The organism is Bradyrhizobium sp. SZCCHNS3052 (genome assembly GCF_032484495.1).
In the GTDB taxonomy this organism is placed as follows: Bacteria; Pseudomonadota; Alphaproteobacteria; order Rhizobiales; family Xanthobacteraceae; genus Bradyrhizobium.
This window is the reverse complement of the sequence record NZ_JAUETB010000011.1, coordinates 1-115,343: the sequence shown is the minus strand read 5'-3', so window position 1 is coordinate 115,343 and position 115,343 is coordinate 1. Positions and strand designations below refer to the sequence as shown.

The window sequence follows — 115,343 nt, the reverse complement described above, 5'->3', positions numbered from 1 at the left end:
TGTCCCAGAGGTGACCGCCGATACGGCCCAAATCGAGTGGATTTATGCAGTCGGTGAGTATCGCAGGTAGGCGGTCCACCGGTAACCAGCATCCGCAGCCCGTCTTGGCGGCATTGGCGTGGCGAGCTGAATGCGGTGAACCGCTGCCTTGTACGCTTCGACAGCTTCCATGAATGCGCGCCAGAGCCAGGCTCTGATTCGAAGAATGCAGGCTGGTCGCGTTGTCTGGCGACCGCCGGGAAGCTGACGGTGGGATCATCGCCCAAAGGCGCGGTGGTTCTTAGCGTCGTGCACCGTCCGCGCTGGACCGCCCACTCGTCGTTCTGCTCGAGCAGGATGGCGCCGACCAGGCGGGTGATAGCGTCCGCGTTGGGGAAGATGCCGACCACTTCAGTTCGTCGCTTGGCCTCGTCGTTGAGGCGTTCGAGTTGATTGGTCGAGTGTAGTGTGGCCCGATGCGCGGCGGAGAATCTCATATTGGCCGGCACGTCGGTCTCGGCCTCCTCGAGGAAGATCGCTAGCGTTGGCTATTGCGGGCGCAGCTGATCGGCGATGCGCCGCCGTTGCGTCCGCGCGGCTTTAGCGTCGTCCTGGGCAAAGGCGGTGGCAATGAAGGCGGAGACGACGCGTCGCCCGCACTTGCCGGCATGCGCCAGGGTGTTGCGCATGAAGTGCACGCGGCAGCGCTGCCAGGAGGCGTTGACGACCTTTGCGACCGTCGCCTTGATCCCCTCATGCGCGTCGGAGACGATGAGCTTGACGCCACGCAGGCCGCGCCGGGCGAGCTTGCGCAGGAATGCCGTCCAGAACGTCTCGGCCTCGGACGGGCCAATGTCCATCCCGGAGACCTTGCGCCAGCCATCGCTGTTGACCCCGACCGCGATGATCACCGCGACCGAGACGATGAGCCCGTTCTGGCGCATCCTCACGTAGGTGGCGTCGATCTACAGATACGGCCAGTCGCCCTCGATCGGCCGCGTGAGGAAGGCCTTCACCTTGTCGTTGATCTCGGCACGCAGCCGCGACACCTGGCTCTTGGAGATGCCGCCCATCCCCCCCCATGGCCTGCACCAGGTCGTCGACCGAACGGGTAGAGACGCCCTGGACATGTGTCGACCGCCGAGCTGCTGTCGCATCTATCGAGCTTGCGCATCGTCTGACTGCGAAGCTTGTCCAGAAGTTCGTCTCGGTCGACCAAACTTTGAGCTCCGTGACCGCCGCCGCCTCTAAGAAGTCGGCCAATACGCGCAATATGAGGAGAATGGCGACCGGCTCCCGCTGCTCTCGACTCAACGCGCGAATTGCGCGGCCGCTGGTCCCGCCGCTCTCAATTGTGATGTTGATTCTCGATAACGGTTGCGTGCCTTAGACCATGCGAGATGTGGAAACGAAGTCACGGGTTGAGCTACCAAGGCACCGGCAGACGAGGGCGGCGGGGCGGATGCCTTCGACCTGCGACGAACGGACCACATCTCGGCCTGCCCAAGGGGGTGAATTCATAGCGAGCGTTTCAGTCTGCTTCACGCCAGCGCAACACTGTCGAGACAGACGTTCTTATGCACACCGAAGCCCAGCAGATTCGGAGCAATCTTGTGGCTCAGTTCGGAGGTGCCGTTCGGGAAATGCCGCCGGGCCTCTGGAAGGTCATCACGTCCTCTGTTGCCACGGGGCGCGATGCCGGTTGGCAACCCGTCATGATGCTCGCAATGGATCCCCTGCTGCACGGAGGACCACCAGGATCTTTGTCGGCCGCCAATTTGGCCAGCGCGAAGAAGGCCAAGCAAAGAAGAAACAGCCCCAACATTAAAGACAATCGACGTAGAATCGGCACTCCGTTACCCCTCCCGCGTACCATCTGCGATGGCACGGAAGCTGGATTGCAGCCAGTCCTCTGTGGTTAGTAATGTGAATATAGCCAGTTGGTGTGGCCGGTGTGCCGCAGTCTCGATATCAAAAAGTAGCGATGCGCTTTTGCTCTCGTTAAAGTGGCGGCGTGTCCGCCAAGCTAGGGAGTTTGTGCAGACGAGTACGTCGGTCTCGGCGGAAGGGATATTATCAGTGCCTTGCACCATGTGGGCGTTGGGGTCGTTCCGGGGGAATGCAGCGGCAATGAGCGCCGAGAATGCGTAGCCGTCCGCTCTTGCCGTAACCCTCCGCCGAAGCCCGCCTTGGCAATTTGGTGTTGGTGCTGAGAACTGTCCTTATGGACAGAGATAAGGACCGTGCCCGGATCGGGCGACTTGAGGTGGTCGAGACGGGTCGGCGGCGGCGCTGGTCTGAGGATGAGAAGCTCAAGATCGTGCTGGAGAGCCTGCAGGGGGCCCGGCAGGTGTCGGCAACAGCCCGGCGGTACGGCATCTCACGTTCGTTGCTCCTCAACTGGCGACGGCCTCGACAGAATGAAGCTGGGCTGCGATTGGACTTCGTTCCGGCAAAGGTGGTTGCAGATCCAGTGGCCGCGCCTCTGCCGATCGAGCCGACCGTCGGCGGCGCAATTGAGATCGAGTTTGCGGCCGGAGCCATGATGCGGATCACGTGCGTCGTCGATGAGAGGACGCCGAAGGCTGCTGTTGCCGCATTGACGGACGGGCGGACGTGATGATCCCGAGTCCGTCAGGAGTGCGCGTGTGGATCGCTGCCGGCCACACCGACATGCGCCGCGTTGGCCATGATCATGTTCGAGAAGTTCGGCCAGCATCAGCCAATGAACCGCCAGGCCGAGCGCTACGCTTTGGAAGGCGTGCCGATCGCGCTGTCGACGATGGCGGACGCAGTTGGATCGGTCTGTGCCGCGCTTGATCCCCTGCTGCGCCTGGTCGAAGCCCATGTCATGGCGCCCGCTCTTCGTCATGGCCGACATCGAGGAGAACGCGCGACGCAAGGCTTCCGGCAAGAAGGACATCCCGCTCTCGCCGATCGCGGTCGAGATGATGCGACGGATCGATGCGCTGTTCGAGATCGAACGCTCCATCAATGGCAGGAGTGCCGAGGAGCGCGTTCGGGTGCGGCAGACGCTGAGCCGGCCTCTGGTCGAGGATCTGCAGGTCTACATGCGCGAGCAGCTCGCCAAACTGTCCCGTGGCCACGACATCGCCAAGGCGTTCAACTACATCCTCAAGCGCTGGACGAGCTTCACCACGTTCCTCGATGACGGGCCGATTTGCCTCTCGAACAATGCTGCTGAGCGTGGCCTGCGAGGCATCGCTCTCGGTCGAAAATCCTGGCTGTTCTGCGGCTCCGATCGCGGAGGTCGGCGCGCCGCGGCCATGTACAGCCTGATCGTCACGGCCAAAATGAACGGCATCGATCCGCAAGCCTGGCTTGCGGATGTCCTCGCGCGCATCGCTGCTCATCCGGCGCATCGGCTGGATAGATTTCTGCCCTGGAAGTGGGGGCCTCAGGCCAAAGCGCTCTCGGCTCAAGCAGCATGACCACGCACGTCAACAAAGTGCATCACGTCACCACCGTGGCCAAGGTCGCGAAGGACCTCGGCGGAGATGAAGACTGGCTGCAGGACGTCGCCAGTGAAATGGACATCGAGGACGGCGTCATCTGGGTCTACGTCGTCGCCGACGACGACGTCATGGCCCTCACCGACTTCGGCATCGAGAACTTGATCGAGATCCTCAAGATGCGCAGGGAAATCTGAGAACCGCTGACCCGCTGACAGCCAGCGGCTGCTTCCTCCGCGGCCTACGACGGATGCTTACCGTGTTTTCCGAGAACGCGAAATTGATGCGCGTTCCGCGGGAGCTGGACATGCCCGATTGGTTTGAAGGGAAAGCGGAAACCGATTCCTCGGGCCGTGTCGATGCTGCAGCGCTCTGATCCAGCGCAACGTGTGCAGGTCGGCTTCTGACGTGAGCTGCAGACCTGCGGGCGGTGCAAGGCTCACAAAGGTCGGCATCGAGTTCACAGCGAGGCAGGGCGTGCAGCAAAAGCGTTGAGTCTGATTCGTCCAATTCGTGCACGCGCGAGGACGTCATGGAGTTATTCTGTACTCAGCGTTGTGTGTCGTGTCGTCGAGTGCGGCGATGGGTGCGTCATGCGAACAACCTTTGCTCGCAAATGTAGAGGAGGGTGCGGCACCTGGAGATGTAGGTTGTATTTATAGACCATGCTCATCCACATGTTGTGAAAAAATTCGAATGTCAGTTGATCGTGAAATACAAATAATGTCTGTTGTGTTTCGGGGTGTATAGAGACTGCGGGGGCAGGGGTGACGAGAGATCTGGAGTTCGGCGCTCGACGTCGTCGCGCGCGTAGAGCAATCAGTGCTGCGCTTGCGTACGCGAGTGCATTTTTTTGTTTTCAGAATACAACTATAAGTTATGCCGAGACAATGTCGCTACCGGGAAAGGTCTCGGTCGGCCAGAGCGGCTCTGCAAGCTATTCGCTTCCGATCGCGCTGCCGCCGGGATCTGCAGGTGTCGCGCCATCTTTGTCGCTCGACTACAACAGTCAGGGCGGAAACGGCATCGTCGGGGTCGGTTGGTCGCTGGGGGGCTTGCCCTCGATCGGGCGTTGTGCCCGGACTATCGTGCAGGATGGCGTGCTGGGCAGCGTCAATTTCGATGCAAACGATCGCTTCTGTCTCGACGGGCAGAGGCTTGTTGCAGTGAGCGGCGCCTACGGGGGCGAAGGTACCGAATATCGGACCGAAGTCGAATCGTTCTCGAGGGTGATCTCGCATGGAGTCGCGGGTACCGGCCCGTCGTGGTTTGAGGTTCGCACGAAATCGGGGCAGGTCATGGAATTTGGCCATACGACCGATTCGCAGATCCTTGCGGTTGGTAAGTCGACCGCGAGGGCCTGGGCCCTTAGCAAGTTGACCGACACGAAGGGGAATTATTTGAGTCTGACCTACAATGTCGATGCGGCAAACGGCCAGGCCTTACCAAGCAGGATCGACTACACGGGAAACGGTGTCGCCGGGGTCAGTCCATATAATTCTGTTCAGTTTACCTATGCGTCGCGACCGGACGTCATTCAGCATTACCAGGCTGGGTCTATCGTCCGAACTGTAGTTCGCCTGACCAATGTGAAGACCTATGCCGGTGCAAATATGGTCTCGGACTACCGACTTTCCTATCAGCAGAGCAGCACGAGCGGCAATTCCGAATTGACATCAGTGACGGCGTGCGCCGCTTCGGGAAATTGTCTTCCGGCAACGACGTTCCAGTGGAGTAACGGTGGCGGCGGGTCATTCTCGCCGTCTGTTGCGACGAATCCGAATAATCTCGTCGCATCGTCATACGTGCGAATGCAGTATTGGACGCCGGTTCTGATGGATCTTAACGGCGACGGAAAGACCGATTTTGTCCTGACGAAGAACAAGTCGATTTTTGCGTATCTGAGTAATGGCGATGGCAGCTACACCAATGTGAATTCGACGCAGAACGTCTGGGACTTCGGCGGCTATCCGGCCGCGGTGTATGTGACGTTCGTTGGAGACTTCGATGGAGACGGGAAAAGCGATTTCGCTTTCGTGAACTCATCGCAGATCTTTCCGTTTCTGGGTAACGGTGACGGCACGTTTCGCGTCGGAGTCGTTCAGACTCCGGCCAACTGGCCCATCTTGGATCAGGGTTCGTTCGCTCCGATTTCCGGCGATTTCAACGGGGATGGCCGTACCGATTTCATCCTGATCAATCAGGATTATCTCTACGAGTGCATCAGCAATGCAGCTGGTTCGTTTGGCTGCAGCTCGATCTGGATCAATAATGGATGGAATTTCGGGAATCCGAATACCCGTTATGTGCCGATCACGGGCGACTTCAATGGTGATGGCAAGACCGATTTCATCATGCTTGGAGGCACGACGCTTTACGAGGCGTTTGGCAACGGCGACGGCACCTTCAGTTATCGGCAGATTGATCTAACCAATGGCTGGCGGTTCGGCTGGCCCGAGGATGGAATCCCCCCGTCCGATTACATGCCTGTCGTGGGCGACTTCAATGGAGATGGTAAGACTGACTGGCTGATGCTCAAAGCGGGGACGCTCTATATGTTCCAGAGCAGGGGGGACGGCAATTTCGACTACGTGCAGATCGCAATTCCGGGATGGAATTTCGGTACTCCGCCGACGACCGGATTTGACGTGATTGCCGGTGACTTCAATTTGGACGGTAGATCCGATTTTGTTCTGATCGGGGGTAATGGGCCATATATCTACCAGTTTCTGAGCAAGGGAGATGGATCCTTTGCCTACAATACGATCTCCATGCCAAACAACTGGAACTTTGGAGCGCCGCCGAGTGCCAACTACTTCGTGTTTGGGGGGGACTTCAACGGTGACGGGCGGTCTGACTTCGCGCTGATGGACAACGGTTACATCTACACTCTTGCGGCGAACGGCGGCTCGGGCGATCTCGTCAGCCAGGTGACCAGTGGGCTCGGTGCAACGGCATCGATCACCTATACACCTATGACTAGCCGATCAGTCTATACCAAGGACACGAATGGTAGCTATCCCATCCTGGACATGCAGATGGCCCTCTACGTGGCGTCCAGGCTGGACCAATCCAACGGCGTCGGCGGTACCTACAGCTCGTCCTACAGCTATGCAGGCGCCAAGCTCGATTTGGGTGGTCGCGGCTACCTTGGCTTTCGCCAGATGACTGTGAAAGACCTGGCAACCGGCATTGCTGACACGACGACCTTTCGTCAGGATTTCCCCTTCATCGGCATGGTGTCCTCAGCTACCCGAACGCTTGGCGCGCAGACGCTCGGCCAGTCGGTCAACACCTATCTGTGCCTGAACGTAGGCGGTGGGACGGGAATCAGTCCGTCCAGTGCGCCATACCGTGTCTTTCTGACGCAAAACACGTCTAGCGGCACGGATCTGGATGGCTCTGGGCTGCCGACGGTCACGACGACAAATCAGTATGACGACTTCGGCAATGCGACACAGGTCGTGGTGGCGACGCCCGATGGTAACAGCAAGACCACGGTCAACACGTACGCCAATGATACGTCGAACTGGTATCTCGGCAGGTTGACGCGGGCGACAGTCACGAGTCGCAGACCGCAATAGCGGCCCATCTTCCCCATTCAGATCGAAATCGAGCTCACGCTGGCCGTTGCAGGCCGAGGAATTGACCATGTTCAAGGCCGTGTCATTTCGTGTGTCGCGTTCAAGTCGTTTCGCTGGTTTGAAGAGGCTGGCGCTCGCTCTGTTGATGAGCTCCGCCGTCCCGTCAGGCGCCGGCGCTGCGCAGATATTCCTCACCAGCGGCTCGACCTGGACGGTCCCGAGTGATTGGAACAGCGCGAACAACACCATCGAGGTCATCGGCGGCGGCGGCGGCGGCGCGGGGTCGAACGCGTCGACGGAAGGCGCCGGTGGCGGCGGCGGCGGTGGCTATTCGAAGATATCGAATCTCCCGTTGCAGCCGGGCGCCTCGATCACCTACCGGGTGGGTGCCGGCGGCGCGGGCGGCAGCGCCGCGAATGCCGGTGCCGGTGGAGGTGACACCTACTTCAACGGGTCCGGAACGATCTGTCAGGCGCAGTCGGTCTGTGCCAAAGGCGGCGGCGCGGGGCTGAACAGCAGCGGGTTGAATGCGGCGGCTGGCGGGCAGGGCGGCGCGTTGGCCAACGGCATCGGGACCGTAAGATATTCAGGCGGCGCCGGTGGCAATTCGGGGACCAGCAGCAACGGCGGCGGCGGCGGCGGCGGAGCCGCGGGCCCGTTGGGGCATGGCGGCAATGGCGGCGCCTCCGGCCAGAACGGCTCGGGCGCCGGCGGCGGCGGCAACGGCGGCGGCGCGAGCGGTGTCGGCGCCGGCGCCGGCGGCAACAACAACTCCGGCGTCGGTGGAGGAACTGCAGGCTCCGCCGGAGCTCCGGGCGGCAATGGCAGTGGTGGCGGTGGCGGCGGGGCGGGCTACTGGAATGCCAGCGCCTGGGTGAATAATGCCGGCGGCAGCGGCAGCACCGGAACGGAGTGGGACGCCTCCCATGGTTCTGGAGGCGGTGGTGGCAGTGGGGCAGGCGGCGGCGGTGGCGCCGGTGCCGCGAACGGCGCAGCCGCGCTTTATGGCGCGGGCGGCCCCGGCGGCTCCGGCAACAACACCGCCGGCATGCCCGGTGCGTCCGGCATCATCGTCATAAACTACACGCCCGCTCCGCCGCCGCCCTCATCGGCAACGCGGATTTATCTGACGAGCGGCTCGAGCTGGACGGTCCCGAGCGATTGGAACAGCGCGAACAATACCGTCGAGGTGATCGCCGGCGGTGGTGGCGGCGCCGGATCCAATGCCTCTTCCGAGGGAGCAGGCGGCGGTGGCGGCGGCGCCTATTCGAAGGCCGTCAACCTGTCGCTGCAACCTGGCGCGAGCGTCAGCTATCGGATCGGTCTTGGCGGCGCTGGCGGCGGCGCCGCCAATGCAGGCGCGGGCGGTGGTGACACGTATTTCAATGGCACCGGCACCACATGTCTGTGGCAGTCGGTCTGCGCCAAGGGCGGGAACCCTGGGCAGGCCAGCAGCGGCCTCAACGCGGCCGGTGGCGGTGCTGGCGGCACCGCAGGCAGCGGCGTCGGCACGGTCAAATACTCGGGCGGCGCTGGCGGCAACTCCGGTGCGAGCAGTAATGGTGGCGGTGGCGGCGGCGGCGCTGCGGGACCGAACGGCAATGGCGGCAATGGCGGCTCCAGCGGACAGAACGGCTCGGGCGCCGGCGGCGGCGGCAATGGCGGCGGCACGAACGGCGCCGGCGCGGGCACGGGCGGCAACAACTACGTGGGAACGGGAGGCGGTAGCGCAGGCACGATCCGCGTTCCCGGCGGTGTCGGCAGCAACGGCGGCGGCGGTGGTGCGGGCTATTGGGACGGCAGCGCCTGGATCAATAACGCTGGTGGCAGCGGCAGCACCGGGTCCGAGTGGGATGCGACACATGGCTCGGGCGGCGGCGGTGGCAGTGGTGGCGGCGGCGGTGGCGGACCAGGCGCAGCGAACGGGTCTGCGGGTCTCTACGGCGCCGGTGGTCCGGGCGGCTCCGGCGTCAACACGGCGGGAACGGCCGGCGCGCAGGGCATCATCGTCATCACCTACATGCCGTCGACCGGCTCAGGGTCAGGATCGACGCCGGTCGCCGACATCTACACCATCACCCGGACATCGTCGTTCTCCTACGACGCTGCCTCGGGATTGCTGACGCAGGAAGTCGTCGAGCCAGATACACCGGCGGCGCGGTTGCAGACCGATTATGTCTACGACGCTTTCGGCCACAAGCAGTCGGTGACCGTCAGCGGTGCCGATATCGTCAGTCGTTCGAGCTCGAGCACCTATGATGCGCGGGGGCAGTTCGGCACGTCGAACACCAACGCGCTCGGGCAGAGCGAGAGCTTCCAATATGACCTGCGTTTCGGCCAGCCGACCAGCCACACCGGACCGAACGGTCTGACCACGACCTTCAGCTATGACGAGTTCGGCCGCAAGACTCAGGTCGTGTCGCCGGACGGCACCCAGACCCGCTGGTCCTACCAGTTCTGCAGCGGCGTCAATGGCGGCACCGCGAGCTGTATTTCAGGCGCGAGCTATCTGATTCAGGAGACCTCCTACGCAGCCGACGGCTCGACCGTGATCGCACCGGTGGCGACCGTGTTCTTCGATGCACTGGAGCGCGAGATCGGTCGCCAGACCCAGGGCTTCGACGGCAGCATTGTCCAGGCCACCAAGGCCTATGATGCACTCGGACGGGTGACGCAGACCAGTCGGCCGTATTTCGCGAACGGCGGCACGCCGCGCTATACGACCTTCACCTACGATACGCTGGGCCGGGTGGTGACGACGACGCAGCCAGACGGCAGCGTGTCGCTGGCGGCCTTTCATGGTCTCACGACCACTGAGACCAACGCGCTCAACCAGACGCGCACGACGGTCAAGAACAGCCAGGGCCAGGTGGTCTCTGTCACCGATGCGCTCGGCCAGACATTGACCGCCGCCTATGACGCGGTCGGCAACATGGTGCAGACCACGGATCCGGTCGGCAATGTCGTCACTGCGAGCTACGACATCAGGGGGCGCAAGATATCGAGCTCCGATCCGGATCTCGGCGTCTGGAGCTACACCTACAATACGCTGGGGCAGCTGACCACGCAAACCGACGCCAAGGGGCAGGTCGTCAGCATGAGCTACGATAAGCTGGGGCGGACGGTGCAGCGGGTCGAGCCGGACATGACCTCGGTCTGGACCTACGACACCGCCGCCAATGGCATCGGCAAGCTGGCCTCGACCGGCATCACCTCAGGCTCCGGCAACGGCTTTGCCCGCAGCGTCAGTTATGACAGCCTCGGCCGTCCCTTGCAGGTCGTGACCACCATCGATGGCGCGACCTACACTATGGGTGCGACCTACGACGCCAACAGCCGGCTGACCAAGGTCAGCTATCCCTCCGGCTTCACCGCGCGCTATGGCTACAACAGCCTCGGCTTCTCCAACCTGCTGCAGGACGATGCCAGCGGCCAGTCCTACTGGACGGCCTATGCGATGGATGCCGAGGGGCACCTCACCCAGCAGACGGCAGGTAATGGCCTGGTCACGACCCGTGGCTTCGATCCGCTGACGGGATCGCTGCTCAGCATCGCCACCGGCGTCAACGGCGCCGTGCAGAACCAGAGCTTCGGCTACGACCGGCTCGGCAATCTCACCTCGCGGAGCGATGCCAATACAAATGTCAGCGAGAGCTTTGTCTATGACGCGCTAAGCCGGCTGACGACGTCGACCACCAGCGTCAACACGGCGCCGCTGGTCAAGACGTTCGCCTACAGCCCGATAGGCAACATTCTGACCAAGTCGGATGTCGGCACCTACACCTATCCGGCGGCGGGGCAGCCGCGCCCCCACGCGGTCACCAGCGTCTCGGGTGGCACGATCAGCGCCACCTTCACCTATGATGCCAACGGCAACCAGACCTCCGGTCTCGGCCGCAGTATCGTCTACACTTCCTACAACAAGCCCGCGAGCATCACGCAGGGGGCGCGGACGATCTCCTTCGTCGACGACACCGACCACCAGCGCGTCAAGCAGGTGACACCGGAGGGCACGACGCTCTACATTGCCGCCTTTGGCGTCGCGGCCGAGGTGCAGAACCCCGGTACGATCACACAGAAATGGACCGACTATCTCCTGGTCGGCAACGCTAGGGTCGGCATGCGCGTGGCGCAGACATCGGGCAGCGGCACGACGGTCACCACGCGCTACTTCCATACCGACCATCTTGGCTCGATCTCGGCGATCTCAGACGAGAATGGCCTGCTGGTCGAGCGCCTGAGCTACGACGCCTGGGGCAAGCGCCGCAACGTCGACGGCTCTGACGATACCACCGGCAGCATCACCAGCCAGACCACGCGCGGCTTCACCGACCACGAACAGCTGTCGGTCGCTGGCCTCGTTCACATGAACGGCCGTGTCTACGATCCACTGCTGGCACGCTTCACCAGCGCCGACACGGTCACTCAGTTTCCGTTCAGCACACAGGGCTGGAACCGCTATTCCTATGTCGGCAACGACCCCCTGACCTTCACCGATCCCAACGGCCACTGCATCCTCGGCTGCTTCTGGAATGCGATCGGCAAGGCGTTCAGCAGCGCTTGGCGTGCAGTCACCCACTTCTTCCAGACCAACGCGATTGCTCGGTCGATCCTGCAGATCGCGCTGACGATCGGCATGGGAGGGAGTCCGATCGCGGCTGGTTTGGCGGCGGCGATCGTGACCGGCCTGTCCGGTGGCAATCTGGGCGATATCATCAAAGCCGGCGCAATCGCGGCGATGTCGACATTCGCGTTCCAACAACTCGGTGGCGCCACCTTCGCTGGGACGCTTCCGTTCGCCAGCAAAGCGTTCGATCCGGGTCTCTATCTCGCGAATGTCGCAGGCAGTGCTGCTATCGGCTGCGCGTCTGCTGTCGTATCCGGCGGATCATGCGGGGCGGGAGCCGCTGCTGCGGCGGTGAGTGCTGCGTTCAATCCGCTGACGAATACGCTGTTCCCTGACGCGAGAACGAATATGGGAGAGCGTATAGGAGGCACTATTCTGCAAGCGGCTGTTGGCGGCCTCGCCGCGGTCGCGGGTGGCGATAAGTTCGCCAATGGAGCTGTGACAGGAGCATTTCAGTACTTAGCAACGCTAGGTCTTGAGAAGTTCGAAGAGCAATCCAAGCCGGAACCGAGACAGTTGATTATGGCAGGCGCAGAGGTACTTGCGTTTGATAAGAACGATCGCAGCACTTGGCAGTGCCTGAAGTCGTGTGCTTATGATCAGCTCGGGTTGGATACACTATTCGGGACAGCATTAGTCGGGGCAGGCCAGCCTATCCTTTCTAAGCCCGTGGTCCTCGGCGGCAGCTCAGAGGGTACGTCAATTGCGTCAAAGTATCTTTCCGAATGGTTTCCAGAGCGGCTACCGTTCCGGGTTTGGGCGCCGACTACCGTAAATCCGTGGGCTCGGTCGATGGTCGTCGGTCGGATAGCCGGACGATGGGTGCCTTTCGTGGGTTGGGGTATCGTGGGCTACGATGCGGCAAGGATTGGATACTGCACATATCAGTGTGCGTCGAAGTGACAGATAGCAGGGAGATGTGACTATGGCGCAGGAACTGGCGGAGGGTGATGTTTACAATCGTATCTTATCCTTTGTAGTTCGAGAGACGAATACGCGAAGGTCGCTAACGGAGCAAACAGACATAGCAAGAGATCTTGGTGTAGACGGGGATGACGCTGTTGAGTTTCTTCAACGGTTCCAGTCCGAGTTCGGAGTCGATATGTCTGGATTCCGGTTTGATCAGTACTTTGGCGGCGAAGGCTTCAGCCTGATAGGATTCTTGAGGGGGCTCTCATCAGCTGCGCGGAAGAAGCCGCTAACGATCAAGATGTTATGTGATGTCGTGGCAAGAGGTCGGTGGACAGCAGGGCTGCCATGAAATGAATTACTGTGACGCTGCACTTAATTAGTTGGGCTCCGGGTTTTGGAAGGCCCGCAGGCTCCTCGGACAGGCGGAGCTAAGAAGGCGGGCGCTCGAATCGCTGCAATCATGGGTTGTGTCGGGCCAAATTCTTTGGAGCGTTCGGCGAAAGGGTGTGCATGACTCGCCGGGACGTCGCGCATTCAATATCCCTCGCGATCAAAACCGCTTAAACTGCGGCGGTTATTAGTTGTTCGGCAGTCGGGCTGCGTGGGGGCGGGGTGGTTGTGTTGCGCGGCGGGGGTCGCAGAATTCGGTTGATGGCGCTTCCCGTCGTGCTGGCGCTGTCGGCGTGCCAGACGATGGAGGAGGGCGCGTCGTCGTTCGCCTGGAGCACGAGTGGTGCGGATGCCGGAGCGGCGGCGCAGGCGCGGGCGGCGATGCGCTCGCCGGCTGCAGGCGCGCGTGCGGGCAAGGTGTCGGGTTCGCCGCTGCTCGACGACAACAGAGGCGGGCCCACGACGATGGTCGAGGGCACCGGGCGCTTCGTCGGCGAGTCGCCGACGGGGGCGGTGTCGCGGGGCGCGGAGGATGTTGCTGACGGCGTCACTATCAATCTTGCTGGCGTCCCGGTGCCGCAGGCGGCGAAGACGGTGCTCGGGGATATTCTCGGGGTGAAATACACGGTCGATCCGGGGATCGAGGGGCGGATCACGATCCAGACGCCGAAGCCGGTGGCGCGGGCGGCGGTGATCGATCTGTTCCAGGCGGCGCTGCGGGCCAACAATGCGGTGGTGGTCAACAATCGCGGGATCTATCGCATCGTGGCGGCGGACCAGACGGCGGTGTCGGCGGCGTATCGCACCGATGATCCGGCCGATGGCGGCGAGATGGTCGGCAACGGGCTGCAGGTGGTGCAGCTGAAATATGTCTCGGCGTCCGAGATCAGGCGCGTGGTCGAGCCGATCGCGCCGCGCGGCGGCGTGGTGCGGGTCGATGATGCGCGCAATCTGATCACGCTCTCGGGCAATCGTCAGGAGATCGCGGCGATGATGGATGCGATCGCGCTGTTCGACGTCGACACCATGAAGGGGATGTCGTTCGCGCTGATCCCAGTCAAGACCTCGGCGCCAGATGCGATCGCAAGCGAGCTGAAAAGCGTGTTTGCCTCAGACCGCGACGGGCCGATGGCCGGCATGGTGCAGTTCGTGCCCAACAAGCGGCTGCGCTCGATTCTGGTGATCTCGCCGCAGGTCCAGTATCTGCGCCGCGCCGAGACCTGGATCCGCAAGCTCGACGCGCAGGCGCAAGGGTCCGAGAAGCAGCTGTTCACTTATGCGGTGCAGAACCGGCGCGCGCAGGAGCTGGTCGACGTGCTGCAGTCGATGTTCCCGACGGACACCCAGACCGCGACGGCCGGGCGGCGTACGGTGGCGCCGAACTATCAGGAGGCGAGCGTGCAGTCGCAGCCTGCATCGTCCGGCGGTGGGTTCTCCGGGGCATCGTCATCGGGATTCACCGGCGGTCTCGGATCGTCCAGCGGCGGGATGGGGGGACTGCGGACCCCGGCGCCGACCACGTCCACGCCCAGCGTCACGGCGGCGGCGCCCGCGCCCTCCGGCCGCGACGGCGATGCGGATGGGCCGCGGCTGCGGATCGTGGCCGACGAGGCCAAGAACGCGATCCTGATTGAGGCGGCGAATGCCGATTACAAGCGCGTGCTGCAGGTGATCGAGCGGCTGGATCAGATGCCGAACCAGGTACTGATCGAAGCCACCATCGCCGAGGTGACGCTCAACGACGAGCTGCGCTTCGGCGTGCAATGGTACATGCAGAAGCACAGCTCGAAATTCACCCTGACGGAGGCGGCCTCCGGCGCCGTCAGCTCGGTGTTTCCCGGCTTTTCCTACGCGCTGACAGCGGCCAACATCGCCGCCACGATCGACACACTGAACCAGATCACCAACGTCAACATCGTGTCCTCGCCGTCGCTGGCGGTCATGGACAACAAGCCGGCGGTGCTGCAGATCGGCGATCAGGTGCCGATCACGACGCAGTCGGCGACCGGCACCCTGACGCCCGGCGCGCCGATCGTCAATTCCGTGAGCTACAAGGATACGGGCGTGATCCTGTCGATCATCCCGCGCATAAATGAGAGCGGGCGGGTGCTGCTCGACATCGAGCAGGAGGTGTCGAGCGTGGCGCCGACCACGTCGTCGAACATCGATTCGCCGACCATCAGGCAGCGCAAGATCAGGACATCGGTGGTCGTGAACGACAATGACGCGCTGGTGCTGGGCGGGCTGATCCAGGAGGGCCGCACCACCGGCCGGAGCCAGCTGCCGATCATTGGCGACATCCCGTTCATCGGCAATTTCGCCGGCAGCCGCGACAACGTCATCGGCAAGACCGAGCTGATCATCCTGATCCGGCCGCACGTGATGCGCAGCCTCGACGAGGCGCGCAGCGTGACCGAGGAGTACCGCCACTTCATGGCGATCGAGGGCCCGCATCGCCGTCCGCCGGTGCGGCGGCGTGTCGAGGACACCGGACGCAGGATTCTCGACTGATGCCGCGCTTCCGCTATCGCGCCTACGGCACCGACGGCTCCTTCGCGGAGGGGACGATCGAGGCCGCGTCCGCGGATGCGGCGAGCGCGACGCTGTGGGCGCAGGGGTTGTCGCCGTTCCAGATGCAGGCCGCCGATAGCGCCGGCACGGCATGGTGGAACCGCGAGATCACGCTCGGCAACGGCGCGGCGCGCGCGGACCTCTTGGCCTTCACGCGCGAGTTCGCCACGCTCTGCGCGGCCGACATTCCAATGGACGACGCCTTGCGCATCGTGCAGACGCAGGCCTCGGCAGCGCGGCTGCGCACCCTGGTCGAGGCACTGCTCGCCGATGTCCTCAATGGCCGCCCGTTGTCGGAGGCGATGCAGGGCCAGCCGCGCATCTTCCCGGCCGACTATGTCGCTGTCGTGCGCGCCGGCGAGAGCGGCGGGCGGCTGGCACAGGTGCTGACCGAGCTCGCCGAGCTCCTGGAGCGGCGGGCGGAGATCCGTGCGCGCATCCAGTCGGCGCTGATCTATCCCGCGATGCTGATCGTGCTGAGCCTCGCAACGCTCGCGATCATCGTTGGCGGCGTGATCCCGTCGATGGCCCCGATCTTCACCCAGAGCGGCAAGCCGCTGCCATTGACCATCCAGCTGATGCTGGCCTTGAAGGCGCATTGGCTCGAGATCGTGGTCGGCGGCGTTGCCGCCATCGTGGCTGGGGGGGCGGTCGTCGCATTCGTGCTGGCCGATCCCGGCCGCCGCCGGCGTCTCGACCGGCTCGCGCTGCGGCTGCCGCTGTTCGGCGGCTTCCTGCTGCAGCAGGACACGGCACGCTTTGCGCGCACCCTCGGCACGATGATGATGGCCGGCGTGCCGCTGATCGCGGCTACGAAATCGGCGAGCGACGTCGTCGACAACCGTCATCTCCGCGCCGGCATGGAACAGGCGATCGAGAAGGTCCAGCAGGGCACAGCGCTGCACCGCGCGCTGCGCAACGAGGTCGCCTTGCCGGCCGTGGCGCTGCAGATGATCGCGGTCGGCGAGGAGGCGGGCAAGCTCGACCGCATGCTGTTGCGCGTGGCGCAGATGCTGGAGAAGCAGCTGCAGACCAGCGTCGATCGCTTCATGGCGGCGTTGACGCCGGCGATGACGGTCGGCATCGCATTGATCATCGGCGCGCTGATCATGCCGGTGATGAACGCCGTCCTCAGCATCAATGATCTGGCGGGGCGATGAGCGCGCGGGCGGCAGTGGGACGGGACGAGGCGAGCGCCGGCTTCACGCTGGTCGAGATGCTTGCCGTGCTCGTCATCCTGGCGCTGACGGTATCCGCCGCCGTCCCTTTGCTATCACGCGGCGCCGGCACCGTGAGCCTCGATGCGGCGACAGGCGAGATTGCGTCGGCGCTGCGCGCCACGCGCTCCGCTGCGATCGTGCAGAACCGCGTGATGACCCTGAGCATCGACGTCGACCGCCGGGCCTTCAGCTCGGATGTCGTCCGGCCGCGCACCTTCGCGCCGGACATCCAGGCGAAGCTGACCTATGCCGCCGCGACGCGCGTGGGCGCCGCCGTGGGCGGCTTCCGGTTCTTTCCGGACGGCTCGTCGACCGGCGGCGATCTGAGCCTGGAGTTGAACGGGCATCATATCAGGCTCTGTGTCGAATGGCTGACAGGGACGGTGCGGACCGCCGCGACGTGTTGAGGGGAGGGGACGATCATGCTGGGATGGATGGAATGTCGTGATGTCGTGAAGCTGCGCGTGGCCGCGTGGCGCGGGCAAATCCGGCTTCGTCTGCGCAGAGGCCGCGATGGCGAGGCCGGCTTCACCTTGGTCGAGATGCTTGTCGTCATCACCATCATCGGCCTGATCATGGGTCTCGTCGGCCCGCGCGTGCTGAGCTATCTCTCCGACTCCAAGCTCAAGACGGCGCGGATCCAGATCCGCAGCCTGTCCTCGGCGCTCGACCTCTATCACCTTGACAACGGCCGCTACCCGACCGCAGCCGAAGGGCTCGGTGCGCTGGTGCAGAAGCCGGCCACCGCTGCCACCTGGAACGGGCCCTATCTCAGCGGCACTCTGGTCCCGAACGATCCGTGGGGACGGCCCTATGTCTACAAATTCCCGGGACAGCACGGCACCTACGACATCGTCTCGCTCGGGCCCGAGGGACGTGAGGACGAAACCTCGGCCGCGGCCAATGTGACGAGCTGGCAGCCGTGACTCCCGCCACGGCAGAGATGAAGCACGCGGACGGCGGCGACGCCGGCTTCACGCTGGTGGAGGTCCTCGTCGCACTGGCCATGCTGTCGGTCGGCCTCACTTTGGTGATGAGCCTGTTCTCGACCGGACTGTCGCGAACGGGCATGGCCGAACGCGTGGCTGGTGCAGTTGCGCTGGCGCAGTCGCTCATGGCCCAAGTCGGCAATTCGATTCCGCTGCGCACCGAGACGCGCGATGGCGCCGAGGCGAACGGCTATCGGTGGCGCCTTGCGATGCAGCCCTATCGGCCGGCGCCAGGCGGCGTTGCACGCCCGGTCGAGCTGTATCAGGTCTCGGTCGAGATCGGCTGGCAGGAAGGGCAGGACCCGCGCTCCTATGCGCTCTCGACGCTTCGCCTCGGGCCCAGTGTCTCCAAGTCGCAGTGAGCCAGACCGATGACGTCGCCGAAAGCAAGCGGGATGGATGATCGCGACGCCGGCTTCACCCTGGTCGAGGTTCTCGTTGCGCTGGCGCTGTTCAGCCTGCTCGCCGTCCTGCTGTTCGACAATCTCAAATTCGGCGTGCAGGCCTGGCGCAGCGGCAGCGCCCGCGCGGAGTCGTTCCAGCGCGAGCTCGCAGCGCAGGACGTGCTGCGGCGGCTGATCGGCAATCTCTATCCGATGATGCTGGGCGAAGGCGCGGCGCAGCGGCGCATCGATATCGACGGCCAGGCCGAGAGCCTCGAGTTCCTCAGCGACGCGCCGGCCGTGTCCGGTGGGGCCGGCCGCTTCCGCTTCAAGCTGCTCGCCGACCGCAGGCGTGATGGGGTCGATCTCGTTCTGCAGTCCCGACCCGAACTGGCGGTGAAGCAGGACACCGAGCGGACGCTGCTGGTGTCCGACATCGATCGGATCGAGCTCAGTTATGCGGCAAGAGCAACGGGAGACGCCAATGCGGCCTGGAGCACAAGCTGGAAGGATCAGAGCGAGGCTCCCGGCCTGATCCGGCTGCGGGTCCTGATGCGTCCCGGCGATGCCCGTCACTGGCCGGAGCTCGTGATCGCGCCGCGGGTGCAGGCCGATGTGGCCTGCGTCTACGACGCGCTCACGATGCGCTGTCGCGGGCGATAGGGGGCGACATGCCGGTGCTGTCGGTTCTCTGGGGGCTCGCGCTACTGACGGCGATTGCGCTGTCGCTGTCATGGTCGAGCAGCGTGTCCTATGGCCTTGCCCGTAACGGGGTCGATCAGGCCTCTCTCGGTGCGCTCGTCGAGGCCGGCGTGAACGCCGCCATCGACGGTCTGCTCGATGCCCGGGCGGACCACCGCTGGCGCGCCGACGGCCGTCTCTACACGCTCGATTTCAACGGCACGCGGATCGGCATCAGGATTCAGGACGAGCTCGGACGGGTCGACCTCAACCAGACCGATGAGGCCATGCTGAACAGCCTGCTGCTATCAGCAGGGCTGGATGCGCGGGCCGCCGCCGGCCTGGCCGACAAGATCGTGGACTGGCGAACTGCAACGTCTCTGAAGCATCTGAACGGCGCCAAGGACCGGGACTACGCGTCGCGCAACGCCGCCTATCATCCGCGCAACGGTCCGTTCCAGAGCGTCGATGAGCTGCTCCTGGTCATGGACATGACACCTTCGATCTTCGCCCGGATCGCGCCGGCGCTCACGGTCCATTCGGGACGGCAGTTCGTCGATCCGCAATTGGCGCCGCGCGAGGTGCTGCGCGCGCTGCCTGGCATGACCGTGCAGAGCGCCGAAGCGACGCTGGCCGCGCGTGACGGTGCCAGATCTGGCCTCGCCGAAGGCAACCCCATGACGGTGCTGCGTGGCCGCGCCTTCACGATTCGGACCGAGTTTTCCTACGCGTCACGCGTGGTCGCAGGCGAGGTCGCGGTGCGCCTGACGGAGAATCCGCAGCAGCCCTATTGGGTGCTGAGCTGGGGGACGCGATGACCGGACGCGCAGGGCCAGCGATGCAGCAGGACGCCGCCTTCGCCGCAGACATTGAGGAGCCGCGAGCGCAGCTGCACCGGTCCATGCCCGACATGGGCCGGACCGCGCTGTTGCAGAGTTTTGGCGACTTCCTGCGGGCCGAAGGCATCGTCGATCGTATGAGCCTCGACCGTGCCGGACGCGCGGCGCAAACCACCGGAGACAGGCTCGACACCGTGCTGACCAAGCTCGGTCTGGTGTCGGAGGCCGGTCTGGTCGCGGCGTTGGCGAAATTCCTGGCACTCGATCTGGTGCGTCCGGATCAGATTCCGATCGACCCTGTGTTGCCCGAACTGGTCGAAGCGGAGTTCGTGCGTCACAATCATGTGCTGCCGCTCGGCTGCAGCGATGGCCGGCTTGCCGTCGGCGTGACCGATCCGTTCAACCACGATCCGATCCGGGCCCTTGCATTCCTCACGGGCCTTTCGGTCGACATGCGGCTGTTCACGGCGGCGGATTTCGACAAGGCCTGCGCGGGGCTCTATCCCGCCATGTCGCGTAGCGACGAGACCCGCGCCACCGGCGGCGCCGAGGCCAACGAAGCCGACGTGCAGCGGCTGCGCGATCTTGCGAGCGAGGCGCCGATCATCCGCCTCGTCAACCAGATCATCACCAGTGCCGTCGAGGCGAGGGCGTCGGACATCCATATCGAGCCCAATGTGGACCAGGTGCTCGTCCGCTATCGCATCGACGGCGCCTTGCGCTCGGTCCAGGTGCTCGCGGCGGACCTGCGTGCCGCGATCACGTCCCGCGTGAAGATCATGTCGAAGCTCGACATTGCGGAGCGGCGCCTGCCGCAGGACGGGCGCATCAAGATCGCGGTCCGTGGCATCGACATCGACTTCCGCGTCTCCACGATCCCCACGGCCTTCGGCGAAAGCGTCGTGCTGCGCGTGCTCGACCGCAATCGCATCAGCCTCGATTTTGTCGAGCTTGGCTTCTCCGCGGAGCATATCGCGACGCTCCAGGCGCTGCTGCAGCAGCCCAATGGCATCATCCTGGTCACCGGACCGACCGGCAGCGGCAAGACCACGACGCTGTATACGGCGCTGAAGACGCTCAACAGCACCGAGCGCAAGATCTTCTCGGTGGAGGACCCGATCGAATATCAGATGCCGGGGATCAATCAGGTGCAGGTCCAGTCGGAGATCGGGCTGACGTTTCCTCACGCGCTGCGCTCGATGCTCCGGCAGGATCCGGATATCATCATGATCGGTGAAATCCGCGATCTCGAGACGGCGCGCATCGCCATTCAGGCCTCGCTGACCGGTCACCTCGTGCTCTCGACGCTGCACACCAACGATGCGGCGTCTGCGATCACGCGGCTGATCGACATCGGCGTCGAGAACTATCTGCTGGCCTCGACGCTGAAGGGCGTGATTGCGCAGCGCCTAGTGCGCAGGCTCTGCCCTCGTTGTTCCCATGGACATCCGCAGGCGGCCTATTGGGCGGAGAGCTTCGAGCGCTCCGTGACCGGGCTCCGTGCGCATGGGCGGCCCGACATTCGCCAGCCTCTCGGCTGCTCCGATTGCGGCAATGCCGGCTTCTCCGGTCGTTCGACCATCGCGGAGATGCTGGTCATCGACGAGGCATGTCAGAGTCTGATCCTGGCCAAGGCGTCGGACACTGCGATCGAGCGCGCCGCCCGCGAGCAGGGCATGCAGAGCATGTACGAGACCGGAATCCGGAAGGTCTGGCGCGGCGAGACCACGATCGACGAAGTTCTGCGCGCGACGCGCATGGGATAGGGCGGCGGGACGGGCGATGCATGAGAGCAAGGATAGAGGCGCGTTGCTGGCCACGGTTCGTGCGGCGCGTCCGCGCGACTGGGCGCAATCGGCGGCCGCCTGGTGGTGCAGGGAAGCGGTCGATCTGCTGCCGCAACGGTTCGTGGCCGCGCTGGCGCCGGCCGGCCGGCCGAGATTTCTGGTCGATCGCGACGACACGGGGATCCGGCTTCAGTTGAACGATCCCCGATCAGGAGTGCAGGCTGGTGAAACGACCCATGCAGGTGAGGTGACGGCGGCGATCGCATCCATCCTGCAGCGTCATGGTCTGGATCGGCGCGACGTGGATCTGGGCTTGCGTCTGCCGGAAGAGAGCGTTTTCCGCCGCGAGCTCATGCTTCCACCCGAGGCGAAGGGCGCGATCGATACGATCGTGCCGCAGGACCTGTTGCGCCGGACGCCGTTCAAGGCGGAGGACATCTATTGCGACCACTTGACCGCCACATCGCCTGACGGTCGGATCGCGGTTCGGCAATGGGTGACGCGGCGCCATCACGTGCAGCAGGCCGCAGATCAGCTCGGGCTTGCCGTCGCGCACATCGACTTTGTCGTGTTCGGCGACGATCAAACCTCGCCGTCGATCCGACTGGCGCGTCCTGCGGCTGCCCGCAAGACCTCCACCGTTGCGATCGCTGTGCTCGGCGCGCTCGCCGTGCTTCTAGGGTCCGGCATCGCGGTCCTGACCTTTGCCCGGCAGCAGGCCACGCTCGATCGGCTCGAAGCCGAGATCGTTGTGGCCCGCAAGGGCGCCGAGCGCGTTCGCGTCCTGGTGGATCAATTGCGGGAGCGGCGGACGGCGCTGTCGCGTCTTCGGCTGCAGCGCAGCGAAGTGCCGGGATTGATCGACGTCTGGGATGAAGCCTCGCGCATTCTGCCGAAGCATTCCTGGCTGACCGAATTGCGGCTCGTGGAGGGAGCGAACCCGCGGAGCGCAACGGTCACGATGACCGGATTCTCGGCCGCGGCGCCGAGCCTGATCAACACGCTCGGTGGATCGAGACTGTTCGTGGACGCTGCCCTGACGTCGCCGGTCGCGATGGATCCGATCGAGAACCGGGAACGCTTTTCATTGCAGGCCAGGATTCGTGTGCCCGATGCCATCAAGGAGGTGGCGCCATGAGCGAATGGACGAAGCGCAGGGACGCGCTCGGACGCCGTGGCCTTTTCATCGTCGTCAACCTCGCGCTTCTTGCGCTGTTGTTCTGGGGCTTCGTGGCGCCGATCGCGGCGATGTTCGCCGAGCGGGAGGCGCGGATCCAGCAACAGCAGGCGCTGCTGGCACGGTTGAGCGCGATCGCAGCCCAGGCATCGGCCATCGAGGGCCTTGCCTCCGAAACCGAGTCGCAGCTCCAGAACGGGGAGTTTCTGACGGGTGCGAATGAGAACGTGATCGCCGCCGACCTGCAGACGAAGCTGAAGACGATCATGGGCAATGCCGGCGCCCAGTCCCGCGCGATTCAATCGCTGCCGGGCCGGACCGTCGATCAGATCAAGTACAGCGGCGCGCGGATCGATCTGTCCGGGCCGTTGCCCGCCGTCATGCGTGCGGTCCACGCGGTCGAGAGCGCAAGGCCATATTTGTTTATTGCCAATGCGGTGCTGAAGAGCGCGCCTGCGATGCGCCCGGGAACGGCCGAGGAGCCAGTGCTTCAGGCGCAGCTCGACATCTACGGTGCGGTGCAATGAGGAGCCTCGTGCGATGGCGGGTGACGCCGCTTGCCGGAGTTTTGGCGCTCCTGGCGGGTCTTGATCTAGTGCTCGGCGCCTGGCTCGCGACGTCGGTCGGAGGCGGAGAAGCGCCCGGCGCCCGCCGCGCGGCTTGGGAAGCGCCGGTGCCCCGGACCATGGCGGGCGTGGCTGGACGGCAGCCGCTGCAGACATATGCCGAGATCCTGGCCCATCCGGTGTTCCAGAAGTCGCGCGAGCCGTTCGTTCCGCCCCCACCCGCGCCGCCACCGCCGATGCCGGTGGCCGCTCCGCCCCCGGTGGCCACTGACCCGGGCCTCCTGGTCGGCGGCGTCATGATCAACGGCGGCACGAGCAAGGCCTATCTGCTCAGCAAGGTTGGCGGGGGCGCAGGCTCCTGGATCAACGAAAACGAGACGTTTCAGGGCTGGCGGGTGACATCGATCGACGCGTCAGGTGTTCGGATCGAGCAGGCGGGGCGCGCGATCGACTTGCAGCTCTACCCCAAGAATTGAAGAATACAGGCCGCGCTGCGGCCCCTTGAGTCGGAGTAGAATAGCCTTGTTCGCACAGACGAAAGATCAAGGGCCAATCCGCAGACAGCCGCTCGTAGAGGAGGAGCGCGAATTGTTCGTTCCTGCTTGGCTCGGCTTCTCGGTGCTCTCATATGAGCTAGGTCTCTTACATGTCTTCTCGAAACCGTCGTCCGCCAAGCGATCTTCGGACCATGGCAGTCCCAGAGATCAGAAATGCCAGTCATAGCGATCCTGTGGATCCTAGGATTATTGACAACGTTGTCACTGTCGCTGCTCTGGGGCAGCGAGGTGTCGTACCGCCTCGCCCGCAACGATTGTGAACTTGCGATTCTGAGCGCGACTGCAGACGGGGCGCTGGACTACGCCGTGTCGGGATTGTTTGATCAAAAATCTGATCGCCTCTTGCGTCCAGGTGTAGGCGAGGTTCACCTGCTCCACTTTGGCGAAGCCGAGATCCGGATCGTGATCCAGGACGAGCTCGGCAAGATCGACATCAACCAGGCCGACCCTGCCTTGCTTGCCAGTTTGCTGCGGTCGGTGGGGCTAAACGCCGATGCGGCAAGTGGGCTTGCAGACAAGATCGTGGACTGGCGAACCGCGAGCGAATTGAAGCATCTTAATGGCGCCAAGGAGTTCGACTATCGCGCGGCGAATAGTCCCCACCGGCCGCGCAACGGTCCGTTTCAGAGCGTCGACGAGCTTCTTCTCGTAATGGACATGACGCCTGCTCTCTTCCAGCGGATCGAACCTGCCGTGACCGTGTATTCCGGAAGCCAGTTCGTTGACCCACGACGTGCCACACCTGAAGCTCTGGCGGCGATGCCCGAGATGATCAGTACGCAAGGGACAGCCTCCGATCGCCCGCCTCCATTTCCGATCGGCGCAAACGAAGAACCAACGTCATCCTTGCGCGGTCGCGCCTTCATGATCTGTATCGAAGTTGCAAAGTCAGGCCAGGTTTCTCGATATCGAGCTGTTATTCGAATGACGGACAATCCGGTACATCCCTATTTCCTTCTCAGCTGGAAGATGACGTAAGCTCGCGACCAGCGCTCTGTCAGAGACGTAGTGTCTGTGGAACACCTTCCTGGCCGCGAGCTTGGCGAGGACGTCGACTATCGACCGGAAGACGCTCGACGCAGCTGTCAATGCCTTGTGCGAAAGCGGGACGCCGCGGCGTCGTACCCCGCGGACCAAATAGGCGTCAAGCGCCAGTCAGTAGGGCCGCAGAGCTACGCTTACGTTGAAGCGACGAAGACGAGGCCCGCAATGTCACGGAAACATGGGGCGGCTCAGTCCGCGCGGTGGCAAGGTGCTACGTATTGCTGCCGCAGCAAATGTTTGATCCGCACCGGCAATCGAGAGATGCGGCTGGCAACCGGGAGGCTAGCTAGTCGCGGTGGCGCAGGCACTTCACTGATAGGCCACGCTTTCTCGTGAGGTGCGCCGCGTCTTGTCGCAGAACGGGGGGCTCGCCGCTATCAACAACAACCGTCGGACGGAGGAGTGTGAGGCTCTCATGGCAGCCGAGCACTTCATCAGGGCCCAGAATCCGGATTATTCGCGGCACTATCGGGGTCTTGACATCGTTGCTGAGATCGAGGCTTACGGCAGCTTCAACGAGATCCAGCGCCGAATGGCCTTTGGTGGTCTCGCCCTTGCGAACAATGACTAACGACTGCGTCGCCGCTTCGCGCAGAATGCCTGATAGGCGAGCCCGACTCCCACTTCCAGGGAAGTCGTCGCGCGCCAGCCAAGCTCCGTCAGGCGGGAGACGTCGAGAAGCTTGCGTGGTGTGCCATCCGGCCGTGACCGGTCAAAGCTGATGCTGCCCTTGAAGCCTACCCCGGCGGCAACCACGCGGGCGAAGTCGGCAATGGTGATATCCTCGCCAGTGCCGATGTTGACCAACGCGGTGTCAGAATAGGTCTTCATCAGGTGCACGCAGGCATCCGCCATGTCGTCGACATAGAGGAACTCGCGCCGCGGCGTGCCGGTGCCCCAGACCACGACCTCCGGCGCATCCGCGAGCTTGGCCTCATGGAAGCGGCGGATCAGCGCCGCGTTTGCGCCGATGGATGGGGTCGGCTAAATCCCATGATCTGCGATCGCCGTAAATCTCGGCTGGAAGCTCCCGGGCGTTGTCAGTGACATTAGATCGATGGCGCTGCTCGACACGTACGAGGCGAAGCGCCTACGGACGTCGCTCAACACCGACCATCCTTGACGCTCTACGGATTTGCTCGGTCTTTTCGCTGCAATGCTCAAGACCAAAGACGCGCAACGGGGGAGCTGGCGACGAGTCTCGTCGTGTTGCCGACGGCCGTCTCGACCTTTACGCGGGCGTCTAGTTCAACTTTGCCGGTATCTGATAACCCACTGTTGGTTCGCCAGCCATCGTCTCGGATTGCACAACCTTGCCGCCCGATGCTTTGACGGCGTTCGCTCTGCCGCGTACTTTGTGTAAATCTCGAGGCGATCTCACACTGATCCGTCCTGATTAGATCCTGCGGCATTGCCAAAGGTGCTCGGCTCGCTGGACGGCGCGTTGATGGAGGCATTGGACCATGGTCGCGGCTAGCCTCCCACGCATCTTACGTGCGGACCACAAGTTCCACTGACGAACACCTCCTCGATTTCAGGCATCAAGGTAACGGCCTCATCGACGGTCGCTTCGATATCCGCCTCTGTTGGCGCCGAACCCAGCCACCCCCGCGCATCGAACCAGCGCCTGAAGAATGGGCGACGATACACCTGGAAGTATTGTTCGAGATACTGGACCCATACGTCCTCTGCAGGAATGCGCCCTGACGCATGGACAATCCCCTCTCGAGGGACGATGCCAAGGTTGAGGCGAAACGCGGGGCGGCCGCACTTGTCGAGCTGGATTTCGACGATCTGAAATCCTTGAATGCCTTCGCGCCGCAGTCTCCCAAATGGGAATGCGGAACGAATCTCCCGGCTCCGCGCATCACTGCCCGTAAGCGGGATCGTCCGGAATCCTCGCTGCTCAAGCGCTGGGACGATTCTCAATTGAACGACCCGTCTCAGCGCATGCCTAACCTTTTCCGTCATTAGCCATCGATTCGGTCGCCGACAAGTATCAACATCATTGGTATGAGCCGGTCCATCCGTTAACCGCCGTATCACTGCAATGTAGTGGTGAAGTCATGCTGGTTTTTTCGAGGAATCAGGACCCAGCAATGAGCGCGTCGAGGCAGTCTAACGGCGCCGGTGCTCCCAGGGCGTCAAAGAGCTCTGACGCCGTTGACGACCGGGCCGCTTGACTTACAGCCTGTTCAGGATCCGTCTTGTCAAAGTACTGCTCAACGAGTGCGGGACGTTTTGTTATATAGTTGACGGCGCGCTGCCGCATCTCACTAAAGCGAACTTCAGGCGCCTGGCGCAGAGTTACCGATATCTTCCTGGTCCCACCATTCAAAAAGCTGAATATTCTTCGCCAACGGCTTTCACCCCAAAGATGCTCGAAGCGAATCTCATCAATCCGCCAGATTGTCCCGTCACGATCCAAAACAGTTACCCCGAGATAGCGCTCAAGGACCCGTTCTCTCGGACCCGTCGAGACTTTGAACGCATCGCTGCTATATGGCAGGATCGTTTCTCTTCTCTCATCAAAGAACAGCAAGGTACGTGGCCCACTATCTGCAGTCACATCCGCCTCCCCGGGGTGAAGTGCCCGCTAAAATTGCGCCGATCGTTAGGCTCTTAGACCATCCGGGGCCAGCCACCCAAGCCAGCTCGGGATACTGCGCGAGCGTCGAATTGAGGGACGCGGAGATGGGATTGGTGTTCCAGGGCTGGTTCTTAATCCAATCCGGTACCATCCGTCCTATGCCTTGGTTCCGCTCCAATAGCCAATGATGTCTTACCTGCCCTTCCCCGAGCAGCTGAATGCCTTCCCTGTTCATCCATTTGCGTGTCGCGTTCCAAGTATGACTCCCAAAATCCTTAAATCGGAACGCTCCCTTCTCCAAGGCGCCAGCGAGGCCCCCCCCGACGAGGCTGAGTCCAACCTCTCCGAGGTTAATGCACCGCCAGTTTCCGCCGTTCTCGTAGAGCTGAAGTCCAATATCTGCTGCGGCAAAAGCGAGGCCCCACGCGAATTCTCCCGTCGGATCTGTAAAAGAGACAGGATTCCCGCCAGCGTAAACATAGAGGCTCGGCCCTGCGACGAGCCCAAGCGGATCTGCCTGCGTGTATCTCCCAATCGATGCATCGTAATGCCGATGCCAGTTGTAGTGAAGCCCTGACTCGACGAGAAAATACTGACCCGGATATCGCAGGTTGTTGCTTGCGGTTCCGGTGATCGAGCGGACCTCACCGTAAGGCCAGTACCATGCGTCCCAAACCACGGTCTGGTTTGCGTCGGTCATCTTGCTCGGGCGATCGAGATGATCAGGATGCACGTACCATTGTTTAGGCGTTGCCGTGTCCAGATCGGCAAAAAGCGCAAGGGGTGTATCATCCAGCCAGACGTATTCCCGCTGCGTCGTGCCGTTCGCGCCTGCCTCGGCCAATAGCCGCCCAGAGCTGTCATAGATATAGTGGGTCGTAGTCGATGGCGTCATATTTTGGGTGGTCCGAACGGCCATCCGCTCGAGCCCGTCATAGACGTAGCTCGCGGTCACCGTCGTGCCGATTGTGAGCTGATCGAGCCGATTACGATTATTATAGCGGTAGTTGTAGGTCGTAGTGCCCCTGACATCAGTGACGATATTGCCGACTCCGTCATTCGTGACGCTCCGCAGCGTATTCGTGCCCTCAGTGGTGCCGACGTAGAGATTGCTGTTGTACGGATAGCCTAAAACTCTTGTCGTGGTGGTTGTGCCATTTGTAAAGACGTCGCCGGTCCGATTGCCGACCGGGTCCTGCCAATAGGTCTGCGTCCCCCAGTCCCCGTAGACATTCTGCAGCCGATGACCCGGAGTGAAGACATAGTTGTCGGTCCGACCGGCGACATTGTTGTCCCAGACATTGGTGATGTCGAAATCATCGTACCAGTAGGTATAGGCACGGTTGATGACCGAATTCGATCCCTGCTCGACCACGAAGGTGCTCAAATTGTAGTCCTGCGTGAATGTCTTCCACAGGATTAGGTCATTGCCGTACGAGAGCGACTGCAATGGACCGAAGGGTTGGTAAGTCACCCACTTAGCGAGCAGCATTTCGGCAGTTGCGGCGCCCGGCTGCTGCGTCACGGTGTTCACGAGCCCCGTTGCACCGCGGTAATAGTTGACGATCCGGCCGGATGGATAGGTGATGCGGGTCAGATTGCCGTCGAGATCATAGGCATAGCCAACGAGGTAGACGATCCCGGCTGTTGTCTTCTTCTCCTGAATGGCCTGTCCCAGCGAATTGAAGGTCCACTCGATGCTCCCGGAGGCGTCGTCGATCCGTGTCAGGCGCCCAACGCCCTTGTTTCCGCCAGATGTCCCATCCCAGGAAAATGTGACGTTCTCCCCCGGTGCAGCCGGATATTGCTTGCTCAACACGCGCCCTGCCGCGTCATAGGTCAGATTGGTAACGACGCCACGCCCGTCAGTCATTTGCGTCGGTCGGCCGGCGGCATCGTAGACATAGGTGGTCGTGCCCGTATCGGGGCTCGTTCGCTGGATTACGTCGCCGAAGCCGTTCCGCACGAAAGTGGTGTTGAGAGAGCGGGGATCGCTATAGCTGGTTACTTCATCTCTGCCATCGAGGGTGACCGTCTCGCTGTTGCCCTCCTCGTCTTTCGAATTGATCAACCTGTTCAGCGAATCGAATGACCAGCCGAAGACATTCGAGCGCGGGTCGGTGATCGAGACGCGATTATTGGTCTTGTCGTAGCCGTGAACCCAAGTCTGCTTTGAAGCCCCGATGAACTTCAACAGTCGGCCGAGTTCGTCGAATACGGCCGTCTGCGCCAACTGGATGGTTCCGTCAGATCCCTTGATCTGCCGCGCTGTGACGTTGCCCATCGCATCGCGCGTCAGTGAGATGGATGCGCCAGTATTATCCTGGATCTGAACCACCCGCCGCGCATCATCATAGGTATAAGACAGATAGGCGCCGTTCGCGCGCGTCACTCTGGTGACATCGCCAACTGCATTGTATGTCAGCGACATCGTCGCGGCCAATCCCGATGGGTCGACGGTGACAGTCAGTAGTCGGCCGAGCGCGTCGTAGGTAAGGCTGGTGGTGACGCCGTTGGGATCGGTGACGAGCGTCGGCTGTCCGCGGTAATTGACCGAGTTGATGATCGTGACCTGTCCGATCTCGTTTGTGTAGGAGGCAGGATAGCCGTTGGCATCGTACGAGAAAGAGACCGTATCGCCTGGGCCGGGGAGGGGGCCGTCAACGCTCGACAGCAGCGTCCCGGTATAGTTGAACGTCCAGGTCCGCGTCTGTCCATTGGTCGAATACGGCGCCGTCTGCGACGTCGTGTCGGTCTGGGTCACTTGCGACAGCTGACCGGCCGCGCTCCAGGTGTATGTCGTGGTCAGGCCAGGTTCGACCTGTTGCGCGACCACATTAAAGGTGTTGTCGTACACGAAACCCGTGGTAGTCGCCGCTGCGGTGCCACTTCCGCGTACGATCGAGGTCGGGCGTCCGTAAGAATCCCTCGTATAGGCTGTGACGCGTCCCTCGTCATCGGCGACCTGACTGACCTGCCCAAGCGTATTGTAGCTGACGGATCGGGCCGAAGCGGGGCAATTGGTGGTCGCCTGGCCGACCACTCCTGCTGACTTCATCGTCCCCTCTCGCTTTGCAAACGAGTAGGTAGCCTGCTTTCCAAGAGCATTGGTGACCGTACGGGTCACGGCAGCATCGTCATAAACAACCGTGGTCAGGTCTGCGCCACCCGCGTGCGAGCTGGAGATCGGTCGCCCATCCGGATCGTATGTCCAAGTTGCGTAACGTACGCCTCGGGCGTCAGTCACTCCGGTGAGAAGGTCCGGAAAGGTCGTGTTCTCGTAGTGATACGTCGTCACATCGAGCTGCTGCCATACTCCGTTGTTCTTTTCCGACCTCGTGACAGTCGTCAGGTTGCCGTTCGTATATCCGTAGTCGATCTTGAAGTATTCAGTGGGGCCTGTGCTCTGCGCATAGGTGTAAAATGTTGCGCTCGAGACATGGAGAGGGGTTCCCGAGGCGCTCGTCTCGTAGCGAAAATCGATATGCCTCGAATCGGCGAATCCTATGGAGTCGATTCGCGTGGGATGTACGGCTGTGTTGGCGATGATACCCTTACTGACGCCGTTCCTTTCCGTGATCGATTTGGGCCAATAGGTATTCCCGCTCTGTATGAAAATGACCGTTCGATCATTCTCGTCCTTGAACGAGAAGAGCTTCGTGCCGCCATTGTCGAAGCTCGTCAGCGATACTTTCGAGTCGCTGTAGGCGCTCGCGTAGACCCCCGGCGTCGGCTGGTTGAAATCGTATTCGACGCCGTCTGGCGAGAACACGGCAACGGTGTTGCCAACGAGTATCTCGTACTCGAAGTCGAAGTGCCACCGTGCCGTGCCTAGCCGTTGTCCCGGCGTTCCGCGGCTTCGATAGTGGCGTACAAGCCCGAGCGGGCGCGCTCCTCCCGACACGAAGTCGACGGCATCCTCAGACTTCGAAGATCCCGAGAGTGAGATCGGATTGCCAACGCTCGGATCAGTTGTGCACGGATCGGGGTTGTTCTGCGGCGCGGGGGCGTGGCTGTTCGGGGGGCCGCGGCTCGGATCCTTTGTGCACACTCCTCTCTGCAGTGCGTAGCCGGAGACGCAGTCGGGCGATGTGATGTTGATCTCGTACGCCACTCGGGTGGCGTCGGCAACGTAGCATATAAGGCTGCCGTTCGGGCGAACTTCGACGCCGTTGAATTTCAACGGCAAATGAACGTCATAATCGTAAAAGCCGATGATGATATATTGCGGGTACAAAGCTGCGAGCTGACAAGCGGCGGCTGGCTCGGTGACGTACTGGGTAGTCAGAGGGATATTGTTGACGACGATCGGATATCCCAATTGCGGGTTTGCATCGGCTGCGGTTGCGGCGCACGCGAGAATGAAACAGGTTCGTCCCAGGCAACGAAACTGACGCGCCGCCTCGAGAAACATCTGGAAAATCGGAGCAAGAACCTTCAAGCCAAAAGTACAGCCAGAATCAGTATTTCTAATCCAAGAGGATACGAAATATTGGATTGTAGAGTGCTCGATCGCTCTTTGTCCCGCCGCTCCGATCGCTGACGACATCCCATGCCCCTCGCCTGCTTCCCCGTAGATTTACGGGGGACATAAGATAGAAGTCGCATTATACCTTCAACGGTTGTGTGGCTTTATCAACAACGTTAGGGTGAGCCGCTAGAATTGGTCTGAATGATTGCAGGAGCTATCGCCGAAAGTTGGTGACGGCGGGAGTCCGAAGTCGGCATCGAAAGGCTGCGGGGCCAAAGGCTTGAGCGGATCATTGAGACCAGGCCGAGGCAAGGTGTGATTCCGCTGGGGGAGGTGCGCAGCTGCGGGGGGCGCTCGGCTTCTGAGTTCATCGTCGGAGCTATCGGAGATCGAAGAGGTGGTACCTATTGGAATCGCCGGGCCACGAACTCTCGGCACTCCCATATTCTCTTATGTCCTGGTTCTGGTGCTGGGGTGGCTGACCCTATCGATTCTTTTGGTTGTGCGGCTACAGTTGTTCAATTCGCGGGTCCTAACCCTTGAGGAGGCAAGGCCCTCGTGATCAAGTCGATCAAAGAGTCGTCGATGGATCAGGAGGACGCAGATCGCTTGGGGGAGCAGGTTCGCGGGTCAAATCGGTTCACCGCATAGCCCAAGCCGTCGCCGAGGCACGCGGTTGAAAGCAGGCCGGCCTGCCGACGTACCTCGATCGCCGTGTGAGTGAGGTCCGGCCGACGTTCTGATACGATGCCCCGGACGCTCTGTATCAGCTTCGTGCCGTCCATCAGCGACGCAATGAGCTCCCCGGTTAGTTCGCGCAGGCGCGGCAGATCGTTGTCATATGCGTCGATATCGAATGCCGTCAGCCCGGGATTTCCCTGCACGGCCTGAGGCGCTCGCTAAATCGGAGACGTGGCATGTTTCAGTTTCAGGACAAGAATTATCGAGGGTTCCCGACGGATCATCGTCTCGTACGCTAATGCTTCGCTTGGACGCGAGGTGCGACGGGCCGCGGTGGCACCGAAACTTTGCAGGACGTCCGAATGAGGAAATGTCTCGATTTCTAGCAGATTGGAAGGCTCGGAACCCGATGCCGACCGTCTTCAAGCTGCAGTGGGATCGCATTCCAAGGTCTACAAGGGCATAGGCGTGGGGACCGCTGAGTTGGGAAGCGGCGGGGGCGATTGCTCATGCAGGTAATCAGAGCTCCTCTCGCCTGGCTATCTGGGGCCGATTCGCGCCTATCGTGGCTTGAGAAGCAGGTTCTCGATTGTGTGCGAGCGCGGCTGGATGATCGAATTCGATATTTGTGGGATCGTCAGGTTCAGACTATCAACAAGGTCCAACGGCTGCCAAACGGCGTTGAGGTGGACTTCTACAGGATGTCAAACGGACGACCGAGCTTCGACGGGAGTATCGCATTCCCCAACAAGAGAGAGGTGGCTTTGGCTACGGTAAGCATCGAGATGAACGGCCTGGGGACGTTGGATGCAACAGTCTGGTCCGTCAATGGGTTCATGTTCTCGATCGAGTATAAGGGAAGCGTTGGTGACTTTGAGGAAGCAGCCGCCGGTATGGACCCCCTGCCTGGGTTCAGGATCAGCTGTGGTTTGACTGCCGATCTGTAAGCTGCCTGAAGAGTGTCAGGTAGGATGTCATCATCGGAGTGCGATTGTTATACGAGCCGTTGAGTAGCCAACAGTGTTGACGGATACGCTGACCGAATGGTCGATGTTGTGACCGAGAACGGCAGCTGCGCATCGGCGCCACTGAGGAGGACCAAAGCGCCATGCAGCAAGCACTCCACTGCTCCGGTGGCGGGTGCACGATCGACCTTCAGCTCTATTCCCGAAACTGACGACGTTCTAAGCTTGATGGTTCAAAACGCCCAGGGCTGGGAGAATCCCCTGCGGGTGCCCGGATGTATACGAATCAAACGAGCCATCGACTTTCCTGCGCAGCAAGGGTGACGAGCAGCCCAAAAGCCAGAAATGGTCCAAACGGGACCGCGCTCTTCCGTGTGACGGAGTAGCCAGCCGCATGTAGGGTGGCGACTACCGCGAGCGCCGATAGTGAGGCGGACAACAACTGGAGAGGGATGCCGACCATACCAACCCAAAAAGTCGACGCAGTCAGTAGCTTCACGTCGCCTAGTCCCAGGCCCTGCTGCCTTCGGATGACGAAATAGAGCCAGCGTAGGAGCCAGACGGCAGCAGCGACGATCATTGCCTGGAGAACTGTTTCGACGACGGCAGGCAATCCGCCCAGGGCAGCTGCCCGAAACGCCCCAATTAGGGCGATCGTCGCATTCAGCGCGTTGGGTATTGGTCTGCGCTTGAAATCGATCCAAGCCAGCAAAACCAAAAGGCCTGGTAGGAAGATCAGACAAGCCGTAGCTACCCCAAGTCCGGTCATCGCGTACTAATGAGCTGCGCGCGGGGATAGTGCTGGATGTAGTCGAATCCGAATCCCCACAGTGCACATTTGATTGCGAAAATCACCTTCTCGCCCCGCGCGTGAAACAGGCGATTGATATTGCCAACAAAATCTCCGCGTCCGAGTGCTCGATAACCCCGAGTAATCACTCACGCTATTCCCTCATTTCAAGTGTCAATGCGGGAAGTCACGACTTCGCTTCTGCCCGATGTTTTGGTCGTGTTCTGCGTCAAAGTTAGGAGGCAGGCCAGCGGCTTGCCGAACATCGCCCCCTAGCTCGGCTCGCGTGATTCGCGGCGAGACCCCGCCTTACTCGCGGCGGTAATCGTCCTCGATACGGATGATGTCGTCCTCGCCGAGATAGGACCCGGTCTGGACTTCGATCAGTTCCAGCAGGATCTTGCCCGGGTTTTCCAGCCGGTGCACCGCGCCCATCGGAATGTAGATCGATTCGTTCTCGTGCACGGTCTTGACCGTCTCGTTGACGGTGACCCGCGCCGCGCCGCGCACCACGATCCAGTGCTCGGACCGGTGATAGTGCTTCTGAAGCGACAGCCGCTGGCCGGGCTTGACGATGATGCGCTTGACCTGATGACGCTCGCCATTGTCGACCGACTGGTAGCTGCCCCAGGGCCGGTGCACCTTGATGTGGGCCTCGGTGACTTCAGGCGCGACGGTCTTGAGCCTAGCGACCAGCCGCTTCAAGCCGTTGGCATCGCGCTGGCGCGACACCAGCACGGCATCCTGCGCCGCCACCACGACGAGATCGTCGACGCCCTCGAGCGCGACCAGCGCCTTGTCGGTGACGACGTTGCAGTTACGGGAATCCTCGAACACGGCGGTGCCGCGCGCGGCATTGCCCTGCCCGTCCTTGTCGGACAATTCCCAGACCGCATGCCAGGAGCCGACATCGGACCAGCCGCACGACACCGGGGCCACGGCCGCCCGTTCGGTCTTCTCCATCACGGCATAGTCGATCGAGATCGGCTTGGCCGCCGCGAAGGCGTCGGAATCCAGGATGATGAAGCCGAGGTCGCGGCCGGCCTTGGACACCGCATTAATCACCGTCTGCACGCTGCCCGCATCGAACTTGCGGTATTCGTCGAGCAGGACCGACGCGCGGAACATGAAGTTGCCGCTGTTCCAGAGATAGCCCTCGCGAATGTAGCGCTCAGCGGTCGGCTGATCCGGCTTCTCGACGAATTTTGCGACCGCCCGCACCTCCCCGCATACCGGTGCACCCGGGCTGATATAGCCATATTCGGTGGCCGCGCGCTCCGGATTGACGCCGAAGGTGACGATGCGGCCGGCCTCGGCGGCAGCGAGCCCCTGGCGGCACGCCGCGAGGAAAGCCGCGGTGTCGCGAACGACGTGATCGGCCGCCAGCGCCAGCACGACGGCGTCCTGATGGCGCGACTGGGCGAAAGCGGCTCCGGCGGCGATCGCCGGGCCTGAATCGCGCCGCATCGGCTCCAGCAGGACGTCGGCGTCGATGCCGATCTCGGCCAGTTGCTCCAGCACCATGAAGCGATAGGCCAGGTTGGTGATGATGATCGGCCGCTCGAAAAGATCGGCATCGGAGACGCGCAGCAGCGTGTCCTGGAACGTGGAACGGGCGCCGAACAGCGGCAGGAACTGCTTCGGCCTGACCTCGCGCGAGGCCGGCCAGAGCCGGGTCCCGGCGCCGCCGCACATGATGAGAGGAATGATGCGTCCGGTCATGAAATCAACCCGTCAAATCCGATGGTAGTCGCGGTACCATTTTGCAAAACGTCCGATGCTGTCGGCGATCGACGTCGCCGGCCGGAAGCCGATGTCGCGTTCGAGGTCGCTGACATCGGCATAGTTCGTCTCGACGTCTCCGGCTGCATCGGAAACATCTTCATGATGGGCGGACGGCCGAACTCCTTTTCAAGCACCTTCCCGAGGGCACGCGTGGCCGGGAGCACCGAGCCCGGATCGGCTTGGTGGGCACTGTCAATCGGAACGGTGACGAAGACGCAAGCAGCCGCGGCCGTCTCGCTCGGATCGGTGGTGAAGTGCAAGTCCGGCCGATTCAGAGTGGCCGACGGGATCTCATAGCTGCTGTCCCTACCGTCTTCTAGCTTGGCCATTTGGACGACGTCGATGTCAAATCCGATCGCCGGGTGGCCGGCTTGCACGAACGCTGCCGCGACCGGCGAGCCGGCATAAGCACCGCCTATCGCTGCGATCATTAGTCCATGGGACATAAACTGGTGTTCCGGTTGTTTGCGAGGCCATTGACGCCACCCCGCGGCTGTTTAGCCACTGGGGCGTCAGTACCGCAAGGGGGCGGTCTCCGCCGCGGCATCGCCTAAAGTCCGGCCCCGCTAGGAGGGGAGTTGCGCGTCGCGCACTCGACTTCGGAATCTTAAGAGCCAAAGTTGCCATGGCGTGGGTGCATTTTGACTCCCCTCTTTGGATCGCGGCTCGCTCGCGTCTTTTCGGGCCAATGAGCTCGAATTCGCCGGACGCATCATGGCCAGCGCGAGAACATTCTCTCGGCGCGTACTGGCGGGGGCCTTCATCGATCAGACAGCGGAGATTCTCCACGTAGCTCAGGCCAGAGCGGGGGTAAACTGTGGCGGAGGAGAGATGATCGTCGGGTACACTGGCAGGTACACGATGCCTTTGGAGCGCGAAAAACATCATATTAATCATGCTGATAGAGAAATTTTCGATTCCGCCCCTGGGCACCACGCTTCGCCCGTTGGGCTACGCGTGGCGCAGCCGCGCTGTAGTCCAACGGGCGAAGCGTGCCCGGCGAAGCCTCTTGGCGAAGCCGGGCGTTTGAGCCCCCTCTGCTCGCGCCTTGAGCCAAGCTCTCTGATCCCGATCAAACCTGTCAAACAGCCTGCCGCTCATCGCAGCCTTGCTCACAGCCATGCCGCCGCATTCTCGCGGCCGCGTCGGCCCGAGCTCTGCTGCCGTTGGCGTCCTCGTCAGATGAGAGGGCGCGGGGAAGGCCGGGTGCTGGTCGCACCCGCGGTCCGCGTGCAGCAAGAAAGCACGCGGCAGAACCACAGGTACGGCCGAACATCCGGCCTTCCCCGCGCGATGGCTTTACGGCTTATACGCGATCTCCCCGGGGACCGGCTGTGTTGCCCCCGTCGCCCGCTGCGCTCGTCATGAACGCCGCGACCTTGACGCCAGCATCGGGGCGCCAGGACCACGCGACTTCGCCGTCCGCACCTCATCAGTCGTCGCGCAAAAAGCGCCAGACGAAGTAGCGGCCACCGCATCCCCGCCTCACGTGCCGTGACGATCGCGATACGCCCCTCTCGGCGAAGCAGGATGGCGAGATAAGATCACTGATTTGGGGGTGGTGTCAATAAATATTCTGGTATTCAGAATTTTCGGCCTGAGCCGCTGCCGTGCCGCATCGGTTGATGACATGAGTTGGCCGCCATCAAACTCACCATTAAGACGACCTGCTTCCCGCGCACGACGAAATATCGCCGCTTGGCGCTCGCAAGAAACGCGCGGAAAAAGTGCAGCGTCAACGTAGTCCCCCTCTAATCTCAGACGGAGAGCCCGTTCCGATGGCACAGCCGGTCTATCACCAACTCCGGAAATCCAAGAGCGTTCGCGGAAATCGCTTCGTGCTGATCGCAGTTGAATGCAAGAAGGCGATATGCACTTCCGCTCGTCCGCTATCGGACTTTCAATAACACTGCCAGTCGAATGCCCGTTTCCGTGGGTCGCGTTGGCTGCGGGCGGAATACGCAGTGCCGCTGTCTCCCCACATCCAGCCAGCCTCGCTTTCGCTATCGATTTGGATGGCAAACGAGAAGTCTTGGATGGCAAACGAGAAGTCGTCATCGCTGTCCTGATGGTACCACCACGGCTCCGACTGAACGCAGCTGGGCCAACCTCCCAATTTGGTAGCATGTATGCGTGGGAGATTCATTTCATAATAAGTGTGGCGGAGATTGTCTGGAAGGTCGAGCGGCAGGAGATCGTGCGTCGGTGAGTCGGGTGTGACATTGCTCCAGTGAACATGGGTGTCACGGATCGTGGAGTCGTGTGACGGTGCAACGAGCGGGACAAGCGCGTCAACAGAAGGATACGTCCTTAAGCACCAACCCGCTCCCTTTCCTTCACCCGGATCTCGCAGCCACGGAAACTCGGCCTCCATGAAGTGGAGCGAAATGAACAAGGCAATGAGTTCAATATCGGCGAGGCTGTTCGGACGCCAGGGAGCCTCCGTCAGGTTCAGTTGGCACAGGGGCCAGAGCGGCTTTTCGCGCCACGTCGGCCAATGCTCCCCGGGTAAGCAAACATCGACTCGGCCAAAGACCGAGGCGTGCCGGTTCCTATCTGGTGAAAGGGGGCCACCAACCTTGATCGGCGCACACGGTCGTTCAAGCTGCCGCTGCCATTCGATCCACTCTGAGGCACTCGATTGTTGGCATTGAACCGGTCCTTCGCTACGGCGGTCCCGGACATGTGACACAGCTCCTTGGCCCAGTCATGGTCGTTTGGTCATCCATGGGCCTGTCCGGCAAGGGGTAACGGCGGCAGGAGCCCGTCGGAGAAAAAATGCCGCGTCACCGTAACCCCGGGAAGGCATCATCAACACTGGCAGGCGCACTTGCTGCTGGCCTGTCGAGTGACGTGACGGAGAGGAAGATGAAGTCCTCCTTCGATTTTGACATGTACTCGTCCGTTGCCAGCGCGCACGAATACTTCGTTTCTATCGCAACTGATTTAACCGGCCCATCCTCAGGAAAATGCGATCAATCACCCTGAGGTGAAATTGCGCGGGGATCCAGAGGACGAGGCCGAGAAGGCCAATTACGATTCGGCCCACATGTTCGCGAACCAATGGTGACGCGAGCGGAATCATAAGAATAACAAGTGCGAAAATCACCCACCCATTCACCATGATGCTTATTCGGGGCGGACCACCGTCATGGATTAGCCACGCGGCTGTCAGCACAATTCCAGCAGCGGAACTGAGCAAGATGATCAGGGGTAGAACACGGGACTGCGACCAGATTCTAAACATTCGGCTGCCTGCACTTCTCAGCAGCCGCAATAGGTGTCTGTAGCTCTTATCCGAGGTCATGGAATCCCGCAGCACCGACTCAATGGCCAGAAAGTCCCACTCGGCACCTTCTTGCGTGTGGGTAGGCAGAACTTGGACCTGCGGTAAGTAGTACTCGGTCATGCGATAGCCGCTTGCCATCAGGGCGTACGCCTCGACCTCGGAAAAGCTGTCAAGGTCGGTGCGAATCCCTGCGAGAAGTTCCTGAACCTGCTTCCGAATACCGTATTCGGTCACCGGCTCGTCTGTTTGGTTCGAATCGTCGCGCGGCTCTTCGCATCCCACCCAGTCGACCGGTACGACATCGAGGTCCTTCTTTAAATGGATGAACATCGCGCCCTTGAGGAGGCCGCCCTTCTGCATCGTGTCCAAGCGGGCATATTGCTCCTGCCGGACGCGTTCCATAAGGATTGAATTGCTCCGCGTCAGCGACGCTAGCGTGCCCCCGCCAGGATCTGGCGCGAGTGCCGTTTGCCCGGAGGCGTCGCTCACGAGAACAACGCTGCAGCCTTGTTCGAAGAGGCTGGCGATCCCCTGGTTGTCGTGCACACCGCCGTCGACGTGTCTCAATATAAGTGGCTCGGGCTTTCGACCTCTTTCTTCGAGACGATATAGGCCATCTATTCTAATTGGCTCGAACAAGCCGGGCACGCAGGCAGAAGCAACAACAGCCTGAGAAAGGCTGGTCGCTCGGTGCTCGGGTGGTGCCTCACCGTGGTACATTCTTCGCAGCCGGTTGGTGCCGTCTGCATTGGGATCGATTCCCCAAGGAGACTCACCCATGAAGCTTGTTGTATATTGCCAAGCATGTCCCGTATTCAGCGTCGTGGCATTAAGTATTAACACTGGGACTTTCGTTTGACGGCGCCAGTTGTAGATCTTCGGTTCGAAGTTCTCTTTTCCTCCTAGGGGTTGGATTCTCAGATCCCTGAGAAGCAACGGACCCTTCGGCCTCCGCTCGCTCGTTGCGTTCGTCCACACTCTCGCAAAGAGCTGGGTCTCGAGAAGTTCTCCCAGTCTAACTGTTCTCGTGTAAGCGCGGCTAACGATTGAACGCAGGAGCGGAAGCGGGTTGGCAAACACTCGCATCCGTATATTTGTCTGAACGCCGGCAAGAAAATCCGCGGCCACGCGCCGTACTAGCTCAATGTATGCCTCGCGTAGCTCGATCTCGCTCAGTTTCTCCAGCTCCTTGGTCTCCATTGCCTCTCGAAGCTGGAGGTAGTAGTGGGCGCCAATGATTGAACCACCCGAAACACACGAAAGGACCTCGACGCGGCGCAGGACATCGAGCTCGGCCAGTTTTGCAAGCACCCCGATATGAAAGAGCGAAGCACGAAAGCCCCCACCAGAAAGGGCCAGGCCGACCTTTCCAATGAAAGCGCTTTCGCGTGCGGCGGCGGAGCCAACGAAAGCGTCGAGCGCCTTGGCAGCCTTCGCTACCACGGGCTCATTCGGTGATGGTATGCCTCTGTTCTGGAGCTGACACAGCGTCGCAAGCTGTGTGGCGGTGCTCCGGAATTCCCAGTCGGGGATGCTAGGGAGGGCTTTGGCCGCCATGAGCCAGCTCTCGGCCTCGTCGTACCTGCCTAGTCCAAACAGCGCATCAGAAAGCGTGACGAGATACCACCAGTTCTTGTTGACCGCGGGATCCGTGGTGCGCAACGGCAACAGCTTCGCCACAACTGCTTCTCGTATCGCCCTGGCCTCCATTCGTCGTCCCTCGACCGACGGCATTCCTTCAGATAATTCTATGTCGGCGAGTTGGTCCAAAACAAATGCGGCGTTGATCGCGCTGTAGCCATAGTCCTTCTCCGGACCAACATCGAAGCCACGACGGTAGTAGTGATATGAGCGTTCGAGTTGGTCCTTTTGCCCCGTGGCCTGCCAGCAGCGCTTACAAATGGCGCCCATGATGCCGAGAGTCTCTTGGTCAGAGGTGTTCGCGATATCGAAGGTTCCTTTGAGGATCGCAAGCGCTTGATCAAGAGCCTTCAAAACGGGCAAATCAGGATCTTTGTAGGTGCACAGCGAGTGCTGCTGAGCAAACCAAGCCCGAAGAGCAACCTCTGGGGTCAACTCTTCACGAACTCTCGTAAGGACTTTCCGCGCCGTGCCGAACCTGTCCTCATTCTTGAGGCGGATCACCAAATCCTTCACTTGTTCGAGCGAGAGCTGATGGCCTCGCAGGTACTCCTGTGCTTCGTTGGCCGCAGAGCGCGTGAGGATGACTCGCTCCTCAAACCCTGCCTCCGCCGCCAATTTCCGGAATTGACCGGTTATGTCGCTTCCGGATCTGGCTGCCCCCTCCCAGACGACTGCGGCGATGAGCCGATGCAGAGCACCCTCTCGCGCAAGCGTCTTGGCCTCACGGATGACAGCTTCGTTCACGGCGGCATAGACGGCAGCGTCGCTGGTATGATTGCCGGAAAGCACAATCAGGTCTCCTGCTGCGTCGGCAGCCGAGACGAGACGGTCAAACAGCCGGCCCCAATCGCCCGGTCGATCGATCACTGATGTTTGTCGAAATCGCTTCAGCGGAGCCGGCACAACAATACGACGTCGTAGACTCAGGCGCTCCGCCTCCTCGAGTGCAAGGAGGTCAGCGCCGCAGGCAGCGGAGCTGACGATGGTGGCTACGCGTTCTCTGGTGAGCAGGTCGGCAAGCCGTTGGCGCACAACTGGGATGCTTTCGGGCGGAAAGCGAGAGGGGACGGTATCAGCGCCATCGATCCGTCGTCCGGCGAGCGCCAATACCGAAGATTTCTTGCGGAACATCGAGCTCAGCAACTTGGCACCTTTTGAGCCGCTTGGATTGAATGGTCGCCTCCTGCACGAGCGCTAGCGGGGCTGTTCTTTCCAGCCGCTGTCCGCCGAAGGATCGTCGATATAGGCATCTTGTACATTGTCGAAGATCTGACAGGTCCTCGCCTGGCCGCTCCCTCTCAAGAAGCTGAACGCCACACACCGTCGGTCGCCGGAGCAGACCACTTGGCACGCCGTCAGGTCGGAGACGTTGGCAGTGGCGATTGGTCGTGCGTCAAATCGATGATTGTGCACTATACCTATTTGTACTGGCAGTGTTGAACGGTTCGGCAACGCCAAAGGCTTTTTGATGCCGATTGCGGAGCGTGGCTCCAGCACCGAAGTCACGATTTTCCGTTTTAGAAAACACACCTTGTTCCAACGATCAAAGCTGAATGCCACGCATGCCGGGTTCACGTCGCACTGCAAGGCGCACGCGGTGATGTCCGAATTGCGAATGCCGACTTGGCCATCAGCTTGCACAATGTCTTGTCTATCGATGTCCTGGTTGATCTGCAGTGTGTAGTTGCTGAGGCTCCTCGGCGGCACCTCGTTGGTGGGCGTGACTTCCGGAGACTGTTTGGCTGTTGTCGCTCCGGGGAGCTCTTCGGCTGTTATCGCTCCGGGAGGCTTTTGGGCGGCTGCGTTCGTGCGAGGTGTCTCACGTAGATTGTCGCCACTCGAGGTGTCTTGCGGCCCCACGAATTGATAGGCAATTGCACCCGTTACCACGATAGCTGCGGCAGCAATTGCCAGCGTCCATCGGCTCCGCCGTGCAGCGAGTTTCGGGACCGGCTGCGGAATTGGCGGTGGTTTTCCGGCGTGTACCTGTTCAGGCGGTGTGGACGGGGACACGATATGCCGCGAGATATCATTAATCAGCCTCTGGAACGCTTGGGTCGGCTCCGTGGCATTCCAATCTGACAGGTCCGCCGCCTGTAGACTCCGAAATCCGATCGGAGGCTCGACACCTTCGATGAGCACCGGGACCAGCATCCCTCGTCGTTTTGCATCGTCCGCCTCTTCCTGCACCCAGCCGGATGCGATCGAGGCCTTGGACCAGATGACGACGACACAGCGCGCCTCGTTGAGTTCTCGTCCGATGGTTCCCCGCCATGTCTCGCCGATCGGGATAGTTCGGTCCCAAAAGATCGACCAACCGCGGCCTTCAAGTGCGCGCGCAAGCATTTCGGCCCGCGTCCGGTCTTCGTTCGCATAGCTGATGAAAACATCACTCATATCGGCTTCCGCTAGATTGGCATCAGCGTCGAGGCGCGAAGGCAATGATGCCGCTGATGACCCCGAAGGCCTCAGGTAGGGCAGCCCGAAGTCGCGATGGGTCGCGAAATCCCGCTTGAGTATTGGCCATATGGACACTCTCTCTGGAGTTCCAGGCCAATCCATTTATCGCAGCGCTCAGCACAACCATTGCGCTAAATCAACATCAGCCGGAATTGCACGCTTAAATTGTTTAAGGTGGGAAGGTTTCGGATGCCGGCCGCCTGAGGAGCAGCATCGGCATTTCGGCATTCGAGAGCCTCCGGAGACCTCAGCCGAGATCGATCAAAGGTCTTCGCATGACCGCGAGTGCGATGCGAAGTAGGGCGCTGGAGCTGGTCGTAACGATTAGTTCGCGGCAGCTCTCCTGGTGCGGACAGTCTCGCCGCAACTCAATGGTTGCTACGGACTGGCCATCATTGTGGGTTTGGGGATGACAGACTCTCGCCGCAACACCGACTCCGCCTTTGATTTCAGGTTGCGGATGTGGTCATCTTCGCCATCAGCGGTAGTGGCGGGGAGAAGGCATCACACGCACCCAGGGAGGCGATGATGAACGGCAACAACAACAAGCTCGTGGCGGAGGCGATCGGGACGTTCTGGCTGACGTTCGGCGGTTGCGGCAGTGCGGTGATCGCAGCCGGCGTGCCGGATGTCGGGATCGGCATGCTCGGCGTGGCGCTCGCGTTCGGGCTCACCGTGGTGACCATGGCCTATGCGATCGGGCACATCTCGGGCTGCCATCTCAATCCGGCTGTCACCGTTGGGCTGGCGTGTGGCGGGCGGTTCCCGACCGGGCTGATCGTGCCCTACATCATCGCGCAGGTGGTCGGCGCCATCGTTGGCGCGGCCGTGCTGTATGCGATCGCCAGCGGGGCGCCGGACTTCAGCACGGCGAGCGGCTTTGCCGCCAATGGCTATGCGGAGCATTCGCCCGGCAAATATGGGCTCGGGGCCTGCCTGCTCAGCGAGGTCGTGCTGACGATGATGTTCCTGTTCGTGATCATGGGCGCGACCCATGGCAAGGCGCCGGCCGGGTTTGCGCCGCTGGCGATTGGGCTGGCGCTGACGCTCATTCACCTCATCAGCATCCACGTCACCAACACCTCGGTGAACCCGGCGCGCAGCACCGGGCCGGCGCTGTTCGTCGGCGGCTGGGCGCTGGCGCAGCTCTGGCTGTTCTGGGTGGCGCCGCTGCTCGGCGGCGCGGCCGGCGGCTTCATCTATCGCTGGCTGAGCCCGGAGCCGGCCGGCGAGGTGACCGGCGAGCGGACGGGGCAGGGCGCGGTCGCGAAAAGCGCCTAGGAAGATCTCCTCACGCGGTTGGATCGGGCCGCGTCACGGCGTGGCCGATGCCGCGGTCGCGCCGCTCTTGATCGCGGCCGGCTCTGCTGGATAATGCGCGCCTTGTCAGCGTGCACGATTTTGGGTCTCGCCGGCGCTCTCCGAGAAGAAGCGCGCGCGTGTGGCAGCGAAGGCGAGCCGGGCGCCGGAGCTGGTGGCGATCGTGCCGACGCGGGACGGCTGGAGCTGTCATCGCTGCGGCGGGACCGGCGATGTCCTCATGATGGAGGATGGCGGTCCGGCGTGTCTCTCATGCGTCGGCCTCGGCGATCTCGTGTTTCTGCCCGCGGGCAACGCGCTGCTGTCGCGGCGGGCCAAGGCGAAGAGCAAACGCCATGCGGTGGTGATGCGCTTCAGCCGGACGCGCGGGCACTATGAGCGGCAGGGGCTGCTGGTGGAGCCGCAGGTGCTGGCCGAACCCGGTGAAGCCATCACCTGAGCGATCCTGTCCGGAGACGGGTCGCGCTCACACCTTCATGTCGATCACGGTGCGGCTCATCTCGTCGCTCGCCTTCAGCACTTTCGCGTTCGCGGCGAAGCTGTATTTGGCGACGAGCTGGCTGATCATCTCCTGCGCGAGATCGACATTGGGCGCGGCGACGAGGCCATCCTTGTTGGCGAACGGCGCGGTGGGATCGTAGCTCGCGGACGTACCCGAGCTCGAACGCGTGATGGTCGTCTGCGTGCCGCCGCCGGCGACGTCGCTCTGCACCAGCTCGAGCGGGTCGTAGGCCTTCGGCGCGCCGGCCGGTAGCGTGCCGTCGGCATTGGGCAGCGCGCCCGTGCTCCTGGCATTGGCGACGTTCGAGGCGGACACCTCGAGCCGGCGCGAGGCGGCTTGCATGCCGGAGACTGCGATGGTGGCGGTGGGACTCATGGCGGCGCTTGCTGATGACGTGATGCGCCAGCTAAGCCCGCGGCGCACCAAGCAAGTGTCAAGACCGCCGATGAGACTCGAGCGTCCGGCTCAAGGTTTTGTTCACCATCACGAACTCAACGCGGCCCGTTTGGATCGTCGCGCAGCAGCGCCAAGGCGGTGGGCACATCCATGGCTGCGGAGACGAGCACATATTCGCCGCGTGCCGCGTGGACGCCCCCGGTGACCACGACCGCCCGCTTCGGGCAGAGGCCGAAGCAGCTCGTCGCGATGACGCGGGCGGGCTTCTCGCCTGCGCGGCTGCCGGGGCTGTCGTGGGATTCCAGCGCCTGCTTGATGGCCTTCTTCAAGGCCTTGTTCAATGCTTTGGGGTCATCGCTGCGCTTCAGGCATTTACGGCAGACGAACACCGGAGCGGCGCGGTGGGGGCGCACGAGAGAAGGGAGGGCCATGCTTCCGAGCTAAGCGGCCGGCCGAGCCGCCGCATCCCTCGGGGATGCGCAGCCGTCGTGCGCCGAGCGAGGGTCCGCGACGCTGGGCGCAACCTGCCGAGATTGGGCTATTGCCCACGATCAGAGCATATGATCTGGTCTGGATGACCCTGCCGCGTTCCTCCTGGGGATGGTGGCGCGCCTCGGTTCCCGGCGCCGTGAGCGCCGTGGCATAGTGCAGGCCGATCAGCGTCGGGCCGCGCTCGGCCGGGAAGACGTGTTCTGAAAGGGAGGCCGGCTCGGCGTCATGGCGGGCGACAGCGACAAATCACGGCTCGACGATGCCGCTCGCGCCGGCTGGCTGTACTTCATCGCCGGCCATACCCAGGACGAGATCGCCCGGATGCTGCAGGTGTCGCGCGCCTCGGCGCAGCGGCTGGTGTCGCTGTGCCTCGCCGAGCGGCTGATCACGTTCCGGCTCGAGCATCCGATCGCCTCGTGCATGGCGCTGGCCGCGCAGCTCAAGGAGCGCTTCGCGCTGGTGCACTGCGAGGTGGTCCCGACCGATCCGGCCGCGCCGGCCGGCGCGGCGGGGATCGCCGAACGCTGCGCCAACCTGCTGGAGACGACGCTGCGCGCCGAGACGCCGGTCATCATCGCGCTCGGCACGGGCCGGGCGGTGCGCGCCGCGGTCGAGCGCGTCTCGCCGGTCGACCGGCCCGAGCACCAGATCGTCTCGCTGGTCGGCAACATCCTGGCCGACGGCTCCGCCAGCTTCTTCGACACCGTCGGCCGGCTCGCCGACCGCACCGGCGCGCGGCACTATCCGATGCCGCTGCCGTTCCTGATGGGCACCGAGGACGAGCGCGACCGCATGGTCCGGCTCGATGCCATCGCCAAGGTCAAGGCGGTCGCCGACAAGGCCGACCTCAAGCTGGTCGGCATCGGCCAGATGGACCAGAAGGCGCAGATGCATGTCGACGGCTTCGTCACCCGCGACGAGCTCACCGAGATGATGCGGCTCGGGGCCATCGGCGAGATCACCGGGTGGGCCTATGACGCCAACGGCAGGGTGATCGCCGGCGGCACCAACCGCAGGCTCACCAGCATTCCGCCCGAGGTGCCGGCCCGCGCGATGACGATCGCGGCGGCGCTGGGACCGGCGAAGATCCCGGCCATCCGCGCCGCGCTGACCGGGCGGCTCGTCAACGGCCTGATTACCGACGAGGCCACGGCGCGCGCCATCCTGGCGTGAATGCCCGCGGCGCTGCTGCGCATTGTTCTATCAAAGGTCGGATCCCTGTCGCGTCGCACAACCTGTGGGCGCCGGCGCATGCTTGACAAAGCCCGATCAGTGTTGTGAACATCAGCTCAGCCCGTGAGCATATATTCAATAACCGCGGGAATGGGAGGAGACCGTGAAGACCATCTTCACTCGGACGAGCACGCTTGCCGCCCTGCTGGGCGCCGCCACGCTGCTGACACATGCGCCCGCACTGGCGGAGACGAGTCTGACGATCGCCACCGTCAACAACGGTGACATGATCCGGATGCAGGGCCTTACCAGCGAGTTCACCAAGGCCAACCCCGACATCTCCGTGAAATGGGTGACGCTGGAAGAGAACGTGCTGCGCCAGCGCGTGACGACGGACATCGCCACCAAGGGCGGCCAGTTCGACATCCTCACCATCGGCACCTATGAGGTGCCGATCTGGGCCAAGAAGAACTGGCTGGTGCCGCTCGACAAGCTCGGCGCCGACTATGACGCGGGCGACATCCTGCCCAAGATCAAGGACGCGGTATCGGTCGACGGCAAGCTCTATGCAGCGCCGTTCTACGGCGAGAGCTCGTTCGTGATGTACCGCACCGACCTGTTCGACAAGGCCGGGCTGAAGATGCCGGAGAGCCCGACCTGGGACTTCGTCGTCGACGCCGCCAAGAAGCTCACCGACAAGCAGGGCGGCGTGTACGGCATCTGCCTGCGCGGAAAGGCCGGCTGGGGCGAGAACATGGCGTTCCTGACCGCGATGTCGAATTCGTTCGGCGCGCGCTGGTTCGACGAGAAATGGCAGCCGCAGTTCAACACGCCGGAATGGAAGAAGACGCTGACGACGTATGTCGAGCTGATGAAGGAGGCAGGCCCTCCCGGCGCCAGTTCGAACGGCTTCAACGAGAACCTCGCGCTGTTCAACTCCGGCAAATGCGCGATGTGGATCGATGCGACGGTGGCGGCCTCGTTCGTGACCAATCCGAAGGAGTCGAAAGTCGCCGACAAGGTCGGCTTCGCGCTGGCGCCGAACACCGGGCTCGGCAAGAACGCCAACTGGCTGTGGGCGTGGAGCCTCGCGGTCCCCGCCGGCTCGCAGAAGGTGGAGGCGGCGGAGAAGTTCATCGCCTGGGCGACCAGCAAGGACTATCTCAAGCTCGTCGCCTCGAAGGACGGCTGGGCCAACGTGCCGCCGGGCACCCGCACCTCGCTGTACAAGAACGAGGAGTATCTGAAGGTCGCGCCGTTCGCCAAGCTGACCCTGGCCTCGATCGATGCCGCCGATCCGAACAAGCCGACGGTCAAGCCGGTGCCTTACGTCGGCGTGCAATACGCTGCGATTCCTGAATTCCAGGGCATCGGCACCGCGGTGGGGCAGCAGTTCTCGGCGGCACTCGCCGGCTCGATGACCGTCGATGCGGCGCTCGCGGCGGCACAGTCCTCCACCGAACGCGAGATGAAGCGCGCCGGCTACATCAAATAGGCGCGCAAAGTTATCAGCTCGACACGAAACTCCTCCCGAGCTGATCACTGGCGGCCATCCCTCCCCACAGGGATGGCCGCTTTTTCTCTCCAACGTTGTTCGAGCTCTCGCCCGGACGACGGTGCGCTCCCTCTCCCCGCTTGCGGGGAGAGGGTTGGGGTGAGGGGGACTCTCCACGAATACCGCGCTCGCGGAGAGTCACCCTCACCCGGATTGCATCTGGCGATGCAATCCGACCTCTCCCCGCAGGCGGGGCGAGGTGCACCGAGCCCGAGGCTTCTATTCTCACGGCGGCGTGGTCATTGCGAGGAGCCGAAGGCGACGAAGCAATCCAGAGTCCCCCCGTGATTGTGGATTGCTTCCCGTCGCTCGCAATGACGGCAGTGTTCATCGAGCAAATGGACAGCGGCAATGGCCACCAGGCAGACGCAACTCCTCGCCCGCGCGCTGATGTCGCCGGCGGTCATCCTGCTGTTCATCTGGATGATCGTGCCGCTGGCGCTGACGATCTACTTCTCGACCCTGCATTACAGCCTGCTCGATCCCGGCTCGGAGAGCTTCGTCGGCTTCGAGAACTTCACCTACTTCCTCACCGATCCCGCCTTCCTCGCCTCGCTGCAGAATACGCTGGTGCTGGTCGGCTCGGTGCTGCTGCTGACCATCGGTCTCGGCATTCCCCTCGCGATCCTGCTCGACCAGCCCGTGATTGGCCGCAACATCATCCGCCTGATGGTGATCGCGCCGTTCTTCGTGATGCCGACGGTGAGCGCGCTGGTGTGGAAGAACCTGCTGATGCATCCGGTGTCCGGCCTGTTTGCCTGGATCGCGACCTCGCTGGGGCTGACGCCGATCGACTGGTTCACCGACGCGCCGCTGCTCGCGGTCATCTTCATCGTCGCCTGGCAGTGGCTGCCGTTCGCGACCCTGATCCTGCTGACCGCGCTGCAGTCGCTCGACGAGGAGCAGAAGGAAGCCGCCGAGATGGATGGCGCCGGCGCGCTGTCGCGCTTCATCTATCTGACCGTGCCGCATCTGGCGCGCCCGATCACGGTGGTGATCCTGATCGAGACCATCTTCCTGCTCACGGTGTTCGCCGAGATCTTCGTCACCACCGGCGGCGGGCCGGGGTTGCAGACCACCAACATCGCCTTCCTGGTCTATTCTCAGGCGCTGATCCAGTTCGACGTCGGCACCGCCTCGGCCGGCGGCCTCGTCGCGGTGGTCATCGCCAACATCGTCGCCTTCTTCCTGGTCCGCATCGTCGGCCGCAATCTGGAGGCCTGACCATGGCGCGCAAGGTCACCGGACGTCATGTCGCGATCTCGACCGTGGCCGCGTGGCTGGCCGGCTTCGTGATCTTCTTCCCGATCCTGTGGATGGTGCTGGCGAGCTTCAAGACCGAGCTGGAGGCGTTCGCGACGCCGCCGTCGTTCCTGTTCTTCCACTGGACCACCGAGAACTACGTCACCGTGCAGGAGCGCAGCGACTATCTGCACCACGCGCTGAACTCGCTGATCATCGCCGGCGGTTCGACCCTGATCGCGATGCTGATCGCGATCCCTGCGGCGTGGTCGATGGCGTTTGCGCCGACCAAGCGCACCAAGGATATCCTGCTCTGGATGCTCTCGACCAAGATGATGCCGCCGGTCGGCGTGCTCGTGCCGATCTATCTCATCTACAAGAATTTCGGTCTGCTCGACACCCGCACCGGGCTGGTCTTCATCCTGTGCCTCGGCAACCTGCCGATCGTGATCTGGATGCTGTTCACCTACTTCAAGGAGATCCCGAAGGACATCCTCGAGGCGGCGCGGATGGACGGCGCCACGATCGGGCGCGAGCTGATCTACGTGCTGACGCCGATGGCGATCCCGGGGCTGGCCTCGACCCTTCTCCTGAACCTGATCCTGGCCTGGAACGAGGCGTTCTGGACCTTGAACCTGTCGACATTGAATGCGGCGCCGCTGACGACCTTCATCGCGTCCTATTCGAGCCCGGAAGGCCTGTTCTGGGCGCGGCTGTCGGCGGCGTCCACGCTCGCGATCGCGCCGATCCTGATCATCGGCTGGTTCAGCCAGAAGCAGCTCGTGCGCGGGCTGACCTTCGGCGCAGTAAAGTAACGAAAGGGCTGACCATGGGACGGATCACGCTGGAAGGTGTGCAGAAATCGTTCGGGCCGGTCCACATCATCAAGGGCGCCGATCTCGACATTCCCGACGGCGCCTTCGTGGTGTTCGTCGGCCCCTCCGGTTGCGGCAAGACCACGCTGCTGCGGCTGATCGCGGGGCTCGAGGACGTCTCCGGCGGACGGATCCTGATCGACGGCAACAATGTCGTCGATGTGCCGCCGGCCAAGCGCGGCCTGTCGATGGTGTTCCAGTCCTACGCGCTGTATCCGCATATGAGCGTGCGCGGCAACATCGCCTTCGGCCTGAAGATGGCCGGGCTGCCCAAGGCCGAGATCAACCAGAAGGTCGAGGCGGCCGCGGCCACCTTGAACCTCACGCCCTATCTCGATCGAAAGCCGCGCGAGCTGTCCGGCGGCCAGCGCCAGCGTGTCGCGATCGGCCGCGCCATCGTGCGCGAGCCCAAAGCGTTCCTGTTCGACGAACCGCTGTCCAATCTCGATGCCGCGCTGCGCGTGCAGATGCGGCTCGAGGTGACGCGGCTGCAGAAGCAGCTCGGCACCACCGCGATCTACGTGACGCACGACCAGGTCGAGGCCATGACCATGGCCGACAAGATCGTGGTGCTGAACGCCGGCCGCATCGAGCAATATGGCTCGCCGATCGAGCTCTATCAGCGCCCCGCCAATCTGTTCGTCGCCAGCTTCATCGGCTCGCCGAAGATGAACCTCATCACCGGCGCGGAAGCGGACAAACACCATGCGACCACGATCGGCGTGCGGCCCGAGCATGTCGCGGTCGTCGACGACGGCGGCGAGGGCTGGCCCGGCAAGGTGGTGATCGCCGAGCATCTCGGCAGCGACACCTTTCTCTACGTCGATGCCGGCGCGCTCGGGACGCTCACCGTGCGCGTCGTCGGCGAGAAACGACTCAGTGCCGGCGACACTGTGACGCTGCGGCCCGAGCCCAGCCGCATCTACCGCTTCGACGAGAGCGGCAATTCGATCTTCGCATGAGAGGTGACGTCCCCTTCGGGCGTCAACGACAACAACGGACCACGACGATGTACCTCGAAAAATTCAAACTGAACGGCAAGACCGCGTTGGTCACCGGCGGCGGGCAGGGCATTGGCCTGGCTTGCGTCGAGGCGCTGGCGGAGGCGGGCGCGCATGTCGTGATCGCCGATCGCGACGCCAAGGCGGCGGCGGACGGGCAGGCGGCGATGAAGGCCAAGGGCTATGACACCGAGACCGCGCTGATGGACGTCACCAACTCGGCTCAGGTCAACGAGGTGGCCGACGATCTGGTCGCGCGCTACGGCGGCATCGACATCCTCGTCAACAATGCCGGCATCGCGCGCAGCGAGACGCCGGCCGAGACCGTCACCGACGAGCACTGGCTGAACGTGCTGGACGTCAATCTCAACGGCACCTTCTGGTGCTGCCGCGCCTTCGGCAAGCACATGCTGGCGGCCAACAGTGGCGCCATCGTCAACATCGGCTCGATGTCCGGCTTCATCGTCAACAAGCCGCAGGAGCAGTGCTTCTACAACGCGTCCAAGGCTGCGGTGCACCATCTGACCAAGTCGCTGGCGGCCGAATGGGGCGCGCGGGGCATCCGCGTCAACGCGGTCGCGCCGACCTATATCGAGACTCCGCTGAACGCCTTCGTGAAGAGCAATCCGCGGATGTACGACGCCTGGATCGGTGGAACCCCGATGGCACGGATGGGGCAGGTCGAGGAGATCGCCTCGGTGGTGCTGTTCCTGGCCTCGGAAGCCGCAAGTTTGATGACCGGCAGCGTCGTCGTTGTCGATGGCGGCTACACTTGCTGGTAAGCTCGCGTCAAAATTGACGGGAGCGAAACATGCGGCAGGCGTTCATCGGTGTCGATGTCGGCACAACCAGCACGCGCGCCGGGATTTTTGACGGCAACGGCCGGCTGCTTGCCGCGGCGCGGCATCCGATCCAGACTTGGCACGAGGCCGGCGATGTCGTCGAGCAGTCGTCCGACGACATCTGGCGTGCGTGCTGCGCGTCGGTCAAAGCCGCGCTAGCGGAAGCCGCGATCGCGCCGGAGCTGATCAAGGGGATCGGCTTCGATGCCACCTGCTCGCTGGTGGTGCTGGACCGCCAGGGCGCGCCGGTCACCGTCAGCGGCTCCGGCGACGCCGGCCGCAATGTCATCGTGTGGATGGATCATCGCGCTCTGGCCGAGGCCCGCGACATCAATGCGACCCAAGACGAGGTGCTGCGCTATGTCGGCGGCTCGATCTCGCCGGAGATGGAGATGCCGAAGCTGCTGTGGCTGAAGCGGCATCTGCGCCAGAGTTTCGATGCGGCCGGCCATTTCTTCGATCTCGCCGACTTCCTCACCTGGCGTGCGTCAGGCTCTCTGGCGCGCTCGATGTGCACCGTCACCTGCAAATGGAATTATCTGGCGCACGAGACGCGCTGGAGCGCGGCCTTCTTTCGCCGTATCGGGCTGGAGGATTTCGTCCGCGAGGATTACGCGCGGATCGGCACCGAGATCGTCGCGCCCGGTACGCCGCTCGGCCGTGGGCTGTCGCAGGACGCGGCCGAACAACTCGGGCTCGTCGCGGGTACGCCGGTCGGAGCCGCGCTGATCGATGCCCATGCCGGCGGCATCGGCGCCATCGGTGGCCGCGCGGCTGACGGCGGGGAGGTCGATGTCTGCGACCGGCTCGCCTACATCATGGGGACTTCGGCCTGCATCATGGCGACGACACGGGTGCCGTCCTTCGTGTCCGGCGTGTGGGGACCGTATTATCAGGGCATGGTGCCTGGGTTCTGGCTCAACGAGGGTGGCCAGTCTGCCGCGGGGGCGGCGATCGATCATCTGCTGCGCTCGCACCCGGCCGCGGCCGAGGCGACCGCTGCGGCGCGCGCGGAAGGGCTCGACCTGATCACCCTGCTCGAAAAACGGATCATGGCGCGGGTGCCGAATGCCGGCAGCGCGGCGCTGCTGGCGCGTGATCTTCACATTCTCCCGGAATTTCTCGGCAACCGCTCGCCTTATGCCGACCCGGACTCGCGCGCCGTCATTGCCGGCCTCGATCTCGATGCCGACGTCTCCGCGATGGAGCGGCTGTTCATGGCCGGGTTGTGCGGGCTCGCCTATGGCCTTGCCGACGTCATCGATGCCTTCGCCGCCAACGGTGTTACCAGCCGGACGCTGGTCATGGCGGGTGGCGCCTCACGCAGCCCGCTGGTACGCCAGATCATGGCAGATACGACCGGGATGGCGGTGGCGCTGCCGGGCACCCAGGAGCCGGTGCTGCTCGGTGCGGCCATGCTCGGCGCGGTCGCCAGCGGCGCTTTCCGCTCGATCGGCGATACGATGGCCTCGATGTCCTCGCTCGGGCGTCTCAGCGACCCGACCGATCCGAACATCGCGGCCTTCCATCGCCGCAAGCGGCGCATCCACGGCATGCTGCGGACGCTTGATCGCGAGAGCCGTTCCGTGATGCATGGTGCCGATGAGGAGGCACGCTGATGATCCTGAGCTGCGGCGACGCGCTGATCGATTTCGTCCCGGCCAGATTGGCCGACGGGCGCGATGCCTTGCGGCCAGTGGTCGGCGGCTCCTGCCTGAACGTCGCCGTCGGCGTAGCGCGGCTCGGCGCGCCCACGGGCTTCGTCGGTGGCATCTCGACCGACCTGTTCGGCACCATGATCGCGGCGCATGCCCAAGGCTCGAACGTCGACCTCGGCTACGCCACGCGCAGCCCGGACCAGACCACGCTCGCTTTCGTGCGCCATGTCGGCAGCGAGGCGCAGTATGCCTTCTACGACGCCGAGACCGCCGCGCGGAAGTGGACGTTCCGCCCAGGCAGTATTGCCTTTGCAGACATCGACGCCATCCATGTCGGATCGACCACGCTGATCCACGATCTCGGTGCCGCGGAGACCCGTGCACTGATCGCCGCCACGCAGGGCGCGGTGACGATCTCCTTCGACCCGAACTGCCGTCCGAATCTGGTGACTGATAAGGCCGGCTACCGCGCTGACATGGATGGGTTCGCCGTGAGCGCCGACCTGATCAAGATGTCGGATGTCGATTTCGACTATCTGCATGGCCACGACGACTACGCTGCGCGGGCGGACGCGCTGCTGGCGCGCGGCACCAGCCTGGTCGTCGTCACGCGGGGTCCCAAGGGGGCGCTCGGCTGGCATGCGCAGGCCGGCGCGGTCGAGGTCGCGGTCCCCGCGATCGAGGTGGTCGATACGATCGGCGCCGGCGACTCCTTCCAGGCGGGGCTGTTGTTCGCGCTGCGCAAGCTCGGCCGCATTGACCGGGAGGCCCTGAGAGGATTGAGCCAGACCGAAATGCGCAAGGCGCTCGCCTTTGCCGCAGCCTGTGCGGCCGTCACCTGCACCCGCGAGGGCGCCGACCCGCCGCGCTGGGACGACGTGGCTGCAACCTGGGATCGCCTGGGCTGAAGCTCCCCATTGCACTCGTCATTGGGAACTGGTTGGCTGTTCCCCCGTCATATGTGAGTACCGGACGAGGAAGCGCGATCGCGAGACTCCTCTGCCCGGGCCGCGGAAATCTTGACGCGACAAAGAGTTGCAGGGAGGAGAACCATGGCACCCGCCGCACGGACCGAGCCGCTGTCCCGTCACGCGCTGGCCTTCGTGTTGGCTGGCGGACGCGGCAGCCGGCTGCTGGAGCTGACCGACCGGCGCGCCAAGCCCGCCGTCTATTTCGGCGGCAAGTCGCGCATCATCGATTTCGCGCTGTCGAACGCCGTCAATTCCGGCATCCGGCGCATCGCCGTGGCGACACAGTACAAGGCGCACAGCCTGATCCGCCATCTGCAGATGGGCTGGAACTTCTTCCGCCCCGAGCGCAACGAGAGCTTCGACATCCTGCCGGCGAGCCAGCGCGTCTCCGAGACGATGTGGTACGTCGGCACGGCCGACGCCGTGTACCAGAACATCGACATTCTCGAGACCTACAACACGAAATACATCGTCGTGCTGGCCGGCGACCACATCTACAAGATGGACTACGAGCTGATGCTGCAGCAGCATGTCGACCAGCGCGCCGACGTCACCGTCGGCTGCCTGGAGATGCCGCGCGAGGAATCCTCAGGCTTCGGCGTCATGCACATCAATGAGGACGACACGATCCGCGACTTCATCGAGAAGCCGGCCGATCCGCCGCCGATGCCGGGCAAGCCCGACAAGTCGCTCGCGAGCATGGGCATCTACGTGTTCGACGCCAAATTCCTGTTCGAGGAGCTGAAGCGCGACGCAGCGGACCCGAATTCCAACCATGATTTCGGCCGCGACATCATTCCCTACATCGTCAGAAACGGCCGCGCCGTGGCGCACCAGTTCTCGCGCTCCTGTGTCCGCGCCGCCCACGATCAGGGCAGCTACTGGCGCGACGTCGGAACGGTGGACGCCTATTGGGCGGCCAATCTGGATCTGACGGACGTCGTGCCCGAGCTCGATCTCTACGATCGCTCCTGGCCGCTCTGGACCTATTCTGAGATCACGCCGCCGGCCAAGTTCGTTCACGACACGGACGGCCGCCGCGGGGAGGCGACCTGCTCGCTGGTCTCAGGCGGCTGCATCGTCTCCGGCGCCCAGGTGCAGCGCTCGCTGCTGTTCACCGGTGCTCATCTGCATTCCTATGCCAAGCTGCAGAACGCGGTGCTGTTGCCCTACGTCAACGTCGCGCGCCATGCGCGCCTGACCAACGTGGTGGTCGATCGCGGCGTGCAGATTCCGGAGGGGCTGGTGGTCGGCGAAGATCCGGAATTCGACGCCAAGCGGTTCAGGACCACGGAGAACGGCGTGACCTTGATTACCCAGCCGATGATCGACGGGCTCAATTCATGACGCCACTGCGCGTTCTGTCGGTTGCGTCGGAGGTCTATCCCATCGTCAAGACGGGCGGCCTCGCCGATGTCGTCGGCGCCCTGCCGTGGGCGCTGATGGCGGAGGATGTCGAGGTCCGCACGCTGATTCCCGGCTATCCCGCAGTCATGAAGGCGCTGGAGCAGGCCAGCGAGATCAGCTCGCTGCCGAACTTCTTCGGCGGCAACGCCCGGCTGCTCGGCGGCAGCCATGGCGCGCTCGACCTGTTCGTGCTCGACGCACCGCATCTCTACGACCGCGAGGGCAACCCCTATCTGGGGCCCGACGGCAAGGACTGGCCGGACAATGCGTTCCGCTTCGCGGCACTGGCCCGCGCGGCGTCCTATATCGGCCTCGGCGCGGTGCCGGCTTTCGTGCCCGATGTCGTCCACGGCCACGACTGGCAGGCTGGGCTGGTGCCGGCCTATCTGCTGTACAGCCACCGGCCGCATCCCGGCACGGTCGTGACCGTGCACAATCTGGCGTTCCAGGGCCGCTTTCCGCGCCACTTCCTGCCACCGCTCGGCCTGCCGCCGGAATCCTTCTCGATCTACGGCCTCGAATATTACGGCGACATCAGCTTCCTCAAGGCGGGTCTGCAGTTCGCCGACAAGATCACGACGGTGTCGCCGACCTATGCGCGGGAAATCCAGAGCGACGAGCAGGGCATGGGCCTCGGCGGCCTGCTGCGTCAGCGTGCGTCGGACCTCGTCGGCATCCTCAACGGCATCGACACGGCGGTGTGGGATCCCGGCAGCGATCCGGCGATCGCCTCGCATTTCGGCATCGACCGGATCGAGGCGCGGGCGCCCAACAAGGCCGCGCTGCAGACGCGCATGGGCCTGCAGGTGGCGCCGGAGACGTTCCTGCTCGGCGTCGTCAGCCGGTTGACCTCGCAGAAGGGGCTCGACCTGCTGCTGTCCTGCCTGCCGACCTTGACCAGTAGCGGCATCCAGCTGGCGCTGCTCGGCGACGGCGAGGCCGAGCTGCGCGACGCGTTCCGTGCCGCGGCCGCGAACGATCCCGGAAAGATCGGCGTCGTCATCGGCTACGACGAGGACTTGGCGCATCTCATCCAGGCCGGCTGCGATGCGCTGGTGGTGCCGTCGCGGTTCGAGCCGTGCGGGCTGACGCAGCTCTGCGCCCTGCGTTACGGTGCGCTGCCGATCGTCACTGCGGTGGGCGGTCTCGCCGACACCGTCATTGACGAGACCGAGGCCGGCGTCGCCGCAACCGGGTTCAAGTGCGCGTCCGTGACAGCGGAGGCGCTCGATCAGACCCTGCGCCGCGCCGCTGCGGCCTTTTACGCCGCGCGCAGCAACGCCTCGAACTGGACCCGCATGCAGCTCAATGCGATGCTGACCGACGTCTCCTGGCGCCACCGCGCCGGCCGTTACGCCGAACTCTACCGGCAGATCGTCGCGCAGCGGCGTCCGGCAGGCTGAGCGCCGCGGCGTACGGGTCGGGAGGCCTATGCCTCGATGAGAACCTTCAACGCATGGGTTTTGGCCGCGGCGCCGAACGTCTCGTAGGCATCGAGGATCTGATCAAGCCTGAAGCGATGGGTGATCAGCCGCTTCGGTTCGAGCTTGCGCGACTGCACCGTCTTCAGCAGCATCGGCGTCGTCACCGTATCGACCAGCCGCGTCGTGATCGCGATGTTGCGGTCCCACAGCTTCTCCAGATGCAGGTCGGCCTTGACCCCATGCACGCCGACATTGGCAATGGTGCCGCCGGGGGCGATGATGTCCTCGCAGGTCACGAACGTGGCGGGCATGCCGACTGCCTCGATCGCCGTGTCGACGCCGCGGCCATTCGTCAGCGCCAGGACCTTCTCGACGGCCTTGCCGTCGGCGTTGTTGACGACGCTGGTGGCGCCGAAGCGGGTGGCGACCTCGAGCCGGCTGTCGTCGAGGTCGATCATGATGATCTCGGCCGGCGAATAGAACTGTGCCGTCAGCAGCGCCGCCAATCCGATCGGGCCGGCGCCGACGATCGCCACCGCCGATCCCGGCTCGACCTTGCCGTTGAGCACGCCGCATTCGAAACCGGTCGGCAGGATGTCGCTCAACATCACCAGCGCATCCTCCTCGGTCCCAGGCGGCACGTGGTAGAGGCTGGTGTCGGCGTGAGGCGTGCGAACATACTCCGCCTGCGTGCCGTCGATCTTGTTGCCGAGGATCCAGCCGCCATGGCGGCAATGCGAATACATGCCGCGCCGGCAATAGTCGCAGGTTCCGCAGGCCGAGATGCAGGAGATGATGACGTGGTCGCCCGGCTTGAACGCGCGCACGGCGCTGCCAACCGCGTCGACCACGCCGACGCCCTCGTGGCCGAGAATGCGGCCCGGTGTACATGTCGGCACGTCACCCTTGAGAATGTGAAGGTCGGTGCCGCAGATCGTCGTCTTCAGGATTTTGACCACCGCATCGCCAGGCTCGATGATGGTCGGCTTCGGGCGCTCGTCGAGAGATTTCTGGCCGGGACCATGATAGACCAGGGCTTTCATGACGTACCTCCGCAGGTTGCTTCCCGGAGGATGGATGGCGCCAGAGAGGTCGCGCGCCGTTGAGGCGTATCAATCCTGGCCAGAGTCCCTATCACTATCGTGTGTCCCGGGTGGCCAGGACGAAAGGCGACGGCGGACGCGCGTCGCGCCTCCAATGCAGTCCAGCCCGGCTCGGATCACATGCGCATCGCTCTGGACGCATCGGTGCGGCTCGCGGATAGTCTCCCGGCTTCCTACAATTCCGCGTGAGATTTCATGACCGACAACCAGCCTTCGTCCGAGTCCTTCGACCTGATCATCCGCGGCGGCACCGTCATCGACGGCACACGTGCGCCACGCTTCGAGGCGGATGTCGGCATCAAGGACGGCCGCATCGTCGCCATCGGCGGGCTTGACGGCCGGCGAGCCACGCGGGAGATCGACGCCACCGGCCTCATCGTTGCGCCGGGCTTCATCGACTCCCACACCCATGACGACAGCGCCGTGCTGGTCGATCCCGACATGACCTGCAAGGTCTCGCAGGGGGTGACCTCCGTCGTGACCGGCAATTGCGGCGTCAGCATCGCGCCGCTGAAGCCGGGCTCGCCGCGGCCGATGCCGCTCGGCTTGCTATCGCCAAGCGAGGGACAGGTGGTCGAGTATGCCGCGTTCGCCGACTACGTCGCCGCGCTGCGCACGGCGCCCGCGGCGGTCAACGTGGCGCCCATGGTCGGCCACACCGCGCTGCGTGCGTCGGTCGTGAGCGACCTCGGCCGGGCCGCGACGGACGTGGAGATCGCCGAGATGCGCGCGCATGTGCAGGAGGCGCTCGACGCCGGCGCCATCGGCGTCTCGACCGGGACGTTCTATCCGCCGGCGGAGGCGGCGCCGACCGAGGAGATCATCGAGGTGTGCCGTCCGCTCACAGGCAGCGGCGGCGTCTATGCCACGCATATGCGCAACGAGGCGAACGAGGTGATCCAGTCGCTGGAGGAGAGCTTTGCCATCGGCAAGGCGCTCGACGTCCAGGTCGTGATCTCGCATCACAAGGTGGTGGGGCCAGCGAATTTCGGCCGCACCAGGGAGACGCTGCCGCTGATCACGAAGGCGATGAGCTGCCAATGCGTCGCACTCGACTGCTATCCCTACAACGCCTCGTCGACCATGCTGCACACCGACCCGGCCAAGCTGCAGGTCAAGGTCGTCGTCGCGGCCTCCGGACCCCATCCGGAAATGGCGGGTCGGGATCTCGCCGACATCGCCGCGGGCTGGGGCGTCGACCGGCTCGAAGCCGCCAAGCGGCTGCAGCCGGCGTCGGCGATCTACTTCGCGATGGACGAGGCCGACGTGCAGACCATCCTCGCCTTCGAGCCGACCATGATCGGCTCCGACGGGCTGCCGTTCGGCGAGCGTCCGCATCCGCGGCTCTGGGGCACGTTCCCGCGCGTGCTCGGCTACTACTGCCGCGAGCTCGAGCTGTTCTCGCTGGAGACCGCGGTGTGGAAGATGAGCGGACTGACCGCGCGGAATTTCGGCGTCGAGGGACGCGGCACGATCGCGGTCGGCAACCATGCCGACATCACGATCTTCGATGCCGCCAGCGTCCGGGACAGCGCGACCTATGATGCCCCCTGCGTGCCGGCCGCCGGCATCGAGGCCGTCATCGTCAATGGCGCGCTGACCTGGTGGCAGGGCACGCACCAGAAGGCGCGTGCGGGGCAGGTGATCACGCGCGGATCACGGCAGTGATCTAGCTAGATCGTGAACGGGCGCTGGCTGTCGTACTCACGATCTTCCTTGCCGGTCCTGTAATGGTTCGGCGATTGCGTCGGCAGCATCTTGCGCTGAATCTGAAGGTGGAAATCGTTGTAGTTGCCCTTGAATTGACCGTTCGCCCAGACCAGCAGCAGCGCCGCGGTGAAGACGCTGTTGATGGCGCCATCGAATGACACCTGATTGTCCTGGCAGCCCGAGATCAGACGGATGCTGGCCTTGGCGACATCGCTCGACTCCGCACCCGGCGCGCCCTTCGCGGCCCGGCCGATGGCTTCATAAAATGCGCGGTTTTGCTCATACGTACGAAGGGCGATATCCTGCGGCAAGAACTTGGGCGCATAGCTGATCCCTTTCGTCGCGGCCCTGCCGGCCACGGCGATATCCAAATTCCCGGCGAAGCCGGCGGCCTGCGCCATCTCGTAGTAGCTCACCTTGGCCACAGTGCCGCTATGGCAGGAATCGGAGAGAATCAGAACACGAACGCCATCGGCGATCGCGCCGTACACGCGATAGAGTTCATCATCGATCATCTGTCCGTCATAGAGGCACCAGGTCTCATCGAGTGCGTCGATCTCGTCACCATCGAGGTCCGGAACCTGGCTGCCGTGGCCCGAATAGGTCAGCAGCAGAATGTCTCCGCTGTTCAAGTCGCGGGCGGCCATCGTCAGCATGTCGGTCACGGCGCCGCGCGTGGCCTGCTCGCTGAGCAGAATGCCGGTCCGATAGCCCGCCGTCTTCGCAATCGCCTCCATCGCGCGCGCATCATTCTCACAGGCGTTCAGCTTGCCGTCCCACCCAGCATAGTGCTTCGGATCCAGCCGATTGAGACCGATATGCAGCGAAATGCCCTTGGCCATTTCCGTCCCCCTGATGTCTCGGCTCGCAAACATCAAGCCGGCGGTTCGAGCCGATTGCCGCTTTCCGTGACCACCCAGGCGCAGACCGCGCAGATCGCATCGCCGTAGTCGCCGTGCCAACGGCAGTTCGCGCGGATCGAACACCGCGGCAGCGCCACGGTCCGCTCATTCGGCAAGAGCTCCAGCCCGTGCTCGTTCAGGATCTTGGCGACGCCACAGCGCTTGCCGTCCCACTTTCCGCAGTCGCGCGCGAGGCACGGCGACGAGAAGCGGAAGCGCTGTTCCGGCGGACGTCCCTGCCGGGCGATCGCGACGAAGGCGGCGTCGACCTCGAAGCGCTCGGGAATGAAATCGATCCGGCCCTCGGCATTGACGATGCCGAGCAGCGTGTTGCCGTCGGCGCAGCGCGAACTCGGGCACATCGGCACCGACTTCGGCTTCACGGATGCTGCATCGGACATCGCCTGAACGCCTCTCGATTAGCTCTCGCCTCGCCCGGCTTGCTTGGTCTGGACATCGCCGTGATCCGAACGTGTGCCGGGCATTCGACCGCACTCAGGGATTATCCAGCTTCGGTCGATAGACAGCTCCGTAAATGTGGGAGCCAGGTCCCGCTCCGAACGCCTTGATCTGCGACAGCTGCGTCGCAACCATGTCGCCGCGCGTATCGAGCTTTGCGATTTCAGCCGTCACCGCCTTCTGAATGGCTTGCTCGATCTCAGACTTCAACTGGCCGGAGAGCGGACCGCCATCGATCTGAGCGACGAAGCGCTCCATCTCCGGCGCGGGCGCCGCCTTGTCGCCTCCACGCTTCGCAATCTCAGCGTCCAAAGCGGCCAGCGCCGCAACAAGATCACCCTGGACGCCGACGATCTGGCGCGCATGGTCGCGCAACGACACCAGATCGTCGATGGATGCGGGCCCTTTGACGGCCGCCGCCAACGCGTTGCCAATGGCAACGCCATAGACCATGATTGCTCCACCGGCGAAGGATGCGATTCCGCCAGCTGTACTCTTCTCGGTCATGATGTCGCCCTCCAGACCTTCAAGGCGCTGACTGAAGATCGATCGTGGCGATCAGACCCGCAGTGGCGCCGCCGTGCGTTCCCCCGAACGATTGGATTTGAGACAACGCCGTGATCTTCAGGTCGCCGCCGCTGTCGTGAGCGGCAATGGCAGCCTTCACCGCATTATTGACGGCCTGCTCGATGCTCTGTCTCGCCTGTGGCTCGATCGGAAGGCCGGTGATCTGCACGGTGAAGCGTTCGGATGGCACCACCTCGGCAGGCGCCGCGCCCTTGGCGGCCGCCTGTCCGCCGCGCTTGACGATTTCCTCGTCGAGCGCGTTCACCGCAGAAACCAGATCGCCTTGAGCGTCGACGATCGCCTTCGCGTGCGAGCGCAATGTGACCAACTCGTCCAGAGTGATACCGCCACTTGCGAGCGCATTGCCGATCGCAAGGCCGTACAGAGGCACCACTCCGCCTGGAACGCCTTCCTTCGCCAAATTCGCCTCCCTCGTCCTCTATACAATCTAAGGTTAGTATTTTACGATACCAATCGTCAACGATGTCGCGGCAAATTTCATGTTCTCTCGTGTACCCCACGCCGATACCGAGATGCCGGTCCGATCAATCCCTTCCGGCGGCTTGCCTACCGCTCAACCGCGCTATGTGGTCTGGGAGATCACGCTCCTCTGCAACCTGAAGTGCAGCCATTGCGGGTCCCGGGCCGGCGCACCTCGCAATGACGAGCTGACCACCGCGGAATGCATCGCTCTGATTGGCGAACTTGCGCGCGCTGGCACCAAGGAGATCGTTCTGATCGGCGGCGAAGCTTACCTCCGCCCCGATTGGCTGGTCCTCGTCGAGGAGATCACTCGCAACGGCATTGTCTGCGGCCTGCAGACCGGCGCCCGGGCACTCACGGAAGCGAAGATCGAAGCAGCCGCGCGCGCCGGACTCAAGACCGTCGGCGTTTCCATCGACGGCCCGGCCGCTACACATGATCGGCTCCGCGGTATCAAGGGCAGCCACGGCCAAGCGGTGGCCGCGATCCGGAACGCGCGAAAGCATGGGCTGATGGCGACCGCCAACTCGCAGGTCAATCGTCTTACCCTGGGCGGCCTGCGCGACATTTTCGATACGATCATCGACGCCGGGGCCTCCGCCTGGCAGATTCAGCTCACCGTGCCCATGGGCAATGCGGCCGATGCTCCATCCTTGCTGCTGCAGCCCTTCGATCTCGCTGCGCTGATGCCGGAGCTGTTTGCACTGTTCGAAGAGGGCCTCGATCGCGGCCTGCAGCTTATGCCCGGTAACAACATCGGGTATTTTGGCCCATACGAAGCGGCTTGGCGCAGTATCTCCGGACGATTCGAATACTACGGCGGCTGCCAGGCCGGACGGGCTGGCCTGGGAATCGAGGCTGACGGCGCCATCAAGGGCTGCCCGTCGCTCCCTACGGCCGCCTATGTCGGCGGCAATATCCGCGATCGATCATTTACCGACATCTGGAACGACAGCGCCGAACTGCGTTTCATGCGCGATCTCGACGAGAGCCGCGGGCGCCGCTGGGGGTTCTGCGCCAAGTGCTACTACGGTCCGATGTGCCGCGCCGGGTGCAGTTGGACCACGCACGTGCTGTCGGGACGGCCTGGCAACAATCCGTTCTGCCACTACCGGGTATTGCGGCTGGCCGAACGCGGCTGGCGCGAGGTGATCGTGCAGCGGACGAGGCCATCGGGACGACAGCCGTTCGACCATGGCTGCTTCGACATCATGATCGAGGACGCCCACGGCGGCCGATACGGCCAGGAAGTGTACGCGAGCGACGAGTTCCAGGATCTCGCGCCTGACGCGGCGGCGAGGCTGGACCAGCTGCTGCTCTGCGAGTCCTGCAAGCACTTCTTCTATCAGGGAGAGCCGGAATGCCCGCATTGCCACGCAGGCGCGGACGCAACGAACAGTGCCGATGATCACGTGCGGGTCGTGCAACGCGTCATGCAGCACCACAACGAGATCGAACAAATCCTGCGCCGTATCGCGGCGCCCGCCTGACCGAAGGGCGCCTCCGCAGGTTGAGCGGAGTCGTTCGTCGGTACCTGCGGCCGCGGGAAGGCGCTGGCGAAAGTCGTCTGGTCCAATCAAACCCAACCGAGGAGAGTATCCCATGAATGCAAATGAAGACGTCAGAGCCGCGCTGGCGAACATTCCCGTGTCCTGGCTGCACATGCCGGCTCTGGCGTTCGCGGAAGCAGGAGCAGCGGGCGCGAAGGAATTCGGTCCGAAGATCGCGCCCGCCGTGCTGGCGCTCGGCGCTGCAGCCGCAGGAGCGATCATCGGTGGTGGCCTGCAACTCACGCACCAATACCTTCACGACAGCAAAGCCGGACCTGTATCGTATCAGGGCATCGACAAGGTGATCTGCACGGCGACCTTCGCCGAGATCGAAGCAGCCGCAACGCGCATCTACCAGGAGTCCGCCCAGGCCAAGGACGGCAATGCGCTGCAGCAGATCATCGATACTGCGGCAGGCGCGAAGTTCGTTCCGGCGCTGGCGCCCGTTGCCGGAGCGGCGGCGGCCTTCATTGCCGGTGTCTATGCCGGTGCTGCGGCGGCACGTCACTGATCAACGGTGAAACTGATCAACGCTGAAGGCGGCGCGCGGCTTGCCCGTGCGCCGGTTTCACCGGCGCGGGGCATCGCATGATGCCGACCGAGTCGACGGGCGGCTTTGGCCCCCCGGGCATCGTGGACGGCGCGTGCGCCAGACCCGCCGCTACCAGTGGCGGCAAACCGTTCCGGTCGCAGCATAGCTCCGCGGAATGGCGATGGGCCTGAGTTTTCTTACTCGTTCGTCCATTTGAGCCTTGGCGGATTTGCCGAGTTCAAAATGCCCGCCCCGCGGCGCGCGGTGGCCTATCCATCCAATTGGCGATCCAATTTTGGCGTCGGCACCAGCATGGACAGGCGTAGCCTGGATCGCTAGCTAAGCCGCTGCAGCCATCGCGCGCGCGAATTCCGGATAGCATTCGGCGAGCTCGTCGAGGATCCGGCCGCGGATCAGCTCGACCGTCGCCCGGTCCGGCGCGGGCGTGGGCGGCACGATCTCCGGCACCGCATAATCGAATCCGGTGCGATCGCGCACGTCGTCGGCGGAGTAGCCCGGGTGCACCGAGCGCAGCCGGAAGCCGCCGCGCTCGCGGTCGAAATCGAACAGCGCCAGATTGGTCAGCAGCGCCTGCGGGCCGCCGCGCCGCTTCACCTCCGGCGTGGTCGCGGCGGCGCTGACGAAATCCACCTTCGGCACCAACACGCGCGGCGAATGCTCTTCGCGAAACAGGATCACCCGCGGAATGAGATGGTAGAGATAGGCCGAGCCGAACGAGCCCGGCCAGCGCACATCCATCCGCGGATAGTCGCCGGTGCCGACCAGGTTGATGTTGCCGCTGCCGTCGATCTGACCGCCGCCGAGAAAGAACGCGTCGACGCGGCCCTGCGCGGCGCAGTCGAACAGCTCGACGCCGCCATTGGTGAAGAAATTGTGCCGGCTCGAGCCGAGGATCGAGATGCGGACCGGCGGCTTGCCCGCTTGCGCGTTCCGTGCGCGCAGCAGCATCGCGCCGGCCGCCGGGATCGGCGACGAGGCGCCGACGGCGACATGGCGGATGCCATCGAGCAGGTCGGCGATGGTGGTGATCAGCAGCTCCTTGCGCGCGCGTTCATCGTGCATGGTCATGCCACCTCCTTGCAGCGGGTCAGAAAGGCGGAGAGATAGCTGCGAAAGCCCTCGTCGGTGCGCGCCATCGCGGCGTAGCGCGCCAGCTCGGCGCCATCGGTCTCGTATTCGTCCCACAGCGGCAGCGGCCAGGCCCCGTTCGCCGCCACCGCGATGGCATCGACATACAGCGCCGGCAGCACGCCGGCCGCCGAGTCTTCGGTCGCCATCAAATCGCGATCGACGATGCGTTCGACGGTGACCAGCGTGCGCTTCGCCGCATAGGCCATCGTCGCCAGCTCGCGGTAGCGACCGATGCGGACATTGCCGAAGCGGTCGGCTTCAGGCGCATGAAACAGCGCCACGTCGGGCGTGATCGCCGGCACCACGACCACCTTGCCGGGCTCGCCGACCGGACTGTCGATCACCTTCCAATCGGGGCGGACCTGCAGCAGATCGCTGCCGATGATGCCGGCGATCGGCATGAACGGCACGCCCTTCTGCCCGGCCAGCAGGCCGGCATGGATCGCAGGGCAGGTGGCATCGCGCAGGCGGATGCTGCCGTCGCGCACGGCCGAGACGAAGCGCGGTGCGCCGCCGGCCTCGCCGAGCGAGACGGCGCTGGTTTCCACCACCGCGGCCACGCCGGCGCCGATCAGCAGATCGGCCTGGAGGCCCGATATCGGCACGCAGACGAGATGCAGTCCGGTGAGGCCGGCCTCGATCATGGCCGCCGTCGCCGCCATCGAGACGCCGGCACGGTCGACCGGGATCGCGATCGATTGCCCCGGTGCGATGGATGCGACGAGCGCCTCTAGGCCGACAATCTCCGCCATCGGCGTATCCTCCCGTTGTTGCTCTGCCGCGCAGTGTAGCGATGCCCCGCGGACCTGTCAGTGCTCGTATGCGATCGTCGAGCCGCGGATGATGAGCTCCGGCGCCAGGACGATGTGGTCGGTCGCTGCCTCGCGCCCGGCAAGGCGGTCGAGCAGCAACCGCGCCGCGGCTTCCCCCATGTCCCGCTGGGCGATCCGCACCGTGGTCAGCGGCGGCGCGACCATGTCGACGAACGGCATGTCGTTGTGGCCGACCACGGAGACATCGCCGGGGCAGGTCAGGCCGCGCGCGGCGATCGCGTCATAGACGCCGAGCGCCAGCAGATCATTGGCGGCGACGATTGCGGTCGGGCGCGTCCGCCGCGCGAGCAGGCGCAGCGCAGCCTCGCGACCCGCCGCCCGCGTATAGGCTTCGACGGCTTCGACCGGCGCATGGCGGGCGGACAGTCCCGCGACCCTGATGCTGGCCTCGAAGCCGGCGCGGCGGTGCGCGCCGGTCGAGACGTGCTGCGGGCCCGCGACGTGACCGATGCGGCGGTGGCCGAGCGCGACGAGATGCTGGACGGCGAGACGCATGCCGGCGGCATCGTCGCTGGCTGCTGAGGGCAGGAGTCCGGCGGCATCGACGCGATTGACCAGCACCACCGGTAGCGCCGCGTCCAGGCAGTGCTTCACGACATCGTCGCGCAAGCTCACCGTCGCCAGCACCAGACCGTCGACGCCGCGGGCAATCAGCCGGTCGACCAGATCCTGCTCCGACCCCTTGCTGCCGACGTCGACGACGATCGTCGCATAGCCCTCGGCGTTGAGACGATCGGCGATGCCGGACAGCACGGGCGGGAAGCCGGGATCGGCGATATCGGGCGCGAGCACACCGATCAGGCCGCTGCGCCCGGTGCGCAGGCCCTTGGCGGCCATGTTCAGCCGATAGCCGAGCGCGTTGGCGGCGGCCTGGATCCGCTCCACGACATCGCCCGCCACCAGATGCTTCATGGCCGGGCTGAGCGCGCGCGACACCGTGGAGGGATGCACGTCGCAGCGCGCGGCGACATCCTTGATCGTCGGGCGTGAGGACGCCGTTGCGCGCGGGCTCCTTGTCGATGGCGACGTCCGTTTCATCTCCGCTCCCCGATGCCGCAGCGCAGCGACGTTTTGATCGCGCGGTACCTTGACACATTTTGCGTGCGTGCAATAAATCCGGCTCTGCAATCGATTGCAATAGCACAATGGGAAACGCCCACATGACAGCCAGCGCGCTGAAGCCGCATCTGGTCAGCCCGGAGCATCTCGATCCGCATTGGCGCTGGGGGCGGGCGATTCCGTCGCATGGCCATGTCTCGGTGGATTTCGAGCGCCGCGTCGATTTCGACAGGTTGCGGCGCTACCGACTGGCGCGGGCGCGCGCGGCGCTGAAGGCGTCGGGCTATGGTGCGCTGCTGCTGTTCGACGTCAACAACATTCGCTACGTGTCCGGCACCAAGATCGGCGAATGGGAGCGCGACAAGCTGTGCCGTTTCGCGCTGCTGGCCGGCGACGGCGAGCCGATCGTGTGGGATTTCGGTTCGGCAGCCGTCCACCATCGTCTGTTCTGCGACTGGCTGGCGCCGGAGAACTGCCGCGCCGGCATGCTCGGCATGCGCGGCACCGTGCCGCCGGCGGTCGGACTGATGAAGGCGCATGCCGAGGAGGTGATGAGCCTGTTGCGGTCGGCCGGCGTTGCCGACATGCCGGTCGGCGTCGACCTCGCCGAGACCGCGATGTTCTTCGAGCTGCAGAAGGCCGGCATGAAGGTGGTCGACGGCCAGCAGGTCATGCTGGACGCGCGCGAGATCAAGAACATCGACGAGATCATGCTGTTGAATCAGGCCGCGGCCATGGTCGACGGTGTCTATCATTCGATCTACGAACACCTGAAGCCGGGCGTGCGTGAGAACGACATCGTCGCGCTCGCCAACAAGATGCTCTATGAGATGGGCTCCGACGACGTCGAGGCGATCAATGCCATCTCCGGTGAGCGCTGCAATCCGCATCCGCACAATTTCACCGACCGCATCCTGCGTCCGGGCGACCAGGCGTTCTTCGACATCCTGCAGTCCTATCAGGGCTACCGGACCTGCTACTACCGCACTTTCAACGTCGGCCGCGCCACGCCGGCGCAGCACGACGCCTACAAGCAGTGCCGCGAATGGCTCGATCATGCGATCGCGCTGATCAAGCCGGGCGTCTCGACCGACACCGTCGCCAAGGTCTGGCCTAAGGCCGAGGAGTTCGGCTTTCCCTCGGAGATGGCCGCCTTCGGCCTGCAGTTCGGCCACGGCCTCGGGCTCGCGCTGCATGAGCGCCCGATCATCTCGCGGCTGGTCTCGCTGGACAATCCGATGGAGATCAAGACCGGCATGGTGTTCGCGCTCGAGACCTACTGTCCGGCGACCGACGGCTTCTCGGCCGCGCGGATCGAGGAGGAGGTCGTGGTCACCGACAAGGGCTGTCAGGTGATCACGCTGTTCCCGGCCGAGGAATTGCCGATCGCCAACCGCTATTGAGCGAACGAACGGTGCGACCAGGAGAGTGGTCTTCGTGTTTTCGTCATTGCGAGCGAAGCGAAGCAATCCAGGGCGGCAGCCGTGACTCTGGATTGCTTCGTCGCTTCGCTCCTCGCAATGACCGCATCCGTGATAAGTAGGACGAGGAGACGACAATGACCACGACGCATTCGCTCGGCTGGATCGGCATGGGGCGCATGGGCTATCCCATGGCCGAGCGCCTGCTCAAGGCCGGCCACAAGGTGTCGATCTACAATCGCACCCGCGCCAAGGCCGAGCCGCTGGCGGCGAAAGGGGGCGTGATCGTCGATCATCCCCGCGATCTCGCCGCGTGCGACATCGTGTTCACGATGGTGTCGACGGGCAAGGATCTCGAGCAGGTCTATTTCGGCGACAACGGCCTGGTGGCTGCCAGTTCCGGATCGCGTCCCCGGATCCTGGTGGACTGCTCCTCGATCGGCATCGAGCAGTCGGAGGCAATCGCCGCCAGGCTCGTTCGACTGGGCTGTGAGTTCGTGCGCGCGCCGGTGTCCGGCAACGGCAAATGCGTCAAGGCCGGCAAGCTGTCGTCGGTCGTCTCCGGCCCCAAGGCCGCATTCGAGGTCATCGCACCCTATCTGGCGAAGATCGCTGTCTCCGGCGTGTCCTATGTCGGCGAGGGCGAGCTCGCGCGCATCTGCAAGATCGCGCACAATGTCTTCCTCGGCGTCGTGATCCAGAACCTCGCCGAGATCACCATCCTGGCGCAGAAGGCCGGCGTGCCGCGCCATGCCTTCCTGAACTTCATGAACGCCAGCGTCATGGGCTCGACTTTCACGAAGTACAAGAGCAACGCGCTGGTCAATCTCGACTGGACCACGACCTTCACGCCGCCGCTGCTGCGCAAGGATCTCGATCTCGGCCTGTCGGCGGCGCGCCAGCTCGACGTCGCGATGCCGGTGACGGCCGCGACGCGCGAGGCATTGCAGGCCCATGTCGGCGCGGCCTCGCTGCAGGCCGATCCTGCCGCCTATCTGGAGAAGGATTTTGCGGCGCTGCTGGAGACCGTGGCGCTGGCGGCGGGCGTCAAGCTGGCGCCGGAGAACGTGCCGATGCCGACCGGGCTGGAGACCGAGGGATAATCCGGCTCAGCTCGCGGTGAGCGCCCGCCAGCGGGTGTCGCGCGCGGAGGGGCGGTGGTGCAGGCGGGCATCGAGCAGGTCTCGCGCCTGGGCCAGCGCGCCGCTGCGGATCAGTGCCAGGATGTAGGTGTCCTCGATCACCTCGCGCTGGGCGTGGCTGCCGCCGATGCGGGGGAGATCGCCGATGACGGGCGCAAGCTCGCGCGCGCATCCGCGCCAATTGTCATCGGCGAACGCACGCAGTGCCCGCAACATGTGCGGCACGATGCGCCCGGCCGGCAGCCTGCCCTCGGCCTGCCGCCGCTCGATCGCGGCAAGGCGTCCCTTGAGCGCGGCGCTGTCATGCGTTGCTGCCGCGATCATCACCAGATGCATCTCGGCGAAGGCGAGGGTCGAACCCGTGAAGCGCGTGCTCGCATAGGCCGCCGTGTCGGCCCATGCGTTGGGCGGCACCGGTTGCTCGTCAGCCATCAGCCGCCACAGCAGCGAGGCGCAGTCGGACAGGGTGTTGAGCGGCGGCGCCGAGTCCATCGTCGGCACCAGCACGTCGGTATAGACCGCCCGCGCCTTGTCGGTATCGCCCCGGTCCAGCGCGCCGAGCGCCAGGTGCCAGCAGATATGGCCATGCAGCATTCCCGTGCGGTCATAGTCGCCGATCCACCCCTCGACGAGCGAATCGGCCTCGTCCACCGCGCCGTCCTCGAACATCGCATGCAGCAGCGCATGCACGGCGTAGGCGTTGTGTCGGCGTAGCGCGAAGCTGCGCTCGGTGACGGCGCGGCCCTTCGCCAACTCGCCGGCCTCGGTCAGGGCCCAGCCATGGTTGGACATGAACCACCAGTCCTCGCCATAATCAGCGGCGAAGCGGTCGCAGAGGTCGCGGCGGGCGGCATCGTGATCGGCGCGGCCGGAGAAGGCGAGCAGGCCGAAAGCGCCGAGCGGGAGCGCCATGATCATGGCGTCCCGCGGCCAGTTCGCCAGATGCGCCAGGGTCGATGTCAGCGCGTCAGTGCTGCGTCCCTCGATGGCGAGCACCAGGGTCGCGACATGGCTCTGCTCGCGCGGGGTGCCGCGCTTGGCAGCGAGGTCGCGGGCGCGTGCGATGGTCTGCAGCGCCGCCTCGCGCTGCATGTAGATCGCGTGGATGCGGGCACGCGCCGCGTGCGCCAGCGCGAACTCCGGATCGAGCATGATCGCCCGCTCGAACGCGTCAATGGCCCCGGGCCAGAATGCGAGCAGCAGATCCATGCCCTCGCGATAGGCTGCGGCCGCGTCAGTGGAGGCGGTCGACAATGGCAGGCCGTAGCGATCCACCTCCATGTCAGCCCACCCGCGGCCTGCGGCCCTCGATCGGATAGGCCGGATCGTTGTAGCCGGGCGTCGAGGCGTGACCGGTCACGACCAGCCGGTCGATCAGCGCCTCGTCGTCGGCGACAAAGGGATAGTCGAGCGCGCGGATGTAGTCGTCCCATTGCGCCTCGGTGCGCGGACCCGCGATCACGGAGCTGATGAAGGCGGAGTTGAGCACCCAGGACACGGCGAACTGTCCCGGCGTGAAGCCCTTCGTCTCGGCGTGACGCTTGATCTCCTGCGCCAGCTTCAACGATTCGGGCCGCCACTCGGTCTGCATCATTCGCGTATCGTTGCGGCCGGCGCGGGTGTCCGTGTCCGGCGGTGCATCGGGGCTGTACTTTCCGGTGAGCACGCCGCGCGCCAGCGGGCTGTAGGGCACGACGCCGAGGCCGTAATAGCCGCAGGCCGGCAGGTGCTCGACCTCGGGCATCCGGTTCATCGCATTGTAGTACGGCTGGCTGACGATAGGACGGTCGATGCCGATGGCGTCGCAGAGATTGCAGATCTCGGCGAGCCGCCAGGCGCGGTAGTTGGAGACGCCGAAATAGCGGATCTTGCCGGCACGCATGAGATCGCCGATCGCGCGCACGGTTTCCTCGAGCGGCGTCGCGTGATCTTCCTTGTGCAGGTAGTAGATGTCGATGTGCCCGGTGCCGAGCCGCCGCAGGCTTTCGTCCGCGGCCTGCAGCACCCAGCGCCGCGACAGGCCGGCGCGGTTGGGATCGTCGCCCATCGGATTGGCGAGCTTGGTGGCGACGATCCAGCGGTCGCGCTCGCGCGCGATGGCGCGGCCGACCACCTCTTCCGAGACGCCTTTATTGTAGGCATCCGCGGTGTCGATGAAGTTGATGCCGGCGTCGCGCGCTTTGGCGATGATGCGGGCGGATGCCGGCTCGTCGGTGGGACCGCCGAACATCATCGTGCCCAGGCAGATCGGCGACACTTTCAGGCCGGAACGGCCGAGCTGGCGATAGTCCATTGATGCCTCATTCTTGCCACACGCGCGCATGGGTTTGATAGGACGATAAACCCATCAACGCGTCATTGCGAGCGCAGCGAAGCAATCCAGAGTCCTTTCCGCCACCCTGGATTGCTTCGTCGCTGCGCTCCTCGCAATGACGGCGGAGCGAGTGACCCCTATTCGCTCTTCAAGATCTTGAACACGCCCGAGGCCATCGCGATCACGCGAGGTCCGGCCGTGACCTCGGTGGTGATGAACACCAGGCTGCGGGTGATCCGCACCACATGCGGCCGCGACACCAGGGTCTCGCCGATCTTGCCGGACTCGACGAAATGCGTGTCGAACTGGATCGTCGCCATGTGCTCCTTGCCTGCGGCGTAGCGGGCCGTCATGCCGCAACTGCGGTCGGCCAGCGTCATGATCACGCCGCCCTGGACCAGGCCGCGGCGGTTGTGGTGCTTGTCCTCGGTGACGATGGCGTACTCGTGGACACCGCCGACGACCCGCTGCCACAGCGGGCCGATCAGATGCAGGAAACCGGAGGTGTCGACGATCTCCCAGCCGTCGGACGTCATCCTGGCCGCGGCCGATTTCGTCATCGCTGAAGACCCTTCCCGTTGTGGCCCGAGCCGGCCTGGAGGTCGTTTCATCTGTCGCCGGCCTGGTGTAGTCAAGCTGCATGCCGATGCCGTTCGACGATGCCACCAGGCGGAAAATCGCAAGCTGCTGCGCGGGCTTCGTGCGGTTGGAGGCGACTGCGGCGGCGGCCTCGCTGAAGCGCGCGGCGGTGGTGATCGCGCTGGCCCCCCACCACGAGACCGGCAACACGGCGCTGCTGCTCACTCTGCGTGCCGCAGGGCTGCGCAGCCATGGCGGGCAATGGGCGCTGCCGGGCGGACGCTGCGACGCCGGCGAAACGACGGTCGAGGCCGCCCTGCGCGAGCTCGCAGAGGAGCTCGGGCTGATCCTGGCGCCGGATGCGGTGCTGGGCCTGCTCGACGACTACCCGACACGGTCGGGCTATCTGATTACCCCGGTCGTGGTATGGGCGGGCGATGGCCGCACGCTGCGACCGAATCCGGACGAGGTCTCCTCGGTGCACCGGATCGGCCTGGATGCGATCACGGCGGATGACGCGTTCGACTTCACCGTGATCCCAGAGAGCACGCGGCGCGTGATCCGCTTTCACGCCCGCGAGGGCCTCATTCACGCGCCCACCGCAGCGCTGATCTATCAGTTCCGCGAGGTGCTGTCCGGCCGCGACACCCGGGTGCATGAGCTGGAACAGCCGGTGTTTGCCTGGAAGTAGCCGCCGTTTCGGCTACAAGGGCGGCATGCTTCATCAGCCGATTCGCACGCTTGTCCTGATTCTCGCCTGCGCGGTCGCGGGCGCACCGCCATTGCTGGCCGTGGAACCCGCGCCAGTCGCAGCTCCGCGCGATGCCTTGGCCCAGATGGCCTCGCCCGCCGCGATCGCGGAGTACCAACGCAGGCTCGCCGAATATCAGCAGGCGCGGGCGGTGTTCGACCAGGAGGCGGGCGCCTACTGGAAGGCGATCTCGGATAAGCGCCGCATCCGCAACGCCAAGCGCCGCGACCGCCAGCCGATCGGGCTCGACGACTACGTGCTGGAGCAGCCGCCGGTCTACACGGGGCCGAAGCGGCCGGTGAACCCCGAGCCGGAACCTGAGGGCGAGCCGCGCGAGCGCAAGTACATCCCCGTGGTCGCCGACCTCGTGAAGGCGGCACAGGAGCATTTCCAATGGTCGCCGCAGCGCCCTGCCAACGACATCGATTTCAAACGCGCCTATGCGCGCTTCGCCGCGGCGTCGGGACTGACGCGCGAGCAGGCGGTGCGCGTCTATGCCTTCGAGACCGGCGGCAACGGCAAGCACGACTCGCAATCGGGCTTCAAGGGCAACCGCGCGATCTCGACCGCGATCGGCTACAATCAGCTCTTGACCACCAACAGCGTCGAGCTGCTGGCCGAGCAGGGGCCGCTGTTCATCCGCCTGCTCGGCGAACGCGTGGCTCGGACGTCCGGCCCGGCACGCGGCGCGATGGAGCACAAACTCGCGGTCCTGAAGAAGATGGTCGCGATTGCGCGCTCCGTGCCGGACGACTGGTCGGCGCATGAGAAGATCGGCAACACGCCGCAAGGCTGGGCCATGCATGCGATGGTGCTCGACATCGACGTCGGGCCGATGCTGCAGACCCACAAGCTCTTGACCTCGGTGCTGTTCGCGCGCGCCAAGGGCTACATGCGGCCGCTTTCGGCCGCCGAGCTCGAGATGATGAATCTCACCGGTGACGGCACGGGCTTCGACATGGTGACGATGCCGCTCGAGATGCGCGATCAGGTTCCGACCGCCAACTTCTTCCAGCGCGGCGGCTACGAGCGCAATCCGGTCGCCGTTCGCCACAACACCGTGGCGAAGCTGCTTGCAGTGACGGATTCCAGGATGGACTCGCTCAGCAGCCTGCCCGGCGCCAAGGAACTGGCGGCCGCGTTCTGAGGCTGCGCTCGCTCGCCTTTACTCATCCGCGCCGAACGAGAAGCTGCCGTCGCCGTCGAGATAGGGGGCCGTCCGCATGTAGAGCTGACCGTTCTGGCCGACGAAGAACAGCGTGCCCTTCGGTACCTTCTTGGCGCCCTTGAGCAGCATGTCGGCGTTCTTGGTGCCCATCTTGTAGGCGAGCGTCCGGCCATCCTTGCCATAGGCGTAGCCCATGTCGGGCTTCAGCTCCCACGGCTCCGGTGGTGCCGCGCGCACCGCGCTGGTCAGTGCACCCAGCGCACCGAGGGCGATCAGGGCTTTCAGAACCAAGCTCTTCATGTCCTCCTCCAATCGATGTCGTCTCGAACAAATCACGAACGCTGACGCGACGTCAACGTCGCCCCGTCGCAGTGCAGTGATCGTTGGGCGGATTTTCCATTCGCCGATCTCGCGATTATCCTGCAGCGTGGTTTAGAAACATAGGCCAAGAAAACAATTTGGGGATGATTCGGATGAGCCTTGTCACGAAGATCGGTTGGGTTGCGGCGTTGTCGCTGGTGACGTTGGCATCCGCCCGGGCCGACGACTTCAAGCTGTCCAACAACCAGCGCATCGCCTGCAGCCGCGGTCTCTCCGCCGGCAAGCTCAATACGGCCGTCTGCAAGTCCTACGCCTACCTCTTCAACGTGAAGACCTCGGAATATTTCCGCTGCCAGGTCTCACTGTCGCTGACCCGGGACAACAAGGAAGTCATCAACGTCCAGACCGACGGCGGCTGCACCAGGAAGCCGCGCGTGTTCGACACCGATTCCAAATATGAGTTCGACGCCACCGAGACCGAGCCGGCGAACACCAATTCCTTCTTCGGCAATGGCGGCTATTCGATCTGGGTGGCGGATACGACCCAGCAGAAGGTGCGCGGCTGCATGACGATCTCGTCCGGGCTCGGCTCGGACATCTCCAAGTGCCTCGACATGACGTTCCAGTGACCGGCGGCCTTGCGAGCGAGGCGGCCCGCTCCTCTGGGCTGCACCTGCGGTTCAAGCTGGTGGTGCTGTCAATGTAAGATTGAACGCGGGGCGCATCGGTCCCGGCCTCGCGCCGTGGGAGCGGGAGAGGCTGGTGCGCCAGTCTTTCGGATGGGTTGACCCCGCGCCCGCAGCCGTCCAATTTGCGGCAAAATCAATGGGAGGATCCATGCGCTTCTCGAAAATCTCTGGCACTGCAACCGGTTTCATTCTGGCAGCCGCCTGTCTGCTCGCGGCGCCAGCGGCGCAGGCCCAGAGCTTCATCAACGTGCTCACCGGCGGCACGTCGGGCGTCTACTATCCGCTCGGTGTCGCGATCGGGAAGATCTACGGCGACAAGATCCCCAATGTGAAAACCCAGGTGCAGGCGACCAAGGCCTCCGTCGAGAACCTGATCCTGCTGCAGCAGGGCCGCGGCGAGCTCGCCTTCGCGCTCGGCGACTCTTTGAAGGCCGCCTGGAACGGCGAGGAGGAGGCCGGTTTCAAGACCAAGCTGGACAAGCTGCGCACGATCGGCGCGATCTATCCGAACTACATCCAGATCGTCGCGACGGCCGAGTCCGGCATCAAGACGCTGGCGGATCTCAAGGGCAAGAGTCTGTCGGTCGGCGCGCCGAAGTCCGGCACCGAGCTCAACTCGCGCGCGATCCTCGCCGCCGCCGGCATGAGCTACAAGGATCTCGGCAAGGTGGAGTATCTGCCGTTCGCCGAATCGGTCGACCTGATGAAGAACCGGCAGCTCGGCGCCACCTTGCAGTCGGCTGGCCTTGGCGTCGCATCGTTGAAGGATCTGTCGACCTCGTCGCCGATCACCGTGGTGTCGGTGCCGAAGGAGGTCGTCGACAAGATCGGGCCCCCGTTCGTCGCGGCGACCATCCCGGCCAACACCTATACCGGCCAGGACAAGGACGTGCCGACCGCGGCCGTGATCAACTATCTCGTCACCAGCTCGGCGGTATCCGACGATCTCGCCTATCAGATGACCAAGCTGATCTTCGAGTCGCTGCCGGAGCTCGCCAATGCGCACGCCGCCGGCAAGGAGATCAAGCTGGAGACGGCGGCGCAGGACAGCCCGGTGCCGCTGCACCCCGGCGCGATCCGCTACTACAAGGAAAAGGGCATCCTGAAATAAGGACGCTGCTCGCCCGGCCTGCCTTGTAGGCCGGATCATTCGCAACCGGCTGCGTGGGAAACATTCCGCGCAGTCTTGTCGTTCAGGTGATTGCGGCCATGGTCAGCAGCGCCTGATGGGCGCGTTGGGGGGATCATGACGATCGAAGCCGTGAACATGGAAACGCCGGTCAAGGTCGAGTTCGACAATTTCGAGCACGGCTTTCCGGAAGGCTTCGGCCCCGGCCGCTGGGGCTATCTCGCCTACGGCATCGGGCTCGCCTTTGCGATATTCCAGCTCTACGTCGCCGCCTTCAACTATCTGCCGAGCCAGGTCGTGCGCGGCGTCCATGTCGGCTTCCTACTGCTGCTGACCTTCGGCCTGATCGGCAACTTCACCGCCAGGACCGACGCCGGGCGCATCGCGGGCTGGACCATCGGCGCCATCGGCTTCCTGTGCGGCCTCTATCAGTGGATTTTCTATGCCGACCTGATCGCGCGCGACGGCGATCCGACGCGCACCGATCTCGTGGTTGGAACCCTGCTGGCGGTACTGATCTTCGAGGGCACGCGCCGGCTGATGGGGCTCGCGCTGCCGCTGATGTGCGGCGCCTGCCTGTTGTACTGGTTCTTCGGCCAGTATCTGCCGGCGCCGCTCAACCATCGCGGCTATGATTTCGATCAGGTGATTACACACCTCTCCTTCGGCACCGAGGGCTTCTACGGCGTGCCGATCTACGTCTCGGCGACCTACATCTTCCTGTTCATCCTGTTCGGCTCGTTCCTCGAGCATGCCGGCATGATCCAGCTGTTCACCGACGTCTCGCTCGGCCTGTTCGGTCGCACCCGCGGCGGTCCTGCCAAGGTCGCGGTGTTCGCCTCCGGCATGATGGGCACGATCTCCGGCTCGGGCGTCGCCAATGTCGTCACTGTCGGCCAGTTCACGATTCCGCTGATGATCCGGTTCGGCTACCGCCGCGCCTTTGCGGCCGGCGTCGAAGCCACCGCGTCGATGGGCGGACAGATCATGCCGCCCGTGATGGGCGCGGTCGCCTTCATCATGGCCGAAACCCTGGGCGTCGACTACTCGGTGATCGTCAAGGCGGCGGTCATTCCAGCCATTCTCTATTTCGCCTCGGCGTTCTGGATGGTGCATCTGGAGGCCGGCAAGCACGGCCTGACCGGCATGAAGCCGTCGGAGATCCCGAGCGCCTGGAAGGCGCTGGTGGCGCGCTGGTATCTCGTGCTGCCGCTCGCCGCGCTGGTCTACATGCTGTTCGAGGGTTTCACGCCGCTGTATGCGGGCTCGATGGGACTCGCGCTGACGGTGGCGCTGATCCTGGGCACCTCGATCACCATGGGCTTCTCCAACCAGGTGCTGCGCTACGTCTTCTGGATCGGGCTCGCGCTCGTCGTCGGCGCGCTGTCGCGCAACGGCCTGCAGATCATTCCCGTCGCCTCCGTCGTCGTTGCGCTCATCATCATCACCGGCTTCGTGCGCGGCGGAATGGGCACCTTGCACGCCTGCCGCGATTCTCTGGCTGAAAGTGCGAAGTCGGCGCTGACCGTCGGCATGGCCTGCGCGATCGTCGGCGTCATCATCGGCATGATGACGCAGACCGGCGTCGGCTCGATCTTCGGAAGCTGGGTGATCGGCCTCGGCAAGACCAGCCTGTTCGCGGCGCTGATCATGACCATGCTGCTGTCGATCCTGCTCGGCACCGGCATCCCGACCATCCCGACCTACATCATCACCGCGGCACTGGCGGCCCCCGCGCTCGCCAAGCTGGGCGTGCCCCTGATCGCGAGCCACATGTTCGCGTTCTACTACGGCATCATGGCCGACCTTTCGCCGCCGGTCGCGCTGGCCGCGCTGGCGGCCGCCCCGATCGCCAAGGAGAATCCCGACAAGATCGGCTGGGAGGCGATGCGGATCGCGCTCGCCGGCTACGTCATTCCGTTCCTGTTCGTCTACTCGCCCGCGCTGATGCTGCAGCCGGGTGACCCGATGGAGACGCAACTCGGCTTCATCGGCGCGGTGGCGTATGCTTCCGTCAAGGCGCTGATCTCGATCGGCCTGTTCGGCATGGTGGCGATCGGCTTCCTGTACGTGCGCATGACCCTGGTCGAGCGCCTGCTGGCGTTTGTCGCGTCCGTCTGCCTACTCGGCGAATTTCCCTACAGTGACGTGCTGGGATTTGCCCTGGCGGTGGTGATCGTGGCGTGGCAGTGGCGGCAGCGGCCGCCGGCTGCCGTGGCGGCGTCCGCTTGAGCCTCTGCCTCGCGTCATCGGGTGTGGTGAAGGCGCTGACCCTCGCCGGCTTCACCTTGGCCTGGACCCACTCGGTCGAGAAGACCGCGTGGCAGGAGGACTGGCGCGTCACGTCTGACGGTCTCGAACTGGTGCAGGCGCGCGTCAAGGGCTCCGGCGCGGGCATGGAGCCGCCGCCGGAGGCGCGGCTGGTCGACGGCTGGTTCCAGTGGCAGACCCAGCGGGGGCCGCTGTCGCGGATCGTGCTCGCCAATTCCGGCGCGGCCGGCGAGTGGCGCATCTGCGCGGACGGGCAATGCCGGACGCTGTCGGACATCTTCGGCCATGACATCGGCGCAGCGACCATCACGATGAGCGCCTGTACCGAATAACGAATAAGCGACGGGAGAACGCGATGGATCGTCTCAGGGGCAAGGTGGCGCTGGTGGTCGGTGCGGGCTCGATCGGGCCGGGCTGGGGCAACGGCAAGGCCACGGCCGTGACCTTTGCGCGACAGGGCGCCAAGGTGTTCTGCGTCGACCGCAACAAGGCCGCCGCCGCGGAGACCGCCTCGATCATTTCAGGCGAAGGCGGGCAGGCCGAGGCGTTCACCGCCGACGTCTCGAAGGCCGTCGAGGTCGAGGCGATGGTGAAGGCTTGCGTTGCCGCCTATGGCCGTATCGACGTGCTCGACAACAATGTCGGCATCGCCGAGATGGGCAGCGTCGTCGATGTCGAGGAGGCCGAGTGGGATCGCGTGTTCGCGGTCAACCTCAAGAGCGCCTATCTCGCCATGAAGCACGTCATTCCGGTGATGATCGGGCAGGGCGGCGGCTCCATCATCAACATCTCTTCTGTCGCCTCGATCCGCCAGGTCGGCATCTCCTATGTCAGCTATGGCGCCAGCAAGGCGGCGATGAACCAGATGACGCGCACGACCGCGGTCGAGTTCGCGCCGAAGCACGTCCGCGTCAATGCGATCCTGCCCGGGCTCATGAAGACGCCGATGGTCGAGCACTCAGCGGGGCTGGCCGCGAGCTACGCCAAGGGCGATGTCGAGGAGATGTGGCGCAAGCGTGATGCGCAGGTGCCGATGGGGCACATGGGCGACGCCTTCGACGTCGCCCATGCCGCCTTGTTCCTCGCCTCCGACGAGTCGCGCTATGTCACCGGCACCATGCTGGTGGTGGATGGCGGGCTGACCTGCCGGAGTTAGGTCTCGCCGCGCGCGTCATTGCGAGCAACGCGATGTGTCCGCCGTCGCTCGAAGAGCGAAGGCGGAAGTCTCCAGGAAGCCCTGGATTGCTTCGTCGCCTTCGGCTCCTCGCAATGACGCGTGTTACAGGAGAGATCAGCGCTGCGGCTATTGCGCCATCGCCAGCATGCCGCCTGCAATCGCATGCCACGTCGAGGTCATGCTGATCGGCCAGTTCAGGAGCTTCACGGCGATCAGCGCCAGCCCGCCATAGACGTAGACCCGGTGGACGCGTCCGAACGTGCGGCGGTCGTGGACGATCGCGACGACGAGCAGCAGGTAGGCGACGAAGGCCGGTGGGATCGTCACGAACACCGGCGGCGGGCCGAGCGGGCCGGGCGGCGCCAGGAATGTCAGGAACCAGCGCGCCACGGCGGCGTCGAGCAGCGAGATGCCGGCGAGCAGCATCAGCCGCTTGTGCGTTTCCGGCCGGCGCAGATGGACAACCGCGAGCGCAAAGACCACGGCGAAGAAGGCGATGCCGCTGAGGGGCACGATGGCAAAGGCGATGCCCTCGTTGGCCTGACCCATCGCCGCGGAGCGCTTCATCGCCTCGATGGCAACGAGGAAGCCAAAGATCGTCATCGCCGTGGCGAGCGATACGCCGAAGATGCCGAGCGAGCGGTGCCGCGCCGTGCGTCCGGATGCGGCAAGCCAGCTCTGCAGCGCGAAATACAGAGTCCAGGCGAAGAACAGGAAGCCATGGAAATGAATCACGGGCGCGCCGGAGAATGAGCGGCGGGCCAGTGGCAGCCAGTAGGTCGGTGCGAAGCCGATGATCGCAATGGCCATGCAGGCCAGAGCCATGTTGAAATAGAAATAGCGCGCAGGGGACGCAACGACGCCGCGTGCGCGCGAATTGTCGGTCAGAATAGTCATGCGGTTGTGTCTGCGGGGACCGCAACAGGTTCAAATGGCGACCGAGGACGTCGCCGGGGTGCGCATCCACAACATCTTGAGGGAAATGCGCGGCACGATCACGCGCATTTCAGTCGAGGCCGCAATCCACTCGCGAGCTCCCGTTCGCAAAGGTCGCCTTCTCCCGGAAAGGGACTGTCGCACCGCTGCTGCCGCTGTATAGTTGAAGTGCCGCGGCAGCGATTGCGCCCCCCGCGCGCCGTGCCGGATCGCCCACGACCTGAGAGAGCCATCTGCCTTGACCGCATCCGTCTCCTCGTGGGCTGCTGCCGATCGCCGGGATGGGGTGCTGCGCCTGGCCGCGCTGGTCACGCTCGGATGGCTGGTCTCGACCCAGGCCCATGCGGTCGGCGCGGCCGAGCCCGGCAAGGAGCCGGCGGTGGATGCCGGTGCCTGCATCGCGGCCTCGGAGGCGCACGATGGCGACAAGGTGCTCACCGAATGCGGCGCCGTGATCGACAATCCCAAGGCCGCGAGGGTCGATCGCATCAACGCACTGATCGCGCGCGCCTCGATCTTCATCACCAGGGGTGAGATCGATCGCGCCATCGCCGATTACGGCGTGACCTTGCAGCTCGACCCGACCCTCGCCAGCATCTTCAACGCGCGCGGCGAACTGCATCGCAAGAAGGGCGACCGTCCGAAGGCGCTGGCCGATTTCGCCGCGGCGCTGCGGCTCAATCCGGATCACGCCAGCGCCCGCAGCAACTACCACGCACTCGCTGTGGAGCTCGAGCGCCTGGGCGCGCAGATGGCCGTCGCGGGGCGGCCGAGCTTCAATTGCGCCACGGCGCGTCGCGCCGTGGAGAAGGCGATCTGCGCCGATCCGGAGCTCGCCAATCTCGATCGCGAGATCGACGGCGCGCAGGCCCGCGTCGTTCGCGAGGCGGCCGGCCCCGCCGCAGCCCGCGCCCTGCAGCGCGAGCAGGACGCGTTCATCGCGCGGCGCAACGCCGGCTTTGGCAAGCCCGGCTACGATCTCAAGAAGGCGATGGAGGACCGCCTGCGGCGGCTGAACGGCGTCGACGGCTATTAACCATCGGCGTGGCCGCTTGAACCGGGTTCCGGCCGGAGACGACAACGGGGGAGATCAGCGTCTCACCCGCAACAGTCGAAATTCGAGCCGAGTCCATGCCGATGCACGCTTTCATTCGTTCGATTTCATCCTGCTCATCCTACCTCGCGCTGGGTCTTGCAGCCGGTCTTGTCCTTGGCCTCGGGGCCCAGCCTGCATTCGCCGCGGACCCCGAATGCGCTTTGGGCAGCAAGGCGCCCCCGTCCGAGCTCATCACCGCCTGCTCGACCGCAATCGAGCAGGCATCGAGTTCGCCGAAGGATCAATCCATCGCCTTGGTTGCCCGCGCCGATGCCCGTGCGCGTACCTCGGGCGGCCTGACCCAGGCCCTGAAGGACCTCGACCGTGCCATCGCGCTCGACGGCAAGAATGCGCGCGCCTATCGGCTGCGTGGCGACCTGATGCGCGAAGCCGGTGGCGATGCCGGCAGGGCGGCGGCCGATCTGAGCATGGCGATCTCGCTCGATCCGAATGACGCCGAAGCCTATGAGCTGCGTGGCGTTGTCTATACCGAGCAGCGCCGTCTTGATCGCGCTCTGGCCGACTACGACCAGGCGATCCGGCTGAAGCCCGACTACGCGCAGGCCTTTGCCGACCGCGGCGTCGCCTTCTACCTGCGCGGCGACAACGAGAAGGCCGTGCGCGACTATGACGAGGCGATCCGGCTCGACCCGAAACGGCCGCGCACATTCACCAACCGTGCCGCGGCCTACAAGAAGCTCGGCCAGATGGACAAGGCGCTGGCCGATGACGATGAGGCGATCCGGCGCGATCCGAAGGTGTCGGAATATTACGACAATCGTGGCCTCACCTACGCCGCCATGAAGGAGTACGACAAGGCGATCGCCGATTATGATCAGGCGATCAGGATGGAGCAGCGGGCAAATTTCTTCACCAACCGCGGCGATTCCCATCAGTTCAAGGGCGAGCTCGGCGCGGCGCTCAGCGACTACGACGCCGCGCTGCGGCTCGATCCGAATTTCGCGCTCGCCTACAACAACCGGGCGGTGCTGTACAAGAAGATGGGCGAGCGCGCCAAGGCGCTGGCCGACTACGAGGCCGCGCTGCGGCTGGATCCCGGCAACGACAATGCCACCGCCGGCCGGCGCGTCATGCTGGCCGAGATCAAGAAGTTCGGCGCCGAGCCGCCGCGTCCGTTGAACGCGCCGTCAGAGCGAAGCGGTCCGTCGTTCGATTGCGCCACGGCCGCGCGCGAGGTCGAGAAGGTCATCTGCGCCGACCCGCAGCTCTCGGTGCTCGATCTCGGCATTTCCGAAAGCTATGCCCGGCGCTTGAAGTCCTCCCGCGGCCGCGCCGCTGCCGAGCTGCGCGGAACGCAGCGTGACTTCATCGCGGAGCGCAATGCCCGGTTCGGCAAGCCCGGCTACGACCTTCGTCTAGCCCTGCAGCGTCGCCTGGATACCCTCCGCGATGGAGCGCATTGATCCGGCCCGGAAAATGGCGCGGACGTCCGGGCCTGCCTGATCTGGATCAATTCATGACGGCTTGAACTGTCGCTTTGTCCCGTGACAATACTCGGGAATAAACACAGATCTTGGGGAAACGTCATGAGCGCTGCGAGCCGCTATCACGAGGTCCATGCACGGTCGCTGCAGGACCCGGAAGGGTTCTGGGCCGAGGCCGCCCGCGCGATCGACTGGATCGAGCCGGCCAAGACCATCTTCGATCCCGCGATGGGCGCCTACGGCCGCTGGTTTGCGGGGGCCGTCGTCAATACCTGCTACAACGCGCTCGACCGCCACGTCGCCGCCGGCCGCGGCGATCAACTGGCGCTGATCCACGATTCGCCGCTCGCCAGCTCGGTCACGAAGCTCACCTATGCCGAGATGCTGAAGGAGGTGCAGACGCTCGCCGCGATCATGCAGGATTTCGGCGTCGGCAAGGGCGACCGCGTCATCCTGTATATGCCCATGGTGCCCGAGGCGATGGTCGCGATGCTGGCCTGCGCGCGCATCGGCGCGGTGCATTCGGTGGTGTTCGGCGGCTTCGCGGCCAAGGAGCTCGCGACCCGCATCGACGACGCCACGCCCAAGCTCGTGCTGTCGGCGAGCTGCGGCATCGAGCCCGGCCGCATCGTGCAATACAAGCCTCTGCTCGATCAGGCGATCGAGCTCGCCGACAACAGGCCCAAGGCCTGCATCGTCCTGCAGCGTCCCGAGCATGTCTGCGAGCTGAAGCCCGGCCGCGATTACGACTGGGCGGCGCTGCGCAAATCTGCGCTCGCCAATGGCAAGCTGGCGCCGTGCGTGCCGGTGCTGGCGACCGATCCGCTCTACATCCTCTATACCTCCGGCACGACCGGCAAGCCGAAGGGCGTGGTGCGGGACAATGGCGGGCACCTCGTCGCGCTGAAATGGTCGATGGAGAATCTCTACGGCATCAAGCCGGGTGAGGTCTGGTGGTGCGCCTCCGACATCGGCTGGGTGGTTGGCCACAGCTACATCATCTACGGCCCGCTGATCCATGGCGCGACCTCGGTGATGTACGAGGGCAAGCCGGTCGGAACGCCCGATGCCGGCGCGTTCTGGCGCGTCATCAGCGATCATAAGGCGGTCGCTCTGTTTACCGCGCCCACGGCCTTCCGCGCCATCCGCAAGGAGGATCCGGAAGGTACTTTCTTGCGCAAATACGATCTATCGCATTTCCGCACCCTGTTCCTGGCCGGCGAGCGCGCCGATCCGCCGACGGTGGAATGGGCCGAGCAGCAATTGAAGGTGCCGGTGATCGATCATTGGTGGCAGACCGAGACCGGCTGGTGCATCGCCGGCAATCCGGTCGGCCTTGGCCTGTTGCCCGTGAAGCACGGCTCGCCGACGGTGCCGATGCCGGGCTACCAGGTCGACATCGTCGACGAGGCCGCCAAGCCCGTGCCCGCCAACACCATGGGCTCGATCGTGATCAAGCTGCCGATGCCGCCCGGCTGCCTGCCGACCCTGTGGCAGCAGGAGGACCGCTTCAAGGAATCCTATCTCAGCGAATTCCCCGGCTACTACAAGACCTCAGACGCCGGCTACAAGGATGAGGACGGCTATGTCTTCGTGATGGGCCGCACCGACGACATCATCAATGTCGCCGGCCACAGGCTGTCGACCGGCGGCATGGAAGAGATATTGGCCTCGCATCCCGACGTCGCGGAATGCGCCGTGCTCGGCATCAAGGATGCGATCAAGGGCGAGGTGCCGTGCGGCTTCATCGTGCTCAAGGCCGGTGTCTCGCGCAGCCCGTCGCAGATCGAAAAGGAGATCGTGGCGCTGGTACGCGACAAGCTCGGACCGGTCGCTGCGTTCAAGCTCGCCATCACCGTCGGCCGGTTGCCGAAGACGCGCTCCGGCAAGATCCTGCGCGGCACGATCAAGAAGATCGCCGACGGCGAGCAATGGAGCATGCCGGCCACGATCGAGGATCCCAAGGTGCTCGAGGAAATCGGCGAGGCGCTGAAGAGCCGCGTCTGACACGACGCCGCTGAACGTGCCCCGGGCTTGACCCGGGCGCCCATTCTCGTCAAGCAACGGCGTCAGACCAGCCCGATTGACGAGAATGGAACGTTCGATGCGACAGACCTCCGCCCGCCTGGCCCTGGTGCTGATGGCCGTATTTTCGCTCTCGGCCTGCGCCTCCCGCAACCAGGGTCCCGCGGTGGCGCTCGGCAATGACGACGATGATGCGGTCTGTCAGGCCGGTGGCAAGGTCGCGCCGGGCTCCGCCGAATATGTCGCCTGCCGCAAGGACCGCGACGTGCAGCGGCAGCGCGCCGAGGCACGTGCCGACCGCCGGCAGCGCGATCTCGGCGAATACATGATGAACCACCCCGACCGGCCCTGAGCGCCAGTGCAAGCGCCTCTCATGGCGCGTGACTTCGATGCAACAGTTGCGTGACATCGGCGCTGCAACAATGCCGATTGATTGAGATCAAATCCAACTCCATGGCGTCCCTGCCACATCTGTGACCGCAAGGCGCGGCCGTGCCCGCGCAGATGTTGCTCAAGGGTGGCTATGGGGATCTCGATGAACAGGATGTTGAAACTCTCGTCGTCGCTGCTGGTGCTGGCGGCGATCTGCGGAGCCATGGGCTCGGCGCAAGCGGCCGACCTGCAGGCGGCGCCGGTCTACACCAAGGCGCCGGTGGTCGAGGCGTGGAATCCGTGGATGCTTCGTGTGCGCGCGCTCGGCGTGCTGCCGGATGCTGGCGGCTCCACCGTGAACGTGACCGGCGTGCCGGCGCTGTCGTCGCCGAACTCCGGCCTGTCGATCTCCAACTCGGTCGTGCCCGAGCTCGACATCAGCTACTTCTTCACCAAGAACATCGCGGCCGAGCTGATCCTCGGCGTCACCCGGCATTCCATCGGCGGCACCGGCTCGCTCGACGGTCTCAACATGGGCAAGGCCTGGCTGCTGCCGCCGACGCTGACGCTGCAGTATCACTTCACCGATTTCGGCGCGTTCAAGCCGTATGTCGGCGCGGGTGTGAACTACACGGTCTTCTTCAACCAGAGCGCCGCGAACCAGGTGTGGAACGGTCTTGCCGTCACCAACCTGCACATCTCCAACCAGTGGGGCGCCGCGGTCCAGTTCGGCTTCGACTACATGCTCGACAGGCACTGGGGCCTGAACGTCGACGTCAAGAAGCTGTGGCTGCAGCCGAACTACTCGGCGACCGTCAACGGCGCAATTCCGGTCACCGGCCGCGCCAACATCGATCCGTGGCTGGTCGGCGTCGGCGTCACCTACAAGTTCTGATTTTTTCAGTTCCTCCCAAGACTGTCATGGCGCCGGCATTCCCGGCGCCATTTTTTTTGGACTGTTTGCGGGTCGCGAAGCTCGGGCTCGGGCCTGTAAAACAGGTGTCGTCCCGGCCTTGAGCCGGGACCCATACGCCGCAGCGGGAGTGAGGAAAGACGCGCTGAGTTACAGCCAGCTTGGGCCGTCACGCAATCCTGTGGTTATGGGTCCCTGCGTTCGCAGGGACGACACCGATGGTGGGGCAGTCGCGCGTGAATTGACCCGAGGACAGGAGGTGCCCGTCCTACTCCTCCTCGTCGTCCTGCTTCTTGCCGCCGATGGTCTTGAGCTTGGCGAACACGGCGTCGACGTTGAGATCGTCCTCATCGCGGCCCGCCGGCTCGTACTCGTCCTTGCGCGTGGTCTCGGAGGCCGGGAGCAGGGTGGCGCCGCTGTAATTGGCGTCGAGCGGCTTTTCCTTGGCGGCACGCTGGACCTCGAAGTCGAGCTCGATCTGCGAGCACAGGCCGAGCGTCACCGGATCCATCGGCGTCAGCGTCTGCGCGTTCCAATGGGTGCGGTCGCGCACGCTCGCGATCGTGGTCTTGGTGGTGCCGACCAGGCGCATGATCTGGGCGTCCTTGAGCTCGGGATGGTTCCGCACCAGCCAGAGAATGGCGCTCGGGCGCTCGTGGCGGCGCGACACCGGGGTGTAGCGGGGGCCCTTGCGCTTGGGCTGCGGCGGCAGCACCACCTTGCTCTCCTGCAGCCGGAGCCGGTAATTCGGGTCGCGCTCGGCCTTCTCGATCTCCTCGCGGGTGAGCTGCCCGGTCGAGATCGGATCCATGCCCTTGATGCCCTGGGCGGCGTCCCCGTCGGCAATGGCGCGCACCTCCAGCGGGTGCATCTTGGTGAAATCGGCGACCTGGTCGAAGGTCAAGGCGGTATTGTCGACCAGCCACACGGCAGTTGCCTTCGGCATCAGCGGGGCGTTGCTCATGGCAAATCTCCTTTGTGCTCCGCCCCGGCCCTGGAGGCGAAACCTGCGGTCATCGGCGATGACGGGAATTGGCCCTATATAAGCCGTCCCGGGGGCAGGGCGCAATGGCCTGGAGAAAACGGCCTTGACAGCGCTCGAAAGCAGTCCCAAGTCCTACCCAAACGAGTGTCAGACCCAAGTTCTTCGCGTATCGACCGCCCCCGCTTGCCGGCCCGGGGGTCCGTGGTCGCCGAAACCAGCCCGCATAGATCAGCTCAGACCAGCCCCATGGCAGCCAAACCAGACCTCAAAATCGTGCTTTGCTCGCCGCGCGGCTTCTGCGCCGGCGTGGTGCGCGCCATCGACACCGTGGAACGGGCGCTCGCCATCTATGGCGCCCCGGTCTATGTCCGACACGAGATCGTGCACAACAAATACGTCGTCGACAGCCTGAAGACCAAGGGCGCCATCTTCGTCGAGGAACTGGCGGAGATTCCCGACAGTACCAATGCACCGGTGGTGTTCTCGGCCCATGGCGTGCCGAAATCGGTTCCGGCCGAGGCCCAGGCGCGCAACTTCTTCTCCCTGGACGCGACCTGCCCGCTGGTGACCAAGGTCCACCGCGAGGCGGCGATCCACTTCAAGCGCGGCCGCGAGATCCTGCTGATCGGCCATTCGCACCATCCGGAGGTGGTCGGCACCGTCGGCCAGCTTCCGGCCGGCGCCGTGACGCTGATCGAGACCGCCGAGGACGCGGCGACCTTCACCCCGAAAGACCCCAACAACCTCGCTTTCGTCACCCAGACCACGCTGTCGATCGACGACACCAAGGATATCGTCGCGATCCTCAAGGGCCGTTTCCCGAACATCTCGGGCCCGCACAAGGAAGACATCTGTTACGCCACCACCAACCGCCAGCTGGCGGTCAAGAAGGTGGCCCCGGTGGTCGATGCGCTGATCGTGGTCGGTGCGCCGAACTCGTCGAACTCGCAGCGCCTGCGCGAGGTCGCCGAGCGCGAGGGCTGCCCGATTGCCGTGCTGGCGCAGCGCGCCTCGGACATCGACTGGGCGCGCTTCGAGGGCATCAAGAGCCTCGGCATCACAGCCGGCGCCTCGGCGCCGGAGGTGATCGTCGAGGAGATCATGGGCGCCTTTGCCGAGCGCTACGTGCTCCATGTCGAGACGGTCTCTGCGGCGGAAGAGAACGAATTCTTCCCGCTGCCGCGCTCGCTCCGGCCGGAAGCGGCAGCCGAGTAAGTCGGCCGGTTCTTTTCCGCCCTCGGCGGCCTCTCGGCCTTGAACCCGGCGCCCGCATGCGCGATGAAGGGCGCTACGGGCCTGTTCGGTGACGAAGTTCGCATCGGAGAGGCGGGGGCAGGCGAACTTCGATAACTGGGATAGCGCATGGCGGTCTATACCGACGTCGCCGCCGACGAGCTTGCGGATTTCATCAAGACCTACGACATCGGCGAGCTGCTCTCTTACAAGGGCATCGCCGAAGGGGTCGAAAACTCCAACTTCCTGCTCCACACCACCAAGGGCTCCTTCATCCTCACGCTGTACGAGAAGCGCGTGGCGGTGGATGACCTGCCGTATTTTCTGGGCCTGATGGCCCACCTCGCCGAGCGCGGCGTGAGCTGTCCGCAGCCCGCCCGCAACCGCGACGGGGCGGTGTATTCGAGCCTGTCCGGCCGGCCCGCGGCGATCATCAACTTCCTGGAAGGCATGTGGCCGCGCAAGCCGAACGTCACCCACTGCGCCGGCGTCGGCGCGGCGCTGGCGCAGATGCATCTGGCCGGACGCGACTTCCCGCTGGTGCGCAAGAATCCGCTCTCGGTCGCCGGCTGGCGGTCGTTGTTCGCGCAGGCCGCCGACCGCGCCGACACGGTGCAGGCCGGCCTCTCCGCGCTGCTCTCCGCCGAGCTCGATCATCTCGGGCGCTCCTGGCCGACGCATCTGCCGGAAGGCGTCATCCACGCCGACCTGTTCCCGGACAACGTGTTCTTCCTCGGCGACAAGCTCTCGGGGCTGATCGACTTCCCGTTCTCCTGCAACGACATTCTGGCGTATGACGTCGCGATCTGCCTCAACGCCTGGTGCTTCGAGGCCGATCATTCGCTGAACGTCACCAAGGCGCGCGCCTTCTTCAACGCCTATGGCCGCGTCCGGCCGCTGTCGGACGCCGAGCTGGAGGCGCTGCCGCTGCTGGCGCGCGGCGCCGCGATCCGCTTCCTGCTGACGCGGCTGGTGGACTGGCTCAACGTGCCTCCCGGCGCGCTGGTGAAGCCCAAGGATCCGCTCGAATATGTCCGCAAGCTGCGCTTCCACCAGGCGGTGACCAGCGTGCGCGACTATGGCATCGGCGGAGCATTGGCGTGAGCGAGCATCCGGTCGTCAGCATCTACACCGATGGCGCCTGCTCGGGGAATCCGGGGCCGGGCGGCTGGGGCGCGATCCTGCGCTTCGGCGACAACGAAAAAGAGCTGAAGGGCGGCGAGCCGCACACCACCAACAACCGCATGGAGCTGATGGCCGCGATCTCGGCGCTGGAGGCGCTGAAGAAGTCGTGCCAGGTCGAGCTCTACACCGACAGCCAATATGTCCGGCAGGGCATCACCGGATGGATCCACGGCTGGAAGCGCAATGGCTGGAAGACCGCCGACAAGAAGCCGGTCAAGAACGCCGAGCTGTGGCAGCGGCTCGACGCGGCGCTGAAGCCGCACAAGGTCAACTGGCACTGGGTCAAGGGCCACGCGGGCCACCCGGAGAACGAGCGTGCCGATCAGCTCGCACGCGATGGCGTGGCTATGGCCAGGATGCAGAAGAACGTGCGGGGCTGACGACGGCTGACGGGTTGGTTAACCGAATCATCGCCCCACACTCGACTTTCGTCGCCCGGCTCGAGACCGGGCGATCCAGTACTCACCACCGGTCGTGTTCAATCGGCGTACTGGATATGAATCAGGGCGGGCTCCTAATTTGCACCGCGCCGATGCCAGGTCTCAACTGCCGCTGCGAAGAGCCGCTTATGTTCCTCCGAGTCGAATGCTCGGCACGGAATCAAGAGGGCATTTCCGTTCTTCCCGGTGATTGTGACTAGCTCAGGCGTCTCTTCGATCGTGGATATCTCTCTCCAGCTCCATGCACGGCTCTTGTTGCCGATCTTGGTGTAGAGGCCATCTTCGCTGGCTGTGAGCTCTCGGTGCTGCGGCTTGAACATCAGCTGTGGGAAAGCGACGAGAAACGCCACGAAAACGCCAGCGGCAAGCAGGCCATAAAGCAGTTTTGCGTAATCATGCGGTGGCCAATGGCCATCCCAAATGAGTGCGAGCGCAATGAAGAAAAGAGCGGAATATGCGTGCAGCACCCAGAGTTTCTTGCGCCAGGCGCGCCAATACCAATCCCAGACCTCAGCCCGAGTACTGGCGTATTTCAGCGTGACGGCCATCTGAACTTTCGACGCTGGCGAGAGGCGGGGCGGGCTGGCGCAGATGTTCGTCGGTGATATCGTCGATGAGCTGCACCGGCGCTCAATCCCACCCGTTAGTCTTATTATTCAACCGTCATCGCCCGGCTTGACCGGGCGATCTAGCACTCACCGGCCGTCGTGTTCTGGCGATAGGCCGAGGCTTACTGGATTCCCCGCTTTCGCGGGGAATGACACTGGTGAGTCGGGAGGCGGTGTGCCTCGTATCGGAGGCCGGCGCGGCTTTACAGCTGCCCGAGCAGCGTGTCGCCGCCGGAGACCTCGACCTTGCCCGGGGCGGCTTCGAGGTTCAGCTTGGTGACCTTGCCGTCCTCGACCAGCATCGAATAGCGCTTGGAGCGGATGCCGAGGCCGGCGCCGGACGCGTCGAGCTCCATGCCGATCGCCTTGGTGAACTCGGCATTGCCGTCGGCCAGGAACACGGCCTCGTCGCGCTGGTCGGTGTCGCGCTTCCAGGCGTTCATGACGAAGGCGTCGTTGACCGAGACGATCGCGATGGTGTCGACGCCCTTGTCCTTCATCGCATAGGCGTTGAGGAAGATGCTGGGCAGATGCATCTTGTGGCAGGTGCCGGTGTAGGCGCCGGGCACCGCGAACAGCGCGACCTTCTTGCCCTTGAAGATGTCGTCGGTGGTTTTGACCTGCGGGCCTTCGCCGGTCATGACGCGGAATTGGGCCTGCGGCAGCTTATCGCCAACCTGGATGGTCATTCGAGTTACTCCTTCCCCTGGATGTGTCTTGCGCGGTGCGCGCTACACTATTCGGCGGGCCGGAAACGGCAACGGCCCGCCGTGATCACGTATCCGTCATCGCACGTCCCTCATCGTGCGCCGGGATTCGCGGCGCCAATGGACTCAGGCCGCTGCTGCCGGCTTCTTCTTCTCGTCGCGCAGCTCGCGGCGCAGGATCTTGCCGACATTGGTCTTCGGCAGCTCGGTCCTGAACTCGATCTGCTTCGGCACCTTGTAGTTCGTGAGCTGCTCGTGGCAGTGCTTGATGATGTCCTCGGAGGTGAGGTTGGGATCCTTCTTCACCACGAACGCCTTGACGACCTCGCCGGTCTTCTCGTCCGGCAGCCCGATCACGGCGGTCTCCAGCACGCCCGGATGGGTCGCGATGACCTCTTCGACCTCGTTCGGATAGACGTTGAAGCCGGAGACCAGGATCATGTCTTTCTTGCGGTCCACGATCTTGACCGATCCGTCCGCGGCCATGACGCCGACGTCTCCGGTGCGGAAGAAGCCGTCTGCCGTCATCACCTTGGCGGTCTCGTCGGGACGATTCCAGTAGCCTGCCATCACCTGCGGGCCCTTGGCGCAGATCTCGCCGGGTTGTCCCAGCGGCACTTCGTTGCCGTCGTCGTCGCGGATCGAGAGCCAGGTCGACGGCAGCGGCAGGCCGATGGTGCCGGTGAATTCCGTCGAGGTCGGCACGTTGCAGGTCAGCACCGGCGCGGTCTCCGACAGGCCGTAGCCTTCGGCGATGCTGCAGCCCGTCACCTGCTTCCACTGCTCGGCCACCGGGCGCTGCACGGCCATGCCGCCGCCGTTGGAGACCTTCAGCTTGGAGAAATCGATCTTGCGGAAGTCAGGATGATGCAGCAGGCCGTTGTAGAGCGTGTTGACGGCCGGGAAGGTGGTGACCTGATACTTCATGAGCTCCTTGATGAAGCCGGGGATGTCGCGCGGATTGGGGATCAAGAGATTGGCGCCGCCCGCGCGCACCGCGAGCAGGAAGCAGCAGGTCAGCGCGAAGATGTGGTAGAGCGGCAGCGCGCAGACGATCAGCAGCTGATCGACATGCGGCGGCTTGTCCATCACCGGCTGCAGCCATGCATCGTTCTGCAGCACGTTGGCGACGACGTTGCGGTGGAGCAGCGTGGCGCCCTTGGAGACGCCGGTGGTGCCGCCGGTATATTGCAGGAAGGCGACGTCGTCCGGACCGATGGTGGGCTTCTGGAAGCGCTTGCCGCGTCCGGCGGCGAGCGCATCGTTGAAGGGGACCGCGCCCGGCAGCGAGAACGCCGGCACCATCTTCTTCAGGCGGCGGACGACGAGGTTGACGATCACGCCCTTGAAGCCGAGCAGGTCGCCCATGCTGGCGACGACGATGTGCTTGACCTGGGTGTGGCCGACCACCTGCTGCACCGTGTGGGCAAAGTTCTCCAGCACGATGATCGCCTCGGCGCCGGAATCCTTGAGCTGGTGCTCGAGCTCGCGCGGCGTGTAGAGCGGGTTGACGTTGACGACCGCGTAGCCCGCGCGCAGCACCGCGGAGATCGCGATCGGATATTGCAGCACGTTCGGCATCATCAGCGCGACGCGCGCGCCCTTTGCCAGCCCCAGGCCCTGCAGATAGGCGCCCATCGCGACCGACATATCGTCGAGCTCGCGATAGCTGATCGCCTTGTCCATGCAGATGAAGGCGCGGCGATCGGCGAATTTCCTGAAGCTCTCTTCCAGCAGGTCGACGAGCGACGGGTATTTGCCCGGATCGATATCGGCGGGAACGCCGGCCGGATAGTGCTTGAGCCAGATGCGCTCCATGACCCTTCCTCTCTGATCGTCTCTTGTTCGTCTATCGGCAGCCGCCGGCCTCGCTCGGGCCGGCGGCGCCAATATCGAATTTCCGGCCGTTCAAGGCAAGCGGTCGGCGCGGCGACGAAAGGGGAGGGACGGGCGGTCCGGGCCGAGGGCCCGTGCCAATTGCTGGCTGCCGCCGTATGCGCCGCGCGGGATCAGCCGTCCTTCGGCGCGGGCTTGCCGTCCGTCTTCGGCTTTGCGGCAGCCTTGGGTTTGGCGGGCTTGGGCGCGTCGGAGCCGGTTTTTTCCGCCGTTTTTCCGCCGGCTTCGTGCTTGGCGGCGACGTGGCGGGCCGCGCCCGGCTTGGCCTCAGCCGGCTTGGCCTGCGGCTTCGCAGCGGCCTTCGCATCCGCATCGGTCTTGGCGGCGGTCCGGGTCGCCGCCTTGGCGTCCTTCCGGGCGGCGGCATGCGCCTTCTTGCCGCGGTGCTTGGTCGCGGTCTGCGCGTCGGCATCGGCGGCGACGGCGGCGATCAGCGCCGCGCCGGTGCGCGTCGGGCCGGTGTAGACCAGCACCGGCTCGGACGGGGCGGGCGCCGCCGCCAGCAGCTCGGACGGCTTCATGGTCGGCGTCTGCAGGCCGGCGAGCAGGGTGCCGCCGGTCGCTTCGCCGTCCGCACCGGCAACGGTGTCCTCGTCGTCGTCGCTGGCTGGTCGGTGGCGGCGGCCGTTGCACATGTCGTCGCGCAGGTTGGGCGGCGTCGCGTCGACGGGGGCCAGCTGATCGACCGTGCCCAGCGGCGACTTCAGCCAGCTCAGCTGGTTGCCGTTGAAGCCGCGGTCCAGCATCTGGATCGCGCGCACGGCGCGCATCTGTCCCGAGGAGGCGCCGAGCACCACCGCGATCAGGCGCTTGCCGTTGCGGGTCGCCGACGCCACGAGATTGTAGCCGGAGGCGCAGATGAAGCCGGTCTTGAAACCGTCGGCGCCGGGATAGCGCCCGATCAGCTTGTTGAAGTTCTGCACGACGCGGCGGCCGTAGCGGATCGACGGGATGTGGACGAAATATTCGTACTCGGGAAGATCGCGGATGATGGCGCGCGCCAGGATCGCGAGATCACGCGCCGAGGTGATCTGGCCGTCGGCAGGCAGTCCGTTCGGATTCACGTAGCTGGTCTGCGTCATGCCGAGCTTGCGGGCGGTGTCGTTCATCATCGCCGAGAAGCCGTCGATGGAGCCGCCGACGCCCTCGGCCAAGACCACCGCCATGTCATTGGCGGACTTCACCAGCATCATCTTCAGTGCGTTGTCGACGGTGACCTGCGTGCCGGGCCGATAGCCCATCTTCGACGGCGACTGTGATGCCGCGGTCGGTGAGACCGTGAACAGCGTGTCGAGCGTGATCCTGCCGTCCTTGACCGCCTTCAAGGTGACATAGGCCGTCATCAGCTTGGTGACCGATGCAGGGTACCACGGATAGGTCGCGTTCTGCGCCTCCAGCACCTTGCCGGTGTCGGCTTCGACGAGCAGCAGCGCCTCGGCATGGGCCCAGCGCGGCGCGAGCACGAGAGCGGCAGCGAGAGCGATGATCTTGATCGGGGCGTAGCGGAACAACAGGCGAAGCGTCTGCACTGGTCTGGTCCGGTCCTTTGAGACCCGCCTCGCGCGGCGAGGTGGGCAAGCGGGCTTTCGGGTTTCAAGCGTGTCCGGCGCCGCTTTGGTTGCGGCAGGCCGCGAACCTATACCGGCTCGACGCTGGCGAACAGAGGCCAGCCATTCAATTCCACGATGAAAGCGTCCCGCGATCAGGTCTTGACGATGGTGCCGTCGCTGTCGGGCGCTGCGAGAGTCGCGCGCGCGCTCTCCTGCACCATGAACTGGGCCTTCGCGAGTTCCGCGAAGTGGCCGCCCTTGGCGACGAGTTCATCGAACGTTCCGCTTTCGATCACGCGTCCGTTCTCGAACACCAGGATTCGCGTCGCGTTGCGGATGGTCGAGAGCCGGTGTGCGATCACGAAGGTCGTGCGTCCCCTCATCACCTCGTCGAGCGCCGCGTTGAGCTTGGCCTCGGTGACGGCATCGAGCGCGGAGGTCGCCTCGTCGAGAATCAGGATCGGTGGATCCTTCAAGAGGGCACGCGCGATCGAGAGCCGCTGGCGCTCGCCACCGGACAGCATGCGGCCGCGCTCGCCCGCGTTGGTATCGAAACCCTGGTCGGCACGATCGATGAAGTCGAGCGCCTGGGCGCGCGCGGCGGCGGTGCGCAGCTCCTCGTCGGTCGCGTCGGGCTTGCCGACCAAAAGGTTCTCGCGGATCGAGCGGTTGAACAGGAGCGCCTCCTGGAACACGACGCCGATGTTCCGGCGCAGCGCCGCGAGCTTCAATCCGCGCACATCCATGCCGTCGATCTTGATGAAGCCCGACTGCGGGTCGAAGGCGCGATGCAGGAGCGCGATCGCCGTCGACTTGCCGGCGCCGGTCGGGCCGACCAGCGCGATGGTTTGGCCGGGCAGCGCGGTGAAAGTGAGGTCCTCCACCGCCGGCCGCTTGCCGTCATAGGAGAACGACACATCGTTGAATTCGACCAGGCCCGAGAGTCGGCCGACCTCGATCGCGTCGGGGCGGTCGCGCACGGCCGGCACGGCATCGAGCACGGTGAAGAACTCGGCCAGCCGGGGCGCCTCCATGAACACGTTGTTGATGAAGGACACGACCTGCTCCAGCTTCTGGATCAGCATGGTCGCGAACGACACGAACATCACGATCTCGCCCACCGACGTCAGCCCGGCCTGATGCAGGGCGATGCCGAGTGTGAAGATCGCGAGCACGGTGATGGTGGTCGAGGCACGCGTGATGACCGTCACCAGCGCCCACCAGCCGAGCACCGGCATCTGCACCGACAGCAATTGTCCGGCGACGGTGCGCAGGCCCTGCACCTCGGCATCGATGCGCACGAAGCTCTGCACCAGCGCGACGTTGCCGAGCGCGTCGGAGGCACGCGCCGACAGGTCGCTGTAATGCTCCTCGACCTCGCTCTGCATGCCGTAGGTCTTGCGCACGACCAGGGTCGTCAACACGGTGAACACGACGCACAGCACGAACAAGAGGATCGCGAGCCGCCAGTTCAGATAGAGCGACAGCGGCAGCAGCACCAGCACCGACATGATCGCGGCGAAGTGCTCGCGGAAGAACGACAGCCACAGCTTCCACAGCGCGTCGGTGCCGTTGATCATCACCTTCATCAGCCGGCCGGAATGGGTGCCGGAATGGAACGTCAGCGGCAGCTGCAAAATGTGCTCGAAATAGCTCGTCAGCACCGCATGGCGCTGCCGGTGCGCCAGCCGGTCGGCCTGCAGCGCGACCCAGGCGCTGGCCAGAATCGTGAACAGGCCGAATCCGGCCCAGGCCGCGAGCAGCGGCCAGGCGGTGCTGGCCGAGGCCTTGCCGGAGAGCGAGTCGACAATGCGTCCGAACAGCACCGGGTCGGCGAACTGCGCCACCGCCAGCGCCAGGTTGGCGATCGCGAGAAACCAGCCGAGCCGCGCCTCCTTTCCGAGCAGATGGAGCACGCGGGCATAGATGCGGAGCAGGGACATGGCGGGGCGCTTCGTGTCGGCAGTTGGAATCAGCGCTGGGCGCGCGGCACCATGTTAGCAAGGGAACGGCCGCCGCGGCGAGCGCTCAGTTGACGAGCCGGCTGTCGGCGGGCGGCAGGAAGCTGTCGTCGAAGATGTCGGCGGGTTGCGGACGCTTGTGGTGGAATTTGCCGTCCTCCGCGAGCTGGTCGAGGGCCCGCTCGAACCGGGCGGGCTCGATGCTGCCGATGCCATCGCGGCGGACGTCCGGCGTCAGCACGTTGTCGACGAGCACGCTCTGCAGTCGCTGCAGCTCGAGCTCGCGGGAGCCGTCATCCATCCGGCTCACCACGTCGGCGATCGCGCCGGCAGGGTCCTTGATGGCAAGCTGGAGCCCCGATGTCAGCGCGCGCAGGAAGCCCTTCACCGCCGCCGGCTGCTTGGCCGCAAAGCCGGGATTGACGATCACCGCATGGCCATAGGCCTCGCAGCCATAATCAGCGAAGCGCAGCACCGCGAGATCGGCGGCGGGCACGCCGCGGTCGCGCAGATTGATCGCCGAGAGATACGAGAAGCCGCTGACGGCATCGACCTGGCCGGCGGACAGGATCGGCTCGCGCACGGCCGCGCCAACGCGCGACAGCTTGATGGTCTCGGGCCTGAGATGGTTGTGCCTCACGACCGCCGGCCACAGCCGGATCGAGAGATCGCCCTCGGCGACGCCGAGCGTCTTGCCTTCGATGTCGCCGAGCCCGTTGATGCCGCGACTCCTGCGCGCGATGATCGCATAAGGCGCCCTGTTGAACAGCACGAACACGGCCTTGACCGGCTGGCTGTTCGACGCGTCGCGATAGCGGATCAGCTCGTTGATGTCGGCGAGCGCCATGTCGGTCTCGCCGGAGGCCACCCGCGCGATCGCATCGGGAGAGCCCTTGGCCGTGGTGATGGTGACGGTCACGCCCTCGGTGGCGAACAGCCCGCGGCTGGCGGCGAGGACCAGTGGCGCCATGCTGCCATCGAGCGGCCGATCCAGCGCGAACATGACGGCGACCGGACGTTTCGGCTCCTCCGCTGCGGCTTCCTCTCTCGACAGGCATGAGGGCACGACGAAGGCGGCGAGGAGCGCCAAGGCAAGCAGGGTGACGGGTCGTCGCATGCGCATCATGTCACGCCGGTATTCGCAGGCCGTACCGGTCTTGTCACGCCGGTATTCTAATCAGTTCGCCGGCCATCGCGGGATCGAGATGTCAATTTCGTGACAACGTCGCGGTGTCGCTGCCGCTCGGGGCCGGCGGTGCCTGATCATGTCGGATCGAATGTGAACGGTCCATGAGCAAGGCCTGCGGCGATTTGCGGCTTCGACTCCGGGTTTCGCGGGGGGAACTGTGGGCGCAGTTCGCGAGTTGGTACCCGAGATTAGATCGTACGGAGGATCCACATGATCGCACAGCGCGGAAGTTTTTCACGCTTTGGCCGTGCTACCGTCCTGGCGGCGGTGGCCGCGGTGACTTTGACGGCCGTGCAGCCGACACTCGCCTTTGCCGGCTCCGCGCCGGCCGAGAAGGGCGTCGTCGCCAAGACGGCCAATGATGGCGGCCTGACCGATGTCAGCGCGCGCCGGCGCCACTATCGCGGCAACGGTGGCGCGGCGGCTGCGGCGGCGTTCGCCGGGATCGTCGGCACCGGACTTGCCATCGCGGCGACGCAGAACCGCCGCTCCTACTACGAGGACAACTATTACTATGGCCGGCCGGCCTATTATGGCTACGGACCGCGCTATCAGTATTACGGCGGCGGCCCCTATTACGGTGGCGGCTATTACCATCACCCGCATTGGTGATGTGAGATCGGACGAAACGATCCGCCGGCCGCCGTGCCGGCGGATTTTTTCTTGCCTGCCGCGAACGTTAATATGCGTACCATCGAATTTAACTATTGTGGCGAGATGACTGATTCGATCGATCGGCTCTATCGCGCTGTCCTGGCGGCCAGGGATCTCGACCCCGCGCGATCGCGCACGGCCAAGCTGATGCAGCAGGGCACGGCCAAGATGGCCAAGAAGCTCGCCGAGGAGGCGATCGAGGTTGCGATCGATGCCGTCGGCGGCGACGCCCAGGCCGTGGTGCGCGAAAGCGCCGACCTGATCTACAATCTGGCCGTGCTGTGGGCCGAGCTCGATGTCCAGCCCGAGGACGTCTGGCGCGAGATGGAACGGCGCGAGCTGATGCTCGGCATCGCCGAGAAGCTGCCGAAATCGCCGGTCAAGGTCGCCAAGGCCGCGCCCGGACGGGTGGCGGGGCGACCGATCGTCGCGGCCGAAAGCCGGACCATCCGCAAGCGGCACTAGTGTGGCGGTCCGATTCGGGCCGACATATGGGCCATGGACAAATCGTGCCCGGTTTGCTTCATCGCCAGCATGCTCAGACGGATCTACGACTGGTGTATCGACGCCGCCCACAAGCCGCATGCCATGTGGATCATGGCCGCGGTTGCCTTCGCCGAAAGCTCGTTCTTTCCGGTGCCACCGGATGTGATGCTGATCCCGATGTCGCTGGCGAAGCCGCAGCGGGCGTGGCTGTTCGCCGGCGTCTGCACCGCGGCCTCGGTGGCGGGCGGCCTGGTCGGTTATGCCATCGGCGCGCTGCTCTACGACTCCCTCGGCCATTGGCTGATCCAGCTCTACGGCCTCGGCGACAAGGTCGAGGCGTTCCGTGCCTCCTACGCCGAGTGGGGCGCCGTCATCATCCTGGTGAAGGGATTGACGCCGATCCCCTACAAGCTGGTCACGATCACGTCGGGCTTCGCCGGCTACAATCTCTTTCTGTTCGTCGTCTGCTCGATCATCGCGCGCGGCGGCCGCTTTTTCATCGCCGCGATATTGCTCAACCGCTATGGCGAATGGATCAGGGTGCGCATCGAGAAGCATCTCGGCCTGTGGGTGGCGATCGGCGCGGCCGTGCTGGTGGCCGGATTCGTCATCGCCGTGAAGCTGATCTGATGCGGCCGCTGCGCCCGGGGCTGGGGGCAGGCGCGGCGCTGCTCGCCGTCGTCTCGGTTCTCTCCGCCGCCGCGGCATGGGCGCAAACGACGCCTTCCTTGGGGCTGCGAGAAGCGCCGCAACAGCCACCGCAGCAGGCGCCTGCCGTCCAGCCTGCGCCGCCTTCCAGTCCGGGTCTGGTGGAGGAGCTCGGCAAGCTGTTCGAGAAGATGTCGATCATTCCGCTGAAGCCTTCGGGCGATGCCCGCGCCGAGCCGCCGGCGGCCGGCAGCGATCCCACCGGCGCTGCCGCGGATCAGCCCGCTGCAACACCGGTGCAGCCCGGTGGCCCGGTCGCGCCGAAGGGCGGCGCCGACGTGCTGAAGGAGACCGGCGAGACCTTGTCGCGCCTCGCCCAGCCCTCGAGCATGATCTCCGGCCGCTCGGTCTGCCCGATCGCCGCCAACGGCACGCCGGATTGCAAGCTCGGCGCCGACCGGTTGTGCCAGGGCAAGGGTTACAAGGAAGGCAAGAGCCTCAACACCGACTCTGCGGAGACCTGCTCGGCGCGGGTGCTGATCCCCGGTCGCGAGCGCAAGCCGGGCGATTGCCGGACGGACACCTACGTGACCTCGGCGCTCTGCCAATGACGCCGGCACGCCAGCGTCTCAACGCAAGACCCTGGTCCGGCTTTTCCGGTCCCTCTGCGAGCGAATTGCCATCACGGCATGATGTCGGGCATGCTCGCGATCACGAGTGTTTCCGCATTTCAACGCAAGAGGAATTCCCATCCATGTCCATGCCCGCCTTGTTCAAGGGCCGCCTGACGATCCCGGTGATCGGCTCGCCGCTGTTCATCATCTCCGTGCCCGACCTGGTGATCGCGCAGTGCAAGGCCGGCGTGGTCGGTTCGTTTCCGGCGCTCAACGCGCGGCCGGCCGCGCTGCTCGACGAATGGCTGGCGCGCATCACGGAGGAACTCGCCGCCTATGACCGGGCGCATCCGGAACGCCCGTCGGCGCCGTTCGCCGTCAACCAGATCGTGCACCGTTCCAACAACCGGCTCGAGCAGGATCTCGCGCTGTGCGAGAAGTACAAGGTGCCGATGATGATCACCTCGCTCGGCGCGCGCGAGGAGCTGAACCGGGCGGCGCATGGCTGGGGCGGCATCGTCTTCCACGACGTCATCAACCAGACCTTCGCGCACAAGGCGATCGAGAAGGGCGCCGACGGCTTGATCCTGGTCGCGGCGGGCGCCGGTGGACATGCCGGCACGATCTCGCCGTTCGCCTTCGTGGCGGAGACGCGGAGCTGGTTCGACGGCCCGATCGCGCTGTCCGGCGCGATCGGGAACGGCCGCGCCATCCGTGCCGCGCGCGTGCTCGGCGCCGACTTCGCCTATATCGGCTCGGCCTTCATCGCCACCAAGGAGGCGAATGCGGTCGAAGGCTACAAGCAGATGATCACCAGCTCGGGCGCCGACGACATCGTCTATTCGAACCTGTTCACCGGCGTGCACGGCAACTATTTGAAGCCGTCGATCGTCGCAGCCGGCCTCGATCCGGACAATCTCCCGACCTCCGATCCGTCGAAGATGAGCTTCGGCACCGACGCCTCGGGCGAGCGCGCCAAGCCGAAGGCATGGAAGGAGATCTGGGGCTCGGGGCAGGGCATCGGCGCCATCAAGGACGTGCTGCCCGCCGCCGAGCTGATCGCGCGCTTCAAGAAGGAATATGACGAAGCAATCGATCCGCCGCTCTAAGCGGCTCCGCGACGGACAAAAGAAAAGCGCGGCAGCCAGGGCTGTCGCGCTTTTTTGTTGAGGTCGCAACAAGCGGGCGGGCTATTCCAGCTCGATCGCCTGGAACTTGCCGCGCTCGTCGAGCGCCGTGCCCCAGATCTTATGCGAGGCCTGGTGTTCGGCGCGGCCGAAGCCGAGCTTGGCACCGAGACCGAGATCGATGTCACGCATGTTTTCCAGCGTGTCGATCAGCGCCTCGGTGTCGAGCTGCGGGCCGACCCGGCGCAGCGCCTGGACCAGCACGTTGGCCGAGACGTAGCCTTCGAACGACACGTAGGACGGTGCCTCGCCCGGGAAGTACTTCTCGAGCGCGCTCTTGTATTCGAGCACGGCGCTCGAATAGCCGCCGACGGCCGGCACCACCTGGGTGACGATGACGCCGCTGGCATAGCGCGGGCCGAGCAGCATCAGCTCGTCCGAGAGCTCGGTCGAGCCCACGAAGGAGACGTTGGTGTAGATCATGTGCGGGAACAGATCGCGCGTCTTCTCGATGAACTTCGCGGCGGCGCGATAGGTTGCGACCATGACGATCGCCTTGGGCGGGTTCTTCAACGCCCGCAGCTGGTTGACCGCGTCGTCCACGTCGACCGTGTTGCGCTTGTAGTTGAGGCGCAAGATGGACGTGTCGGCAAGGCCGAGCGAGCGGAAGGCCTTGGCCACACCGGAGAAGCCGGCATCACCATAGGCGTCCTGCTGCGCGAACACGGCGATGTCCTTGGCCGGCAGGCGGCGCAGCTTGACCAGATAGCGAACGACGGTGTCGGTCTCTTCGGCGTAGCTGGCGCGATAGTTGAACACGTAGCGATCCGGCGGATCGTTGCGCAGGAGGTTGGCGCCGGTGAACGCGCCGTAGAACAGCACGCGGCGCTGCAGGGCGTAGGGCATCGCCACGGCAGACGTCGGGGTACCGACATTGCCGACGAAGCCGAACACCTTGTCCTTCTCGTAGAGCTGCTTCATCGCGTCCAGCGTCCGCGACGGCTCGTAGCCGTCGTCGGCCGAATAGAGCCGCAGCGAGCGCCCGGCGATGCCGCCGGCGTCGTTGGCGCGGTTGAAGGCGGCCTCGATGCCCATCTTCATCTGCCGGCCGAGCTCCTTGGCAGCGCCCGAGAACGGAGCGGCGATGCCGAAGCGGATCTCGTTGGCGGTGACGCCCTGGACGTTGGAGGTGGACGCCGGCGGCAGCGTCGCGGTCGGTGCCGTCGCAGCCACGGCCGCGGACGGGGCGATCACCCCGGCGAGGCTGGTGGCGGTCTGGCTCGGCGCGCTTTGCCCGAGCGAGCGCTCGAGCTCGGCGAGCTGGCGGCCCGCGGAGTTACAGTCGGTCTGAGCCGCCCCGACGCGGTTGCGTCCATCGGCGACGTAGCCGTTGAAGACGCGGGTGAGCTCGTCACGATCCGAGCCACCGGTGGAGGCCTCCCGGATCACCTCGCGAAACTTGTCGACAATGGCCTGAACGCGGCCCTGGTCGATCGCCTGACAGGCGGATGCTGCTCCCACGATCGGCCCGACCCGGCTCGCAAGATTACGCACCACATCCGCATTGGTGCCCGCCGCGCTGGCGGGCGTTGCGAGCAATGCCGCAACCAAGAACACGCTACAACGAAAGTTCATTGCCACTATCCCACTTTGGACCCCATCCAGGTCTTCCGCCTGGTGAATTGACGCCGTGTCTGCGACGGAGAAGACATAAGACCGTCACCATGCACAGACCAGCCTTTCCTAAGAGCATGACCATTTCGGTAACCCGACACGCCTTTTTCCGATCATACTTTAGGACCTGCTAACGAAACGTCTTCACCAGTTCTTCCCCTTAGAAGCTAATTCTACTCAAGTTCGATTGCCTGATACGTGCCGGTTTCGTCGAGTGCGGTGCCCCAGATCTTGTGTGAGGCCTGGTGCTCCGCGCGTCCAAATGCGAGCGTCGTGCCGAGGCCGAGATCGAGGCTGCGCATCGATTCGAGCGTGTCGACCAGTCGCTCGGTGTCGAGCGGATTGGTCTGCTTCAGCGCCTGGATCAAAATCGTCGCCGCGATATAGCCTTCGAGAGACGTATAGTCCGGCGCCTCGCCGGGCGCGTATTTGGCCAGGGCGTTCTTGTAGTCGAGCACGAGGCTCGAATAGCCAGAAACCGCCGGCACGCCCTGCGTCACGATGACGCCGTTGGTGAAGCGCGGGCCGAGCAGCTTGAGCTCGGCCGCGAGCGAGGTCGAGCCGACGGCGGACACGTTGGCGTAGATCAGGCCCGGCACCGCGTCGCGCGTCTTCTCGATGAACTTCGCGGCGGCGCGATCGGTCGCTACCATGATGACCGCCTTGAGTCCCGGCTTGTGCGCCTTGACCTGATTGACCGCCTCTTCCACGTCCATCGTCGCGCGCGGATAGTTGATGCGCGTTACGGCATCGCCGATGTTCAACTGCCGGTAGGCCTTCGCGACACCGGCGAAACCGTCGTCGCCGAATGGGTCCTGCTGGGTGAACACGGCGATCTGCCTGGGCGAGACGCGCTTCATGTTGATCAGGTAGCGCACCAGCGCGGCCGTCTCCTCGGCGTAACTCGCCCGATAGTTGAAGACGTAGCGATCCGGCGGATCGCGTCGCACCACTGCTGCGCCGGTGTTCGGTGCAAAGAACAGCGTGCGCCGCTCCAGCGCATAGGGGATCGCCACCTGCGAGTTGGCGGTGCCGACGTTGCCGATGAAGCCGAACACCTGCTCCCTGTCGTAGAGCTGCGTCATCGCCGCCAGCGTGCGGCCCGGATCGTAGCCGTCGTCCGCCGCCACGAGACGGAGCATGCGCCCGTTGACGCCGCCGGCGTCGTTGGTGCGGGCGAACGCGGCCTCGATGCCCTGGCGCATCTGACGCCCGGTCTCCTTGCGGATGCCGGAGAACGGCAGGACCATGCCGAAGCGGATCTCGCGGTCGGTGATGCCGCGCACGGGGCTCGCGGTGACGGCGCCAGTCGTCGTTTCGGCCTTGACCGGTGTGATCGGGGCCGTCGCCGCAGCCGGCTGGTCGAGCGAGCGTTCGAGCTCCGTCAGTTGCCGCTCCGCGGCGGCGCAGGTCGCCTGCGAGGCGCCCGTACGACTACGGCCCTCGGCGATGTAGCCATTGAAGCTGCGGGTCAGCTGATCGCGCTCGCCGTCATTCCTCGTCGCCTGGCGGATGGCTTCGCGGAATTTGTCGACCATGCTCTGGACGCGGCCCTGCGCGATGTCGGGGCACGCGGAGGCCTGTCCCACGATCGGTCCAACCCGGCCGCCAAGCTCCCTGACGACGTCGGGAGCCGCCGCCAAAGCGGGGCTGAAGGGAGCTACGAAAACACTCCCGATGATCAACGCGGACCAACGCACGGCCATCGAACCTTCCACCTGCTCAGCTTGTTTCAAACCCTCTTCGTTCTACTATTCGTGGCATTTCGAATTAATGTCGGGTTTCTCTGTCGCTCTTTTGTCCTGGTAGTTGAGGCCGTCGCGCCTCTAGCGGTATCCTATTCAAGTTCGACGGGTTGGTAGGTGCCGCTGTCGTCCAGTGCCGTGCCCCAGATCTTGTGCGAAGCCTGGTGTTCGGCGCGGCCGAAGCCGAGCTGCGTGCCGAGGCCGAGATCGATGTTGCGCATGTTCTCGAGCGTTTCGACCAGTTGCTCGGTATCGAAGTTCGGACCGGCGCGCTTCAGTCCCTCGATCAGGATGCTCGCGGCGATGTAGCCCTCGAGCGAGGTGTAGTCGGCCGGCTCGCCCGGGGCATATTTCGCAAGTGCGGTCTTGTATTCGAGCACCAGGCTCGAATAGCCGGAAACGCCGGGCACGGTCTGGCTGACGATCACGCCCTCGGCGTAGCGCGGTCCGAGCAGCATCAGCTCGCTGGCGAGCGCCGAGCCAGCAACCGCGGAGATGTTGGCGAAGATGACGCCCGGAAATACGCCCTGGGCCTTCTCGATGAACTTGGCTGCGGCGCGCGTCGTCGCCAGCATCACCACCGCCTTGACCGGGGTCTTCAGCAGCTTCAGCTGATTGATGGCGTCGTCGACCTCGACCGTGTTGCGCGGATAGTTGACCCGCACGATCGAATTGTCGCCGACGCCGAGCGTGCGGAACGCCCTGGCCACCCCGGCGAAGCCGGCGTCGCCGAAGGCATCGTTCTGCGCGAACACGACGATCTGGCGCGGATGCAGCCTTCGCATCTTCACGAGATAATGGACCAGCGCGTCGGTCTCCTCGGCATAGCTCGGCCGGTAGTTGAAGACATAGCGGTCGGGCGGATCGTGGCGCACGACGTTGGCGCCGGTATAGGGCGCGAAGAACAGCGTGCGGCGCTCGAGCGCGTAGGGGATGGCGACCGCGGCGGTGGCCGAGCCGAAATTGCTGATATAGCCGAACACCTGCTCCTTCTCGTAGAGCAGCTTCATCGCATCCAGCGTGCGCGCGGGATCGTAGCCGTCATCGGCGGTGACGAGCTTCAGCATGCGGCCGTTGACGCCGCCGGCCTCGTTGGCGCGATTGAACGCCGTCTCGACGCCGATCTTGAGCAGTCGCCCGCTCTCCTTCACCGGTCCGCTGTAGGGAATGACCATGCCGAGCTTGATCTCGCTCTGCGTCACCCCGCGCACGTTGCCGGCCGGCGGCAGCAGTTGCGCCGGTACAGTCGCGGCCTGCGCCGTTGCAGGTCCGATGCTCACGGCAGACAGGTTCGCGCGCGCCGGAGGCGGCGCTGCGATGGATTGTTCGAGATCGGCAAGCTGCCGATTGGCGCCGCCGCAATCCAGCCGGCCTGACGTGACGAGGCTGCGACCTTCGGCGACATAGCGGTCCAGCAGGCGCGTCAGCTCGTCACGGTCGGCCTCGCTGGCGGCGGCCTCGCGGATGACGAGCTGGAATTTCTCGATGATGGCCTGGATGCGCGGCCGGGCGATGTCGCGGCACGCGAGCGCGGCGCCAATGATCGGGCCGACGCGGCTGCCGAGCTGGCGCGCCACGCTCACACTCTCGCCGGGCGCAGCAGCGGCCTCGCCGGCCACGAGGGACGCGAGCAGGATGGCTGCCATGCGGGCGTGAGCCAGCGGACGGCGTGCTGCCGCTTTCTGCGGTAGGACGTCGATCATCGTCGCCTGTGATGTGTTGGAAGTCGGATCAGTCGTGCAGAGGGTTAGCGAACCCGCTCCATCTGACCCGTCTTCTGGTTCCACTGCATGAACTGCTGCAGCATGGGCTTTTCTGGAGTGTCGGTCTCTGCCGTCGGCGCCGGAGCGTCCGCGAGCAGCGATTTGAACTGCGACAGCGCCGGAGCCTGCGGCTCGACCCGCTCGGGCAGCGCGCTGGTCTGGTCCGCCTTGGCGTCCTGGACGTCGGCGGCGACCGGCGGCAGCGTCTTCATCGACTGCACGGCGGCGACGAAGGACGAGCTGGCGTCGGGCTGGCGCCACACCGGCACGATGTTGACGAAGAACAGCGCGACGACGGCGGCGACGCCGGTTGCGGCGGCGAAGCGGCCGGCCACCTTGAACACGACCGACCGGCGGTCGCGCTCGCGCTCCAGATCCGGCGGCTCGCGCATGACTTGCGGATTCAGCGACTGGCGAAGGGATTCGAACACGGCGGTCTCCAGGCGAGCATCGAGCGGTCCTTGCTGTCCCGAAGCGGGACGCTCGGCCGCCTCCGCTGCCTTGGCATTGTCACCGACGAGAGATAGACGCGCGGCTTCCGGACGTTCGCGCAGCCACCGCGGCGCATAGTGCAGCGGGTCCTGCGGGTTCATCGGATTCTGTTCACTCAACGAACTCATACGCTACTCCTCTGACGCTCGATTCCGGTAAACTGATACGCTTCTGCCACGGTCGTATGAGAGCTAGTTTCAAACGAAGAGCGGGAGCTGGTCTGCCACTTCAGAGTATACGGAATCACTTGCAGAATCAGACGTTTCGCGTCGATCAGCGATCGCACGCCAGCGGTCCCTTCCTGCAAGGCGCCGTGGCACGTTTGCCGTGCCTTGGGCGCCTCTATCGATCCCATGCCCCGCCCCCTGACGAGTGTCAATCGATCGGAACCTCTTAAAGTCGTCGGTTCCGAATTATATGTACGTTAAAGTTATCATCATGATGTGATTAAAATGAGGCGTGACGGGTCTTGACGCAGATGCTCATGAATTGCGTCTCATTGATGCCAAGATTGCGCCTTGATTCGATCATCATCGAACTATGTCGGGCGGGCCGCTGTCGATTTTTGAGCGGCTTAGCGTCGATTTAACTATCCGTTAACCATCTGGCGCCGACAGTTAACCAATCACTAAGAAGGGTTGGGTCGGATGGTCATGAGTGCCAGCGCTGAAACGGTGCGTCCTGTTATTCGTCTGCGCGGGCGCTCCTACGTCGCCTTCGTGTTTTCGCCGGTTGTGCCGATTGCCGATTGGCTGGCTGAGCTCGATGCAACGCTCGCGGGCTCGCCCGGCTTCTTCGTCGGCAAGCCGATCGTGCTCGATCTCTCAGCGCTGGATCTGAGCCCGCTCGCCATCACCCATCTCATCAAGAGCATCGAGTCGCGCAACATCCGCGTGCTCGGTCTCGAAGGCGTCGAGCAGGGGCGGCTGTCGCTCGGCATGCCTCCCTTGTTGTCGGGCGGCCGTCACTGCGCCGTGCAGGAGATCGAGCCGGAGAAGCCGTCGCTGCAGCAGCCGACCTCGCTGCTGCTCGACCAGCCCGTACGCTCGGGCCAGTCGATCGTGTTTCCCGATGGCGACGTCACCGTGCTCGGCGCGGTGTCGTCGGGCGCCGAGATCGTCGCCGGCGGCTCGATCCACGTCTACGGCGCGCTGCGCGGCCGCGCGATGGCCGGCATCAACGGCAACGCGGCGGCGCGCATCTATTGCCAGAAGATCGAGGCCGAGCTGGTCGCGATCGACGGCTACTACCAGACCGCCGAGCAGATCGACGCCGCGTTGCGCGGCCGGGCCGTGCAGGCGCGGCTCGAAGGTCATTCCATGAAGATCGTTGCATTGAACTGAGTAGCAGGAGGATCCGTGACATGTCGAAAGTACTCGTAGTGACGTCGGGCAAGGGTGGCGTCGGCAAGACCACCACGACGGCGGCGATGGGCGCGGCGCTGGCGCAGGCCGGCGAGAAGGTCGTCGTCGTCGATTTCGACGTCGGCCTGCGCAACCTCGATCTGGTGATGGGCGCGGAACGCCGCGTCGTGTTCGATCTCATCAACGTGGTCCATGGCGTCGCCAAGCTGCCGCAGGCTCTGATCCGCGACAAGCGGCTGGAGAATCTCTGGCTGCTGCCGGCGTCGCAGACCAAGGACAAGGACGCGCTGACCGAGGACGGCGTCGGCCGCGTCATCGCTGAGCTGCGCAAGACATTCGACTGGGTGATCTGCGACAGCCCGGCCGGCATCGAGCGCGGCGCCATGCTGGCGATGCGCTATGCCGACGAGGCTCTCATCGTCACCAATCCCGAGGTGTCGTCGGTGCGCGATTCCGACCGCATCATCGGCATGCTCGATTCCAAGACCGTGCGCGCCGAGAACGGCGAGCGCGTCGAGAAGCACATTCTCATCACCCGCTACGATGCCGGCCGCGCCGCGCGCGGCGAGATGCTGTCGATCGACGACGTGCTGGAAATCCTGGCGACGCCGTTGCTCGGCATCGTGCCGGAGAGCCAGGACGTGCTGCGCGCCTCCAATGTCGGCTGTCCGGTGACGCTCAACAGCCCGGCGAGCGCCCCCGCACGCGCCTATCACGATGCGATGCGCCGGCTGCTCGGCGAGGAGGTCGAGATGCAGATCCCGACCGAGCGCAAGGGCCTGATGAACCTGCTCTTGGGACGGAGGGCTGCATGAGTGTGCTGCGGCTCTTTACGGGGCGTGCAGCCTCGGCGCCCGTCGCGCGGGAGCGGCTGCAGATCCTGCTCGCGCATGAGCGCAGCCTGCGTGGACAGCCCGATCTCCTGATGCAGCTGCGCGAGGAAATCCTCGCCGTGGTTTCGCGCCATGTGGTACTTGATCCGGACAAGGTCATCGTTCGCATGGACCGGGGAAAACATGTCTCGACGCTCGAGGTCGACATCGAACTGCCCAATGGCGCCGACCGCGCCTTTGCCAGCGCGGGTTGAGGCGTGGCGAGGCGCGCGCTGATGCGGCCGATCTTCCGCATCGCGGACAATCGGGTCGCCGTCAGCTCCGATGCTGCCGGACCGTGGGATCCGACCATGCAGCACGGGTCCGCGCCGTCGGCGCTGGCCGTCTGGGCGGCCGAGCGCATTCCGACGAAGTCGCCGATGCGCATTGCCCGCGTCACCATCGACCTGATGCGCCCGGTGCCGCTCGCAGAGCTCCTCATCGAGACCGAGGTGCTGCGCGAGGGCCGCAAGATCCAGCTCTGCGCGGTGCGCTTGCGCGCCGGCGACACGGTGGTCGTCACGGCGACGGTGCTCAAGATCAGGCAGGATGCGGTGCCGCTTCCGGACGATGTCCGCGAGCTGCCGGTTGATCTGGTCGGTCCTGACGATGCGTTGCCGGAGCCTGCTGATTTCTCCACCAGCCCGTTCGTGCGCGGCATGACGCTGCGCGCCGCGCGCGGCCGGTTCGGCGTCAAGGGGCCCGGCGCGATCTGGTACCGCGTCGACTGGCCGCTGGTCGAAGGCCACGCCGTCTCACAGGCGATGCGCGCCGTGGTCGCCAGCGACTTCTGCAACGGCACCTCCGCTGCGCTCGACTTCCACAGCTACACGTTCCTCAACGCCGACCTCACCGTGAACATGGCCCGCGAGCCGGTCGGCGACTGGATCCTGCTCGACGCCGAAAGCTGGATCGGCCCGGACGGCGCGGGGCTGGCGATGGCGCGGCTGGGTGATGCGAGAGGCTATTTCGGCCGCGTGGTGCAGAGCCTCGTGATCGAGAAGCGGTGAGGGGGGCGGTCAGCCGTCCGGATTGCGTTCACAGCGAGTTGGCGAACTGATCACCGCACCGGCGCTGCTTCGTTTCCAACGGCGCGCTGCGGCGCGGTGTTATTAAGTCGGGCCGGTGATCGGCAGTTGCCTGCTTCGTTTCCGGTGAACCGATCAACCCCGCGCCAAGCTCCGCTGCGCCCTCTCCCCCGCTTGCGGGGGAGAGTTGGAGAGGGGGCGCCACGCACACCGCCGCTGGAGCGGCCCCCTCCCTAGCCCTCCCCCGCAAGCGGGAGAGGGAACACACTGCCGTTGTCGCGAGCGAACGAGTTCAACGACGAACGATTTCGCTCTTACGCCGCCCGCACCGTGCTCAAGAATCGCCCGACCTCCAGCTTCAGCCGGTTGCTGTCCTGTGACAGCGACTGCGCCGCCGACAGCACCTGGGACGAGGCCGAGCCGGTTTCGCTGGCGTCGTGCTGCACCTCGGTGATGTTGGACGACACCTCGTTGGTGCACTGTGCCGCTTGGCCGTGGAGTTATCAATATTGCTATAAACTTGAGCAGGCCAAGATGGTCGTATAACTACGACGCGGACTACACGCAGGTGAAACGACAAGCAGGTGGATGGGAATAAGCGTCATGGCGAAACCAACGAAGGCTACGAGCGTCGGCGAGGGGAACCAGTCTCCGTCGGAGCTGATCGACGCCCGGATCAAGGAGCTCGGGGATTGGCGCGGCGTCATGCTCAGCTACGTCCGCGATCTCATCAAACGGGCCGATCCCGATATCGTCGAAGAGTGGAAGTGGCGTGGCGTTCCCGTATGGTCGCATGCCGGCATCGTCTGCACCGGCGAGACCTACAAGGCCGCGGTGAAGCTGACCTTCGCCAAAGGAGCCTCGCTGCCGGACCCTTCCGGCCTGTTCAACGCCAGCCTCGACGGCAATACCCGCCGGGCGATCGACCTTCATGAAGGCGACGTGATCGATGAGACTGCGTTCATGGCGCTGATCCGCGCCGCGGTGGCGCTGAACATGACGAAGGGGAAGCGGTAGGGCTGGTGCATCGCTCCGCGCAGTCAGTATCAACGATCCAGGTCGCTGCTCACTCACCACGTCGTCGCGAGCGCAGCGAGCAATCCAGGGCCAAGTCGAATCATCTGTCTGGAAGGCCTGGATCGCCTCGTCGTTTCGGGGGCTCGCGCCGGCGGTGTGCCGGTCGCCGACAACCTTTCGCAAGGATGACCCGTGTGCATCGAGGTGGGAGGAGGCGGCGGCCATGGTTGCGCTCTGCCGAGAAACACGCTAGTTCAGCGCATCCCAACTTCAACGCAGGAGGCGACGATGTTCAGACTCACGCGCTTCCCGGGCTCGCTGCGCGATCATTGACGCGGCCGACCGGGATGATTGTCCCGGCCATGATTTGACCCTTTCGCATCTCATCGAAAAGCCCGCGGCCCTCGTGGCCTGCGCTTGAACCGTCGTGTCATGACATCAAATCTCTTGCTGACTCCCAGCCGGGAGCCGGAGCGTTCCGACCTGCGCGAACGCCGGCTGCGGCGCTATTCATCTCGTCTGCAATCCCGCGTGCGCGCATGCGCGATGCGACATCCTCATCTCGCCGACCTCGCGTTGAGCTTTCCGGCGCTGCTGTTCGCGCTGGCGGTGCCGCGCCCGGATGTCGATCCGGAGCGGGCGATCGCGTGCGTGATCGCGGGGCGTCCGCTGGCCGAGGCGGCGGCCGCGGCCGGTCTGCCGCTCTGGCTGCGCAAGCTGCCACCGGAGGCGTTCGTCCGTCCGATCCCACCATTGCCAGACGGCGAGCTGTTCCGGCGGCAGATCGGCAACCATTTGCCGCGCTCGCCGAAGCTGATGCCGACCTGGCTGCAGCTCGTGGCGGAGATGGCGGCGCTGGCGCATGAGCCGGCCGCGGTGTGGATCGCCCGTGAGTATCTGCGGGCGCCGCTGGTGCTGAAGCGCGACCGCATGCATCTGCTCGGTCTGTGGATCTGGTTCTCGGGGCAGCCCGCCGGCTTCGGCCGCGAGCTCGTCGAAAGGCCGTGGACGCCAGCCATGAAGCTCGATGCCGCAATGACGGCTGCCCTCGCTTGGCGAGGGAAAGTCTCGCTGCATCTCAATCTCGGTCAACGGCCAATCCGCGACATGTGGCTCCATCCCGGTCGCGTCGGGGACTATGAGTTTCGGCCGCTGGATGACATCCCGGATCTGGTCGACGAAGCGATGACTATGCGCAATTGTGTCCGCACCTATGGCTCCGACATCGCCCACAATCGCTCTCGGCTGTGGAGCGTCCGGCACCTGGGCGAACGCGTCGCGACGCTGGAGGTCGCCGTCCGTTTTCCTGATCCGTTGTTGGGCATCGTCCAGCTCAAGGGACGGGGGAATGCTGACGTCGCCCGCGAGCTCTGGTGGATCGCGCGGCGCTGGCTGCACCTGCACGATCTGTCGCAGATCGAGACCGGTCGAATGAAATGGCGCCAGGCCCCTGTGGATCTCACCACATGGCGAATGCTGTGGCGGCCGTATTGGCTCGCCAAGCGCCGCATCCCGGACTGGTTGCCGCTCGCACCGTCGCGCGCTGCGTTCGCGGCGTTGTGAGATGGTTGTCGTGTCTGGACGCTCGTCCGACAAAATCAATGTCGTCCCGGCGAACGCCGGCAACTGTTATGTTGATGGAGTGATCGCATAAGGTTTTCGGTCGCGCATCATGGCATTCAGGATGGTTAGAA

The 115,343-nt window shown here is 64.4% G+C and carries 98 protein-coding genes and 4 pseudogenes; 63 read left to right on the top strand and 39 right to left on the bottom strand.

The window, feature by feature from the left end:
* Positions 1-227: 227 nt before the first annotated feature.
* Positions 228-1,104: pseudogene (locus QX073_RS27200) on the bottom strand (IS256 family transposase); the annotation flags it as partial.
* A gap of 416 nt (positions 1,105-1,520) precedes the next feature.
* Positions 1,521-1,724: a hypothetical protein gene (locus QX073_RS27195; protein ID WP_315716372.1), complete on the bottom strand. Its 204-nt coding sequence runs from the start codon at positions 1,722-1,724 to the stop codon at positions 1,521-1,523.
* Between the two features lie 521 nt (positions 1,725-2,245).
* Here QX073_RS27195 and tnpA point away from each other — a divergent pair.
* The 19 genes and pseudogenes from tnpA (at position 2,246) to QX073_RS27105 (ending at position 25,350) form a co-directional block, all read left to right on the top strand.
* The gene (gene tnpA / locus QX073_RS27190) at positions 2,246-2,599 is read left to right on the top strand and encodes an IS66-like element accessory protein TnpA (RefSeq protein WP_409999236.1); all 354 of its coding nucleotides are present in this window, start codon (positions 2,246-2,248) and stop codon (positions 2,597-2,599) included.
* 63 nt (positions 2,600-2,662) lie between these two features.
* Positions 2,663-3,431: pseudogene (locus tag QX073_RS27185) on the top strand (transposase); the annotation flags it as partial.
* Positions 3,428-3,649, top strand: coding sequence for a hypothetical protein (locus QX073_RS27180; RefSeq protein ID WP_315716370.1), 222 nt, complete (start codon positions 3,428-3,430; stop codon positions 3,647-3,649). The pseudogene QX073_RS27185 and the gene QX073_RS27180, both read left to right, overlap by 4 nt.
* A gap of 693 nt (positions 3,650-4,342) precedes the next feature.
* Entirely contained in the window at positions 4,343-7,036 is a 2,694-nt protein-coding gene (locus QX073_RS27175) for an FG-GAP-like repeat-containing protein (protein WP_315716368.1), read from the top strand.
* Positions 7,037-7,181: 145 nt separating this feature from the next.
* Positions 7,182-12,566 carry an RHS repeat-associated core domain-containing protein gene (locus QX073_RS27170; protein WP_316226677.1) on the top strand — a complete coding sequence of 1,795 codons (5,385 nt, stop codon included), beginning with the start codon at positions 7,182-7,184 and terminating at the stop codon, positions 12,564-12,566.
* Between the two features lie 22 nt (positions 12,567-12,588).
* On the top strand, positions 12,589-12,924 hold the full coding sequence (locus tag QX073_RS34470) for a DUF1493 family protein (RefSeq protein WP_409998028.1): 336 nt from the start codon (positions 12,589-12,591) through the stop codon (positions 12,922-12,924).
* Positions 12,925-13,226: 302 nt separating this feature from the next.
* On the top strand, positions 13,227-15,476 hold the full coding sequence (gene gspD / locus QX073_RS27165) for a type II secretion system secretin GspD (protein WP_316200636.1): 2,250 nt from the start codon (positions 13,227-13,229) through the stop codon (positions 15,474-15,476).
* On the top strand, positions 15,476-16,696 hold the full coding sequence (locus QX073_RS27160) for a type II secretion system F family protein (RefSeq protein WP_316200637.1): 1,221 nt from the start codon (positions 15,476-15,478) through the stop codon (positions 16,694-16,696). The genes gspD and QX073_RS27160 overlap by 1 nt, the downstream gene beginning before the upstream one ends.
* On the top strand, positions 16,693-17,163 hold the full coding sequence (locus QX073_RS27155; protein ID WP_315716364.1) for a GspH/FimT family pseudopilin: 471 nt from the start codon (positions 16,693-16,695) through the stop codon (positions 17,161-17,163). The genes QX073_RS27160 and QX073_RS27155 overlap by 4 nt, the downstream gene beginning before the upstream one ends.
* A gap of 15 nt (positions 17,164-17,178) precedes the next feature.
* Positions 17,179-17,682 carry a type II secretion system major pseudopilin GspG gene (gene gspG / locus QX073_RS27150; RefSeq protein ID WP_316200638.1) on the top strand — a complete coding sequence of 168 codons (504 nt, stop codon included), beginning with the start codon at positions 17,179-17,181 and terminating at the stop codon, positions 17,680-17,682.
* On the top strand, positions 17,679-18,107 hold the full coding sequence (locus QX073_RS27145; RefSeq protein WP_316200639.1) for a type II secretion system protein: 429 nt from the start codon (positions 17,679-17,681) through the stop codon (positions 18,105-18,107). Before gspG ends, QX073_RS27145 begins: the two co-directional genes overlap by 4 nt.
* A gap of 33 nt (positions 18,108-18,140) precedes the next feature.
* Entirely contained in the window at positions 18,141-18,791 is a 651-nt protein-coding gene (locus QX073_RS27140; protein WP_315759574.1) for a prepilin-type N-terminal cleavage/methylation domain-containing protein, read from the top strand.
* An 8-nt stretch (positions 18,792-18,799) separates the two neighbouring features.
* The gene (locus QX073_RS27135) at positions 18,800-19,627 is read left to right on the top strand and encodes a type II secretion system protein GspK (protein WP_316200640.1); all 828 of its coding nucleotides are present in this window, start codon (positions 18,800-18,802) and stop codon (positions 19,625-19,627) included.
* Positions 19,624-21,414, top strand: a complete 1,791-nt coding sequence (locus tag QX073_RS27130) for a GspE/PulE family protein (RefSeq protein WP_410052395.1) — start codon at positions 19,624-19,626, stop codon at positions 21,412-21,414. Before QX073_RS27135 ends, QX073_RS27130 begins: the two co-directional genes overlap by 4 nt.
* Before the next feature lie 43 nt (positions 21,415-21,457).
* A complete protein-coding gene (locus QX073_RS27125) occupies positions 21,458-22,573 on the top strand; it encodes a PilN domain-containing protein (protein WP_316226676.1) in 1,116 nt (371 codons plus the stop codon).
* Complete coding sequence (gene gspM, locus QX073_RS27120) at positions 22,570-23,139, top strand: type II secretion system protein GspM (RefSeq protein ID WP_315759577.1); 570 nt, start codon at positions 22,570-22,572, stop codon at positions 23,137-23,139. The genes QX073_RS27125 and gspM overlap by 4 nt, the downstream gene beginning before the upstream one ends.
* Positions 23,136-23,654: a hypothetical protein gene (locus QX073_RS27115; RefSeq protein WP_316226675.1), complete on the top strand. Its 519-nt coding sequence runs from the start codon at positions 23,136-23,138 to the stop codon at positions 23,652-23,654. The genes gspM and QX073_RS27115 overlap by 4 nt, the downstream gene beginning before the upstream one ends.
* 279 nt (positions 23,655-23,933) lie before the next feature.
* Positions 23,934-24,713 (top strand): type II secretion system protein GspK, encoded by a 780-nt coding sequence (locus QX073_RS27110; protein WP_316187774.1) that lies wholly within the window; start codon positions 23,934-23,936, stop codon positions 24,711-24,713.
* A 481-nt stretch (positions 24,714-25,194) separates the two neighbouring features.
* Positions 25,195-25,350, top strand: coding sequence for a hypothetical protein (locus tag QX073_RS27105; protein ID WP_315783586.1), 156 nt, complete (start codon positions 25,195-25,197; stop codon positions 25,348-25,350).
* On the opposite strand, the pseudogene QX073_RS27100 reads toward QX073_RS27105, so the two are convergent.
* A pseudogene (locus tag QX073_RS27100) lies at positions 25,347-25,739 on the bottom strand (NAD-dependent epimerase/dehydratase family protein); the annotation flags it as partial. The gene QX073_RS27105 and the pseudogene QX073_RS27100 sit on opposite strands and share 4 nt — an antisense overlap.
* A 750-nt stretch (positions 25,740-26,489) precedes the next feature.
* On the opposite strand from QX073_RS27100, the gene QX073_RS27095 reads away from it, so the two are divergent.
* Positions 26,490-26,753 carry a hypothetical protein gene (locus QX073_RS27095; protein ID WP_315716354.1) on the top strand — a complete coding sequence of 88 codons (264 nt, stop codon included), beginning with the start codon at positions 26,490-26,492 and terminating at the stop codon, positions 26,751-26,753.
* A gap of 112 nt (positions 26,754-26,865) precedes the next feature.
* Here the strand turns inward: QX073_RS27095 and QX073_RS27090 are convergent, their stop codons facing one another.
* The 9 genes from QX073_RS27090 to QX073_RS27055 all read right to left on the bottom strand — a co-directional run bounded on the left by QX073_RS27090 (position 26,866) and on the right by QX073_RS27055 (position 43,391).
* The gene (locus tag QX073_RS27090; RefSeq protein WP_315716353.1) at positions 26,866-27,348 is read right to left on the bottom strand and encodes a hypothetical protein; all 483 of its coding nucleotides are present in this window, start codon (positions 27,346-27,348) and stop codon (positions 26,866-26,868) included.
* The gene (locus QX073_RS27085; RefSeq protein WP_316226674.1) at positions 27,335-31,783 is read right to left on the bottom strand and encodes an RHS repeat-associated core domain-containing protein; all 4,449 of its coding nucleotides are present in this window, start codon (positions 31,781-31,783) and stop codon (positions 27,335-27,337) included. Before QX073_RS27085 ends, QX073_RS27090 begins: the two co-directional genes overlap by 14 nt.
* Positions 31,784-32,430: 647 nt before the next feature.
* Complete coding sequence (locus QX073_RS27080; protein ID WP_315716351.1) at positions 32,431-32,724, bottom strand: hypothetical protein; 294 nt, start codon at positions 32,722-32,724, stop codon at positions 32,431-32,433.
* Between the two features lie 1,048 nt (positions 32,725-33,772).
* Positions 33,773-34,255 carry an A24 family peptidase gene (locus tag QX073_RS27075; protein ID WP_316226673.1) on the bottom strand — a complete coding sequence of 161 codons (483 nt, stop codon included), beginning with the start codon at positions 34,253-34,255 and terminating at the stop codon, positions 33,773-33,775.
* 330 nt (positions 34,256-34,585) lie between these two features.
* Positions 34,586-35,998, bottom strand: a complete 1,413-nt coding sequence (locus tag QX073_RS27070; protein WP_315826527.1) for a mannose-1-phosphate guanylyltransferase/mannose-6-phosphate isomerase — start codon at positions 35,996-35,998, stop codon at positions 34,586-34,588.
* Positions 35,995-36,492 carry a hypothetical protein gene (locus tag QX073_RS27065; protein WP_315716348.1) on the bottom strand — a complete coding sequence of 166 codons (498 nt, stop codon included), beginning with the start codon at positions 36,490-36,492 and terminating at the stop codon, positions 35,995-35,997. Before QX073_RS27065 ends, QX073_RS27070 begins: the two co-directional genes overlap by 4 nt.
* A gap of 1,469 nt (positions 36,493-37,961) precedes the next feature.
* Positions 37,962-38,753, bottom strand: coding sequence for a DUF1963 domain-containing protein (locus QX073_RS34465; protein ID WP_410052394.1), 792 nt, complete (start codon positions 38,751-38,753; stop codon positions 37,962-37,964).
* 240 nt (positions 38,754-38,993) lie between these two features.
* Positions 38,994-42,125 carry a patatin-like phospholipase family protein gene (locus QX073_RS27060; protein ID WP_316226672.1) on the bottom strand — a complete coding sequence of 1,044 codons (3,132 nt, stop codon included), beginning with the start codon at positions 42,123-42,125 and terminating at the stop codon, positions 38,994-38,996.
* A 63-nt stretch (positions 42,126-42,188) separates the two neighbouring features.
* The gene (locus QX073_RS27055; RefSeq protein WP_316226671.1) at positions 42,189-43,391 is read right to left on the bottom strand and encodes a TIR domain-containing protein; all 1,203 of its coding nucleotides are present in this window, start codon (positions 43,389-43,391) and stop codon (positions 42,189-42,191) included.
* A gap of 591 nt (positions 43,392-43,982) precedes the next feature.
* Here QX073_RS27055 and aqpZ point away from each other — a divergent pair.
* Positions 43,983-44,735 carry an aquaporin Z gene (gene aqpZ / locus QX073_RS27050; RefSeq protein WP_316226670.1) on the top strand — a complete coding sequence of 251 codons (753 nt, stop codon included), beginning with the start codon at positions 43,983-43,985 and terminating at the stop codon, positions 44,733-44,735.
* A 160-nt stretch (positions 44,736-44,895) separates the two neighbouring features.
* Positions 44,896-45,213, top strand: coding sequence for a hypothetical protein (locus tag QX073_RS27045; protein WP_316226669.1), 318 nt, complete (start codon positions 44,896-44,898; stop codon positions 45,211-45,213).
* A gap of 27 nt (positions 45,214-45,240) precedes the next feature.
* On the opposite strand, the gene QX073_RS27040 is transcribed toward QX073_RS27045, so the two are convergent.
* Positions 45,241-45,651 carry a flagellar basal body rod protein FlgC gene (locus QX073_RS27040; RefSeq protein WP_315716344.1) on the bottom strand — a complete coding sequence of 137 codons (411 nt, stop codon included), beginning with the start codon at positions 45,649-45,651 and terminating at the stop codon, positions 45,241-45,243.
* A 116-nt stretch (positions 45,652-45,767) separates the two neighbouring features.
* The gene (locus QX073_RS27035; RefSeq protein WP_316226668.1) at positions 45,768-46,001 is read right to left on the bottom strand and encodes a hypothetical protein; all 234 of its coding nucleotides are present in this window, start codon (positions 45,999-46,001) and stop codon (positions 45,768-45,770) included.
* 388 nt (positions 46,002-46,389) lie between these two features.
* Between QX073_RS27035 and QX073_RS27030 the strand changes: the two genes are divergently transcribed.
* The 10 genes from QX073_RS27030 (at position 46,390) to glgA (ending at position 58,291) form a co-directional block, all read left to right on the top strand.
* Entirely contained in the window at positions 46,390-47,337 is a 948-nt protein-coding gene (locus QX073_RS27030) for a sugar-binding transcriptional regulator (protein WP_316175695.1), read from the top strand.
* Positions 47,338-47,500: 163 nt separating this feature from the next.
* Positions 47,501-48,832, top strand: coding sequence for a sugar ABC transporter substrate-binding protein (locus QX073_RS27025; RefSeq protein WP_315716341.1), 1,332 nt, complete (start codon positions 47,501-47,503; stop codon positions 48,830-48,832).
* 411 nt (positions 48,833-49,243) lie between these two features.
* On the top strand, positions 49,244-50,116 hold the full coding sequence (locus QX073_RS27020; protein WP_315751372.1) for a sugar ABC transporter permease: 873 nt from the start codon (positions 49,244-49,246) through the stop codon (positions 50,114-50,116).
* A 2-nt stretch (positions 50,117-50,118) separates the two neighbouring features.
* Positions 50,119-50,949, top strand: coding sequence for a carbohydrate ABC transporter permease (locus QX073_RS27015; protein WP_316170757.1), 831 nt, complete (start codon positions 50,119-50,121; stop codon positions 50,947-50,949).
* Between the two features lie 14 nt (positions 50,950-50,963).
* Positions 50,964-51,971: an ABC transporter ATP-binding protein gene (locus QX073_RS27010; RefSeq protein ID WP_316185486.1), complete on the top strand. Its 1,008-nt coding sequence runs from the start codon at positions 50,964-50,966 to the stop codon at positions 51,969-51,971.
* 47 nt (positions 51,972-52,018) lie between these two features.
* Entirely contained in the window at positions 52,019-52,792 is a 774-nt protein-coding gene (locus QX073_RS27005; protein ID WP_315716337.1) for an SDR family NAD(P)-dependent oxidoreductase, read from the top strand.
* A gap of 29 nt (positions 52,793-52,821) precedes the next feature.
* Positions 52,822-54,471 carry an FGGY-family carbohydrate kinase gene (locus tag QX073_RS27000; protein WP_316185484.1) on the top strand — a complete coding sequence of 550 codons (1,650 nt, stop codon included), beginning with the start codon at positions 52,822-52,824 and terminating at the stop codon, positions 54,469-54,471.
* Complete coding sequence (locus tag QX073_RS26995; RefSeq protein ID WP_316185482.1) at positions 54,471-55,418, top strand: carbohydrate kinase; 948 nt, start codon at positions 54,471-54,473, stop codon at positions 55,416-55,418. The genes QX073_RS27000 and QX073_RS26995 overlap by 1 nt, the downstream gene beginning before the upstream one ends.
* Before the next feature lie 144 nt (positions 55,419-55,562).
* Positions 55,563-56,828: a glucose-1-phosphate adenylyltransferase gene (gene glgC, locus QX073_RS26990; RefSeq protein ID WP_316175700.1), complete on the top strand. Its 1,266-nt coding sequence runs from the start codon at positions 55,563-55,565 to the stop codon at positions 56,826-56,828.
* Positions 56,825-58,291 (top strand): glycogen synthase GlgA, encoded by a 1,467-nt coding sequence (gene glgA, locus QX073_RS26985; RefSeq protein WP_316185479.1) that lies wholly within the window; start codon positions 56,825-56,827, stop codon positions 58,289-58,291. The genes glgC and glgA overlap by 4 nt, the downstream gene beginning before the upstream one ends.
* Before the next feature lie 26 nt (positions 58,292-58,317).
* On the opposite strand, the gene QX073_RS26980 is transcribed toward glgA, so the two are convergent.
* Entirely contained in the window at positions 58,318-59,355 is a 1,038-nt protein-coding gene (locus QX073_RS26980; RefSeq protein ID WP_316226667.1) for a zinc-dependent alcohol dehydrogenase family protein, read from the bottom strand.
* Between the two features lie 255 nt (positions 59,356-59,610).
* On the opposite strand from QX073_RS26980, the gene QX073_RS26975 reads away from it, so the two are divergent.
* Positions 59,611-61,083, top strand: coding sequence for a D-aminoacylase (locus QX073_RS26975; protein ID WP_316165547.1), 1,473 nt, complete (start codon positions 59,611-59,613; stop codon positions 61,081-61,083).
* A gap of 5 nt (positions 61,084-61,088) precedes the next feature.
* Here the strand turns inward: QX073_RS26975 and QX073_RS26970 are convergent, their stop codons facing one another.
* The 4 genes from QX073_RS26970 to QX073_RS26955 form a co-directional block, all read right to left on the bottom strand.
* Positions 61,089-62,111 carry a caspase family protein gene (locus tag QX073_RS26970; RefSeq protein WP_315716330.1) on the bottom strand — a complete coding sequence of 341 codons (1,023 nt, stop codon included), beginning with the start codon at positions 62,109-62,111 and terminating at the stop codon, positions 61,089-61,091.
* On the bottom strand, positions 62,000-62,428 hold the full coding sequence (locus tag QX073_RS26965; RefSeq protein WP_315716329.1) for a hypothetical protein: 429 nt from the start codon (positions 62,426-62,428) through the stop codon (positions 62,000-62,002). The genes QX073_RS26970 and QX073_RS26965 overlap by 112 nt, the downstream gene beginning before the upstream one ends.
* Positions 62,429-62,522: 94 nt before the next feature.
* Positions 62,523-62,993, bottom strand: coding sequence for a hypothetical protein (locus QX073_RS26960; protein ID WP_316226666.1), 471 nt, complete (start codon positions 62,991-62,993; stop codon positions 62,523-62,525).
* A gap of 19 nt (positions 62,994-63,012) precedes the next feature.
* The gene (locus QX073_RS26955) at positions 63,013-63,474 is read right to left on the bottom strand and encodes a DUF1843 domain-containing protein (protein ID WP_315716327.1); all 462 of its coding nucleotides are present in this window, start codon (positions 63,472-63,474) and stop codon (positions 63,013-63,015) included.
* Positions 63,475-63,553: 79 nt separating this feature from the next.
* On the opposite strand from QX073_RS26955, the gene QX073_RS26950 reads away from it, so the two are divergent.
* Both QX073_RS26950 and QX073_RS26945 read left to right on the top strand, forming a co-directional pair.
* Positions 63,554-65,026, top strand: a complete 1,473-nt coding sequence (locus QX073_RS26950) for a radical SAM/SPASM domain-containing protein (RefSeq protein ID WP_316202938.1) — start codon at positions 63,554-63,556, stop codon at positions 65,024-65,026.
* Between the two features lie 112 nt (positions 65,027-65,138).
* Positions 65,139-65,597 (top strand): hypothetical protein, encoded by a 459-nt coding sequence (locus QX073_RS26945; RefSeq protein ID WP_315716325.1) that lies wholly within the window; start codon positions 65,139-65,141, stop codon positions 65,595-65,597.
* A 360-nt stretch (positions 65,598-65,957) separates the two neighbouring features.
* Here QX073_RS26945 and QX073_RS26940 read toward each other — a convergent pair whose 3' ends face one another.
* The 3 genes from QX073_RS26940 to QX073_RS26930 are packed head-to-tail and all read right to left on the bottom strand — an operon-like array spanning position 65,958 to position 68,641.
* Complete coding sequence (locus QX073_RS26940; protein WP_315716324.1) at positions 65,958-66,707, bottom strand: CoA-transferase; 750 nt, start codon at positions 66,705-66,707, stop codon at positions 65,958-65,960.
* Positions 66,704-67,522 carry a CoA transferase subunit A gene (locus QX073_RS26935; protein ID WP_316226665.1) on the bottom strand — a complete coding sequence of 273 codons (819 nt, stop codon included), beginning with the start codon at positions 67,520-67,522 and terminating at the stop codon, positions 66,704-66,706. The genes QX073_RS26940 and QX073_RS26935 overlap by 4 nt, the downstream gene beginning before the upstream one ends.
* Positions 67,523-67,579: 57 nt before the next feature.
* On the bottom strand, positions 67,580-68,641 hold the full coding sequence (locus QX073_RS26930) for a LacI family DNA-binding transcriptional regulator (protein ID WP_316226664.1): 1,062 nt from the start codon (positions 68,639-68,641) through the stop codon (positions 67,580-67,582).
* 122 nt (positions 68,642-68,763) lie between these two features.
* On the opposite strand from QX073_RS26930, the gene QX073_RS26925 reads away from it, so the two are divergent.
* On the top strand, positions 68,764-70,065 hold the full coding sequence (locus tag QX073_RS26925; RefSeq protein ID WP_315826546.1) for a Xaa-Pro peptidase family protein: 1,302 nt from the start codon (positions 68,764-68,766) through the stop codon (positions 70,063-70,065).
* Between the two features lie 155 nt (positions 70,066-70,220).
* Positions 70,221-71,186 carry an NAD(P)-dependent oxidoreductase gene (locus tag QX073_RS26920; protein ID WP_315716320.1) on the top strand — a complete coding sequence of 322 codons (966 nt, stop codon included), beginning with the start codon at positions 70,221-70,223 and terminating at the stop codon, positions 71,184-71,186.
* A 6-nt stretch (positions 71,187-71,192) separates the two neighbouring features.
* Here QX073_RS26920 and QX073_RS26915 read toward each other — a convergent pair whose 3' ends face one another.
* From QX073_RS26915 to QX073_RS26905, 3 genes are all read right to left on the bottom strand, one after another.
* Positions 71,193-72,506, bottom strand: a complete 1,314-nt coding sequence (locus QX073_RS26915) for a tetratricopeptide repeat protein (RefSeq protein ID WP_316226663.1) — start codon at positions 72,504-72,506, stop codon at positions 71,193-71,195.
* Between the two features lies 1 nt (position 72,507).
* Positions 72,508-73,518 (bottom strand): aldo/keto reductase, encoded by a 1,011-nt coding sequence (locus QX073_RS26910; protein WP_316226662.1) that lies wholly within the window; start codon positions 73,516-73,518, stop codon positions 72,508-72,510.
* Positions 73,519-73,676: 158 nt separating this feature from the next.
* On the bottom strand, positions 73,677-74,099 hold the full coding sequence (locus QX073_RS26905) for a PaaI family thioesterase (protein WP_315716316.1): 423 nt from the start codon (positions 74,097-74,099) through the stop codon (positions 73,677-73,679).
* 80 nt (positions 74,100-74,179) lie between these two features.
* On the opposite strand from QX073_RS26905, the gene QX073_RS26900 reads away from it, so the two are divergent.
* On the top strand, positions 74,180-74,809 hold the full coding sequence (locus tag QX073_RS26900; RefSeq protein WP_315751410.1) for a CoA pyrophosphatase: 630 nt from the start codon (positions 74,180-74,182) through the stop codon (positions 74,807-74,809).
* A gap of 25 nt (positions 74,810-74,834) precedes the next feature.
* A complete protein-coding gene (locus QX073_RS26895) occupies positions 74,835-76,016 on the top strand; it encodes a hypothetical protein (protein WP_315826739.1) in 1,182 nt (393 codons plus the stop codon).
* Between the two features lie 18 nt (positions 76,017-76,034).
* Here QX073_RS26895 and QX073_RS26890 read toward each other — a convergent pair whose 3' ends face one another.
* Positions 76,035-76,337: a hypothetical protein gene (locus QX073_RS26890; RefSeq protein ID WP_315716313.1), complete on the bottom strand. Its 303-nt coding sequence runs from the start codon at positions 76,335-76,337 to the stop codon at positions 76,035-76,037.
* A gap of 173 nt (positions 76,338-76,510) precedes the next feature.
* Here QX073_RS26890 and QX073_RS26885 point away from each other — a divergent pair, with 173 nt between their 5' ends.
* From QX073_RS26885 to QX073_RS26865, 5 genes are all read left to right on the top strand, one after another.
* Entirely contained in the window at positions 76,511-76,987 is a 477-nt protein-coding gene (locus QX073_RS26885; RefSeq protein ID WP_315716312.1) for a hypothetical protein, read from the top strand.
* A gap of 208 nt (positions 76,988-77,195) precedes the next feature.
* Positions 77,196-78,158: a TAXI family TRAP transporter solute-binding subunit gene (locus QX073_RS26880; protein ID WP_315716311.1), complete on the top strand. Its 963-nt coding sequence runs from the start codon at positions 77,196-77,198 to the stop codon at positions 78,156-78,158.
* Between the two features lie 156 nt (positions 78,159-78,314).
* Entirely contained in the window at positions 78,315-80,408 is a 2,094-nt protein-coding gene (locus QX073_RS26875; RefSeq protein WP_316226687.1) for a TRAP transporter permease, read from the top strand.
* Positions 80,405-80,779 carry a DUF1850 domain-containing protein gene (locus tag QX073_RS26870; protein WP_315716310.1) on the top strand — a complete coding sequence of 125 codons (375 nt, stop codon included), beginning with the start codon at positions 80,405-80,407 and terminating at the stop codon, positions 80,777-80,779. Before QX073_RS26875 ends, QX073_RS26870 begins: the two co-directional genes overlap by 4 nt.
* A gap of 23 nt (positions 80,780-80,802) precedes the next feature.
* Positions 80,803-81,603, top strand: coding sequence for an SDR family oxidoreductase (locus QX073_RS26865; RefSeq protein WP_316170775.1), 801 nt, complete (start codon positions 80,803-80,805; stop codon positions 81,601-81,603).
* 147 nt (positions 81,604-81,750) lie between these two features.
* Here QX073_RS26865 and QX073_RS26860 read toward each other — a convergent pair whose 3' ends face one another.
* Positions 81,751-82,521 carry a hypothetical protein gene (locus QX073_RS26860; RefSeq protein WP_315716308.1) on the bottom strand — a complete coding sequence of 257 codons (771 nt, stop codon included), beginning with the start codon at positions 82,519-82,521 and terminating at the stop codon, positions 81,751-81,753.
* A gap of 325 nt (positions 82,522-82,846) precedes the next feature.
* On the opposite strand from QX073_RS26860, the gene QX073_RS26855 reads away from it, so the two are divergent.
* The 5 genes from QX073_RS26855 (at position 82,847) to QX073_RS26835 (ending at position 88,393) form a co-directional block, all read left to right on the top strand.
* Entirely contained in the window at positions 82,847-83,596 is a 750-nt protein-coding gene (locus QX073_RS26855; protein ID WP_315716460.1) for a tetratricopeptide repeat protein, read from the top strand.
* A 101-nt stretch (positions 83,597-83,697) separates the two neighbouring features.
* Positions 83,698-85,080 (top strand): tetratricopeptide repeat protein, encoded by a 1,383-nt coding sequence (locus QX073_RS26850; protein WP_410051256.1) that lies wholly within the window; start codon positions 83,698-83,700, stop codon positions 85,078-85,080.
* 123 nt (positions 85,081-85,203) lie between these two features.
* Positions 85,204-87,108, top strand: coding sequence for a propionyl-CoA synthetase (locus tag QX073_RS26845; protein WP_315716306.1), 1,905 nt, complete (start codon positions 85,204-85,206; stop codon positions 87,106-87,108).
* 97 nt (positions 87,109-87,205) lie between these two features.
* Positions 87,206-87,478 carry a hypothetical protein gene (locus tag QX073_RS26840; protein ID WP_315716305.1) on the top strand — a complete coding sequence of 91 codons (273 nt, stop codon included), beginning with the start codon at positions 87,206-87,208 and terminating at the stop codon, positions 87,476-87,478.
* Between the two features lie 183 nt (positions 87,479-87,661).
* On the top strand, positions 87,662-88,393 hold the full coding sequence (locus tag QX073_RS26835) for an OmpW family protein (protein WP_315751420.1): 732 nt from the start codon (positions 87,662-87,664) through the stop codon (positions 88,391-88,393).
* Between the two features lie 286 nt (positions 88,394-88,679).
* On the opposite strand, the gene QX073_RS26830 is transcribed toward QX073_RS26835, so the two are convergent.
* Entirely contained in the window at positions 88,680-89,375 is a 696-nt protein-coding gene (locus QX073_RS26830) for a DUF1013 domain-containing protein (RefSeq protein WP_315716303.1), read from the bottom strand.
* Positions 89,376-89,642: 267 nt separating this feature from the next.
* On the opposite strand from QX073_RS26830, the gene ispH reads away from it, so the two are divergent.
* The 3 genes from ispH (at position 89,643) to rnhA (ending at position 92,194) form a co-directional block, all read left to right on the top strand.
* On the top strand, positions 89,643-90,611 hold the full coding sequence (gene ispH / locus QX073_RS26825) for a 4-hydroxy-3-methylbut-2-enyl diphosphate reductase (RefSeq protein WP_315716301.1): 969 nt from the start codon (positions 89,643-89,645) through the stop codon (positions 90,609-90,611).
* Positions 90,612-90,758: 147 nt separating this feature from the next.
* Positions 90,759-91,733 carry a homoserine kinase gene (locus tag QX073_RS26820; RefSeq protein ID WP_315751421.1) on the top strand — a complete coding sequence of 325 codons (975 nt, stop codon included), beginning with the start codon at positions 90,759-90,761 and terminating at the stop codon, positions 91,731-91,733.
* Complete coding sequence (rnhA, locus tag QX073_RS26815; protein ID WP_315826554.1) at positions 91,730-92,194, top strand: ribonuclease HI; 465 nt, start codon at positions 91,730-91,732, stop codon at positions 92,192-92,194. The genes QX073_RS26820 and rnhA overlap by 4 nt, the downstream gene beginning before the upstream one ends.
* 134 nt (positions 92,195-92,328) lie before the next feature.
* Here rnhA and QX073_RS26810 read toward each other — a convergent pair whose 3' ends face one another.
* The 6 genes from QX073_RS26810 to QX073_RS26785 all read right to left on the bottom strand — a co-directional run bounded on the left by QX073_RS26810 (position 92,329) and on the right by QX073_RS26785 (position 100,099).
* Positions 92,329-92,802: a YcxB family protein gene (locus tag QX073_RS26810; RefSeq protein WP_316202943.1), complete on the bottom strand. Its 474-nt coding sequence runs from the start codon at positions 92,800-92,802 to the stop codon at positions 92,329-92,331.
* Positions 92,803-93,065: 263 nt separating this feature from the next.
* A complete protein-coding gene (locus tag QX073_RS26805; protein ID WP_315826556.1) occupies positions 93,066-93,551 on the bottom strand; it encodes a peroxiredoxin in 486 nt (161 codons plus the stop codon).
* A 144-nt stretch (positions 93,552-93,695) separates the two neighbouring features.
* The gene (locus QX073_RS26800; protein ID WP_316170782.1) at positions 93,696-95,387 is read right to left on the bottom strand and encodes a long-chain fatty acid--CoA ligase; all 1,692 of its coding nucleotides are present in this window, start codon (positions 95,385-95,387) and stop codon (positions 93,696-93,698) included.
* A gap of 191 nt (positions 95,388-95,578) precedes the next feature.
* Complete coding sequence (locus tag QX073_RS26795) at positions 95,579-96,994, bottom strand: D-alanyl-D-alanine carboxypeptidase family protein (protein WP_316226661.1); 1,416 nt, start codon at positions 96,992-96,994, stop codon at positions 95,579-95,581.
* A 173-nt stretch (positions 96,995-97,167) separates the two neighbouring features.
* Positions 97,168-98,958, bottom strand: a complete 1,791-nt coding sequence (locus QX073_RS26790; RefSeq protein WP_316170784.1) for a glucan ABC transporter ATP-binding protein/ permease — start codon at positions 98,956-98,958, stop codon at positions 97,168-97,170.
* Between the two features lie 85 nt (positions 98,959-99,043).
* Positions 99,044-100,099, bottom strand: a complete 1,056-nt coding sequence (locus QX073_RS26785; protein ID WP_315751428.1) for an ABC transporter substrate-binding protein — start codon at positions 100,097-100,099, stop codon at positions 99,044-99,046.
* Between the two features lie 276 nt (positions 100,100-100,375).
* Here QX073_RS26785 and QX073_RS26780 point away from each other — a divergent pair, with 276 nt between their 5' ends.
* From QX073_RS26780 to QX073_RS26760, 5 genes are all read left to right on the top strand, one after another.
* Positions 100,376-100,777: a hypothetical protein gene (locus QX073_RS26780; protein ID WP_316226660.1), complete on the top strand. Its 402-nt coding sequence runs from the start codon at positions 100,376-100,378 to the stop codon at positions 100,775-100,777.
* A gap of 105 nt (positions 100,778-100,882) precedes the next feature.
* Entirely contained in the window at positions 100,883-101,284 is a 402-nt protein-coding gene (gene hisE / locus QX073_RS26775) for a phosphoribosyl-ATP diphosphatase (RefSeq protein ID WP_315716291.1), read from the top strand.
* A gap of 69 nt (positions 101,285-101,353) precedes the next feature.
* Complete coding sequence (locus QX073_RS26770; protein WP_315716459.1) at positions 101,354-101,935, top strand: YqaA family protein; 582 nt, start codon at positions 101,354-101,356, stop codon at positions 101,933-101,935.
* On the top strand, positions 101,935-102,564 hold the full coding sequence (locus QX073_RS26765) for a hypothetical protein (RefSeq protein WP_315716290.1): 630 nt from the start codon (positions 101,935-101,937) through the stop codon (positions 102,562-102,564). Before QX073_RS26770 ends, QX073_RS26765 begins: the two co-directional genes overlap by 1 nt.
* Positions 102,565-102,707: 143 nt before the next feature.
* Positions 102,708-103,676 (top strand): nitronate monooxygenase family protein, encoded by a 969-nt coding sequence (locus tag QX073_RS26760; protein ID WP_315716289.1) that lies wholly within the window; start codon positions 102,708-102,710, stop codon positions 103,674-103,676.
* A gap of 81 nt (positions 103,677-103,757) precedes the next feature.
* Here the strand turns inward: QX073_RS26760 and QX073_RS26755 are convergent, their stop codons facing one another.
* The 4 genes from QX073_RS26755 to QX073_RS26740 form a co-directional block, all read right to left on the bottom strand.
* On the bottom strand, positions 103,758-105,329 hold the full coding sequence (locus tag QX073_RS26755) for an ABC transporter substrate-binding protein (protein WP_315716288.1): 1,572 nt from the start codon (positions 105,327-105,329) through the stop codon (positions 103,758-103,760).
* Positions 105,330-105,541: 212 nt separating this feature from the next.
* Entirely contained in the window at positions 105,542-107,074 is a 1,533-nt protein-coding gene (locus QX073_RS26750) for an ABC transporter substrate-binding protein (protein WP_316196099.1), read from the bottom strand.
* 131 nt (positions 107,075-107,205) lie between these two features.
* On the bottom strand, positions 107,206-108,816 hold the full coding sequence (locus QX073_RS26745; RefSeq protein ID WP_316185451.1) for an ABC transporter substrate-binding protein: 1,611 nt from the start codon (positions 108,814-108,816) through the stop codon (positions 107,206-107,208).
* A 44-nt stretch (positions 108,817-108,860) separates the two neighbouring features.
* A complete protein-coding gene (locus QX073_RS26740; protein WP_315716285.1) occupies positions 108,861-109,496 on the bottom strand; it encodes a hypothetical protein in 636 nt (211 codons plus the stop codon).
* A gap of 519 nt (positions 109,497-110,015) precedes the next feature.
* On the opposite strand from QX073_RS26740, the gene minC reads away from it, so the two are divergent.
* The 4 genes from minC to QX073_RS26720 are packed head-to-tail and all read left to right on the top strand — an operon-like array spanning position 110,016 to position 112,614.
* Positions 110,016-110,711 (top strand): septum site-determining protein MinC, encoded by a 696-nt coding sequence (minC, locus tag QX073_RS26735; RefSeq protein ID WP_315716284.1) that lies wholly within the window; start codon positions 110,016-110,018, stop codon positions 110,709-110,711.
* A gap of 20 nt (positions 110,712-110,731) precedes the next feature.
* Positions 110,732-111,547: a septum site-determining protein MinD gene (gene minD / locus QX073_RS26730; RefSeq protein WP_315716283.1), complete on the top strand. Its 816-nt coding sequence runs from the start codon at positions 110,732-110,734 to the stop codon at positions 111,545-111,547.
* Entirely contained in the window at positions 111,544-111,819 is a 276-nt protein-coding gene (gene minE, locus QX073_RS26725) for a cell division topological specificity factor MinE (RefSeq protein ID WP_315716282.1), read from the top strand. Before minD ends, minE begins: the two co-directional genes overlap by 4 nt.
* A 21-nt stretch (positions 111,820-111,840) precedes the next feature.
* Positions 111,841-112,614 carry a thioesterase family protein gene (locus QX073_RS26720; protein ID WP_316185448.1) on the top strand — a complete coding sequence of 258 codons (774 nt, stop codon included), beginning with the start codon at positions 111,841-111,843 and terminating at the stop codon, positions 112,612-112,614.
* Between the two features lie 332 nt (positions 112,615-112,946).
* On the opposite strand, the pseudogene QX073_RS26715 reads toward QX073_RS26720, so the two are convergent.
* Positions 112,947-113,123, bottom strand: a pseudogene (locus tag QX073_RS26715) (methyl-accepting chemotaxis protein); the annotation flags it as partial.
* Between the two features lie 112 nt (positions 113,124-113,235).
* Here QX073_RS26715 and QX073_RS26710 point away from each other — a divergent pair.
* A complete protein-coding gene (locus tag QX073_RS26710) occupies positions 113,236-113,649 on the top strand; it encodes a DUF1801 domain-containing protein (RefSeq protein WP_316185446.1) in 414 nt (137 codons plus the stop codon).
* Positions 113,650-114,195: 546 nt separating this feature from the next.
* Entirely contained in the window at positions 114,196-115,212 is a 1,017-nt protein-coding gene (locus QX073_RS26705; RefSeq protein ID WP_315751438.1) for a hypothetical protein, read from the top strand.
* Positions 115,213-115,343 lie beyond the last annotated feature (131 nt).

Coding starts and splice junctions, on each gene's coding strand:
- QX073_RS27180 (WP_315716370.1), top strand. CDS start 3,428: ATGACCACGCACGTCAACAAAGTGCATCACGTCACCACCGTGGCCAAG.
- QX073_RS27175 (WP_315716368.1), top strand. CDS start 4,343: ATGTCGCTACCGGGAAAGGTCTCGGTCGGCCAGAGCGGCTCTGCAAGC.
- QX073_RS27170 (WP_316226677.1), top strand. CDS start 7,182: ATGAGCTCCGCCGTCCCGTCAGGCGCCGGCGCTGCGCAGATATTCCTC.
- QX073_RS34470 (WP_409998028.1), top strand. CDS start 12,589: ATGGCGCAGGAACTGGCGGAGGGTGATGTTTACAATCGTATCTTATCC.
- gspD (WP_316200636.1), top strand. CDS start 13,227: ATGGCGCTTCCCGTCGTGCTGGCGCTGTCGGCGTGCCAGACGATGGAG.
- QX073_RS27160 (WP_316200637.1), top strand. CDS start 15,476: ATGCCGCGCTTCCGCTATCGCGCCTACGGCACCGACGGCTCCTTCGCG.
- QX073_RS27155 (WP_315716364.1), top strand. CDS start 16,693: ATGAGCGCGCGGGCGGCAGTGGGACGGGACGAGGCGAGCGCCGGCTTC.
- gspG (WP_316200638.1), top strand. CDS start 17,179: ATGCTGGGATGGATGGAATGTCGTGATGTCGTGAAGCTGCGCGTGGCC.
- QX073_RS27140 (WP_315759574.1), top strand. CDS start 18,141: ATGGATGATCGCGACGCCGGCTTCACCCTGGTCGAGGTTCTCGTTGCG.
- QX073_RS27135 (WP_316200640.1), top strand. CDS start 18,800: ATGCCGGTGCTGTCGGTTCTCTGGGGGCTCGCGCTACTGACGGCGATT.
- QX073_RS27130 (WP_410052395.1), top strand. CDS start 19,624: ATGACCGGACGCGCAGGGCCAGCGATGCAGCAGGACGCCGCCTTCGCC.
- gspM (WP_315759577.1), top strand. CDS start 22,570: ATGAGCGAATGGACGAAGCGCAGGGACGCGCTCGGACGCCGTGGCCTT.
- QX073_RS27115 (WP_316226675.1), top strand. CDS start 23,136: ATGAGGAGCCTCGTGCGATGGCGGGTGACGCCGCTTGCCGGAGTTTTG.
- QX073_RS27105 (WP_315783586.1), top strand. CDS start 25,195: ATGGCAGCCGAGCACTTCATCAGGGCCCAGAATCCGGATTATTCGCGG.
- QX073_RS27095 (WP_315716354.1), top strand. CDS start 26,490: ATGGACAATCCCCTCTCGAGGGACGATGCCAAGGTTGAGGCGAAACGC.
- QX073_RS27085 (WP_316226674.1), bottom strand. CDS start 31,783: ATGTTTCTCGAGGCGGCGCGTCAGTTTCGTTGCCTGGGACGAACCTGT.
- QX073_RS27075 (WP_316226673.1), bottom strand. CDS start 34,255: ATGACCGGACTTGGGGTAGCTACGGCTTGTCTGATCTTCCTACCAGGC.
- QX073_RS27070 (WP_315826527.1), bottom strand. CDS start 35,998: ATGACCGGACGCATCATTCCTCTCATCATGTGCGGCGGCGCCGGGACC.
- QX073_RS27065 (WP_315716348.1), bottom strand. CDS start 36,492: ATGATCGCAGCGATAGGCGGTGCTTATGCCGGCTCGCCGGTCGCGGCA.
- QX073_RS27060 (WP_316226672.1), bottom strand. CDS start 42,125: ATGTTCCGCAAGAAATCTTCGGTATTGGCGCTCGCCGGACGACGGATC.
- QX073_RS27055 (WP_316226671.1), bottom strand. CDS start 43,391: ATGAGTGATGTTTTCATCAGCTATGCGAACGAAGACCGGACGCGGGCC.
- aqpZ (WP_316226670.1), top strand. CDS start 43,983: ATGAACGGCAACAACAACAAGCTCGTGGCGGAGGCGATCGGGACGTTC.
- QX073_RS27040 (WP_315716344.1), bottom strand. CDS start 45,651: ATGAGTCCCACCGCCACCATCGCAGTCTCCGGCATGCAAGCCGCCTCG.
- QX073_RS27030 (WP_316175695.1), top strand. CDS start 46,390: ATGGCGGGCGACAGCGACAAATCACGGCTCGACGATGCCGCTCGCGCC.
- QX073_RS27020 (WP_315751372.1), top strand. CDS start 49,244: ATGGCCACCAGGCAGACGCAACTCCTCGCCCGCGCGCTGATGTCGCCG.
- QX073_RS27015 (WP_316170757.1), top strand. CDS start 50,119: ATGGCGCGCAAGGTCACCGGACGTCATGTCGCGATCTCGACCGTGGCC.
- QX073_RS27010 (WP_316185486.1), top strand. CDS start 50,964: ATGGGACGGATCACGCTGGAAGGTGTGCAGAAATCGTTCGGGCCGGTC.
- QX073_RS27005 (WP_315716337.1), top strand. CDS start 52,019: ATGTACCTCGAAAAATTCAAACTGAACGGCAAGACCGCGTTGGTCACC.
- QX073_RS27000 (WP_316185484.1), top strand. CDS start 52,822: ATGCGGCAGGCGTTCATCGGTGTCGATGTCGGCACAACCAGCACGCGC.
- QX073_RS26995 (WP_316185482.1), top strand. CDS start 54,471: ATGATCCTGAGCTGCGGCGACGCGCTGATCGATTTCGTCCCGGCCAGA.
- glgC (WP_316175700.1), top strand. CDS start 55,563: ATGGCACCCGCCGCACGGACCGAGCCGCTGTCCCGTCACGCGCTGGCC.
- glgA (WP_316185479.1), top strand. CDS start 56,825: ATGACGCCACTGCGCGTTCTGTCGGTTGCGTCGGAGGTCTATCCCATC.
- QX073_RS26980 (WP_316226667.1), bottom strand. CDS start 59,355: ATGAAAGCCCTGGTCTATCATGGTCCCGGCCAGAAATCTCTCGACGAG.
- QX073_RS26975 (WP_316165547.1), top strand. CDS start 59,611: ATGACCGACAACCAGCCTTCGTCCGAGTCCTTCGACCTGATCATCCGC.
- QX073_RS26965 (WP_315716329.1), bottom strand. CDS start 62,428: ATGTCCGATGCAGCATCCGTGAAGCCGAAGTCGGTGCCGATGTGCCCG.
- QX073_RS26960 (WP_316226666.1), bottom strand. CDS start 62,993: ATGACCGAGAAGAGTACAGCTGGCGGAATCGCATCCTTCGCCGGTGGA.
- QX073_RS26950 (WP_316202938.1), top strand. CDS start 63,554: ATGTTCTCTCGTGTACCCCACGCCGATACCGAGATGCCGGTCCGATCA.
- QX073_RS26945 (WP_315716325.1), top strand. CDS start 65,139: ATGAATGCAAATGAAGACGTCAGAGCCGCGCTGGCGAACATTCCCGTG.
- QX073_RS26940 (WP_315716324.1), bottom strand. CDS start 66,707: ATGACCATGCACGATGAACGCGCGCGCAAGGAGCTGCTGATCACCACC.
- QX073_RS26935 (WP_316226665.1), bottom strand. CDS start 67,522: ATGGCGGAGATTGTCGGCCTAGAGGCGCTCGTCGCATCCATCGCACCG.
- QX073_RS26930 (WP_316226664.1), bottom strand. CDS start 68,641: ATGAAACGGACGTCGCCATCGACAAGGAGCCCGCGCGCAACGGCGTCC.
- QX073_RS26925 (WP_315826546.1), top strand. CDS start 68,764: ATGACAGCCAGCGCGCTGAAGCCGCATCTGGTCAGCCCGGAGCATCTC.
- QX073_RS26920 (WP_315716320.1), top strand. CDS start 70,221: ATGACCACGACGCATTCGCTCGGCTGGATCGGCATGGGGCGCATGGGC.
- QX073_RS26915 (WP_316226663.1), bottom strand. CDS start 72,506: ATGGAGGTGGATCGCTACGGCCTGCCATTGTCGACCGCCTCCACTGAC.
- QX073_RS26910 (WP_316226662.1), bottom strand. CDS start 73,518: ATGGACTATCGCCAGCTCGGCCGTTCCGGCCTGAAAGTGTCGCCGATC.
- QX073_RS26905 (WP_315716316.1), bottom strand. CDS start 74,099: ATGACGAAATCGGCCGCGGCCAGGATGACGTCCGACGGCTGGGAGATC.
- QX073_RS26900 (WP_315751410.1), top strand. CDS start 74,180: ATGCCGATGCCGTTCGACGATGCCACCAGGCGGAAAATCGCAAGCTGC.
- QX073_RS26895 (WP_315826739.1), top strand. CDS start 74,835: ATGCTTCATCAGCCGATTCGCACGCTTGTCCTGATTCTCGCCTGCGCG.
- QX073_RS26890 (WP_315716313.1), bottom strand. CDS start 76,337: ATGAAGAGCTTGGTTCTGAAAGCCCTGATCGCCCTCGGTGCGCTGGGT.
- QX073_RS26885 (WP_315716312.1), top strand. CDS start 76,511: ATGAGCCTTGTCACGAAGATCGGTTGGGTTGCGGCGTTGTCGCTGGTG.
- QX073_RS26880 (WP_315716311.1), top strand. CDS start 77,196: ATGCGCTTCTCGAAAATCTCTGGCACTGCAACCGGTTTCATTCTGGCA.
- QX073_RS26875 (WP_316226687.1), top strand. CDS start 78,315: ATGGAAACGCCGGTCAAGGTCGAGTTCGACAATTTCGAGCACGGCTTT.
- QX073_RS26865 (WP_316170775.1), top strand. CDS start 80,803: ATGGATCGTCTCAGGGGCAAGGTGGCGCTGGTGGTCGGTGCGGGCTCG.
- QX073_RS26860 (WP_315716308.1), bottom strand. CDS start 82,521: ATGACTATTCTGACCGACAATTCGCGCGCACGCGGCGTCGTTGCGTCC.
- QX073_RS26850 (WP_410051256.1), top strand. CDS start 83,698: ATGCACGCTTTCATTCGTTCGATTTCATCCTGCTCATCCTACCTCGCG.
- QX073_RS26845 (WP_315716306.1), top strand. CDS start 85,204: ATGAGCGCTGCGAGCCGCTATCACGAGGTCCATGCACGGTCGCTGCAG.
- QX073_RS26840 (WP_315716305.1), top strand. CDS start 87,206: ATGCGACAGACCTCCGCCCGCCTGGCCCTGGTGCTGATGGCCGTATTT.
- QX073_RS26835 (WP_315751420.1), top strand. CDS start 87,662: ATGAACAGGATGTTGAAACTCTCGTCGTCGCTGCTGGTGCTGGCGGCG.
- QX073_RS26830 (WP_315716303.1), bottom strand. CDS start 89,375: ATGAGCAACGCCCCGCTGATGCCGAAGGCAACTGCCGTGTGGCTGGTC.
- ispH (WP_315716301.1), top strand. CDS start 89,643: ATGGCAGCCAAACCAGACCTCAAAATCGTGCTTTGCTCGCCGCGCGGC.
- QX073_RS26820 (WP_315751421.1), top strand. CDS start 90,759: ATGGCGGTCTATACCGACGTCGCCGCCGACGAGCTTGCGGATTTCATC.
- QX073_RS26810 (WP_316202943.1), bottom strand. CDS start 92,802: ATGGCCGTCACGCTGAAATACGCCAGTACTCGGGCTGAGGTCTGGGAT.
- QX073_RS26805 (WP_315826556.1), bottom strand. CDS start 93,551: ATGACCATCCAGGTTGGCGATAAGCTGCCGCAGGCCCAATTCCGCGTC.
- QX073_RS26800 (WP_316170782.1), bottom strand. CDS start 95,387: ATGGAGCGCATCTGGCTCAAGCACTATCCGGCCGGCGTTCCCGCCGAT.
- QX073_RS26790 (WP_316170784.1), bottom strand. CDS start 98,958: ATGTCCCTGCTCCGCATCTATGCCCGCGTGCTCCATCTGCTCGGAAAG.
- QX073_RS26785 (WP_315751428.1), bottom strand. CDS start 100,099: ATGCGCATGCGACGACCCGTCACCCTGCTTGCCTTGGCGCTCCTCGCC.
- QX073_RS26780 (WP_316226660.1), top strand. CDS start 100,376: ATGATCGCACAGCGCGGAAGTTTTTCACGCTTTGGCCGTGCTACCGTC.
- hisE (WP_315716291.1), top strand. CDS start 100,883: ATGACTGATTCGATCGATCGGCTCTATCGCGCTGTCCTGGCGGCCAGG.
- QX073_RS26770 (WP_315716459.1), top strand. CDS start 101,354: ATGCTCAGACGGATCTACGACTGGTGTATCGACGCCGCCCACAAGCCG.
- QX073_RS26765 (WP_315716290.1), top strand. CDS start 101,935: ATGCGGCCGCTGCGCCCGGGGCTGGGGGCAGGCGCGGCGCTGCTCGCC.
- QX073_RS26760 (WP_315716289.1), top strand. CDS start 102,708: ATGTCCATGCCCGCCTTGTTCAAGGGCCGCCTGACGATCCCGGTGATC.
- QX073_RS26755 (WP_315716288.1), bottom strand. CDS start 105,329: ATGAACTTTCGTTGTAGCGTGTTCTTGGTTGCGGCATTGCTCGCAACG.
- QX073_RS26750 (WP_316196099.1), bottom strand. CDS start 107,074: ATGGCCGTGCGTTGGTCCGCGTTGATCATCGGGAGTGTTTTCGTAGCT.
- QX073_RS26745 (WP_316185451.1), bottom strand. CDS start 108,816: ATGATCGACGTCCTACCGCAGAAAGCGGCAGCACGCCGTCCGCTGGCT.
- QX073_RS26740 (WP_315716285.1), bottom strand. CDS start 109,496: ATGAGTTCGTTGAGTGAACAGAATCCGATGAACCCGCAGGACCCGCTG.
- minC (WP_315716284.1), top strand. CDS start 110,016: ATGGTCATGAGTGCCAGCGCTGAAACGGTGCGTCCTGTTATTCGTCTG.
- minD (WP_315716283.1), top strand. CDS start 110,732: ATGTCGAAAGTACTCGTAGTGACGTCGGGCAAGGGTGGCGTCGGCAAG.
- minE (WP_315716282.1), top strand. CDS start 111,544: ATGAGTGTGCTGCGGCTCTTTACGGGGCGTGCAGCCTCGGCGCCCGTC.
- QX073_RS26720 (WP_316185448.1), top strand. CDS start 111,841: ATGCGGCCGATCTTCCGCATCGCGGACAATCGGGTCGCCGTCAGCTCC.
- QX073_RS26710 (WP_316185446.1), top strand. CDS start 113,236: ATGGCGAAACCAACGAAGGCTACGAGCGTCGGCGAGGGGAACCAGTCT.
- QX073_RS26705 (WP_315751438.1), top strand. CDS start 114,196: ATGCGACATCCTCATCTCGCCGACCTCGCGTTGAGCTTTCCGGCGCTG.